We start from the raw sequence: 87,097 nt of genomic DNA, 5'->3' as shown, positions 1-87,097 counted from the left end.
CGGCCGCGCCTTCGTGCGCGAGCGGGCCGACGGCCGCACCCACCGGGTGGGCAGCGGCGGCTTCTGGCAGGTGCATCCGCAGGCGGCCGACACCCTGGTGAAGGCGGTCATGCAGGGCCTGCTGCCGCGCAAGGGCGAGATGGCGCTCGACCTGTACTGCGGTGTGGGCCTGTTCGCGGGAGCGCTGGCGGACCGCCTCGGCGACAAGGGCGCGGTCCTCGGCATCGAGTCCGGCAAGCGTGCGGTCGAGGACGCCCGGCACAACCTCGCCTCCTTCGACCGGGTCCGCATCGAACAGGGCAAGGTGGAGTCGGTGCTGCCGCGCACCGGGATCACGGAGGTCGACCTGATCGTCCTCGACCCGCCGCGGGCGGGGGCGGGGCGCAAGACGGTGGAGCACCTGTCGTCCCTGGGAGCCCGGCGCATCGCGTACGTCGCCTGCGACCCGGCGGCGCTGGCGCGGGACCTGGGGTACTTCCGGGACGGGGGGTACCGGGTGCGGACGCTTCGGGTGTTCGATCTGTTTCCGATGACGCATCATGTGGAGTGCGTGGCGGTGCTGGAGCCGGTGGCCAAGGGGTCCTGACCCGGGGCTTTGTTGAGGCGCTGCTCAGGGACCTGGTGCCCGACCGCCCCCCGTCATGGCTGTTCGCCGTGTATGTCCTGTTTCTCCAGGGCCTTGCGCAGTGCCCGCACGGCGTAGAAGGCGCGGCTCTTGACGGTGCCGGGCGGGATGCCCAGGTGGTCGGCTGCCTGGGCCACGCTGCATTCCAGGTAGTACATGAGGCCGATAACGGTCCGATGCTGCTCTTTCAGCTCCCCCAGTGCTTCCAGCACCGCATGGGAGGTGATGGTGGACCTCATGCCGTCCCATGAGGTGTCCAGGTCCTCGACCGGCATCAGCTCGAGCGGCCTGGTCCGCCGGGCCCGGTGGTGGTCGAGGACAAGGTTCCTGGCCACGGTGAACAGCCACGGCCTGATGTGGTCGCCGCGGGTGCACAAGAACCGGGCATGTTTCCAGGCACGGGCCGCGGTCTCCTGGAGGATGTCCTCCGCCTTGTGCCAGTCACCGTCCAGCAGCCGCGTGGCGTACCGGACGAGCAGAGGTCCGTACTGATCGTAGACGTCTCGGACGAAGGCATCGCAGTCGGCGTCCGAAGTGACGTTCCGGGTATGCGCCCGAGCCGGAGCGAGGGTGGTGGTCCCCGCTTCCATGATCCCGTTCATGGGTGCCCCATCCTGTTCGAGTGTTCTGTGGCGTGCTCTCCCGCATGCACGGGCGAGTGGCTCAACCCTCGTAGGGACCCCTTGGCCAAACCTTGTCGTCTCCTTGTCGTGCCCCTTGGCGTCTCTCGCGGAGCGCCCCGGACAGACCTTGGCAACCGGGCCTGTCCGGGGCTGAGTGGGCGCCGACGATCTCGCGGCGGCTGCCAGGTCGGGATCCTCGACGGTTCCTTGGGCGGCCTCCCCGCGTGCACAACAAGGGCGGTTGCAGGGCCCTCTCGTGTCCTGGCAGCGGCAGCAATGATCGCTCTCCCGCCCGCCTCCCCGGCTGCCGCGGTCAATCAGACCGCCTGCGACGACCGGACGGACCTGGTCAGGGGTTTGTGACGACGGCAACCAGAGCACGTGCTTCGTCAACGCGACGCCGCCGATCCTGCAGATCCGCTGACCCCGCGCACCCGGAACTGCGCTGTGCACCGGAGCCGGCCCAACCCCCGGTGCACGGGCGGTCACTTCCGCCCCGGCGTTGACGCCCTCGGTGGCGGCCCTGTGAAGCACCGCTCATCGACTGCGACGCAGGGTGAACCGTCGCCCTGTCGCCGACGTTCACATGATGAGTGCAACGCCCAGGCAGCACAGGCCCACTGCAGCCAGTGTCCCTGTCCGCGGTCGGTGTGGACCACGCTCATGATCAATACGCGGGGCGCCCAGGATCACTACTCCTGGGAACCGGGAGCTTATGGCCCCCAGCCGCCCTTTCCGGCACGGTGGGCGTGGGATCCGCATCCATGTCCAGGGCGGTGAGCCGGTCACGGACCTGCTCGGCGCTGTGCGACATGGCTCGCTCGTCGGCGCTTTCGAGGACGTGGACCCAGTCCGCTCGTGCGCCTTCCCGGTCGCCTTGGGCCAGCCGGGTGTCGCCCAGCCGCATCAGTGAGCCGATGGCGTTCCTGTGGTCGCCCAGTTCCTCGAACGCCCGTGTCGCGCGCTGGTAGGTGGCCACCGATTCTTCGTAACGGCCGAGCAGACGGAGGTTGTAGCCCAAGACGTCCCAGGCCTGGGCCAGTTGCCATGGCGCGTCCAGGCGCTGGAACAAGTCGATGCCCTCCTCGCTGTACTGAAGGCTTTTCTCGAGCTGCCCCAAATTGGAGCGGAACCAGGCGAGTTCGACGAGGCACTCGGCCAACCACAGCTCTTCACCCATCTCCCGGGACAGTTCCAGTCCCCGCTCGGAGGACGTCACGGCCTCCTGGATCCGGCCGAACAGGAACAGCGCGCACGCCGTGACGTAGTGGGCTCGGGCCAGTTCACCGGTCGCGTCGAGCTCTTCGAAGATCGTGGTGGCGAGTTGCAGGTGGTGCAGAGCTTGTTCCTGATGGCCGAGATAACCGTGGACGCCACCGAGGTGGCGTAGGCAACGGCCTTCTTCGAGGCGGTTGTTCTGGCGCCGGGCCACTTCCAGGGCGGGGGTCAGTGCGGTGATGGCCTCGGGCCAGAATTCCTGGCGGTAGAGAAAGTCCTTGAGTGACCAGGCCAGCCCGGTGGTGTGGTGGTCCAGCTTCTGGCTGACGGCGGTGTGGAGCAGGCCGGTCAGCACCCGGTGTTCGGCGGTGAGCCATCGGGTCGCCTGCTCGACGGTGGTGAGGTTCTCCGGACTGACGCCCGGGTGGGGCGTACCGAGGTCGAGCTCGGGTGTGGTGTCGTGCTTCAGAAGCTGGTTGGCCTCGTGGGCGGTGAACAAGTAGTGGTCCAGGACCCGGAGGGTGGCGTGGTGGCGTTCGTCGGTGGTGTCGTGGGTGTGGGTCAGTTCGGTGGCGTAGTCGCGCAGGAGGTCGTGCAGGCTGTAGCGGCCGGGCAGTGGCTGTTCCACGAGGCAGGAACTGACCAGACCGGCGAGTGCACGGCGGGTTTCGGGGAGGGGAAGGCCGGCGAGGCTGGCCGCGGCGGGGGCAGTGATGTGGGGGCCGGGGTGCAGGGCCAGGAGGCGGAAGAGCCGGGCGGCGGGCTCGTCCAGGGACTGGTAGGACCAGGAGAAGACGGCGCGTACGTCGGTGGTGGTGTCGAAGCCGGTGAACGCGTCCAGGCCGCCGTGGGTGTGTCGCAGCTCGTCGGCGATGGCGTGCAGGGGCAAGGAGGGATCGAGCTCGGCGCGGGCGGCGACCACGGCCATGGCCAGGGGAAGCCGTCCGCACAGGCGGATGATGTCGGCTGTGGCGGTGGGCTCGGCGACCAGTCGTTCGGTTCCCAGGCGTCGTTCGAGGGCTTGGTGGGCCTCGGTCGGTGAAGGCAGCGGGAGAGTGAGGGGTTTGGCGCCGTCGGTGGCGATCAGGCCGGGGAGTTGGTTGCGGCTGGTGATCAGGGTGAGGCAGCCCGCTCCCGCGGGGAGCAGGGGGCGCACTTGTTGCTCGTCGCGAGCGTTGTCCAGGACGAGCAGGATCTGCCGGTCGGCGAGGAGGCTGCGGAAGAGCGTGCTGCGGCCGGGGGTGTCTTCGGGGATGCGCTGGGCGGGAACACCGAGGGCGGTGAGGAAGCCGTGCAGGGCGTTGCCGGGTTCGACGGCGGGTGCGTGGGGGTGGAATCCGCACAGGTTGACGAAAAGCTGTCCGTCGGGGAAAGAGGGGGCGATGCGGTGGGCGTGGTGGACGGCGAAGGTGGTCTTGCCGACACCGGGAGCACCGCTGATGGCGACGACCGGGGCAGCGGTCGGTCCGGGCCGGCCCGGTGCACCGCTCACCGCCGACAGCCACGCCCCCTCGGCCGCCCGCCCTGCGAACACCGGGAGACCGCGCGGCAGTTGTGCCGGACGTGCCAGGGGCGGCGACGTGGTTCCCTCGTCATTCGTTCCGTCCGCGGCCGGGTGGCAGCGCGCGTCCGACCGGTCGGCTGCGTCGGCCGGTGCGTCGGCTGCCGGGCCGGTGGGCGCGGTTGCCTCACCCTCGTCCGGTACCCCGGATCCGGCCGACCCGCTCGGGTCGCGGCCGTGCCCGGCACTCCCGCCGGGGACGGATGCCGCGCCGAATCGGTTCAGCTCATCGGTTGAGTGAAGGGGCGGCAGGTCGTGGTGAAGGATGCCGTGGTGCAGGGCGCGTAGGGCCGGGCCGGGTTCGAGGCCGAGTTCGTCGGCGAGGTGCCGGCGCAGGTCGGTGTAGCGCATGAGCGCTTCGGGGTGCCGACCGGCGAGGTACAGGGCGCGTAGCAGCAGGGCCCAGCCGGTTTCCCGCAGGGGATGTTCCACGGTCATTTCCTGCGCCGCGTCCAGGGCTTCCGTGATCCGTCCTTGCGCGAGCAGGGCAGTGGTGCGGATCTCGCGTGTGGTCTGCCGCAGTTCTTCCAGGCGTGCCGACTCGTGGACGGCGAACAGGTGGTGTGCAGCGTCGGCGAACGGGGTGCCGCGCCACATCTCCAGGGCCTTTCCGGCCTCTTCCACGACGTGTTCGGGCCGGCCCTCGTCCATGAGCCGGTGTGCGCGGGCAAGGGCCCGCTCGAAGCGCACGGTGTCACGGCTGTCGGGCGGTACCCGCAGGGCGTAGCCCAGGGGTTCGGTGACCAGCACCTCGAAAGTGCCCTGCCGGCGCAGGTGCTGGGGTTCCAGGACCGCGCGTACCTTGCTGATGTGGGCGTGCAGGGAGCCCATTGCTCCGCCAGGTGTCCGCCCCGACTGCTGGGGCCACAGTTCCTCGCACAGGGTCTGCGGAGCGACCGCCCGGCCGTCGGCGAGCAGCAGGCGGATCAGCAGCAGCCGCTGCCTGCGCCGACCCGGATCGAGTACCGTGCCCGCCCGCCGTACCACCAGCGGACCCAGCAGTCCGAAGTCGAGCCCCTGCCTCACAGTTGTCACCGTACCCACTCAGAATCCCGCTCGACAGCGCCGCCATCGAGGGGCACATGCATGACCATGACCCGCGGACCTGTGGGCGACCCGCTCCCGCGGTGACGAAGACCAGGCGTCGGCACACCCGGACATCCGCGCGACCCTCGCGGTGACCTGTCCGCCGAGGTGGGGGGCCGGAGCGAGTGATCGGATCGGCGGGGGACCCCGTCGTCCGCCTGCCGCATATCGGACAGGACATTAGCAGGGCGCCACCCGGCGCGATCACTTCACCGGCGGCGCGATACACCGCGCTGACAGGGGCGCCCACGCGTACCGCTGCCGGCCGGCTGATTCAGCGTTGCTGTAGACGGTCTCTGCAGATGACCTCCTACCGGACGGGCCCAACACAACTGCCTCTCCTTCGGCGAAGCGTGAACCGGCGTGACGTTCATTCCGTTCACTGATCGAACAGTCGTCGTCGGGAGTGGGAAAAGGGACATGGCCATCGTCGAAGGAACGAGCACCGCCCGGTTCGAACCGGTCCGAGCGGCGCTGGCAGCGCACCTGGAGTCCGGCGAGGAGTTGGGCGCGTCGATCGCCGTCGATGTCGACGGAGCCATGGAAGTCGATCTGTGGGGCGGGCACGCCGACGAGGCGCGGACCGTTCCGTGGCACCAGGACACGTTGGTCAGCCTGTGGTCCACCACCAAGACCCTCAGCAGTCTGGCGGCCCTCGTCCTCGTCGACCGGGGGCTACTGGATCTGCACCGCCCGGTCGCGCACTACTGGCCCGCATTCGCGGCTCAGGGCAAGCAGGACATCGAGGTGCGGCATGTCCTGGCACACACCTCGGGACTCTCCGGCTGGCAGCAGCCCTTCACCATCGACGATCTGTACGACTGGCCGACCGCGAGCGCCCGGCTGGCCGCGCAGGCGCCCTGGTGGGAGCCGGGCAGTGCCTCGGGCTACCACGTGCAGACTCAGGGACAGCTGGTGGGAGAGCTCGTCCGGCGGGTCAGCGGCCGTACCCTGACCGAGTTCGTCGACACCGAGATCGCGGGGCCGTCCCAAGCCGACGTCCAGATCGGTGCGCGGCAGGCCGACTGGCCGCGCATCGCCGAGCTGGTGGCCCCGTCGCAGCTCCCCGGAATGCCCGCCGGCCTCGATCCCGAGGGGATCTTCACCAAGACGCTGCTCGGAAGCCCCGCCCGGGACGAGCACGTCGACACCCCGCAGTGGCGCCGTGCCGAACTCGGAGCCGTCAACGGACACGGCAACGCACGAGGCATGGCCCGTGCCCTCTCCGTGATCTCACGGCGCGGCCAGGTGAACGGCCACCGGCTCCTCTCCGCGGACACGGTGGACAAGGTCCTCGACGTACAGGCCGACGGAATCGACCTGTTCCTGGGCGTTCCCGTGCGCTGGGGCATCGGATTCGCGCTCGCCGACGCGAGGACGATGCCGCACATGCCCACCGGACGGATCTGCTTCTGGGTCGGCCGGGGCGGTTCGATCGTCATGATGGACCTCGACCGGCGCGTCACGTTCGCGTACACGATGAACCGGCTGGGCGACGGAATCCTCGGCTCGGAGCGCACCCTCAGTTACATGAGGCATGTCTACGAAGTCCTGGACTCCACCGGCTGAGACTCGCCCGCTCCACCCCGACCGTTCTGCCGCTGCCGCGGGTCGCCCGCCAGCCATCCGAACCGCGCTCACCGCCTGGCGCAGACGGAACGCGCCACAACTCGGTCATTCCCGAAGGAACTCGGTGCCTCGTCTCCAGAGCGCACCGGCCCGCTTCGCCGGCACGGTCCGGTGAAGACCGACAACCAAGGAAGAGGACATTCACGCATGCGCATCACCCGCCTGGCCCGTCCGAGCCGCAGATCCGCCCTGCTCGCTGTCACAGCGGCGGTAGGTCTGTCTGTGGCCGCAGCCACCCTGCCCGGCGCAGCCGGTGCGGTGTCCCACCGTCCGGTACGTCCGACGATCGTGCTGGAGCACGGGGCGTTCGCCGACGCGTCAAGCTGGGACGGTGTCGTCACTCGGCTGCAGCGTGCGGGCTACCCAGTGGTGTCCGCCGCCAACCCGTTGCGTGGTCCGGCGACTGACGCCGCTTACCTGCGCAGCGTCGTCGACCACATCGACGGGCCCGTGGTCCTGGTCGGTCACTCCTACGGCGGCACCGTCATCAGCCAGGCCGCCGCGGGCCTGGAGGGCAAGGTGAAGGCGCTGGTCTACATCGCCGCGTTCCTGCCCGACACGGGCGAGAGTTCGCTCGGGCTGACGAACAAGTTCCCCGGCAGCACCCTCGGCCAGGCGATCGAGTCCGTCAACTACACGCTGCCCGACGGTGGTCAGGGCGCGGACGTGTACATCAAGCCGGAGAAGTTCCGCGACCAGTTCGCCGCGGACGTGCCGGCGGACAAGGCCGGGCTCATGGCGGCAGGACAGCGTCCGATCGCCGCCGCCGCGCTGGAGGAGAAGTCGACGAAGGCCGCCTGGAAGACGATCCCCTCCTGGTCGCTGGTCACCACCGAGGACCTCAACATCCCCGTGGCCGCCCAGCGCTACATGTCGGCCCGTGCCGCGGCGCGCACCACGGTCATCGACGCGTCGCACGCGGTGTCCGTGTCCCGCCCCGGGGCCGTCGCCCGCATCGTGGAGCAGGCGGCCCGCACGGTCCGCTGACCGGGAGTTCCGCCCCGTCGCGGCATCGCACGTCCCCACAACCCTGCCCACCCGGGCACCTCACCACCAGCGCATTTCCCACCGAAAGGCAGTGACCAGCATGGCGTTCATCACCGTCGGCCAGGAGAACTCGACCAGCATCGAGCTGTACTACGAGGACCACGGCACCGGGCAGCCGGTCGTACTGATCCACGGCTACCCGCTCGACGGCCACTCCTGGGAGAAGCAGTCCGCCGCCCTGCTGTCGGCCGGCTACCGCGTGATCACGTACGACCGGCGCGGTTTCGGCCGCTCCAGCCGGCCCACCACCGGCTATGACTACGACACCTTCGCCGCCGACCTGAACACGGTCCTGGAGACCCTCGACCTCAACGACGTCGTCCTGGTCGGCTTCTCCATGGGTACCGGCGAGGTCGCCCGCTACCTGGGAACCCACGGCTCCGCACGGATAGCCAAGGCAGCCTTCCTCGCCTCCCTCGAGCCCTTCCTCCTCAGGACCGACGACAACCCCGGCGGCGTCGACGGCACCATCTTCAAGGACATCGAAGAGACCGTCACCGCCGACCGCTACGCCTACTTCACCGCGTTCTACGAGAACTTCTACAACCTCGACGAGAACCTCGGCACCCGCATCAGCGAGGAAGCCGTCCGCAACAGCTGGAACGTTGCCGCCGGAGCCTCCTGGTACGCCTCCCTGGCCTGCGTGGCGACCTGGTCCACCGACTTCCGTGCCGACCTCCCCAAGATCGACGTCCCGGCGCTGATCCTGCACGGCACCGCCGACCGCATCCTGCCCATCGAGGCCACCGGAGAACGTTTCCACCAGTCACTCCCGCAGGCGGACTACGTCGTCATCGACGGCGCCCCCCACGGCCTGCTGTGGACCCACGCCCAGGAAGTCACCCAGGCCCTTCTCGCCTTCCTGGCCAAGTGACCGGCTCACGGCCCGTTGCGCGGGGGAGGCGTGGCTGAGCCTGCTCGTTCGCTCGCGGGCCACTCGTCGCCAGGACCGTGAGCCGTGTGCACCCGGTCCACGGCAGTTGCCCGCCGAGCAGCTCTGGCACGGTTCGAGATCCGGAGTGACGCCTCCCTGCTCTTCCCGCGCCATCTCCAGACCGAGGTGACGACCGGCGAACGCAACTCCGCCGGGTCCAATGCGCGAACGTACGCGCGGACCGGGACGCTCCTTTGGCGCTCTGGCCGCACATTGTGTCTGTAACAGGCCGTGCCGGGGCCGCCATCGGGACGCCCCGGAGCGGGCTGACCGCCGCGAGCCGTCAATACCCGTGTGCATCCCGGAGGCGAACCGGCAGTGGGTGTCTGGACGGCCACCCGGAGTCAGCGCCGGGCCGCTGGTTCAGCGGGACAACCACGGCCTGTCGCCGGCCCGGCCTCGAGGCCACAGGGAGTCACGCCGTCGCGGTCAGCAGGTCGGCCAGGACGTCGGGGCGTTCCAGGGCGATGAAGTGGCCCGCCTTCGGCACCTGGGTGAAGTCGGCGGTCGGCAGGAGTCGCTTGTTGGCCTCGCGGTCCGAGACGCGGGACCAGTCCTTCTCGCCGTAGACGAAGTGGACGGAGGCCTTGACCTCCGGGTAGCGGGAGCGGGCCGCGATGAGGCTGGGCAGGGCCTGGTACACGCCCCGGGCGACGGTCGGGTAGCCGGGGCGGGCGCCCACCTGGAGGAGCTCGTCCACGTAGTCCTCGCGCAGGGCGCTCTTGTCGCCGAGGCCGCCCTGCAGGATCTTGCGGAGGGCGGGCCTGGGCTCCACGCCGGCGATCACCGGACCCACTCCGGGGGCGAGGACTCCGCCGACCACCACGCGGGCGAGGAGACCGGACCGGGCGATTCCACCGGGGAAGTCGTACGTGTTCACCGCGATGACGCGTCGTACCCGCTCCGGCAGGTCGGCCGCGGCGGTCAGGGCGAGCACCGCCCCCATGGACTCTCCGACCAGTGTCGCGTCGTGGAGGTCGAGTTCGGTGAGCAGCCGCTCGACGCCCGCACGCATCGCCGGCTCGTCGTAGGACGCCCCGGGCACGATCTCGGAGTAGCCCATCCCCGGCAGGTCGAGGGCGTACACGGTGTACCGGTCCGCGAGCAGCGGGATGAGGAGGCGGAAGTGCTCGGCCTGCGTGCGCACGGTGTGCAGCAGGACCAGGGGGGCGCCGGTGCCCGCCTTGAGGTAGCGCAGGGTTCCCTCGTGACGGTGCTGCCCTGTGCGCGGGGTCAGGGTGTGGCTGGTGGTCCCCGGGATGTCGATGGTGGGGCGTGACGTCTGGCCGGGCTTCAGTGCGGTCATGTCCGCCTCCACAATGAGAAACTGATCGGTTTCCAGTACAGTAAACCGATCGGTTTCAGAGTGCAAGTGCGGTGCCTTCGCCGCACCGTGCTGTTCGAGCCGGTCGTCGGGCTGCTGTGACGCCAGCTCCCGGCGGGGTGCCGTGGGGCACTGCATCCCGCTCGCGGAGCTCAGCCGGGACGGTCCCAGGCGGTGCCCGGCTGCCGGCGTGTGAGGAGTCGCGGATATGCGCCCGTCGCCTGCTGGGACCCTCGGGCAGAAGCCGGTCGGCAGCGTGCGGGGCGAACCCGGCGAGGCGTCCGCCACCGGCCGGCGCGAGCGTCAGGCCTCGCCCATGACCGCTGCTCGGGCGTTCGTCTCCCGCTCGACCGTGCGGCGGATCACGGTGCGCGCACGCTGATCCGGCCGCCCGGTCTCTCGGGGAGCGCGTCCGCAAGGGCGGTCGGGAGGGACACGCTCACCCGCACTCACCGCAGCCGCATTCCGCTCATCCCCCGTGACCGGGCTCCTTCGCCAGCTCGGCGTTGAACTGGGCGCCGACCAGCAGTGCCAGGTTGGACAGCCACAACCAGATCAGGAAGACCACGACGCCCGCGAGCGAGCCGTACAGACGGCTGTACGTCCCGACATGCGAGGTGTACAGGGCGAACCCGAGAGAGACGGCCAGCAGAAGGGCCACCGCCAAGGTGCCGCCGGGCGCCATCCGCCCGACGGGGCGGGAGCACCCCGGGCCCGAACGGTACAGAACGAGTACCAGGGCGATGGCCACCGCGGCGATGACCGGCCACCGCAGGGTGTCCCAGGCGGCCTGCGGTCCGGTGCCGAGATCCATCGCGCTGCCCAGACGCCGGACGAGGCCTCCGCTGAGCAGCAGGGCGAGGGTCGACGTGAGGAGCAGGGCGAGCAGCACCAGGGCCGTGGCGACGATGCGCGGAGCGGTACGCCAGACCGGCCGGTCCGCGTCGATGCGGTGCATGGAGTACAGCGCCCGACGGAAGACGCTCAGATAGCTGCACCCCGACCACAGGGCACCCGTCCCTCCGGCGAAGATCAGCGTCCACGCCGTCGACTCCTGCCCGGCCATCTGCCGCAGGGTGCCGCGCAGCAGAGCACGGGACGCGGCGGGAGTGGCCTGCACCATGCGGTCAATGACGCCCGGCTCGGCGGTGGGCATGGCCAGACCGAGAATCGACAGGATCACCAGCAGCGACGGGAACAGGGCCAGAACCGCGTAATAGGTCAGCGCCGCGGCCCAGTCGGTGACGTCGTCGTTCCAGACGGCCACCGGCGTCCGGCGCAGCGCCGTCCACCACCGGGCGGTACGACCGTCTGCGTCATCCATGGCAGGACTCTCTGTCGGTGCTGGCGGAGAGGGCGGCGTTGTCGGTGTGTCGTGGTCGCCGCGCCGCCTCGTGCGTTTCACAGGAAGCGGCGGATCGGTCCGACCGCGGCTTCCCCGACGCGTTGCAGCACGGCCCGCCGTCTCCACCGATGGAGGTCGATGTCCACACTGCGCTCGAGGTCCGCCTCGTAGTCCCGGTCGAGGCAGGCGGTGAACTCCTCGTCCAGGACGGCGAGCATCACCTCTTCGTCGTGGTCCATGGACCGGCGGTTGAAGTTGGTGGATCCGATGAGCGAGGCCACCGAGTCCACGGTGATGATCTTGGCGTGCATCATGGTCGGCTGGTACTGACGTATGTGCACCCCGGCCCGCAACAGACGCGTGTAGTGGTGCCGGCCGGCCAGTTGGCAGGCGCGCTGGTCTGTGTGGGGACCGGGCAACAGGATCTCGACCCGCACGCCGCGACGAGCGGTCTCGCACAGCAGGTCGATGAAGTAGGCGTCTGGAGCGAAGTAGGCGGTGGCCAGCCTGAAGCGCTCCTCGGCGGAGCTGAGCATGATCCTGATGAGCGTCTGCATGTCCTGCCAGCCGATGCTGGCGGAGCCGCGGACGACCTGTACCGCCGACGACCCCGCCTGCGCGTGTTCCGTGAAGCGGTCCCGGGTGTCGAAGAGTTCGTCGTGGCACTCGGCCCAGTTCTGCGCGAACGCGGCCGCGATGCCGTCGACGGCCGGACCACGCACCTGGACGTGCGTGTCCCGCCACTCGGCGGGGTTGCGCGCGTCGCCGCACCATTCCTCGGCGATGCCGACGCCGCCGGTGAAGGCGGTGCCCTCGTCGACGACGAGGGCCTTGCGGTGGCAGCGGTGATTCTGCTTGAACGGCGACAGCCACGCCGGTTTGCGGAACCAGGCCACCTGTACGCCCGCGGCACTCATGAGATCCAGCAACCGCCGCTCGATCTCCTTGGCGCCGAAGCCGTCGAGCAGCAGTCGCACCCGTACCCCCGCGCGGGCGCGCTCGGCCAGCGCGTCGGCGAAGTCGTGGGCGATCTGCCCCCGCCAGTACACGAACGTCATCATGTCGATGGTGTGCCGGGCCGAGCGGATCGCCCCGAGCATCGCGGGGAAGATCTCGTCGCCGTTGCGCAGGGGCACCAGGTCGTTGCCCTCGGTGGCGGCCACGCCGATCAGTCGCTCCAGGCGACGGCGCAGCCGCTGCTTGCGCGCCTCCGGGTCGGGAGCGGTGTCCTGTGCGGAAGGTGCGGGTATGCCGCCGAGTGTCACGCCGGGTCTCCGAAGGGGTCATGAAGCGGGAACGTCACGGGGTCGAGCGAGCCCGAACAACACCTTCCCGGTGGACCCCGCGGCACACGATTACCCCGGCTCCGGGTTCCTGCGGCACGATGTCGCTGACACACCGCACCCTTGCGTGGCCCTTCTGGAGCCCTCGATCACACGCCCCCCGGGAGGCCCGCCGTATGAGGATCTCGCAACGCGCCCAGTCCGTCGCGCCGTTCTACGCCATGGAGTTCGGCAAGCATGCCGCGGCGCTGGAGGCCGAGGGGCAGCACGTCGTCAAGCTGAGTCTGGGGGAACCGGACTTCGGGGCGCCGCCGGCCGTGCTGGACGCGCTGCGGGGGGCCGTGGGGAGCAGGCCCATGACGTACACGGGGGCGCTCGGGCTGCCCGAACTGCGGCTGGCCATAGCGCGGTTCTACGGTGAGCGGCACGGCGTCGACGTCGATCCGGGCCGGGTCGTCATGACCGCAGGGGCGTCGGCCGCGCTGGTGCTGGGTGCCGCCGCGCTCGTCGATCCCGGGGACGAGGTGCTCATCGCCGACCCCTCGTACCCCTGCAACCGGCAGATCGCCGAGAGCTTCGGGGCGCGGGTCACGCTCGTGCCCACCAGCGCCGGGTCGCGGTACCAGCTGGACGCGGCCTCCGTACGGTCGTACTGGACGGACCGCACCCGCGGGATCATGGTCGCGAGCCCCTCCAACCCGACCGGCACCTCCGTCCCGGTCGACGAGCTGGCGGGCATCTGCGAGCTCGCCCGGGAGCGGGACGCCTGGCGGATCGTCGACGAGATCTACCTCGACCTCGGCGACCACGACGAGCACGGGCGGCCGCCGCGCAGTGTGCTGTCGTACGACCCGGAAGCCGTGGTCATCAACAGTTTCTCGAAGTACTTCGGGATGACCGGCTGGCGGCTGGGCTGGTGTGTGGTGCCCGAGGCGCTCGTACCCGCCCTGGAGCGGCTCGCCCAGAACTACATGATCTGTGCCTCCACCCCCGCCCAGTACGCCGCGCTCGCCTGCTTCACGCCCGAGTCGCTCGCCGTCTGCGAGGAGCGGCGGGCCGAGTTCGGGCGGCGGCGGGCCCTTGTCCTGGACGGCCTCGAGCAGATCGGGCTGCCGGTGCCCGTGCCGCCGGACGGGGCCTTCTACGTCTACTTCGACGTCAGCGGCACCGGGCTCACCTCGTGGGAGTTCTGCGGGCGGGCGCTGCGGGAGGCGCACGTCGCGCTCACGCCGGGGCGGGACTTCGGGGTGGCCACCGCCGACACGCATGTACGGCTGTCCTACGCGGCCTCGGCCGAGGAACTGCGCGAGGGGATCGCGCGGCTCGGGAAGTTCATGGCCACGCTCGCCTAGACATCGCTTGCCCAGGCATGGCACGGGGGCCGGTCCGTGTGGACCGGCCCCCGCGTCAGGCAGATGCTCAGACCAGGTCGAAGCGGTCCAGGTTCGAGACCTTGACCCACGCGTCGACGAAGTCCTTCACGAACTTCTCCTTCGCGTCGTCGCTCGCGTAGACCTCGGCCAGCGCGCGCAGCTCGGAGTTGGAGCCGAAGACCAGGTCGGCACGGGTGCCGGTCCACTTCAGCTTGCCCGTCTCCGCGTCACGGCCCTCGAAGGCCGTCTGGTCCTCGGAGGTGGATTTCCACGTCGTGCCCAGGTCGAGCAGGTTGACGAAGAAGTCGTTGGTCAGGACGCCCGGACGGTCGGTGAAGACGCCGTGCGCCGTGCCGCCCTGGTTGGCGCCGAGAACACGCAGACCACCGACGAGGACGGTCATCTCGGGGGCGCTCAGGGTGAGGAGGTTCGCCTTGTCGAGCAGCAGGTACTCGGCCGGCAGGCGGTTGCCCTTGCCGAGGTAGTTGCGGAAGCCGTCCGCGACCGGCTCCAGCGCCGCGAAGGACTCGACGTCGGTGTGCTCCTCGGTGGCGTCCACACGGCCCGGCGTGAAGGGGACCTCCACGTAGTAGCCGGCGTCCTTGGCGGCCTGCTCGACCGCCGCGGCACCCGCGAGGACGATCAGGTCGGCCAGGGAGACCTTCTTGGCACCGGTGTTGAAGTCGGCCTGGATGCCCTCCAGGACGCGCAGCACCTGGGTGAGCTGCTCGGGGTCGTTGACCTCCCAGCCGCGCTGCGGCTCCAGGCGGATGCGGGCGCCGTTGGCACCGCCGCGCTTGTCGCTGCCGCGGAAGGTGGACGCCGAGGCCCACGCGGTGGAGACGAGCTGCGAGACCGTGAGGCCGGTCTCCAGGACCTTGGCCTTCAGGGACGCGATGTCGCCGGCGTCGATGGTCTCGCCGTCGGCCTGCGGCAGCGGGTCCTGCCACAGCAGCGTCTCCGCCGGGACCTCCGGGCCGAGGTACAGGGACTTCGGGCCCAGGTCACGGTGGGTCAGCTTGTACCAGGCGCGGGCGAAGGCGTCCGCGAACTGGTCCGGGTTCTCGTGGAAGCGCTTGGAGATCTCGCCGTAGATCGGGTCGAAGCGCAGCGAGAGGTCGGTGGTGAGCATCGTGGGCCGACGCTTCTTCGACGTGTCGTGGGCGTCCGGGATGATCTCCTGCGAGTCCTTGGCCACCCACTGGTTGGCACCGGCGGGGCTCTGGGTGAGCTCCCACTCGTAGCCGAAGAGGATGTCGAAGAAGTCGTTGCTCCACTGGGTGGGCTTGGTGGTCCAGGTGACCTCGAGACCGGAGGTGATGGCGTCGCCGCCCTTGCCGGTGCCGTAGGTGGACTTCCAGCCCAGGCCCTGCTCCTCCATGGAGGCGGCCTCGGGGTCGTTGCCGACCGCGTCGGCCGGGCCCGCGCCGTGGGTCTTGCCGAAGGTGTGGCCACCGGCGATGAGGGCGACGGTCTCCTCGTCGTTCATCGCCATGCGGCGGAACGTCTCGCGGATGTCGCGGGCCGCGGCCAGCGGGTCCGGGTTGCCGTTGGGGCCCTCGGGGTTGACGTAGATGAGGCCCATCTGGACCGCGCCGAGCGGGTTCTCCAGCTCACGGTCGCCGGTGTAGCGCTGGTCGTCGAGCCAGGTGGTCTCGGGACCCCAGTAGACGTCCTCGTCGGCCTCCCAGACGTCGGCGCGGCCGCCGGCGAAGCCGAAGGTCTCGAAGCCCATGGTCTCCAGGGCGACGTTGCCGGTGAGGATCATGAGGTCGGCCCAGGAGATGGACTGGCCGTACTTCTTCTTCACCGGCCACAGCAGACGGCGGGCCTTGTCCAGGTTGCCGTTGTCCGGCCAGCTGTTCAGCGGCGCGAAGCGCTGCTGGCCGCGGCCGCCACCGCCGCGGCCGTCGCTGATGCGGTAGGTGCCGGCGCTGTGCCAGGCCATCCGGATCATCAGCGGGCCGTAGTTGCCGAAGTCCGCGGGCCACCAGTCCTGCGAGGTGGTCAGCACCTCGGCGATGTCCCGCTTCACGGCGTCCAGGTCGAGGGCCTGGAACGCCTCGGCGTAGTCGAAGTCCGCACCCAGCGGGTTCGCCACGACCGGGTCCTTGGCGAGGATCTTCAGGTTGAGCCGCTCCGGCCACCACTGGCGGTTGCCGCCGCCCTGGGTGGGGTGCGCGGCGCGCCCGTGCGCGACCGGGCAGCCATCGGTGCCCTCGGGCTTGGGGTCGGTGACGATTGCGTCGTGGTTCTCAGACATGGAAGTCCTTCCGAACTGGGTGGATCACGGTGCTGAAGTAAGCCTTGATCAGGGTGCTGAAGTAAGCCTCTGGGCGGAGCAGTCGGGGCACAGGCCCCAGTAGATGACCTCGGCCTCGTCGATCGAGAAGCCGCGGTCGTCGGAAGCCGTCAGGCAGGGCGCGTGACCGACGGCACAGTCGACGTCGACGACGGCCCCGCACGACCGGCAGACCAGGTGATGGTGGTTGTCCCCGACCCGTCCCTCGAACCGTGCCGCGCTGCCGGGCGGCTCGAGGCGGCGCACGAGACCCGCCGCGGTGAGCGAGTGCAGGGCCTCGTACACGGCCTGGAGGGATATGTGGCCGAGGCGGTCGCGCACACCTGTGGCGATCGCGTCGGCCGGGAGGTGGTCACCGGCCCGGACGGTCTCGAGCAGTGCGACGCGCGCGGCCGTCACCCGCAGGCCGGCACCGCGCAGCTCATCGGCGGTGTTCGGAAGCTGGGGGGCGGTCATGCGACCAACCTACCCCCACAAACACGAATGGTTCAAGAAATGGAACCGTTCCAAATTTGTGGCGCGTCGGATCGGGGGCCCATCTCAGCCACGAAGGCGCTCACAACACTGGCCGCTCCGGTGTGCGGCCGGTGTAACCCCTGATGAACGGCACGGGAGACATCTGTGTAATGGGCGTTTCGTACGGTCGGGGGAGATCGAGTCGGCTGAGCTCAGGAGGCGTGCCCGTGGTACGGACGGTCTGCTCGTACTGCGGTGTGGGCTGCGGCCTGGTCCTCGACATCGGGACCGGCCCGGACGGACGGCGTACGGTCCTGAAGGCGTCCGGCGACAAGGAGCACCCCGCCAACTTCGGCAAGCTCTGCACCAAGGGCGCGACCACCGCCGACCTGCTCGCGGCACCGGGGCGACTGTCCACGGCCCTGGTCCGGCCCGAGCGGGGCGAGGAGCCGGTGCCGGAAGCCGTCGGCGCGGCGATCACCGAGACGGCCCGGCGGCTGCGGGAGATCGTGGACGAGCACGGCCCCGACGCCGTCTCGCTCTATGTGTCCGGGCAGATGAGCCTGGAGGCCCAGTACCTGGCCAACAAGCTCGCCAAGGGATACCTGCGCACCAACCAGATCGAGTCGAACTCGCGGCTGTGCATGGCCAGCGCCGGCACCGGCTACAAGCTCTCGCTCGGCGCGGACGGGCCGCCCGGCTCGTACCAGGACTTCGAGCGGGCCGACCTGTTCTTCGTCATCGGCTCCAACATGGCCGACTGCCATCCCATCCTGTTCCTCCGGATGATGGAGCGGGTGAAGTCGGCGGGCGCCAAGGTGATCGTCGTCGACCCGCGGCGCACCGCCACGGCCGCGAAGGCGGACCTGTACCTCCAGATCAAGCCGGGCACCGACCTCGCGCTGCTCAACGGCCTGCTGCATCTGCTGCACGCGAACGGCGACATCGACCCCGACTTCATCGCCGCCCACACCGAGGGCTGGGAGGCGATGCCGGAGTTCCTCGCCGACTACCCGCCCGCCACGGTGGCCGCCATGACCGGCCTCGCCGAGGAGGACATCCGGGAGGCGGCGCGACTCATCGGCTCGGCAGGCGAGTGGATGAGCCTGTGGACCATGGGGCTCAACCAGTCCACCCACGGCACCTGGAACACCAACGCCCTGGTCAACCTCCACCTCGCCACGGGCGCCCTGTGCCGCCCCGGCAGCGGCCCCTTCTCCCTCACCGGCCAGCCCAACGCCATGGGCGGCCGCGAGATGGGCTACATGGGACCGGGACTGCCCGGCCAGCGGTCCGTCCTCGTCGACGACGAGCGGGCCTTCATGGAGGAGCTCTGGGAGCTGCCCCCGGACACCCTGCGCGCCGACGGCGTCGGCAAGGGCACGGTCGAGATGTTCCAGAAGATGGCCGACGGCGAGATCAAGGCCTGCTGGATCATCTGCACCAACCCGGTCGCCTCCGTCGCCAACCGCCGCACCGTCATCGAGGGCCTGGAAGCCGCCGAATTCGTCGTCACGCAGGACGTCTTCGCCGACACCGAGACCAACGCGTACGCCGACGTCGTGCTCCCGGGTGCGCTGTGGACGGAGGGCGAGGGCGTCTTCGTCAACAGCGAGCGCAACCTCACGCTGACCCCCGCGGTGGCCGACCCGCCCGGCGAGGCGATGGCCGACTGGCGGATCATCGCCGCCGTCGCCTGCGAGATGGGCTACGAGAAGGGGTTCTCCTACGACAGCGCCGAGGACGTCTTCGAGGAGATCAAGCAGGCCTGGAACCCGAAGACGGGATGGGATCTGCGCGGGGTCTCCTACGAGCGGCTGCGGCAGACGCCGGTGCAGTGGCCCGCGGCGAGTCCGGACGGGCCGGACCGGAACCCGATCCGGTACGTGGGGGAGGACGGTTCGCTGACCTTCCCCACCGCGAGCGGGCGTGCCGTCTTCTACGCCCGGCCGCACATCCCGCCGGCCGAGATGCCGGACGACGACTACCCCTTCGTCCTGAACACCGGGCGGCTCCAGCACCAGTGGCACACGCTGACCAAGACGGCCAGGGTGGCGAAGCTGAACAAGCTGAACCCCGGGCCCTTCGTGGAGCTGCATCCGCAGGACGCGTCGGCCCTGGGAGTGGTCGACGGCGACTCGGTCGAGGTGGCCTCGCGGCGCGGGCGGGCCGTGCTGCCGGCCGTGGTGACGGACCGGGTGCGGCCGGGGTGCTGCTTCGCGCCCTTCCACTGGAACGACCTGTTCGGGGAGTACCTGAGCGTCAACGCGGTGACGAACGACGCCGTCGATCCGCTGTCGTTCCAGCCGGAGTTCAAGGTGTGCGCGGTGTCGCTGACGAAGGTGCCGACGCCGGTGGCCTTGCGGACCCCGGCGGCCGTGGTGGCTCCGGATTCGGCAACCGGGCATGAGGTCGCCGAGGTTGCTCCGGCCGCGTCCACGGTTGCGTCCACGGCCGCGTCCGTCTTCGGCCTCGACCCCGCACCGCCGCCCGTCCTCACCGCTCAGGAACGGCAGTACCTGGTCGGCTTCCTCGCCGGGGTCCCCGCGGGGGCGCCCGGGGTGCCGGTGCTGCCGCCCGACGCGCCCTTCAGCCCCGAACACGCCCTGTGGGTGAACGGCACACTCGCCGGGATGTACTCCCGGGCGGCGGCCACACAGCCCTCGGCCACACAACTGCGCCGTGAGGTCGTCATCCTGTGGGCCTCGCAGACCGGCAACGCCGAGGAGTTCGCGGCCGCCACCGCCGAGCGGCTCAAGACGGTCGGCCACCCCGCCTCCCTGCTCGGCATGGACGAGGCCGACCTCGGCGAACTGCCGCCCGGCGCCGACCTGTTGCTGATCACCAGCACCTTCGGCGACGGCGACGCCCCCGACAACGGCAGCGGTTTCTGGGAGACCCTGGCCGACCCCGGCACCCCCCGCCTGGAGGGCCGCCGGTACGCGGTGCTGGCCTTCGGTGACTCCTCGTACGACGACTTCTGCGGGCACGGCCGACGCCTTGACCAGCGTCTCGACGAACTGGGCGCGCTGCGGCTCGCCCCGCGCGCGGACTGCGAACCGGACTTCGAGGACGCGGCGCACGGCTGGCTGGACCGGGTCCTGACGGCCCTGTCCGACCAGGTCGAGGCACACTCCGGCACCTCGACGGCAGCCTCCGGTACGTCCGTCGCCCTCGCCGGTCCGACCGCGCGACCCGCCGCCCCCGCCCTGCCCGCCCTCCCCGTCACCCCGCCCCGCCCGAAGAAGCCCGCTCCCGTCCTCGCCCGACTCACCGGCAACCGCCTGCTGAGCCTGCCCGGCGCCGGCAAGGAGGTCCGCAGGTTCACCTTCGACACCCGGGACGCCGAGAGCCCGCTGCTGTACGAGGCGGGCGACGCCCTCGGCATCCGGCCGCTCAACTCGGCCGACCTGGTCGAGGAGTGGCTCGCGGTCACCGGTCTGGACGCCGGGGCCGCGGTGGACGTCAACGGCGTGGGCGAGGTCGCGCTCGGCGAGGCGTTCCGGCGCCACCTCGACATCACCAGGATCACCCCCGGCCTGCTCCGGTTCGTCGCCGAACGCACCGGCGACGCCAGGGAGTTGAAGAAGCTCCTGCGCCCGGACAACAAGGACGAACTCGCCAAGTGGGGCTGGGGCAGGCAGGCCGTGGACGTGATCACGGAGTGCGCCGTGAAGGCCGGCCCGCAGGAGTGGGCGCAGACCCTCGGACGCCTCCAGCCGCGCCTGTACTCCATATCGTCCAGCCCGCTGACCGACCCGCACCTCGTCTCGCTGACCGTCTCCGTGGTGCGCTACGAGAACCTGCACGGCAGGCCCCGCCAGGGCGTCTGCTCACCCTTCCTCGCCGACGCCGCCACGGACACCCCGGTGCCCGTCCACGTCCAGCGCTCCCCGCACTTCCGCCCGCCGGCCGACTCCGCCACGCCCATGGTCATGGTCGGCCCCGGCACCGGTGTCGCGCCCTTCGTCGGCTTCCTGGAGCAGCGCCGGGCGCTCGGCCACCGGGGCCCGAACTGGCTGTTCTTCGGCGAACAGCACAGGGCGACCGACTTCTACTACGAGGAGGAACTGACCGGCTTCCTCGCGGACGGCACCCTGGCCCGCCTGGACACCGCCTTCTCCCGCGATCAGCGCGCCAAGGTGTACGTCCAGGACCGGATGCGCGAGCACGGCCCGCTGCTGTGGTCCTGGCTCCAGGACGGCGCCCACTTCTATGTGTGCGGCGACGCCTCCCGCATGGCGAAGGACGTCGACCAGGCGCTCCGGGACATCGCGGCCCTCCACGGCGGCCTGGACGAGGCGGGCGCGGCGGCCTATGTGAAGCAACTGGCCGCCGAGAAGCGCTATGTACGTGACATCTACTGACCGCACCCCTGGGTGGGGCGTCGGCCACACGTGGCAGTATCGGTCGCCATGAGGGCGTCCCCAGCGGTCCGCAGCCTGCGCGCGGCGGTGTTCGCCGCGCTCTGTGTGCTGCTGGCTGCCGGAGGACACACACTGGCGACCGGCATGGCGCCGCCGCTGTGGACACAGGCGGCCGGGTTCGTACCGGTGTTCGCGGCCGGGTGGCTGCTCGGCGGCCGGGAACGGTCACTCGGGGCCATCGGCGCGGCGACGCTCACCTCCCAGGGCGGACTGCATCTGGCCTTCGGCTCGGCGCGACCCCACACGGTGATGGTCATGCACGGCGTGCGCATGACCCACACGCACGCGCACGCCCTGACCCCGCACGCCACCGCGGCCCACGTCTCGGCCGCCGTCCTGCTGACCTGGTGGCTGCGGCGCGGCGAGGCCGCCCTGTGGTCGCTCCTGCGCCGGGCGGCCACGCTCGTACCGGGCCTCGCGGCCTGGTGGCAGGGGTACGGCGAACCGGCCGCCCCGGACCCCGTCCGCCCACCGGCCGACGGCCCGCGCACCCCCCGCCCGGTCCTGCTCCGCCACACGGTCCACCGGCGCGGACCGCCCACGACGATCCCGCACGCGCTCTGACTAGCCCCCCTTCCCGTCAGTACGGAGATCCCTCACCCATGTCCTCAGCACGCACCGCCCTGCGCCGCGCCGGTCTCGGCAGCGCCCTCGCCGCCTGCGCCGTCCTCACCGCCGCGGGCGTCGCCTCCGCGCACGTCACCGTCCACCCCGACAGCTACGCCAAGGGCGCCACCGACGGCGCCCTGACCTTCCGGGTCCCCGACGAGAGCGACACCGCGAGCACCACGAAGGTCCAGCTGTTCCTGCCCACCGACCACCCCCTGCTCGGCGTGCTCGTCTCCCCGCACGACGGCTGGACCGCCGAGGTCACCGACACCAAGCTCAAGACGCCGGTCAAGACGGACGACGGCACGATCACCGACGCGGTCTCCGAGATCACCTGGACGGGCGGGAAGATCGGTCCCGGCCATTACGAGGACTTCGACGTCGCCTTCGGTCAACTTCCCGACAACACCGCCCAGTTGACCTTCAAGACCCTGCAGACCTACTCCGACGGCAAGGTCGTCCGCTGGATCGAGGAGGCCGCCCAGGGCGACGACGAGCCGGAGAACCCGGCGCCGGTCCTCAAGCTGACGGCGGGCACGACCGCGTCGGCCACCGCGTCGAAGACCTCTGCCGCCGCGCCTGCCAAGGCCTCCGCGAGCGACTCCACCGCCCGTGGTCTCGGCGTCGCCGGACTCGTCGTGGGCGTCCTGGGGCTGGCGGCCGGCGCCTTCGCCGTCGTACGGAGCCGCCGTGCGCGCTGAGCGGGGACCTGCGGATTTCCGTACCCACAGGTGACGACGGGTGCCCGGATGGGAGGATGAGGCGCCATGACTGCTGGGTGGTGTGCACGCACAGTACGGGCCGCGGTGTTCGCGGCCGTCTGTGTGCTGCTCGCCGCCCTGGGCCACGTCCTCATGTCCGGCGCCCAGGTGCCGGGCCGGACACTGACCGCGGGCCTGGCCGCGACCGGGTGCGCGGGCTGGTGTCTGGCCGGCCGTGAACGCGGGCTGCCGCTGATCGTGGCCGTCGTGGTCGGCGCCCAGACGGCCCTCCACGCGGCGTTCTCCCTCGCGCAACCCACAGCGGCGGCGCAGGACATGGGCGGGATGCACACGGAGTCCATGCACATGAGCGGCATGGACTCCGCCGATGCGGCCTCCATGGGGACCTCGTCGGGTGTCGGCGCCCTGTCGTTCCTCGTGCCCTTCGGGATGTACGCCGCCCACCTGCTCGCCGCACTCCTGACCGGCCTCTGGCTGGCGTACGGCGAGCGGGCCGCGTTCCGCATCCTGCGGGCTGTCGCGGCACGGCTGGTCGCCCCGCTGCGGCTGCTGCTCGCCCTGCCCGCCACCCCGCACCGCCCGCGTCCGCGGGCATGCCGGCCCCGTTCGCAGCGGGAGCCGCGCCTCCTCCTTCTCGGCCACGCGATCAGCCATCGCGGTCCGCCTCCGGGGATCGCTGTCGCCTGACGACAGCCAGTGCGCCGAGGCCGCCCCTGCGCGACTCGGCCCCCGGCCGTACGCCCACGTGCACTCCACGCCGGCGCCGTACGACCGCGTCTCCTCACCGGACCACCCCGCGCCCCCGTGTGCACAGCCGGCGGTCCGGATCACGGCTGACCCGAGAAGGACACCTGGTGATCACTTCCGCCCCGCCCGCCCCGGCCGACCCCCGCGCTCACCGGGAGTCCGCCGACGCCACGGCCACCGCCTGGGCGCTCGCCGCCCGTGCCGGTGACACCGACGCCGTCGAGCAGTTCGTCCGCGCGCTCCACCATGACGTGCTGCGCTATGTCTCCTACCTCTGCGCCGACCCCCAGGCCGTGGACGACCTGGCCCAGGACACGTTTCTGCGGGCGCTCGGCAGCCTGCACCGGTTCGAGGGGCGGTCCTCGGCGCGGGCCTGGCTCCTTTCCATCGCCCGCCGTGCGGTGATCGACGGGTTCCGCCATGCCGCGGCCCGGCCCCGCCGGTACGACGGTTCCGACTGGCAGGCCGCGGCCGAGCGCGCCCAACCGCGGGGCGTGCCCGGCTTCGACGACGGGATAGCGCTGCTCGACCTGTTGGCCGCGCTACCGGACGAGCGGCGCGAGGCGTTCGTGCTGACGCAGATGCTGGGGCTGTCCTACGAGGAGGCGGCCGTGGTGAGCGGGTGTCCTGTGGGGACGGTGCGGTCCCGGGTGGCGCGGGCCAGGGGAGTGCTGATGGAACTGGCGGGCTGAGAGCGCCTACGGCGGTGCCGCTCCCCCGGGGAAGGTCCGGTCACCGCTTGTTCCGGAGGTACCGGGCCGCCGTGGCCGCCGCGGCCAGACCTGCGAGCCCTGCCCCGGCCAGGGTCAGCGCCCTGGCCCTGCGGCTCGGGCCGGCCGGCCTCGCGCCCGGCGCCACACCGTACGCGCTGCCCGGTGCCCCCGGGATCGCGCTCGCCAGCAGCTGCGAGCACGCCGCAGACGAGGATCGACGCGTAACAGGCCGAGATGACCGCGGCCACGGCGGGCCGGTGGGTGGCCGCCTGCGTCCACACCTCGCGCGTGCCGATGAACAGGCTGACGTCCGCGAGCAGCGTCAGGACGCGATGCCACTGCGTGGGAGGTTCCGGGGCGGTGGACACCGCCGGCTGGGTCGGCCGGGCGGGCGCCGACAGCTGAGTATCTGCCAGGAGCACGCCACCGGACGCTAATCGGACCCGGTGAGCGAGGTGGCGACGGAGGCCAAGAGTCCGGTGTGAGGGGGGTAAGACCCTTTCGTCCGGTCGGGGGTGACGTGATGTGTCCGCCGAGTCCGTCGCGGACCGTGTCGTTGTTGGGCCGAACGGGTGACTTGGCGTAAGAATTGGCTGGTGCAGGCATCGAAGGCAAGTCGGAGCGGGGGCAGCCGGTGAACAGGTACGACGTCACCGATGAACAGTGGGAGGGGCTCGCCCAGGTCGTTCCGTTGCGCGGACGGGACGCGTGGCCGTCCGCGGTCGACCACCGGTCCGTGCCGGAGGCCGAGACCGAGGCCCGGCGCCGGTTCGTGGTCCTGCGGATCAACGTCTTCGCGGACGCCCGCGAGGTCGCCGAGACCCTGATGGCGGGCATCCCCGTCCTCCTCGACCTCACCAGCGCGGAGACGGACGTCGCCAAGCGGGTCCTCGACTTCAGCACGGGCGTCGTGTTCGGACTGGCCAGCGGAATGCACCGGGTGGACCGGAACGTGTTCCTGCTCACCCCGGCCGGCACCGAGGTGACGGGGCTGATGGAGAGCGCGGGGATGCCGGGGGCTTAGCGGTTGGTTGGGGGCGGGCCGGCTCGATCGCGGGGCCGGCTTGGTGGTCCGGGATCGAGCCCGTTCCGGCCTCGGGTCGGTCGGTGCGGGAGGGGGCCGGTCGTTGGGGGCGGCCTGGTGGTGCGGTGGCGGGCCCGTTGTGGGGGCTGGTCGGTCGGGTGTGGCGGCGAGTCGGTCGTGGGACTGGTCTGCCGGTATGGAGCGGATGGGGTGCCGGTCCGGTCGGTCGCTGCGGGAGCGGGCTGGTCGTGGGGGCGGCCTGGCGGGCCGGTTGTGGAGCGGGTCGTCGGTGTGGGAGCGGGCCGGTCGTCGGGCTGGTCTGCTGGTGCGGTAGTGAGGTTGGCACGCTGGTTCGACGGTGCTGCGGTTGGGGGGCTGGTCGGCCGACATAGGGGCGGGCCCCTTCCGGGCGGACGTCACGGCCGGCCGGAGTGGCGTTCGCTCGTTCGTGGGAAGGCCGCGACGGAGGAACGGTTCGCCCCGTGGCGGGGTCCTACGGTCCGGATATGCGTGTGTCCCCCACCTCCTCCGTCGTGCCGGCCCAGTCCGCTTCGCCGCTCGCGGAGTCGCCGCAGCGACGGCCCGACCGGCCCTGTCTCACCGAGCTGCGGCTCTCCGCGTACGCCGGCCACCGGCGGGCCGGGCTGCCGCTCGGGCCGCTGACCCTGTTCGCAGGGCCCAGCGGGAGCGGCAAGACGAGCGCGCTCCGGGCGTACGAGGCGCTCGCGCGACTCGGTGGCGGTGCGAGCCTCGATGAGGTGTTCCCGTACCCCCTCTCGTGCGTCCCCGACCGAGCCCGCCCCGACGCTCAGCGCCGCCGCGGCTTCCGGATCGGCTGCACGGCCGACGGGCCCGAAGGTCCGGTCCGGCTCGACGTCGCCGTCCAGGCCGAGCCGGAACTGCGCATCGTGGGGGAGCGGTTGACCTCCGGCGGGCTGGTCCTGCTGGAGACCGCCCTGCGCGACCCGTCCCGCCGATCCGTACAGGCCGCCTGGCACACCGCCGGGACCGCGCCGGTCACCCGCGCCCCGCTCCCGGACGACCAGCTCGGCACCCCCCTGCTGCCGTTGCGCGTGGCCGGCAAGACGGACGGACAGCGGCGCGTTCTCGCCGCCGCCGAACAGATGGTCGTCGCCCTGCGCTCCGTCTTCGGCTGCGACCCACGGCCCGGACGCATGCGCCTGCCCGTCCCGACCGGTTCCGGACGGCTGCTCGGCGGCTGCGACAACCTCGCCGACGTCCTGTGGCGCACCCGCACGGAGTGCGGCCGACGGCACGCGCAACTCGTCGCCGCGGTACGCGCCGGATGCGCGGGACCGGTCGCCGACGTGCTCGCCGAACTCCTGCCCGCCGACATGGTCCGGGCCCTGCTCGACCGCGGGGACGGCAGCCGGACGGAGCTCGGGCGGCTGGGCGACGGCGAGTTGAGGTATCTCGCCCTCGCCCTGGTGCTGCTCACCGGCCCCGGAGTGCTGGAGGTCGACCCGGCCGGTGAGGTGCCCGCGGCGATGCAGACGCTCACCGTGCTTGCCGACAACCTCGACCGGAGCCTGGACCCACGGCAGCGGACCGAACTGCTGCGGCTGGCCGTGCGGATGTGCGAGCGCGGGCACATCAGGCTTGTCGGCGCGGTGAGCGACGCCTCGTGGGCCACGGGGGTGGACGGCGTCACGGTGGTACACCTGGAGCCGTGACCGAACCTCTCGACGTGGCGAAACTGCAGCGCAGGCTGGCCGACTTCGCGGCGGCCCGCGACTGGCAGCCCTACCACACCCCCAAGAACCTCGTCGCCGCGCTCAGTGTGGAGGCGTCCGAACTGGTGGAGATCTTCCAGTGGCTGACGCCCGAGGAGTCGACGCGGGTCATGGACGACCCCGACACCGCGCACCGCGTCACGGACGAGATCGCCGACGTGCTCGCGTATCTGCTCCAGCTGTGCGAGGTGCTCGGCGTCGATCCGCTGGCCGCACTGGACGCGAAGATCGACCGCAATGAACGGCGGTTTCCGGCGCCGTGAGGAAGGGATCAGTCCCCTTTCACTCTCCGTGATGAAAAACGGCTTCGAAATCGATTTGTTGTCCACAGATTTCCGCCTACCTCTGGTTTTTCGTTCCCGGCGACCTCACTCTGGGTAGTGAACAAGGGAGTTCGGGCGGACGTGCTCCGGGTACGTCGCGACAGACGGGGGCAGCCGATGGACGCGGTGCGGCTCATCGTGACGAGCAGGCGTGCCCTGGTCAGGGGCGGCGAGGCGCCTCAGGTCATGGCGGAGGTGTGGCAGGCGCAGGCCCTGGCGCAGGCGATAGGGAGCCGCCTCGCGGTCGCCGGGCCCCCCGAACTCCGGGGCGAGGCGCTGGGATTGACCGAGCTGGCGGGCCGGGGCTGCGGAGTCCTGGAGCGTCCCGACATCGCCGTGGCGGAGTTGCGGGCCGCGCAGCTCACCGAACTCGGCGATGCCCGCCAGGCCCTTCTCTACCTCGGCGGCCTCCTCGGCGAGGTGGGCATAGCCCTGGTCGGCCTCGCCTGCGCGGCGGACGACGAGACGACGTACTGGCAGTGCATGGAGGCGATCGACGCGGCGGACGAGTCGCGGGACCGGGTACTGCAGATGCTGCGAAGACTGGCGGACCGGGGGGAGGAGTTGCCGGAGGCGGGGTGAGGGTCCTGTTGGCTGTCGGCTGCGGGCCGGTGGGGGCGTAGTGGGTGCAATCGAAGCAGGCCCAGCTGTACCCACCTAGGGGCGCGGGGAACTGCGCGACCAGCCACGACGCACCCGCAGCCGAAGACCGACCTCAGCCGACCCCCTCCTCACCAACCCCCCGCCCAGAACTCCCGGCCCCCTGAAGATCCGTCTGCTGCAGCAACCCCTTCGGCTGCCCAGCCCCCGCAGTCGGCGGCACGGTTTCTTCGGACATGAGGCCTCCTCGGCCCAAAGACCCCGGCGGAGGGGCCGACGCGGGTGACGGATCACGCACCGGCGACGACGAGCCGGCTCCACCTGAGCCAAACGATCACCACAGGGCTCGGTCACTGGCGGGGCCACAGGGACCGGTGGGACCACGGTGAACCCCTGCGTGCAGGATGGAATCATGGATCTCCGCATCTTCACCGAGCCCCAGCAGGGCGCGAGCTACGACACCCTCCTCACCGTCGCCAAGGCCACCGAGGACCTCGGCTTCGATGCCTTTTTCCGCTCCGATCATTATCTCAAGATGGGTGACGCCGACGGCCTGCCCGGCCCCACCGACGCCTGGATCACCCTTGCCGGTCTGGCCCGCGAGACCAAGCGGATACGCCTCGGCACCCTGATGACCGCCGCCACGTTCCGGCTCCCCGGCGTCCTCGCCATCCAGGTCGCCCAGGTCGACCAGATGTCCGGCGGCCGCGTCGAACTCGGCCTGGGCGCCGGGTGGTTCGAGGAGGAGCACACGGCCTACGGCATCCCGTTCCCGAAGGAGAAGTTCCCCCGCCTCCAGGAGCAGCTGGAGATCGTCACCGGTCTGTGGGCCACCGAGCCCGGTGAGACCTTCGACTTCCACGGCGAGCACTACGAGCTCACGAAGTCGCCCGCGCTGCCCAAGCCCGCACAGAGCAAGATCCCCGTGCTGATCGGCGGCCAGGGCACGACCCGTACCCCGCGCCTCGCCGCCCGTTACGCCGACGAGTTCAACATGCCGTTCGGCTCGCCCGAGGACAGCGAGACCCAGTTCGGCCGGGTCCGCGCCGCCGCCCGGGAGGCGGGCCGCGCGGCCGACGCGATCACCTTCTCCAACGCCCTCGTCGTCTGCGTCGGCAAGGACGACCAGGAGGTCGCCCGTCGCGCCGCGGCGATCGGCCGTGACGTCGAGGAGCTCAAGACCAACGGCCTGGCCGGCACCCCCGCCGAGGTCGTCGACAAGATCGGCCGCTACACCGCCGTGGGATCGCGCCGGATCTACCTCCAGGTCCTCGACCTCGACGACCTGGACCACCTGGAGCTGATCTCCGCGAAGGTGCAGTCGCAGCTGTCGTAGACCGGAGCCTCCTGGTTAATCGAAGGCGCAGGTGGGACCCGCTGTGGGAAGCTGAGAGCGTCGTCCTGCCGAGCCCCCGGGATCACCGTCTCGGGGGCTTTCGCGCGCACGGCATCCTGTCCCGTCCACCGGCCGGAAAGGCCACTCGCATGTTCCTGACGATCAGTACCACCGGCACTCCCGAGCGCCCCGCCACCGACCTCGGCTTCCTGCTGCACAAGCATCCCGACAAGGCGCAGGCGTTCTCCACCTCCTACGGCAGGGCGCACGTCCTGTACCCCGAGGCGGACGATCAGCGCTGCACGGCGGCGCTGCTGCTGGAGGTCGACGCGGTGGCGCTGGTCAGGCGCGGCAAGGGCAAGGGACGCGGCGGCGCCCCGGACGCGGCGCTCGCGCAGTACGTCAACGACCGTCCCTACGCGGCCTCTTCGCTGCTCGCGGTGGCGCTGAGCGCGGTGTTCTCCAGCGCGATGCGCGGGGTGTGCACCGCGAAGCCCGAACTGCCCTCGCAGCCGCGGCCGTTGCGCATCGAGGTGCCCGCGCTTCCGGCCCGTGGCGGTCCGGAGCTCGTACGGCGTCTCTTCGAGCCGCTCGGTTGGGACGTGACCGTCGAACCGGTCGCGCTGGACACCGAGTTCCCCGAGTGGGGCGACTCGCGCTACGTCCGTCTCGAACTGGAGTCCACGCGGCTCACCGTCGCCGAGGCCCTGCGTCACCTGTACGTCCTCCTCCCCGTCCTCGACGACGCCAAGCACTACTGGGTGGCCTCCGACGAGGTCGACAAGCTGCTCAGGGCCGGTGAGGGCTGGCTGCCCGCGCACCCGGAACAGAAGCTGATCACCAGCCGCTACCTGTCCCGCCGCTGGTCGCTGACGCGGGAGGCGATGGAGCGCCTGGAGCTGGTGCGGCTCGCGGAGGCCGACGACAGCGCGGTCGAGGACATCGACAACGCCGTCGAGGCCGAGACCGAGACCGAGGAGAAGCCGACCCCGCTCGCCGTCCAGCGCCGCGAGGCGATCCTGGAGGCGCTTCGCGCCGCCGGCGCCGCCCGCGTCCTCGACCTCGGGTGCGGCCAGGGCCAGTTGGTGCAGGCGCTGCTCAAGGACCCGAAGTTCACCGAGATCGTCGGCGTCGACGTGTCGGTGCGGGCGCTCACCATCGCCTCCCGGCGGCTGAAGCTGGACCGCATGGGGGAGCGGATGGCCTCCCGCGTCCAGCTCTTCCAGGGCTCGCTGGCCTACACCGACAAACGGCTCAAGGGGTACGACGCCGCCGTGCTCAGCGAGGTCATCGAGCACCTCGACCTGCCCAGGCTGCCCGCCCTGGAGTACGCGGTGTTCGGCGCGGCCCGTCCGCGGACCGTCCTCGTGACGACCCCGAACGTCGAGTACAACGTCCGCTGGGAGTCGCTCCCGGCCGGGCACGTCCGGCACGGTGACCACCGCTTCGAGTGGACGCGGCAGGAGTTCCGGGACTGGGCGTCGTCGGTGGCCGAACGGCACGGCTACGACGTGGAGTTCGTTCCGGTGGGGCCGGACGACCCGGAGGTCGGACCCCCCACCCAGATGGCCGTTTTCGAGATGAGCACAGCGGTGGCCAGCACCGTGACCAGCACCGAGAAGGAGGCGAAGGCGGCATGACCGAGACCCAGCGCACAGGGCGGACTCTTCCCGTCACCGACCTCTCCCTCGTCGTCCTCGTCGGCGCCTCCGGCTCCGGCAAGTCCACGTTCGCCCGCCGGAACTTCAAGCCGACCGAGGTGATCTCCTCGGACTTCTGCCGGGGCCTGGTCTCCGACGACGAGAACGACCAGGGCGCGACGAAGGACGCCTTCGACGTGCTGCACTACATCGCGGGCAAGCGCCTGGCCGCCGGCCGCCGCACGGTCGTCGACGCGACCAGCGTGCAGTCGGACTCCCGACGGCAGCTGATCGACCTGGCCAAGCAGTACGACGTGCTGCCGATCGCCATCGTGCTGGATGTGCCCGAGGAGGTGTGCGCCGAACGCAACGCGGCCCGCACCGACCGGGCCGACATGCCGGTCCGGGTCATCAAGCGCCACATCCGCGAACTGCGGCGTTCGATCCGGCACCTGGAGCGCGAGGGCTTCCGCAAGGTGCACGTCCTGCGCGGGGTGGCGGACATCGAGAACGCCACCGTCGTCACCGAGAAGCGCTTCAACGACCTGACCCACCTCACCGGCCCCTTCGACATCGTCGGCGACATCCACGGCTGCGCCTCGGAACTGGAGTCCCTGCTCGGCAAGTTGGGCTACGTCGACGGCATTCACCCGGAGGGCCGTACCGCGGTCTTCGTCGGCGACCTCGTCGACCGCGGCCCGGACAGCCCCGGTGTGCTGCGCCGCGTGATGTCGATGGTCAAGTCGGGCAACGCGCTGTGCGTGCCGGGCAACCACGAGAACAAGTACGGCCGTTACCTCAAAGGCCGCAAGGTCCAGCACACCCACGGCCTCGCGGAGACCATCGAGCAGATGGAGAGCGTCACGGAGGAGTTCCGGGCCGAGGTGAGGGAGTTCATCGACGGCCTGGTCAGCCACTACGTCCTCGACGGCGGCCGCCTGGTGGTCTGCCACGCCGGGCTGCCGGAGAAGTACCACGGCCGCACCTCCGGCCGGGTCCGCTCGCACGCCCTGTACGGGGACACCACCGGCGAGACCGACGAGTTCGGGCTGCCGGTGCGCTACCCGTGGGCGGAGGACTACCGCGGCCGGGCGGCCGTGGTCTACGGCCACACCCCGGTCCCGGAGGCGACCTGGCTCAACAACACGATCTGCCTGGACACCGGAGCGGTCTTCGGCGGCAAGCTCACGGCGCTGCGCTGGCCGGAGCGGGAGCTCGTCGACGTACCGGCGCAGCAGGTCTGGTACGAGCCGACGAAGCCGCTGAAGTCGGAGGCGCCCGGCGGGCAGGACGGCCGGCCCCTCGACCTTGCCGACGTGCACGGCCGCAGGGCGGTCGAGACCCGGCACCAGGGCCGGGTGGCGGTCCGCGAGGAGAACGCGGCCGCGGCCCTGGAGGTCATGAGCCGCTTCGCGGTGGACCCGCGGCTGCTGCCGTACCTCCCGCCGACCATGGCACCGACGGCCACCAGTCACATCGAGGGATACCTGGAGCACCCCGCCGAGGCCTTCGCGCAGTATGCGCAGGACGGTGTCGAGCGGGTCGTGTGCGAGGAGAAGCACATGGGCTCGCGGGCGGTGGCCCTGGTCTGCCGGGACGCGGAGGCGGCCCGCAGGCGCTTCGGCGGTGGGGGTACCTCCCGCTCGAGCGCAGCCGAGAGCGGGGGAGGCCCGACCGGCTCGCTGTACACCCGCACAGGCCGCCCGTTCTTCGACGACGAGTCGGTGACGGAGGCGATCCTGGACCGGCTGCGCACGGCGATCGGCGAGGCGGGCCTGTGGACCGAACTCGCCACCGACTGGCTCCTGTTGGACGCCGAGCTCATGCCGTGGTCGCTGAAGGCCTCCGGGCTGCTGCGGTCGCAGTACGCGGCCGTCGGCGCCGCGTCCGGAGCGGTGTTCCCGGGCGCGCTGGCCGCGCTCCAGGGCGCCGCGGACCGGGGCGTGGACGTGTCGGACCTGCTGGGCCGCCAGCGCGAACGGGCCGACGCGGCGAGCGCGTTCACCGACGCGTACCGGCGCTACTGCTGGACCACCGACGGCCTGGACGGCGTCCGCCTGGCACCGTTCCAGATCCTCGCGGTCCAGGGCCGCAGCCTCGCCGCGCTCCCGCACGACGAGCAACTGGCCCTCCTCGACCGCCTGGTGGAGCACGACGGCACGGGCCTGCTTCAGACGACCCGGCGCCTCTACGTCGACACCGGTGACCCGGAGTCGGTGCGGGCGGGCGTCGACTGGTGGCTGGAGATGACCGGGCGCGGCGGCGAGGGCATGGTCGTCAAACCGCTCGGCGCGGTGGTCCGCAGCACGGAGGGCCGTCTGGTCCAGCCCGGCATCAAGTGCCGTGGCCGGGAGTACCTGCGCATCATCTACGGTCCCGAGTACACCCGTCCGGAGAACCTCGACCGGCTGCGCAAGCGGTTCCTGAACCACAAGCGCTCCCTCGCGATCCGTGAGTACGCCCTCGGTCTGGAGGCCCTGGACCGGCTGGCGGAGGGCGAGCCGCTGTGGCGGGTGCACGAGGCGGTGTTCGGGGTGCTGGCGCTGGAGTCGGAGCCGGTGGACCCCCGTTTGTGAGGCGTGGTTCACCCCACCAACCGCAACCGCTCCCCGCACACCCCCACCTCCACGGTCTGCCCCCACGTCAGCTCCAGCGAGTCGCCCTCCATCCCGTCCCCGAAGGCGATCAGGCGTTCGGACTCGACGGTGAGGCGGAGGCGGGCGGGGGCGGGGAGTTCGCCGGCGGTCAGCGAGGTGCCGGTGGCCGGGGAGGGCCAGGCCTCGCGGACGAACCAGACCAGGCGGGTCTCCGTCGGTCCCGGCAGCCGTAGGGCGGCGCCCCGCTCCTGCCACACGGACCGGAGCCAGCCCGTGGCTCCGGTCCCCGTGCCCACCAGCACCCCGGAGGAGGCCTGGGCCTCGACGACACCCCCGTCGCCCTCCAGGCCCAGGCGGTATCTGGCGGTCTGGTGTCCGGCGGCGCCCAGGTAGATCTCGTTCAGCGCGACGAGCCGCTGGGTGTCGTCCGCCACGGCCTCGACCATCGTCAACTCGTCGACACTCGCACCACCCACCGCCAGCAACTTGGCCGTGTCCCGCGGTCGGTGCCGCACCAGGACACCGGGGTTGCGGCCGGGCTCGGTGTCGATGCCCAGCACCGGCTGACCGGAGAGGTACTTGGCCACGTTCGCCACCAGTCCGTCCTGGCCGACCACGATCACGACGTCCTCGGGAGCGAACAGGAAACGGTCCAGGTCGGCCCGCTCCACCCGCGCCTGACGCCAGGTCAGCGGAATCGCGGAGGTCACCTCGGCGAGCGCCCGCCGGGTGCGCTCATGGCGTTCGGAGACCTCCCCGATGTCCCGGCCCCGGGAGGAGAGGAAGAAGGCGGCCTGGCCGTGGGTGCCGTGGTGGGCCACCAACTCCTCGTACTCCGTGGTGCGATGGACCAGGACCGCCCGTGGCGCGAGACTCACTCCGGCTCCCGTGCGCCCAGCTTGGCCAGGAGCCCCGTCAGTACGTCGGGGGAGATCGTCACGCTGTCGATGTTCGGCAGGTTCTCCGCGAGCCGGGCCCCGGTGAGGGCGTGCAGCGTGGCGACGTCGACCTCGGCGTGCACCCGCAGCCAGGCGGCCTGCGCCTGCGCCTTGGCGTCGCCGACCGCGCGCACTCCGTCGGCCTCCGCGCGAGCCAGCCGTACCGACCGCGTCGCCTCCGCCTCGGCCCGTACCGCGTCCGCCGCCGCGTGCTCCTCGGCCTCCCGGCGGGCGTTCGTGCCCCGCTGGTCCACCAACTGCTCCTCGCGGCGGGCGAGTTCGATCTTGCTGTCCAGTTCGTTCTCGGCGATGGCCCGCTCGCGCTCCACGGCGACGGCCCGCCGTTCGTAGGTCGCCCGGTCGGCCTCCTGCTGGATCTGTTCGCGGGCCGGGGTGCGCAGGGCCCGTTCCACCTCCGGTTCGGGACGCAGCGCCATCACGCGGACGGCGACCACCTCGATGCCGGTGGCCGGCAGCCGTGGCTCGGCGTCCAGGCCCGCCGCGACCCGCTCGCGCACCGCCGCCACCCCGTCGACCAGGGCGACGGACAGGGGAGTGCGGGCCAGTACGTCGAGCGCGTGCTGCTGGGCCGTCTCCGTGAGCAGCGTGCCCAGTTGCTCCAGGGGCGCACCCCGCCACACCCCGGTGTCCGGGTCGATCGAGAAGTCCAGGCGGGCGGCGGCGAGCGCCGGGTCACCGATCCGGTAGGTCACGGTCGCCTGCACCGCCACGTCCTGGAAGTCGGACGTACGGGCGTGGAAGGTCATGGCCAGCTCGCGGTCGTCCACCGGGACTTCGGAGAGCGCGGCCGTCAGTGCGCGGAACCAGAAGCTGAGCCCGGGACCGTCGTGCAGCAGTGTGCCGCCGCGGTGGTGCCGGATGTGCGCCGTGGGTGCGCCGCGCAGATGGCGCCAGCCGAGGCGCCGGGTGATGTCGGCCATCGAGCCCCCTCTTTTCGTCTGTTGGACGATAACCGGAAGGGCGGGTTGTCGTCAAGAGGACGAGAACAAGAAAGCCGGGCGGACCGCGGGTCAAGAGGCCCCTCGGTGGTCAGGATGGAGGCATGGGATTCCATGTCGACTCCGAAGCCGGGCGGCTCAGCCGCGTCATCCTGCACCGGCCGGATCTCGAGCTCAAAAGGCTCACCCCCAGCAACAAGGACGCACTCCTCTTCGACGACGTGCTCTGGGTGCGCCGGGCGCGCGCCGAGCACGACGGATTCGCCGACGTGCTGCGCGACCGCGGTGTCGCCGTGCACCTCTTCGGCGACCTGCTCACCGAGGTCCTGGAGATCCCGCAGGCCCGGTCACTCGTGCTCGACCGGGTCTTCGACGAGAAGGAGTACGGCCCGCTGGCCACCGACCACCTCCGGGCCTCCTTTGAGGCGCTGCCCGCCGGAGAGCTCGCGGAGGCGCTCGTCGGCGGTATGACCAAGCGGGAGTTCCTGGACGCGCACCCGGAGCCGACCTCCGTGCGCTTCCATGTGATGGACCTCGACGACTTCCTCCTGGCCCCGCTGCCCAACCACCTCTTCACCCGCGACACCTCGGCCTGGATCTACGACGGGGTCGCCGTCAACGCCATGCGCCGGCCGGCCCGCCGGCGCGAGACGGTCCACTTCGAGGCGATCTACCGCCACCACCCGCTCTTCCGTGACGAAACGTTCCACGTCTGGTCGGAGGGGCAGGCCGACTACCCGTCCACCATCGAGGGCGGCGATGTCCTCGTCATCGGCAACGGCGCCGTCCTCATCGGCATGAGCGAGCGGACCACGCCCCAGGCCGTCGAGATGCTCGCGCACAAGCTGTTCGCCGAGGGGTCCGCGCACTCGATCGTGGCCCTCGACATGCCGAAACGGCGGGCCTTCATGCATCTCGACACCGTGATGACGATGGTCGACGGCGACACCTTCACCCAGTACGCCGGGCTCGGCATGCTCCGGTCGTACACCATCGAACCCGGCGTCGGTGACAAGGAACTCAAGGTCACCGACCACCCGCCGGAGCACATGCACCGCGCGATCGCCGCCGCGCTCGGACTGAGCGAGATCCGGGTCCTGACCGCCACCCAGGACGTGCACGCCGCCGAGCGCGAGCAGTGGGACGACGGCTGCAACGTCCTCGCCGTCGAGCCGGGTGTCGTCGTCGCCTACGAGCGCAACGCCACCACCAACACCCATCTGCGCAAGCAGGGCATCGAGGTCATCGAGATCCCGGGCAGCGAGCTGGGGCGGGGCAGGGGCGGGCCGCGCTGCATGAGCTGCCCGGTGGAACGGGCGGCCGTATAGGGAACCCGTGTGCGCATGGTCGTACAGCTGTCTGTATATAAATGCTGAAGGTCGTATAGACTTCCAAGGTCCGTCTGATCACGTACCTCTGGAGCGCCCCCCATGGCGACAGTTCCGACCGCCCTCGCCGGCCGCCACTTCCTCAAGGAGCTCGACTTCACCGAGCAGGAGTTCCTCGGGCTGGTCGAGCTGGCGGCCGAGCTGAAGGCCGCCAAGAAGGCGGGGGCCGAGACCCGGTACCTGAGCGGGAAGAACATCGCGCTGATCTTCGAGAAGACCTCGACGCGCACGCGCTGCGCGTTCGAGGTCGCCGCGGCGGACCAGGGCGCCTCGACGACCTACCTGGACCCGTCCGGCTCGCAGATCGGGCACAAGGAGTCCGTACGCGACACCGCGCGCGTGCTCGGCCGTATGTACGACGGGATCGAGTACCGCGGGGACAGCCAGCAGAAGGTCGAGGAGCTGGCGGCGTACGCCGGGGCGCCCGTCTACAACGGGCTCACCGACGACTGGCACCCCACACAGATGCTGGCCGATGTGCTCACGATGACCGAGCACACCGCGAAGCCGGTCCGGGAGATCGCGTTCGCCTACCTCGGTGACGCGCGGTTCAACATGGGCAACTCGTATCTGATCACCGGTGCGCTGCTGGGCATGGACGTACGGATCGTCGCGCCGAAGGCCTACTGGCCCGCGCAGGACATCGTCGAGCGGGCGCGTGCGCTCGCCGTGGACAGCGGGGCGCGGATCACCCTCACCGAGTCGCTTGAGGAAGGCGTGCGGGGGGCGGACTTCGTCGCGACCGACGTCTGGGTCTCCATGGGTGAGCCGAAGGACGTGTGGGACGAGCGGATCGCCGCGCTGTCGCCGTACGCGGTGACGATGGACGTGCTGCGGGCCACGGAGAACGCGGACGTCAAGTTCCTGCACTGCCTGCCCGCCTTCCACGACCTCGGTACGAAGGTGGGGCAGGAGATCTTCGAGACCCACGGCCTCGAGTCCCTGGAGGTCACGGACGAGGTGTTCGAGTCGGCGCACTCGGTGGTCTTCGACGAGGCGGAGAACCGCCTGCACACGATCAAGGCCGTGCTGGTCGCGACGCTGGCCTGAACCTCACGCCGGGTGCCACTGAGGCGGCACCGCCTTCAGGTGGAACCACACCGCCTTGCCGGTCTCGGTCGGGCGGTGACCGCACGCCGAGCTGAGCGCCCTGATCAGGAGCAGCCCCCGGCCGTGCTCCTGCCAGGGGTCCGGTTCCGTGGTGTCCGGCCGGGTGAGATGCCCCGGCGGCGCCGGGTCCGGGTCGTGCACCTCCACCTGGCAGCCGGTCGGCAGCAGCTCCACGACCAGCTCTATCGGGGTGTCGCCGACCGTGTGCTCCACGGCGTTCGCCACCAGCTCGGCCGTCAGCAGCTCCGCGGTGTCGCAGTCCGCCCCGTGCTCCAGCTCGGCCAGCGCGGTGCGGACCAGAGCGCGCGCCACGGGCACGGCCGCGGCGGAATGCGGCAGCGCGATGCGCCAGGACGCGGAGGCTGGGGGGCGATCTTGCAAGGCGGTTCCGTTCATGAGCAGGCTGTCCTGCTTTCAACCCGATGAATGGTACGGCGCCGTCGGCAGAGTCGTCCGGCGGGCACCGTACGGGACCTTCGGCCCCGTTGGCAGGCGGCTTACCCGTAGCAACGGCTTGCCTCCCACGGCTGATCCCGCCGTTGCCGGTCTGTCGACGAGCCGTGACGGATGTGACGGGGCCAGGTCACATCTCCGGCGAGGCCATTCCCATTCCGCTATTGCGTGCTCGTGACGACAGTCAAAGATGAGTGATAGCTTCGAAGGGCAGAGCGCACCTGGAACCTCGCCACTCGCACGTCGTCCGAGCACGAGGAGGCCGCACGATCATGAGCCCCTTCACCGGCTCCGCCGCCCGCACCCCCGACTGGCAGCATCTGCGCGTCGACCTCGCCGACGGCGTCGCCACGGTCACCCTCGCCCGCCCCGACAAACTCAACGCGCTCACCTTCGGCGCCTACGCCGACCTGCGCGACCTGCTCGCGGAGCTGTCCCGCGAGCGTTCCGTGCGCGCCCTGGTCCTGGCCGGCGAGGGCCGCGGGTTCTGTTCCGGCGGTGACGTCGACGAGATCATCGGCGCGACCCTCGCCATGGACACCGCCCAGCTCCTCGACTTCAACCGGATGACGGGCCAGGTGGTGCGGGCCGTACGGGAGTGTCCGTTCCCGGTGATCGCGGCCGTGCACGGGGTGGCGGCGGGCGCCGGCGCGGTCCTCGCCCTGGCGGCCGACTTCCGGGTGGCGGACCCCTCGGCCCGCTTCGCCTTCCTCTTCACCCGGGTCGGCCTGTCCGGCGGTGACATGGGGGCGGCCTATCTGCTGCCCCGGGTGGTCGGGCTCGGCCACGCCACCCGCCTCCTCATGCTCGGCGAACCGGTCCGCGCCCCCGAGGCCGAGCGCATCGGCCTGATCAGCGAACTGACCGGGGAGGGCGGCGCGGACGAGGCGGCCCGAGCCCTGGCCCACCGCCTGGCCGAGGGCCCGGCCCTGGCGTACGCCCAGACGAAGGCGCTGCTGACGGCGGAGCTGGACATGCCGCTGGCGGCCTCCGTGGAACTGGACGCCTCGACGCAGGCCCTGCTGATGAACGGCGAGGACTACCGGGAGTTCCACGCGGCGTTCACGGAGAAGAGGCCGCCGAAGTGGAAGGGGCGGTGATCATGTCCACTTCCGTGCGACGCATCGCGATCATCGGCGGCGGCCCCGGTGGGCTCTATGCGGCAGCCCTGCTGAAACGCCTGGACCCTCGCAGGGAAGTCACCGTCTGGGAACGCAACGCCCCCGACGACACCTTCGGCTTCGGAGTGGTCCTCTCCGACGAGACCCTCGGCGGCATCGAGCACGCCGACCCGGAGGTCTACGAGGCGATGCAGGCCGACTTCGTCCGCTGGGACGACATCGACATCGTGCACCGGGGCGTCCGGCACACCTCCGGAGGACACGGCTTCGCCGCCCTCGGCCGCAGACGACTCCTGGAGATACTGCACGACCGCTGCCGCGCGCTCGGCGTGGACCTCCGTTTCCGCACGCGGGCCCCGGCCGGTCTCCAGGAGACGCACGACCTCGTCATCGCCGCCGACGGAGTCAACAGCACCACACGCGGGGCCCACGCACCTGTGTTCCGCCCCCATGTGATCTCGCACCACTGCCGCTACATCTGGCTCGCCGCCGACTTCGCCTTCGACGCCTTCCGGTTCGAGATCGCCGAGACCGAGCACGGCGTGATGCAGCTCCACGGCTACCCCTACGGGCCCGACGCCTCCACCGTGATCATCGAGATGCGCGAAGAGGTCTGGAGGGCGGCCGGCTTCGACGAGGTCAGCGCACAGGAGTCGACGCAGAGCTGCGCCAAGATCTTCGCCGAAGCACTCCGCGGCCGCCCTCTGCGCTCCAACAACTCCACCTGGACCACCTTCCGCACGGTGGTCAACGAACACTGGTCGCACGGCAACACCGTGCTGCTCGGCGACGCGGCCCACACCGCCCACTTCTCCATCGGCTCGGGCACCAAGCTCGCCGTGGAGGACGCCCTCGCCCTGGCCGCCTGCCTGGAGGAACAGCCGTCATTGACAGAGGCGTTGGCGGCCTACGAGGCGGAGCGCAAACCCGTCGTCGCCTCCACGCAGCGCGCCGCCCGCGCGAGCCTGGAGTGGTTCGAGAACCTCGGCCTCCACCTCGACCAGCCGCCCCGCCAGTTCGCCTTCAACCTGCTCACCCGCAGCCGCCGCGTCACCCACGACAACCTGCGCCTGCGCGACGCCCGCTTCACCGGCGCCGTGGAGCGCGAGTTCGGCTGCCCGCCGGGCACGCCCCCGATGTTCACCCCGTTCCGGCTGCGCGGTCTGACCCTGCGCAACCGGGTCGTGGTCTCGCCGATGGACATGTACTCCGCCACCGACGGCATCCCCGGCGACTTCCACCTGGTCCACCTGGGCGCGAGGGCGCTCGGCGGCGCCGGGCTGGTGATGACCGAGATGGTGTGCGTATCGCCCGAGGGGCGCATCACGCCCGGCTGCACCGGCCTCTACACCGGCAGACAGGCCGAGGCCTGGAAGCGGATCACCGACTTCGTCCACGCGCGGTCGCCGGGCACCGCGATCGGTGTGCAGCTCGGCCACAGCGGCCGCAAGGGCTCGACCAAGCTGATGTGGGAGGGCATCGACGAACCGCTGCCCGAGGGCAACTGGCCGGTCGTGGCGCCGTCCCCGATCCCCTACAAGCCCTCCAACCAGACCCCGCGCGAGCTCGGCCGTGCCCAACTGACCGACATCCGCGAGCAGTTCAAGCATGCCGCCGTGCGGGCCGCCCGAGCCGGCTTCGACCTCCTCGAACTGCACTGCGCCCACGGCTACCTGCTCTCCGGCTTCCTCTCCCCGCTGACCAACCGGCGCACGGACGCCTACGGCGGCTCGCTCGCCGAGCGCCTGCGCTTCCCGCTCGAAGTCTTCGACGCCGTCAGGGGAGTGTGGCCCCAGGAACGGCCCATGACCGTCCGTATCTCCGCCACCGACTGGGCCGAAGGCGGCACCACGGCCGAGGACGCCGTCGAGATCGCCCGCGCCTTCGCCGCGCACGGCGCCGACGCGATCGACGTGTCGACGGGGCAGGTGGTGGCCGAGGAGCACCCCGAGTACGGGCGCTCCTACCAGACGCCGTACGCCGACCGGATCCGTCACGAGACCGGCGTCCCGGTGATCGCGGTCGGTGCCATCTCCTCCTGGGACGACGTCAACTCACTGATCCTGGCCGGGCGTACCGATCTGTGCGCGCTGGCCCGGCCCCATCTCTACGACCCCCACTGGACCCTTCACGCAGCCGCCGAGCAGGGGTACGACGGTCCCGGCGTCGCCTGGCCCGACCCGTACCGCGCGGGCAGCCGTCGGCCACAGACCGGCCGCACGGACGCCCCCAAGCCCCGGCTCGGACTGGGGGCTTGAGGGGCTGCTCCGCTCGGCGTACCGCGCGACTGTGACGGCCCGGGATCACAGACCGGCGAACGTGGCCCCCGCGTCCCGCAGCCGCTCGTGCAGGCCCCGGAACACCGCCGCCGCCCGCCCGCCCGGCCAGTCCTCCGGGAGCAGCGCGGCGGGCAGCCCGGGGTCGGCGTAGGGGAGGTGGCGCCAGGAGTCGAGGGCGAGGAGGTAGTCGCGGTAGGCCTCCTCCGGCGGAGTGTCGGCCCGCTCCTCCCAGTCGTGCAGCACGCGCGCGTGGCGGTCGAGGAACGCCTCGTGCTCCTTGGCGATCGCGGCCAGGTCCCACCAGCGGGAGACCGCCTCCACGGTCGCCGCGAAACCGAGATGCTCGCCGCGGAAGAAGTCCACGTACGGGTCGAGCCGCAGCCGCTGGAGCGTGTGCCGGGCCTCCTCGTACAGTCGCGCCGGGGCGATCCACACTCCGGGGGCCGCCGTGCCGAAGCCGAGTCCGGCCAGCCGGGAGCGCAGCACATGCCGCTTCTGCCGCTCCGACTCGGGCACCGAGAACACGGCGAGCACCCAGCCCTCGTCCTCGGGCGGGGTCACCGCGTAGATACGCCGGTCACCGTCGTCGAGCAGCTGGCGGGCGTCCGGGGACAGCTCGTAGCCGGCGGCGCCCTGTGCCGTGCGGGCCGGCAGCAGCAGCCCGCGCCGCTTGAGGCGGGACACCGACGACCGTACGGAGGGGGCGTCCACGCCGACCGCGGCCAGCAGCCGGATCAGCTCGGCGACGGGCACGGGGCCCGGCATGAAGCGGCCGTAGGCTCCGTAGAGCGTGACGATGAGAGACCGTGGTGCATGCTGGTCGGACACGTTGATCATCTTAGGTCGTGTGGATCACTGCTGGTCACCATCGGTGCGCAGCCTGAACCGCTGGAGTTTTCCGGTCGCCGTGCGCGGCAGCGCGTCCAGAAAGACGATCTCGCGCGGGCATTTGTAGGGTGCCAGTTCGCCCTTGACGAAGGCGCGCAGCGCGTCGGCATCACGTTCGGCACCTTCCCTGAGCACCGCGAAGGCGACGACGACCTGACCGCGTGCCTCGTCGGCCCGCCCCACGACCGCCGCCTCGACCACGTCCGGGTGTCGCAGCAGGGCGTCCTCGACCTCCGGTCCGGCGATGTTGTACCCGGCGGAGATGATCATGTCGTCCGCGCGGGCCACATAGCGGAAGTACCCATCGTCCTCCCGGATGTATGTGTCGCCGGTGATGTTCCAGCCGTCCCGCACGTACTCGCGCTGCCGGGGATCGGCGAGATAGCGACAGCCGACCGGGCCGCGTACGGCCAGCAGTCCGGGCTCGCCGTCGGGTTTCTCGTGACCCCTCTCGTCGACCACGCGCGCGTGCCATCCGGGTACCGGCACCCCGGTCGTCCCCGGCCGGATGTCCTCGTCGGCCGCGGAGATGAAGATGTGCAGCAGCTCGGTGGCGCCGATGCCGTTGACGATCCGCAGCCCGGTCCGCTCCCGCCAGGCCCGCCAGGTGGCCGCGGACAGGTTCTCACCGGCGGAGACACAGCGGCGCAGGGACGAGACGTCGTACGCGTCGAGCCCGTCGAGCATGGCGCGGTAGGCGGTGGGCGCGGTGAAGAGAACGGAGACCCGGTGCTCGGCGACGGCCTGCAGCAACTGCTGGGGACCGGCCTGTTCGAGGAGGAGGCAGCTGGCGCCCGCGCGCATCGGGAAGACCACCAGACCGCCGAGCCCGAAGGTGAAACCGAGCGGCGGACTGCCCGCGAACACATCGTCCACATGGGGCCGCAGCACATGCCTGGAGAAGGTGTCGGCTGTCGCGAGCACATCCCGGTGGAAGTGCATACAGCCCTTGGGGCGCCCGGTGGTCCCGGAGGTGAAGGCGATCAGCGCCACGTCGTCGGCAGCGGTCCGCACGGCGGGGTACGGCGTCCCGGGCGCCTCGCGGTTCAGGAGGTCGTCGGGGGCGTCGCCGCCGTAGGTCGTGATCCTGAGGCCCGGTATCTCGGCCTTGGCGAGGTCGTCGACGGAGCGTATGTCGCACAGGGCGTGCTCTATGCGAGCGATCTCGCACATCGTGGCCAGCTCGTGCGGGCGCTGCTGGGCCAGCACGGTCACGGCGACCGCCCCGGCTTTCAGTACCGCCAGCCAGCAGGCCACGAGCCAGGGCGTGGTCGGGCCGCGCAACAGGACGCGGTTGCCGGGGACGACCCCGAGGTCGCCGGTGAGCACATGCGCGAGCTGGTCGACGCGGGCGCGCAGTGTGCCGTACGTCCATGTGTCCCCGGCCGGGGTGTGGAAGACCGGGCGGTCGTCGGGCGGCCCCGTCAGCAGCTCGGCGGCACAGTTCAGCCGATCGGGGTACTGCAGCTCCGGCAGGTCGAAGCGGAGCTCGGGCCACTGGTCGGGGGGCGGGAGGTGGTCGCGCGCGAAGGTGTCGACGTGGGCCGAGACGTTCATGGCGGGTCGCCCCCTTGCCTTGTGGGCCGCGTGGGCCGAGTGGGCCGCCTGGTGGGCGTCGATGGTGGGCTCGCACAAGGAGCGTATCGTGTTAGTGACGACAGTCAACGGCACGCGATACTGTCGTGGGGTCCTGTCGACGAGAGGGGACCGGCAATGCCCGCATTCTCACTCGAACCGTCACAGACCGCCCGGTGTGCGGAGCTGCGTGCCCTCGCCGAGGCACGGCTGCGCCCGCTCGCGGAGAAGGGCGAGCCGGGGCATGTGAACCGTCCGCTGATCGCCGAACTCGGTCGACTGGGCCTGCTGGAGCGGCTGTTCACCTCGGGGGCCCTCGACCTCTGTCTGATGCGGGAGTCCCTCGCGTACTCCTGCACGGAGGCGGAGACGGCCCTCGCCCTCCAGGGTCTCGGCGCCCACCCCGTCCACGCCCACGGCACCCCGGCCCAGCGGGAGCGCTGGCTGCCGGCGGTCGGCGACGGCAGCGCGGTGGCCGCGTTCGCGCTGAGCGAGCCGGGGGCGGGGTCGGACGCGGCGGCACTGTCCCTGTCCGCGGTCCCCGACGGCCCCTCCCGCTGGCGGCTGACCGGGGAGAAGTGCTGGATCTCCAACGCCCCCGAAGCCGACTTCTACACCGCCTTCGCCCGGACCACCCCCGGCGCCGGAGCCCGTGGAGTGACCGCCTTCCTCCTGCCCGCCGACCGCCCCGGTCTCACCGGCACCGCCCTCGACATGCTCTCCCCGCACCCCATCGGCACCCTCGCCCTCGACGGCGTTCCGGTGAGCGCCGACGACGTCCTCGGTGAGGTCGACTGCGGTTTCCGGGTCGCCATGGGCACCCTCAACCTCTTCCGGCCCAGCGTCGGCGCCTTCGCGGTCGGCATGGCACAGGCGGCGCTCGACGCGACCCTCGCGCACACCGCCCGGCGGGAGGCCTTCGGCGGCAGGTTGAGGGACCTCCAGAGTGTCGCCCACGCCGTCGCCGAGCTGGCCCTGCGCACGGACGCGGCCCGCCTCATGGTGTACGCGGCGGCGACGGCGTACGACGAAGGCGCCCCGGACGTGCCCAAGCGGGCGGCGATGGCGAAGCTGCTGGCCACCGAGACGGCGCAGTACGTCGTCGACACCGCGGTCCAGCTGCACGGCGCGCGCGCCCTCCAGCGCGGACATCTGCTGGAGCACCTGTACCGGGAGGTGCGCGCCCCGCGCATCTACGAAGGAGCGAGCGAGGTGCAACGGGGCATCATCGCCAAGGAGTTGTACGCGAACCTGGAGGCCTCGTGAGCGCCGAGCGCATCAACCCGCCCGAACTCTCCCCGCCCACCGGCTTCTCGCACGCGGTCGTCGCCACCGGGTCCCGGGTGGTCTTCCTGGCGGGGCAGACGGCCCTCGACACCGACGGCAAGGTGGTGGGCGACTCCCTGCCGGAGCAGTTCGAGAAGGCGCTCACCAATCTCCTGACCGCCCTCGCCGCCGCCGGCGGTACCCCCTCCGACCTCGCCCGGGTCACCGTCTACGCCACCGACATCGCCGCCTACCGCACCCACGCTAGCGAACTGGGCGGTATCTGGCGGGAGTTGGCGGGCGGTGACTATCCCGCGATGGCCGTCGTCGAGGTCGTGCGGCTGTGGGACGACCAGGCGGCGGTGGAGCTCGACGGGTTCGCGGTGCTGCCCTAGCGGCGCCGATCTTCCGGCGCGAGGCCGCCGTATGCCGCCGATGATCAGGCGGCGACGGCCAGCTGTGCGGTCGGTACCCGGTGCGGGGCGACGACGCGGCCGTCGGGAAGCAGCTCGCCGGTGTCGTCGAAGACGATCGCGCCGTTGCACAGCAGGTTCCAGCCCTGCTCGGGATGGGCGGCGACGATGTGCACGGCGGTGTTGTCGGACGAAGCGCACGAAGACCGGTGAGAACACATGGCGCACCTCCACATTGGTTGGACCGTCCCTGTGGGGGCCGTATCCGTATGGGTAGACCATGCTCCCGTCGCGGACTCATCGGAACGGTCCGACGTGAAGCGTGACAACACGCGGACAACTCTCGGACGGTTCCACGACGCTCGGTGCGGACTCGCCACCGAAGGAGTGACGATCACGGCTGTCCGGGCGTGTAGCCGGTAGCAGTGGAGGCCCTCACTCCACTCATCCGGGAGGTACCCCCATGCCTGTTCGCCTCGCTCTCACCGCCGCTGCCGGTGCCGCGCTGTTCCTGCTGGCCGCCCCCGCACTGCCCGCGAGCGCCGACGCGTCCGAGACCGTCACCGTCGACTCCGTCGGCCGTATCGCCGAGGACGGGACCGTGACCCTGTCCGGCACCTACCGCTGCACCGCCGGTACGGGCCCCGTGTTCGTGAGCTCCTCCGTGGGCGGGCGCTCCTCGTCCGTGCGGTACGGCATCGGCGGAACCCGCGCGGTGTGCGACGGCCTGCAGCGCAGCTGGGAGAACACGGGCAAGATCACCTCGGGCACGCTCGAACCGGGTGCGGCCCACGTCGAGGCCACCCTCATGGAACTCAGCCTCCAGGGCGGTCTCCCGCTGCCCCGCTTCCACGCCGCCGAGCAGCGGGACATCACGCTGACGAAGGGCTGAGCACGACCATCCCCACCGGGCGGTCAGCGCACGAGTGTGATCTCCGGCGGCCACAGCACACCCTCGGCCAACAGCAGCGCGGGACCGAGGTGTTGAGGGCACACGACCAGCGGTGGCCGGGCGTGGCAGGCGATCTGGAAACGGGCGCGGGCCCCGCACTCCTCCCCGTCCCGCGGACCGGAGTGCCGGCTCGCGCACCGCAGCGCGGGCGGGGTGTCCCCGGCGGTCACCGCGGGACCGCCCGGACGTCGGAACCGTGTTCGAGGGTGGCCAGGGCCATGGTCTCCTCCTTCGGGCCGGCGGCCGGGAGCGGGCCGGGCGGACGCACCACGCAGGCCTTCACGCTAGGAACGGGCAGGCCGGACGGCCTGCCCGGAAGGCCCGTACGAGTGAGAGGGGAGCGGCGACTCCACCGAGCCGACCGGCGGACAGGGGCCTGCCGGTCACGTCTCCGGACCGGTCAGGTGTGCGCGGCGGTCACGTGTCCAGCCCGCCGGTCGGTCGTGTGGTGACTGGGCCGATACGCCCGTTGAGCCGTTCAGGTGGCGCACATCGCGCCGGGCCAGGTTCGGTGGTCCGCGGGACCGAGGGGTGGATTCGTCCGGTCACCGCGGTGGCAAGGGTGCCTGCGCGGCCCCGCACCTCCGGGCCTCCTCAGACCGGATACGCGTGCGTCTGCGCCGCCTTCACCGCCGCCCAGACCTCCGCGCCCGGGTGCAGGTCGAGCTCCGCGGCGGCCACCGTCGTGAGGTCCGCCACGAGGGGGAGTTCGCCCGTGAGATCGGCACGGATCTGGTCGCCGTGGGTCTCCAGGCCGGCGACCTCGCACCGCCAGTGGTTGCGGGCGCTGGAGCCGGTGGGCGGTTCGCGGTGGAGGGTCACGGCGCTCGGCGGGAAGGCCACGAAGACGGGGCCCGTGAGGTCTTCCGTGGTGGTGAGCGCGGGCCCCGCCTCCAGGCGGACCGTGTGCCCCTCGGCCTCGCCCCGGTAGAGGTTCAGGCCGACCAACCGGGCGATGTAGTCGGTACGGGGGTGGCGGGCGATGTGGGAGGGGGCGCCTTCCTGGACGACCGTGCCGTGTTCGACGACCACGAGGCGGTCGGCGAGGACCATGGCGTCGAGCGGATCGTGCGTGACGAGTACGGCCACGGCCTCGAACTCCGCCAGGTGCCGCCGGAGTTGGGCTCGGACCTCCAGACGGGTGCGGGCGTCGAGGGCGGCGAGGGGCTCGTCGAGGAGCAGCAGCCGGGGCCGGGTGGCCAACGCCCGGGCCAGCGCGACGCGTTGGGCCTGCCCGCCGGACAACTTGCGGGGCTTGGCGGCCGCGTGGGCCGCGAGGTCCATACGGTCCAGCCACTCGGCGGCTCGTGCGCGGGCCGCCGCCTTGCTCGCGCCCTGGCAGCGCGGCCCGAAGGCGATGTTGTCCAGGGCGCTGAGGTGCGGGAAGAGCAGATAGTCCTGGAAGACGACGCCCACCGGGCGGGACTCCGGCGGCGTACGCTCCAATGCGGCGCCGTCCAGCCGTAGATGACCGTCGCTGAGCGGGGTCAGCCCGGCCAGCGCGCGCAGTGCGGTGGTCTTCCCGGCACCGTTCGGGCCGAGCAGGGCGACGACCTCGCCGGGGGCGACGGACAGTGACACGTCGAGCCGGAAGGCTCCGCGGTCCACGACGAGACGGGCGTCGAGACCGCCGGGGGCGGCGGGCGCGTCCGGTGTCGCGTCGGGGGCGGGGCGGGGCTTCTCGGTCATCCGGCTGTCGTCCAACGGTGTCATCCTGCTGTCATCCAACGGTCGCGCAGTCCCGCCAGTACCGCCACGGACACCGCCAGCAGGACCAGGCTGAGGGCGACGGCCGCCTCCGGGGCGCTCTGGAGGGCGAGGTAGACGGCCAGCGGCATGGTCTGGGTGCGGCCGGGGAAGTTGCCGGCGAAGGTGATCGTCGCGCCGAACTCGCCCAGCGCCCGTGCCCAGGCCAGCACCGCGCCCGCCGCGATGCCCGGCGCGATCAGCGGGAGGGTGACCCGGCGGAACGCGGTGAAGCGGGAGGCGCCCAGGGTCGTCGCCGCTTCCTCGTAGCGCGGGTCGGCGGCCCGCAGGGTGCCCTCCACGCTGATGACGAGGAACGGCATCGCGACGAACGCCTCCGCGACCACGACCCCGGCGGTGGTGAAGGGCAGTGTGATCCCGAACCAGGCGTCCAGCCACTTCCCGACGACCCCGTTGCGGCCCAGCGCCATGAGCAGGGCGACACCGCCGACGACGGGTGGGAGCACCAGCGGCAGGGTGACCAGGGCACGGACCAGACCGCGGCCGGGGAACTCGACGCGGGCCAGCAGCCAGGCCAGCGGAACCCCCAGCACCAGGCTCACCGCGGTCGCGGCCGTGGCGCAGACCAGGGACAGCTGGAGCGCCTGCCACACCTCGGCGCCGGTCAGCTGCTCGGGCATGCTCCGCCAGGGCGCTCGTACGAGGAGGGCGATCAGCGGCACGATCAGGAACGCCAGACCCATCAGCGCGGGCACGAGGAGGGGCAATGGCACACCGCGGCCGCCGCCGACCGTCCGGGCGCGCCGACGCCGCGGCCCGCCCCGGAGGGTCTCGGTCGCGGCGTCGGCCCTGCTCGACGAGGGAACGGTCACGGCTCGAGGAACCCGGCCCCGGTCAGGACCTTCCGGCCCTCGGCGGACCGTACGAGCGCGATGAACGCCTTCGCGGTGTCCGTGTTCCGGGCGCCCTTGAGCAGGGTGATCGGGTAGGCGTTGACGGCGTCGGCGGACTCGGGGAACTCCACACCCTCCACCTTGTCACCTGCCGCGCGCACATCGGTCCGGTAGACGACGGCCGCGTCGGCCTCCTTCAGCTCGACCTTCGTCAGCGCGGCCTTGACGTCCTGCTCGTAGGAGACCGGGGTCAGCTTCAGCCTGCTCGCGTCGAGGGCCTTCTGCGCGGCGGCGCCGCAGGGCACCTGCTTGTCGCACAGCACGACCTTCAGGTCCTTGTCCGTGAGGTCCTTCAGCGACGTGACCTTGTCCGGGTTGCCGGGCAGCGTGGCGATCTCCAGCCGGTTGCGCACGAAGGTCGCGGGTGTGCCGGAGGCGTCCCCGGCGTCCGTGACGATCTTCATCGTCTTGGGGCTGGCAGACGCGAACACGTCCGCCGGTGCGCCACCGGTGATGCTCGCGGCGAGCGAGTCACTGCCCCCGAAGCTGAAGGTGACCCGGGTGCCGGGGTGGTCCTGCTCGAACCGCTTGCCCAGGGCCGTGAAGCTCTCCTGGAGGGAGGCGGCGGCGAAGACGGTCACCGTGCCGGAGAGCCGGTCCGAGGCGGAGGAGCCCGACGTCGCGGCCGAGGAGTCCGAGTCGGACGACGAGCAGGCGGTCAGGGCCAGCAGCGCGGCGGCGCCTGCACCGGCCACCTGCAAGGACCGGCGGGTCCGGCGGCTCCGGAGCACGGTAGGGATCATCACGGGTCCACTTCCTCTGGTCCGCACGGGCACATGCCGATCATACTGACGCAGATGCAAGGGCAAAGTCATCTGTCGCATCGCATGAGCCGGATGCCTGATCCATGAGGTTGGCATGTGCGTTTGTACGGCATACGGCTCGATGAATGGAGTTGCCGCCGGATGATCCGGGTGATTACGGTCGGCCCCATGGCGGATGACGAACCCACGCGCGCGGCGAAACTGCTGGACGCCCAGGCGAAGGCCGAGCGGCTCTTCGCGGAGATCGGGGAGCGCGGGCTGGTCGTGCCGGGCGCGGGGGAGCAGGCGGTCAGCGACCGGATCCGGGACCTGGCGAACGACCTGTTCGGCACCACCCGGCACTGGCACAAGCGGATCGTGCGCTCCGGACCGAACACGCTCAAGCCGTACCGGGAGAACCCGCCGGACCGCGTGATCGGCGAGGACGACATCGTCTTCGCGGACTTCGGCCCGATCTTCGAGGAGTACGAGGCCGACTTCGGCCGCACCTTCGTCGTGGGCGACGACCCGGCCAAGCACCGCCTCCGCGACGACCTGCCGAAAATCTTCGCCGCGGGCCGCCGCCGCTTCGAGGCCGACCCGGACATCACCGGCGCGCGCCTGTACGCCGAGATCGAGCACCTGGCGACCGGGGCGGGCTGGAAGCTGGGAGGCTGGCACGCCGGCCACCTGGTCGGAGAGTTCCCGCACGAGTGGATCGACGGCGCCGACGTGGAGTCGTACATCACCCCCGCCAACGACACCCCGCTGCGCCGCACCGACAGGGCCGGACGCTGCTGTCACTGGATCCTGGAGATCCATCTCATCGACGAAGAGCGGGAGTTCGGCGGCTTCCACGAGGAACTGCTCACCCTCTGACCCGGGCGGTGGCCGTGCTCAGGTGCGGTCGATGTGCACGTTCGTCGACTTCACCCGGGCGGTGGCCTCCACCCCGACCTCCAGGCCGAGTTCCTCCACGGCCTCCCGCGTCAGCAGCGACACGAGCCGGTGCGGGCCCGCCTGGATCTCCACCTGGGCCGCGACATCGCCGAGCTTCACCGCGGTGACGATGCCGGGGAAGGCGTTGCGGGCGGAGGTGCGGGAGGTCTCCTCCTCGCCGCCATCCCCCTTGGCCAGCTCCACGGAGAAGGCGGCCAGGTCCCTCCCGTCGATGAGGCGCCGACCGCTGTCGTCCCGGTGGGTGGGGACCCGCCCGGCGTCCGCCCACCGCCGCGCGGTGTCGGGGCTGACGCCGAGCAGCCGTGCGGCCTGGCCGATCGTGTAGGACTGCATAGCCGCCAAGATAAGCGCCCTCGCGCCAGGCGGCGCGGCCGACCCGCGCCACCGCTTCGGCGTGATGTCCTGGAAGTCGCAGGTCCTGGGCGTCAGATGTCCCGGAAGATCTCGATCTGCGCCCCCACCGAGTTGAGCCGCTCGGCCAGGTCCTCGTAACCGCGGTTGATGACATAGACGTTGCGCAGGACGGACGTGCCGTCGGCCGCCATCATCGCCAGCAGGACGACCACGGCGGGGCGCAGGGCCGGCGGGCACATCATCTCGGCGGCCCGCCAGCGGGTCGGGCCCTCCACCAGCACCCGGTGCGGGTCGAGGAGTTGGAGGCGTCCGCCCAGCCGGTTCAGATCTGTCAGATAGATCGCCCGGTTGTCGTAGACCCAGTCGTGGATGAGGGTCTGGCCCTGTGCGACCGCGGCGATGGCCGCGAAGAACGGGACGTTGTCGATGTTCAGGCCGGGGAAAGGCATCGGGTGGATCTTGTCGATCGGCGCCTCCAGTTTGGAGGGGCGGACCGTGAGGTCGACCAGGCGGGTGCGGCCGTTGTCGGCGAAGTACTCCGGCGTACGGTCGTGGTCGAGCCCCATCTCCTCCAGCACCGCGAGCTCGATCTCCAGGAACTCGATCGGCACCCGGCGCACCGTCAGCTCCGACTCCGTCACCACGGCCGCGGCCAGCAGGCTCATCGCCTCGACCGGGTCCTCGGAGGGGGAGTAGTCGACGTCCACGTCGATGTGCGGCACGCCGTGCACGGTCAGGGTGGTGGTGCCGACGCCCTCGACCTTGACGCCCAGGCTCTCCAGGAAGAAGCAGAGGTCCTGGACCATGTAGTTGGAGGAGGCGTTGCGGATGACGGTGACGCCGTCGTGGCGGGCGGCCGCGAGCAGCGCGTTCTCCGTCACGGTGTCGCCGCGTTCGGTCAGGACGATCGGACGGTCGGGGCGGACCGCCCGGTCGACCCGGGCGTGGTACTGGCCCTCGGTCGCCGCGACGTCCAGACCGAACCGGCGCAGCGCGATCATGTGCGGCTCGATGGTCCGGGTGCCGAGGTCGCAGCCGCCGGCGTAGGGCAGCCTGAAGCTGTCCATGCGGTGCAGCAGCGGGCCCAGGAACATGATGATCGAGCGGGTGCGGACGGCGGCCTCGGCATCGATGGCGCCCATGTCCAGCTCGGCCGGGGGCACGAGTTCGAGGTCGACGCCGCCGTTGATCCACCGGGTGCGCACCCCGATGGAGCTCAGCACCTCCAGAAGGCGGTAGACCTCCTCGATGCGGGCGACCCTGCGCAGCACCGTGCGCCCCCTGTTGAGGAGCGAGGCGCACAGCAGGGCCACGCACGCGTTCTTGCTCGTCTTGACGTCGATCGCGCCGGACAGCCGACGGCCGCCGACCACCCGAAGATGCATCGGGCCCGCGTAGCCCAGAGAGACGATTTCGCTGTCGAGTGCTTCACCGATTCGGGCGATCATCTCAAGGCTGATGTTTTGATTGCCGCGCTCGATGCGATTGACGGCGCTCTGACTGGTGCCGAGTGCCTCGGCAAGCTGCGACTGTGTCCAGCCCCGGTGCTGCCGGGCGTCACGGATGAGCCTGCCGATACGTACGAGGTAGTCGTCTGCCATGGGCTTGAGGCTATCTCAGATATGAGATGGCGCATTCCCGAGGCGTCCGTTCGGGGGAGGGGGCCGGGCGGACCTGAGGAAACGTCAGTGACGCTTGGCGGTACGGGTCCGACGCCATCCGAAAGGTCCGGGCAAATCAACCGATGTCGTACGACGTCCCGTGCTGCTGTGCGTGTGCTTCGGTCCGTGGCTTCCGCCACCGGTCGTGATGGACCAGGAGCGCCGGTTGATGTTCAGCCGCACCCCGGGAAGAATCCGGAAACTCTTGCGGAACGTGAGCGGCATGGGGGCCTCCCGTTGAAGGTCGGTCGTGTGCTTTCGATGTCGTTCGAATACCCCGGCTCGGCGAAGTGATGGGTGCCGGGTTCGCATCGGCCTGCTGTTACGGGGGAGTTGGGCAGTCGAACGTGTCTGCCGAGGCCGAACATGCCCAGGCGCCGGCCTGTCGCGTGTGCATGTGCCCGAGAGGGGCCGGTGCGGGGTGGTCACGGTGAGCGGCAGGCGCGGGCGGTCTCGCAGGGGGATCCGGCGAGCGCCGCCGGAACGTCGGCGGCCGGAACGGCCGGTCTCCGCTCGGTCCGGCGTGAGGGCCGCGGGGACTTGGCTGCGTCGAACTTCGTCCGCACCGTCGGCAGTCGTCGACGCCCCACCATCCGGCCCGCGGGAAGCGCGACAGCAGCCTCCGGAAGAGAAGGCTGGGGCACCCGAAAAGGGCGGAGGTGCGGTCGCCGATGCCCCGTACGGGCGGGGTCGCCCCGGTTCCGGCGGGACATCGCAGCGAGGCCGGGCATGACCATCCCGGCCTCATGTACTAGAGTTATCTCGACATCGAGATATCTGCCGAGGCGTACCGCAGTCGCACGTTCGCTGGGTCTGGCAGTAAGGCGTACCTAACTTAGCCTTACCTTAGCGGATCGGCCAGGACGGCGTGGCGGCAGGATGCGGTGGTAAGCGCACAAAAATGAAGGAGACTGTCGTGTCGGCGAACAGCTTCGACGCCCGCGCCACGCTCAGCGTGGGTGACGAGTCGTACGAGATCTTCCGGCTGGACAAGGTGGAGGGCTCGGCCCGCCTGCCGTACAGCCTCAAGGTTCTCCTGGAGAACCTGCTCCGTACCGAGGACGGCGCGAACATCACCGCCGACCACATCCGCGCCCTCGGCGGCTGGGACTCCCAGGCCCAGCCGTCGCAGGAGATCCAGTTCACGCCGGCCCGCGTGATCATGCAGGACTTCACCGGCGTGCCCTGTGTCGTCGACCTCGCCACCATGCGTGAGGCCGTCAAGGAGCTCGGCGGCGACCCCGCGAAGGTCAACCCGCTCTCCCCGGCCGAGCTGGTCATCGACCACTCCGTCATCGCCGACAAGTTCGGCACGAACGAGGCCTTCGCGCAGAACGTCGAGCTGGAGTACGGCCGCAACCGCGAGCGCTACCAGTTCCTGCGCTGGGGCCAGACCGCGTTCGACGACTTCAAGGTCGTCCCGCCGGGCACCGGCATCGTCCACCAGGTGAACATCGAGCACCTGGCCCGGACCGTCATGGTCCGCAACGGCCAGGCGTACCCCGACACCCTGGTCGGCACCGACTCGCACACCACCATGGTCAACGGCCTCGGTGTGCTGGGCTGGGGCGTCGGCGGCATCGAGGCCGAGGCCGCGATGCTCGGCCAGCCGGTCTCCATGCTCATCCCGCGCGTCGTCGGCTTCAAGCTCACCGGTGAGCTCAAGCCCGGCACCACCGCCACCGACCTCGTGCTGACCATCACCGAGATGCTGCGCAAGCACGGCGTCGTCGGCAAGTTCGTCGAGTTCTACGGCGAGGGCGTGGCCGCCACCTCTCTCGCGAACCGCGCCACCATCGGCAACATGTCGCCGGAGTTCGGCTCGACCGCCGCGATCTTCCCGATCGACGACGAGACGATCAAGTACCTCAAGCTCACCGGCCGCTCCGAGCAGCAGCTTGCGCTCGTCGAGGCGTACGCCAAGGAGCAGGGCCTCTGGCTGGACCCGAAGGCCGAGCCGGACTTCTCCGAGAAGCTCGAGCTGGACCTGTCGACGGTCGTCCCGTCGATCGCCGGCCCGAAGCGCCCGCAGGACCGCATCGTCCTCGCCAACGCGGCCGAGCAGTTCGCGACGGACGTCCTCAACTACGTCGACGCCCCCGTCGCCCAGGCCGCCGCCGCGTCCGCCTCCCCGGTCGACGAGGCGAGCGCCGAGTCCTTCCCGGCCTCCGACGCTCCCGCCTACGGCAGCCAGGAGAACGGCGCCGGCGCACCGCAGCACGACGCGGGCACCGGCGCGGCCGTCCCGTCCAACCCGGTCACCGTGACCGCCCCCGACGGCTCGACGTACGAGATCGACCACGGCGCGGTGACGGTCGCGGCCATCACCTCCTGCACCAACACCTCCAACCCGTACGTCATGGTCGCCGCCGCGCTCGTCGCGAAGAAGGCCGTGGAGAAGGGCCTGACCCGCAAGCCGTGGGTCAAGACCACCCTCGCCCCGGGTTCCAAGGTCGTCACCGACTACTTCGACAAGGCAGGGCTCACCCCCTACCTCGACAAGGTCGGCTTCAACCTGGTCGGCTACGGCTGCACCACCTGCATCGGCAACTCCGGCCCGCTGCCGGAGGAGGTCTCCCAGGCCGTCAACGAGCACGACCTCGCGGTGACCTCGGTCCTCTCCGGCAACCGGAACTTCGAGGGCCGTATCAACCCCGACGTCAAGATGAACTACCTGGCGTCCCCGCCGCTGGTCGTCGCGTACGCCCTCGCGGGTTCCATGAAGGTGGACATCACGCGCGATGCCCTCGGCACGGACCAGGACGGCAACCCGGTCTACCTGAAGGACATCTGGCCCTCCGAGGCCGAGGTCAACGACGTCGTGGCGAACGCCATCGGCGAGGACATGTTCAACAAGTCCTACGCCGACGTCTTCGCGGGCGACGCCCAGTGGCAGGCGCTGCCGATCCCCACCGGCAACACCTTCGAGTGGGACGCCGAGTCGACCTACGTCCGCAAGCCCCCGTACTTCGAGGGCATGACGATGGAGACCACCCCGGTCTCCGACATCACGGGCGCCCGGGTCCTGGCCAAGCTGGGCGACTCGGTGACGACGGACCACATCTCGCCCGCCGGCGCCATCAAGGCCGACACCCCGGCCGGCAAGTACCTCACCGAGCACGGTGTGGAGCGTCGTGACTTCAACTCCTACGGCTCGCGCCGAGGCAACCACGAGGTCATGATCCGCGGCACGTTCGCCAACATCCGCCTGCGCAACCAGATCGCGCCGGGGACGGAAGGCGGCTACACCCGCGACTTCACCGTCGAGGGCGCTCCGGTGTCGTTCATCTATGACGCCTCGCGCAACTACATCGAGCAGGGCATCCCGCTGGTCGTCCTGGCCGGCAAGGAGTACGGCTCCGGCTCGTCCCGCGACTGGGCCGCCAAGGGCACCGCGCTCCTCGGCGTCAAGGCCGTCATCGCCGAGTCGTACGAGCGCATCCACCGCTCGAACCTCATCGGCATGGGCGTCCTGCCGCTGCAGTACCCGGAGGGCGCGAGCGCCGAGACCCTCGGTCTGACCGGCGAGGAGACCTTCTCCTTCACCGGTGTCGAGGAGCTCAACAACGGCAGCACGCCGCGCACGGTCAAGGTCACCACCGACACGGGTGTCGAGTTCGACGCGGTCGTCCGCATCGACACCCCCGGTGAGGCCGACTACTACCGCAACGGCGGCATCATGCAGTACGTGCTCCGCAGCCTGATCCGCAAGTAAGTCCTTCCGGACTCCTTTCCGGAGTTCTTCGGACGCCTGAGGGCCGCACTCCCGGTGACGGGGGTGCGGCCCTTCGCCGTACCCCGTCACCGCAGGTCATCACCCACCCTCAGGTGGAACACAGGATTCCCTCAGCGGGCCGGGACACGATCGGTACATGACCAGCACCTCCGGGCCCCGGACGGGCCGTGTACGCGTGCTCATCGTCGACGACGAGCCCGCACTCAACGAAGTGCTGTCCGTCGCCGTCACCGAGGCGGGCTGGCGCCCCTACCCGGCCCTGGACGGGCGCAGCGCGCTGAGGAGCGCACGCGACTGCGCACCGCACGCCGTCGTCCTGGACTGGATGCTGCCCGACCTGGACGGCCTCCAGGTGCTGCGCCGGCTGCGCTTCGAGAACCCGAAACTGCCCGTCCTCATGCTCACCGCCCGCGACGCCCTGGAACACCGGCTCGACGGGCTGGAGGCCGGTGCCGACGACTACGTCACCAAGCCCTTCTCCCTGGAGGAGGTCGTACTGCGGCTGCGCGCACTGCTGCGCCGGGCCGGCTCCGTGCACGGACGCACCGACGACCGCGTCCATGTGCTCGGCGACCTGGTCCTGACCGAGAACACCCGCGAAGTGCGCCGCGCGGGCGAGCCCGTCCAGCTCACCGCGAAGGAGTTCGACCTGCTCGGTCTCCTGCTCGGCCACCCGCGCCAGGTGCTCAGCAAGGCGCAGATCCTCGACCACGTCTGGAGCAGTTCCTTCGGCGGCGGCAATCTCGTCGAGGTCTACATCTCCAACCTGCGCCGGAAGATCGACAGGGGACGGGCACCGATGATCCACACCGTGCGCGGGTTCGGGTACTCCATCAGGGCCGCGGAGGACGGGAGATGAGCCGGCGGCCGAGCGCGAGGACGCGTACCCGTTCCATCCGCACCCGTTCCCTCCGTACCCGCCTGCTCGTCTTCGTCAGCGCCACTCTGGTCGTGATGTGTGTCGCGATGGGCCTGATCACCACGCTCTTCCAGCACGCCTATCTGATGGGCAGCCTGGACGACCGGGTCCGCGACACCGCCGAACGGGCCCTGGGAGGAGCCTCGTTGCACCAGGACCACCAGGACGATCTGACGTTCCTGGGGGAAAACGGGCAGCCCGCCGGAATGCTCGCCGCCCGGCTGGACGAGGACGGCGCCGTCGTCTCCGCGGCCGTCGTCGTCCAGGACGGCCCGACCCGCGGCCTCGGTACCGGCCAGCGCACCGCCCTGGCCGGCATCCGGGCGGACGGGGCGATGCACACCCGGACCGTGCCCGGCCTCGGCATCTACCGGGTCACCGTCCTCGTGGACGGCGGTGTCCGGGTCCTCGCCGGCCTGCCCATGGACGACGTCCAGGACATGATCAGTGGACTCGTGATGATCGAGACGGGCGTCGCCGTGGCCGGGCTGGCCGTCGCCGGCTGCGTCTGCGCGGTGGTCATACGGCGGCAACTGCGCCCCCTCGGCCGGGTCGCCGCCACCGCCGCCGAGGTCTCCCGCGCCCCGCTCGGACACGGCGAGGTCACCGGCCTGCCCCGGGTACCCGAGCGCGACACCGACCCCGACAGCGAGGCCGGCCAGGTCGGCGCCGCGCTCAACCATCTCCTCGACCACGTGGAGTCCTCCCTCGCCGAGCGGCAGCGCGGCGAGGAGCGGATGCGGCGCAGCCAGGAACACATGCGGCGCTTCCTGGCCGACGCCAGCCACGAACTGCGCACACCGCTCGCCTCGATCGCCGGATACGCCGAGCTGATGAACCGCGGCACCGACCGCATCGAACCGGTGCTGGCCTGGCGCCGGGTCTCGGCGGAGTCGGCGCGGATGACGGGCCTGGTGGAGGACCTGCTCCTGCTGGCCCGCCTCGACGAGGGCCGCCCCCTCCAGTCCGCCGAGGTGGACCTGGCGGGACTGGTCGCGGAGGCGGTGTGGGACGCGCGCGCGGCGGGAAGCGGCCACGACTGGCAGCTCGAACTGAGCCTGGACACCCCGGCGTTGGTAACCGGCGACGCGGCCCGCCTGCACCAGGTGGTGGCCAACCTCCTGGCCAACGCGAGGATGCACACACCGGCCGGTACGAGGGTGACGGCAGCGGTGGAGTCCGCGGGCGATCGCTGCGTGATCCGCGTCCGCGACAACGGCCCCGGCATCCCCCCGGCCCTCCTGCCCACGGTCTTCGAACGCTTCACCCGAGCAGACACCTCCCGCTCCCGCGCCGACGCCAACTCCGGTGGCTCCGGCCTGGGTCTGGCCATCGCGGCGGCGATCTCGGCGGCCCACGGCGGCCACATCCAGGTGAACAGCGTCCCGGGACGCACCGAGTTCACGATCGAGCTCCCGGCGGCCATGGAGACGGCGGTGGAGGAGGAGCGGGCGGTCTCGGGCAACGGGGCGTCGGTGTAATCGCGTCGGTTGATTGTCTCTCAGGCGCTCGGACCCTCACTCCCGTCGCAGGGTCGAAAACCAGTGGAGCCGCGCCGCTGACCGCCATTACCGTGCTGCCGAACCGGGTTCCCCAAACAAGGACGTGCCGTTGTACACCGTGTGAGACCTCCCGAACGCTGATCGGTCGCGCGTCGCACCTGTGCGCCGCGCTGCTTTTTGCTGCGGACTTCTCACTGAAACCGGTGTACTCCTGTGCTCACCGACTGGGTGGTCATGCCCACCTGCCTCCCGCTCGTTCTCCGCCGTTGCCGCGTGTGCGCGTCGCAACGCTTCCGGGCGAACGGCAAGTTTCGCGTCAACGCGAACCACAAGCTCATCGACGCCTGGCTCCTCGTGCTCTGTACCGTCTGCGGGGACACGGCGAAGCTCACGGTCCTCGAGCGGAGCCATGTGCGTTCCGTACGACCTGAACTGCTGGACCGGCTGCACGCCAACGACCCTGGTCTGGCCGCCGAGTTGCTCCAGAACCCGGTCCTGCGACGCCGTAACCGCATCGCCCTGGACTGGGGCGGCGCCTGGCGCCTCGACACCGGCGGAACGGGTCATCTCAGCCGCGAGGTGATCGACGTATCGGTCCGTTTCGCGGCCCGGATCCCCGTCCGCCCGGTGCGGCTGATCGCCGAAGGCTGCGGCCTTTCCCGGGCCGAGGTCGAGAGACTCATCACGGAGGGCAAGCTGGTCTCCGGGGTCCGGCTGAACGCCAGACTCTCCAGCGCCTTCACCTTCACGCTCAAACGCTGAGCCCCGGGATGGGCACCTGGGACCCGGCGTAGCCAGACCCCAGGTGCCCGTGAGGCGGGCAGCACCTGCCGCCGCCCCACCGCCGCGCTGGCCGACCGAGCGATGCCTGCCCGACGGCTACGGGCCCTGGAAGGAGGCGAGTTGAGTCCCTCGGCCGTCCGAGCGGCACCCGCCCCGCCAACCTCTCGCAGCACTGCGCTCCGCCGACCCCGGCGTACTCAGGCAACCGCCCGCCCCACCAGAACACGGCCGGTACTTACAGGGGGATGCGGGACCGCACCCAGGCGAAGACACCGCCAGCTGTTTACAGTCGCCCCGGTTCGCGCTACCTTCCGCAACACGTGGGGTGGGAGCGCTCCCATTCGGACGGACCGGAACCCGCCCGCCGGTCGCCCCCATCCCACGGCAGCCACAGGCAACCACACACCCCACACGGCCCGTACCCCAAGGAACGGACTGGACTGTCATGATCCTGACAAAGTTATCGAGGGTGACACGCCCCAGAGCCCTCTTCCTGGTCCTCGTCTCCCTGCTCGCCACCATCCCCGCCCTCAGTCTCGTCCTCACGGCCGGCGGCAAGGCCGAGGCCCACGGCACCCCGATGAAGCCCGCCAGCCGTACCTTCCTGTGCTGGCAGGACGCGCTGACCGACACCGGTGAGATCAAGCCGGTCAACCCGGCCTGCCGGAACGCCCAGGCGGTCAGCGGCACCACACCGTTCTACAACTGGTTCTCCGTGCTCCGCTCGGACGGCGCCGGCCGCACCCGCGGCTTCGTGCCGGACGGTCAGCTGTGCAGCGGCGGCAACACCAACTTCACCGGCTTCAACGCCGCCCGCGACGACTGGCCGCTCACCCATCTCACCGCGGGCAAGACGGTCGACTTCTCCTACAACGCCTGGGCGGCGCACCCGGGTTGGTTCTACGTCTACGTCACCAAGGACGGCTTCGACCCCAAGAAGACCCTCACCTGGGACGACATGGAGGCCCAGCCGTTCCTCAGCGTCGACCACCCGCCGCTCAACGGCAGCCCGGGCACGGTCGAGGCCAACTACTCCTGGACGGGACAGCTTCCGGCGAACAAGTCCGGCCGCCACATCATCTACATGGTCTGGCAGCGCTCGGACAGCGCGGAGACCTTCTACTCCTGCTCCGACGTCGTCTTCGACGGCGGCAACGGCGAGGTCACCGGCATCCACGAGCCCGGCAACCCGTCCGAGCCGGTGCCCGGCACCTGCACCGCCACCCGTAAGACCACGGGCAGTTGGAGCGGCGGCTACCAGTCCGAGGTGACCGTCACCAACTCCGGCGACGTGCCGATGCTGGGCTGGATGGTCGACTGGACCCTGCCGGCCGGACAGAAGGTCGACAGTCTCTGGAACGGCAGCGCCACCTACACCGGCCAGGACGTGATGGTGCACAACGCCAACTGGAACGGCTCACTCAGTCCGGGACAGAGTGCGACGTTCGGATACGTCGTCACCGGATCCGGAGGCGACACCGCCACGACACTTCCCTGCCGCGTCGGCTGAGTCACCGCCAGAGCACGCTCGGGACCTTCATGCTCAGGGCGGACCCGGTGGGGCTGTGCGCCACCGGGTCCGCGAGCCGTGCCGGCGCAAGGGGGGTGGTGGCCGACACGGATGGTGCATGGCTTGTGACGACGCGACGCGCGACAACGTTGTCGAGTGGTCTACACCTGACTCTGTCGCGTCAACGGACAACGATGTCAACTCAGTTGGGGGTGGCCGCGCCCGACCCTCCTCGCCGCGTACGACAACACCGGGATCTCGGACGACACCGGCGACCATGACGAGGCCGACTGCGACAATGGCTGGAGTTGCACCAGTTCACGCCAGCTGTGAGCTGACGGGGCTTGCAGGCGTGGCGAGGCTGACGGGGGCCACCTCCAACACCCCTGCCATCCAGTCGAGTTGGCGTCGCACCTGCACCGCGTCGCCCCCCTCGTGACCGTTGTACGGATAGGCGTGGATCTCCTTGCGGGGGTCCACGCCGGTCAGTTCGCCGTAGCGGTTGAAGGCCGCGTACGCCCCGCTCGGCGGGCACACCGTGTCGCGCAGGCCGGTTCCGAAGTGGGCCGGGGCCGCAGCGCGCCGCGCGAAGGAGACGCCCTCCACATACGAGAGCGTGCGGTACGCGGCCTCCTCCACGCCCCGGTGCACCGAGAGGTATGCGCTGATCTCGCCGTACGGACTCGCGTCGGTGAGGTCCAAGGCGCGCCGGATCCCGCACAGGAAAGGCGCGGTGACCAGGACCGCCGCCAGATCCGGCACCAGCCCCGCGACCGCCAACGCCAGTCCGCCACCCTGGCTGTTGCCGACGGCCGCGACGCCGGACGCCTCCACACCCGGAAGGGCGCGCACAGCGGCCACCGCACGCACCGCGTCCGTGATCAGCCGCCGGTAGTGGTAGGCGCGTGGATCGAGCAGCCCCCGCACCGCGGGGCCCGGGCCGCCCGGTGCCGAGGCGTGCGGGTCGGGGGTCGCGCCGCCGTTGCCGTACTGGTCGCCCTGACCGCGGTTGTCCATCAGCAGATGCGCGTACCCGGCGTTCACCCAGGTCAGCCGCTCGTGGGGGAGACCGCGGCCACGGCCGTAGCCGGCGTACTCGACGACCGCGGGCAGTGGCTCGCGCACCCCGGCGGGTCTGCTGTACCAGGCGCGTACCGGATCACCGGCGAAGCCGCGGAAGGTCACGTCCCAGGTCCGGGTCAGCCGCAGCCCGCTCTCCGCCGGGCGCACCGACACCAACACGTCCGGCTGCGCCGCCTCCTTCAGGGTGTCACGCCAGAACTCGTCGAAATCCGGGGGTTCCTGGACATCGGGGCGGTACTGCTCCAGCTCCCTGACGGGCAGGTCGAACGCAGGCACAGGGCACCTCGCATGAGTCGGTCCACTTAGTGAAACTTGCGGAGAGGGCCGGCATGTCGCCTTCCTGTCCTACCCCACTCCTCCCTCAGGTATCTCCTGCCCGCCCCATTGACAGCGCTTTCTCCATCCCTTTAAGTTGCCGCGAAGTTACCGGTAAGCGCTCGAAAGTTTCGGTTCCGTGCCTCCGTCTGAGAGGACCGAGCATGAGCACATCCGTCAAGTCGGCCTCTCCACCGTCCAGCGTTCAAGACCCACCCGTGGCCGCAACCCACCCCTCGCCGCGCAGGAGTTGGCGCCGGACCCTGCGCCGCGACTGGCAGCTCTACTCGCTGGCCGTCCTGCCGCTGCTGTTCTTCCTGGTCTTCCGCTATCTGCCGATGATCGGCAACGTGATCGCGTTCCGGCGCTTCGAGCCCGGTGGCTCGATGTTCGGCGAGGACTGGGTGGGTCTGCGCTATGTGCGCATGTTCCTTGGCGACCCGACCTTCTGGCAGGTGTTCCGCAACACCCTGTGGCTCGGCGGGCTCACGCTGGTGTTCTGCTTCCCGATCCCGATCGTCCTCGCCCTGCTGCTCAACGAGGTGCGCCGGCGCTCCCTGAAGCGGTTCGTGCAGTCGGTGTCGTACCTCCCGCACTTCCTGTCGATCGTGATCGTCGCCGGCCTCACGATGCAGATGCTCGCCACCGACGGTCCGGTCAACCACGCCCTCGGCTGGTTCGGCCACGACGAGATCCGCTTCATCCAGGAACCCGACTGGTTCCGCACGATCTACGTCGGCTCGGAGGTCTGGCAGACCGCCGGCTGGGGCACGATCCTCTACCTCGCCGCGCTCACCACCATCGACGAGGACCTGTACGAGGCCGCGCGCATCGACGGCGCCAACCGCTGGAAGCAGATCTGGCACGTCACCCTGCCCGGCATCCGCCCCACCATGATCACGCTGCTGATCCTCAACATCGGCACGTTCATGGCGGTCGGCTTCGAGAAGGTCCTGCTGCTCTACAACCCGCTGACGTACCCGACCGCCGACGTGATCTCGACGTACGTCTACCGGGCGGGCGTCGAGTCCAACAGCTTCAGTTACGCCGCCGCCATCGGGCTGTTCGAGGCGGTCATCGGCCTGGTCCTGATCACGACCGCCAACACGCTCTCGCGCCGCGCAGTGGGGACCAGCCTGTGGTGAGGCCGAGCCGTTCCTACCGGGTCTTCCAGGGCGTCAACGGGGTGATCCTCACCCTCGTGGTGCTCGTGACCCTGTACCCCTTCGTCAACATCGTCGCGAGGTCCTTCAGCGGGGAGCGGCAGATCCGGGCCGGTGAAGTGACCCTGTGGCCCAAGGGGTTCAACCTCACCACGTACCGGATCGTCTTCCAGGACTCGATGTTCTGGCGGAACTACGGCAACACCGTGTTCTACACGCTCGTGTCCACCGCAGTCGCCATGGTCCTGACCACCTGTTACGCCTACGTCCTGTCGAAGAAGCACCTCAGGGGGCGCGGACTGCTCGTCGGCATCGCCGTGTTCACGATGTTCTTCACCGGCGGTCTGATCCCGAACTACCTCCTGGTCACCCACCTCGGGCTGAAGAACAGCGTCTGGGCCATCGCGCTGCCCAACGCGATCAGCGTCTTCAACCTGCTGGTGATGAAGGCCTTCTTCGAGAGCCTGCCGACCGATCTGGAGGAGGCCGCGCAGATCGACGGCCTGAGCACCTACGGCATCCTCCTCAGGATCGTGCTGCCGCTGTCCAAGGCGGTCGTCGCGACCATGGTGCTCTTCTACACGGTGTCCTTCTGGAACTCCTGGTTCAGCGCGTTCCTCTACATGGACCACTCCGACCTGATGCCGGTCACCGTCTATCTGCGCAACCTCATCGCCGGTGCCACCGGGGGCGGCAACGCGGGCGCAGGCACGGCGGAACTCAGCCAGGTCGGCGCCAGCATCCAGGCGGTCACGATCGTGCTCACCGCGCTGCCGATCATCTGCGTGTACCCGTTCGTCCAGCGTTTCTTCGTCTCGGGCGTGATGCTCGGCGCGGTCAAGGGCTGACAGCCCGTCATTTCACTTACGGAACAAGGGAGTATCCGTGGAGAACACCGGACAGCTGTCACGGCGTCAGATCCTGGCCGCCGCGGGATTCATCGGCCTCGCCACCCTCACCGGCTGTGGCAGCGGCGACGACGGAGGCGACTCCAAGGACCTGTCCAAGAAGCAGAACGGCGCGATGAAGGAGTACCAGGCCGGCCAGCAGTTCAAGGCCACCAAGGCGCTGTCCTTCTCCCTGCTGCACAACGACAACCCGGTCTACCCCCTCAAGAAGAACTGGCTGTTCTGGAAGGAGGTCACCCAACGCACCGGCGTCACCATCAAGCCCCTCGACGTCCCCCTGGCCGACTACGAGAAGAAGCGCAGTGTCCTGATCGGCGCGGGCGACGCGCCCTTCCTGATCCCGAAGACGTACCACCCCTCCGAGGTGGCCTTCGTCTCGTCGGGCGCCATCCTCCCGGTCAGCGACTACACGCACCTGATGCCCAACTTCCGCGACAAGGTGAAGAAGTGGAAGCTGGAGCCGGAACTCGACTCCATCCGGCAGTCCGACGGCAAGTACTACCTGCTGCCCGGGCTGCACGAGAGGCCCAAGGCCGGCTACTCGCTGTCCTTCCGCACGGACATCCTCGACCAGCACGGACTGTCCCTGCCCACGACCTGGGACGAGGTGTACGACGTCCTCAAGGCGCTCAAGGCGGAGTACCCGGACAAGTACCCGTGGACGGACCGCTGGAGCACCAACACCCCCTTCCCGTGCGGCGCGTTGTTCGGCTATCTGGGCCAGGCGTACGGCGTCCGGGCGGGCTGGGCGTACGACAACATCAGCTTCGACGCCAAGAAGCAGCAGTTCGTCTTCACGGCGACCCAGGACGGCTACCGGCAGATGATCGAGTATCTGCGGAAGATCGTCGCCGAGAAGCTGCTGGACCCCGAGAGCTTCACCCAGCAGGACGACCAGGCCGTGCAGAAGCTGCTGGCCGAGAAGTCCTATGCGATCAGCGCCAACCCGCAGGAGCTGGTCCAGAACTACCGCTACAACCTGAACAAGCAGGTCAAGGGCTCGAAGATCGAGATGGTCCCGGTGCCGCTCGGTCCGGCAGGACCGGTCCTGCTGAGTGGCATCCGGCTGGAGAACGGCGTCATGATCTCCAGCAAGGCCCTCAAGAGCGCCGACTTCGTCGCGATGATGCAGTTCGTGGACTGGCTCTGGTACTCCGACGAGGGCCAGAAGTTCTGCAAGTGGGGCGTGGAGGGCGTCACTTACACCGAGTCCGGCGGCAGGTACACGCTGAAGCCCGGGATCTCGCTGATGGGCTCCGATCCCGACGCCCCGAAGGACCTCCAGAAGGACTACGGCTTCTTCAACGGCGTGTTCACCTACGGCGGCAGCTGGGAGCTGGTGTCCTCCAACTTCAGCCCCGACGAGAAGAAGTTCCAGGACGTCATGTCCCGGCGCAAGGAACTGCCCGTCGACCCGGCCCACCCCCTGCAGTCCTTCGAGCAGGAGCAGGCGACCCTCTGGGACACCCCCCTCAAGGACCACGCCATCCAGAACACCCTCCAGTTCGTGCTCGGCAAGCGCCCGCTGTCCGAATGGGACGCGTTCGTCGCCGAGTTGAAGGCGAAGAACATGCAGCAACTCGTCGACCTGCACAACAAGGCGCACGAGCGTTTCCAGAAGGAGAACGGGTGATCTTCCGCGTCCCCACCGAGCCGTCCGGACCCTTCTCCGACGCCTGGCGCCACTGCGTGGGCACCGGCCGGATCGAACTCGCCCTGCGCCGCGACTACCAGGACTCCCTGAAGCTGCTCCAGCGCGAGATCGGCTTCCGGTACATCCGGGGCCACGGGCTGCTGAGCGACGGCATGGGCGTCTACCGGCCGTACGAGTGGCCCGAGGGCGTCCGGCGCGTCCGGCACTCCTTCACCTACGTCGACCAGGTCGTCGACGCCTACCTGGAGCTCGGCATCCGGCCCTTCCTCGAACTCGGCTTCATGCCGGCGGAGTTGGCGTCGGGGGAGCAGACCGTGTTCTGGTGGCACGGGAACGTCACCCCGCCCCGGTCCGAGAAGGAGTGGGCCGACCTGGTCCGGGCGACCCTCAGGCACCTCATCGACCGCTACGGCCTCGCCGAGGTGCGCACCTGGCCCATCGAGGTGTGGAACGAGCCCAACCTGCCCGACTTCTGGCAGGGCGCGGACGAGAAGGCGTACCACCGCCTCTACGAGGTGACGGCGGGCGTGGTGAAGGACGTGGACCCGGATCTCCAGGTCGGCGGCCCCGCGATCTCACCGGCCGCGGACGAGTGGCTGGACCGCTTCGCCGAGTTCGCCGCAGAGCGCGACGTCCCGGTCGACTTCGTGTCGAAGCACGCCTACACCTCGGGACCCGCCCAGCACGTCCCCTTCGGCACCCACCAGACCCTGGCACCGGCCCAGGACCTCCTGGACCAGTTCGCCACGCCCCGCGAACGGCTGAAGGGCACCCGCCTCGCCGAACTGCCCGTGCACATCACGGAGTTCAACTCCTCCTACCGCCCCGACAACCCGGTCCACGACACCGCCTTCCACGCGGCGTACCTGGCTCCGGTCCTCGCGCGCGGCGGCGATCACGTCGACTCCTTCTCGTACTGGACCTTCAGCGACATGTTCGAGGAGAACGGCCCGCCGACCGCGCTCTTCCACGGCGGCTTCGGCCTGCTCACCCACCGACAGGTGAGGAAACCGACCTACCACCTCTACGCCTTCATGGCCCGCATGGGCCCCGACCTGCTCACCCGTGGCGCCGACCACCTGGTCACCCGGCACCCCGACGGCCGGGTGACCGTCCTCGCCTGGGCACCGGTCGACGCGAGCGGTGAGACGCCCGGGCCGTCCCGGCACCGGCTGCGCCTGTCCGTGCCGGTGCCGGGTGCGCGGGAGGCGTTCGTACGGCGGTCCGTGGTCGACGAGGAGCACGGCAACGCCCGCACGGCCTGGCAGCGGATGGGCAGCCCGCGCTCACCCCACCCGCACCAGCTCGACGTACTCCACGAGGCCGCCGAGCCCGGCCGGCAGCACCTGCGGCTGCCGGTCGAGGACGACCGGACCGAACTGGACCTGACGTTGGCCCGCCACGAGATCACGCTCGTGGAGGTGAGCCCGGTCGTGGAGGAGGCACCGGAGTGGTGGGACGAACGCCGACTGCTGGGGACGGGCCCGCGGTGAGTGGGGTGAGCCGGGTACGCGCGGCAGCCGGTCGCACCCGGGCGGGGGCCCACGCCACCCCGGCCCACGCCACCCCGCCCTACGCCACCCCGGCCGCCGCCCGACCCGGCGTCCCACTCACGGTTCGCGACGACCGCCCCGGCACCGCCCCCTCCTTCGGCACCGGCCCCCTCTCCCGCGCCGCGGCCCTCATCCACACCCTCGTCACCGTCGAGGCCCTGCTGCTCGTCGCCGCCTCCCCGGGCCTGGCAGGGCTGCTCCTGCTGGGCCCCGCCCCCGCCAACCTCCCGCTCGCCGCCGTATGCCTGCTGCCCCTCGGCCCGGCCACGGCCGCCGCCCTGTACGCCCTCCACCACCGCGACCGCGACCTCACCGACCTCCACCCGGCCCGGTCCTACTGGCGCGGCTGGCGGCTCAACGCCGTCCCCGCCCTGAAGCTGTGGACCCCCCTGCTGACCTGGCTCACGGTCATCGCCTTCACGCTCACCCACTTCACCGCCACCGGCCTGCCCGGCTGGTGGGCCGTACTGCTGGCGGCGATCGGCGTCGGCTCCCTTCTGTGGGGTGCGCACACGCTCGTCCTCACCGCCCTGTTCGCCTTCCGGGCGAGGGACACCGCACGCCTCGCCGGTTACTTCCTCTTCCGGCACGGGGGCGCCACCCTCGGCGCCGCCTCGCTGCTCGTCCTGACGGCCGCCGGGACCGCCGTACTGACCGAGGCCCTGCCCGCCCTGCTGGCGGCCCCGCTGCTGCTGTCCCTGCTGCACAGCAGCCGCCCCGTGATCGCCGAGACCCAGGAGGACTTCACCGCATGAGCCCGTCGAGCTCCAAGATCCCCTACGGCGGCGACTACAACCCCGAGCAGTGGCCGCAGGAGGTCTGGGACGCCGACCACCGTCTGTTCACCCGGGCCGGCATCGACACCCTCACCGTCGGCGTCTTCTCCTGGTCCGTCACCCAACCCGCCGAGCACACCTACGACTTCACGATCCTCGACCGCATCCTGGACCGGGCGGCGGCCGAGGGCCGACAGGTCTGTCTGGCCACCGGCACGGCCGCCCTGCCGCCCTGGCTCGCGCACCGGTATCCCGAGGTCAACCGCACCGACTTCGAGGGCCGCCGGCACCGCTACGGCCAGCGCCACAACTTCTGCCCCAGCTCACCGGCGTACCGCCGACTCGCCACGGCCATGGCGGAACGACTCGCCGAACGGTACGCGGACCACGCGGCGTTGCTCGCCTGGCACATCAACAACGAGTACGGCGGCTTCTGTTACTGCGACCTGTGCGCCGACGCCTTCCGGGACTGGCTGAGGGACAGATACGTCACCCTGGACGCCCTCAACGACGCCTGGTGGACGACGTTCTGGTCACACCGCTACACCTCCTTCGAGGAGATCGAACCGCCGAGCGCCCTCACCGAGCACTGGCGGGGCCCCGACCACACCGCCTTCCAGGGCATCACGCTCGACTACTTCCGCTTCACCACCGACGCGCTGCTCGGCTGTTTCCTCGCCGAGAAGGAGGTGATCCGCACCCATGATCCGGTCACCCCCGTCACGACCAACTTCATGGGCATGTTTCGCCCCCTCGACTACCACCGCTGGGCACCCCACCTCGACTTCGTGTCCTGGGACAGCTACCCGCCCCTGGACGCCCCGCCGACCTGGGCCGCCCTGGCCCACGACCTGATGCGCGGCCTCAAGGGCGGCGCTCCCTTCTGGCTGATGGAGCAGACCCCGTCCACCACGGCCTGCCGTGACGTCAACCCCCTGCGCAGGCCGGGCGAGTTGCGCCTGGCCACCTACCAGGCGATCGCCCACGGCGCCGACGCGGCCCTCTACTTCCAGCTGCGCGCCTCCCGGGGAGCCTGCGAGAAGTACCACGGGGCGGTCATCGGCCACGCGGGCCGCGACGACACCCGGGTCTTCCGGGAGGTGGCCGCACTGGGCGAGGAGTTGGAGCTGCTCGGCAACGCGTCTCTCGGTGCCCGCACCCCGGCCCGCACCGCCCTGCTCTTCGACTGGGACAGCTGGTGGGCCCTGGAGATCTCCGACGGTCCCTCGCGCCTGGTCCGGTACCAGGAGGTGGTGCACGCCTACTACCGGGCGGCCCGCGAGGCAGGCGCGGACGTGGACGTCGTCCCGCACACCACCGACCTCACCCCGTACGACGTGGTGCTCGCCCCCGCCCTGCACATGGTCAAGGGCGACCTCGCCGCCCGGCTCGAAGCGGTGGCGGAACGCGGCGGCACGGTCCTCGCCACCTTCCTCTCCGGCCGGGTCGACGAGCACGACCGGGCCTTTCTCACCGACGTCCCCGGCCCCCTCGCACCCCTGATGGGCATCCGCATCGACGAGTGGGACTCCCGCCCGCCGGGGTTCGCCCAGCCCGTCCCCGAACTGGGCTCGGAGGGACGGCTCGTCTTCGAGATCGTGCGGCCGCGGGGCGCCGAGACGGTCGCCACGTACGGCGCGGACTTCTACGCCGGAACCCCCGCCGTGACCCGCAACCACTACGGGCAGGGCGAGGGCTGGTACGTCGCCACCGCCCTCGGTCAGCCGGGTGTGAACCAGGTGGTCCGCCGTGTCCTGGCCCGCCACGACCTGATCGGCCCGTACGCCGATCACGAAGGACTGGAGGTCGCGGCCAGGACGGCCCCTGACGGAAGCCGCCTGCTGTTCCTCCTCAACCACGCTGCGGTGCCAGTGGAGTTGACGGCCCACGCCACCGCGACCGACCTGCTCACGGGGAAGCGGACCGAGGCGGGCGCCCCGCTCACTCTCGACCCGCGGGGCGTCGCCGTCCTACGCCTTCAGTAGATGCGCCGCCCCCGCTCGTCCGGCACCCCCGACTTCCGGAAGAAGTAACTGTTGACCTGATCGCGCCACTCGCGGGCACTGCGGAGCTGCTCCTCGAACCGCTCCGTCACCCGCGCGTGGCACGCCGGGTCCACGAGACCCGCCAGCGAGGCCCACACCTCCCGCGTTGCCTCCACCTCCGCCACGCCCTCGAAATGCGTGTCGTAGATGTGCTGGATCACCGTCTTGCCGCTGCGCAGCATGTGGTCGTACGACACGTGGTGGAAGAACAGCAGCAGCTCGTCCGGGCAGGTCTCCGCGGACTCGTACACCTCGGCCCAGGGCTTCGCGTACTGCCCCGCGTACCCGGTCCCGCTCGCCACGCTCCGGTCGACACCGAGGCCGTCGCGGTCCGCGAAGTGGTAGGTGCCCCACGGGCTGTACTCGTAGCCGTCGACGCTCGGCCCGTAGTGGTGCCCCGGCTGGACCATGAAGCCGACTCCGAGCGGTGCGGTGTACTTCTCGTACGTCCGCCATGATCCGGTCAACACCGCGCGCACCCCCGCCACCGGCCCGGCTCCGAAGGTGAGCCCGATCCATTCGTCGAGGACGCGATGCGGATCGGCCCCCGGCTCCCAGGCCAGCCGCCCGAACGTGTACAGGTTCGCCTGGGCCAGCGGATGCCCGGTCCAGAACGGGTCGTCCCCGACGTTGGACACGGCGACGAGCCCACCGCGCGCCAACTCACCAACTGTGGACTCCCCGTTGATCCCGAAGCGCAGCACCTCGCTCCACATCGGCCCCAGCCAGCACGCGTGCCGCTGCTGCCCGGTGTACTCCTGCGTCGCCTGGAGTTCCACTGCGAGCCGCGTGGCGGGCATCGCCCCGATCAGGGGTGAGACCGGCTCCCGCACCTGGAAGTCCATCGGCCCGTGCTTGACCTGGAGGACGGCGTTGTCCGCGAACTCTCCGTTCAGCGGCACGAAATGGTCGTACGCGGCCCGCGCCCGGTCGGTCGAGCGGTCCCGCCAGTCCTGGCGGTGGTCGTAGACGAAGGCCCGCCAGTGGACCGTGCCGCCGTGCGGTTCCAGAGCAGCGGCCAGCATGTTGGCGCCGTCGGCGTGGGTGCGCCCGTACGCGAACGGGCCCGGCCGGCCCTCGGAGTCGGCCTTGACCACGAACCCGCCGAAGTCGGGGATCGCCGCGTACACCCGCGCGGCCGCCTCGGCCCACCACGCCGACACGTCCGGGTCGAGCGGATCGGCCGTCGGCAGACCGCCCAGCAACATCGGCGCGGCAAAGGTCACCGAGAGGTGGACGCGAATGCCGTACGGCCTCAACACACCCGCGATGTCGGCCACTTCACCGATCCGGTCGGTCAGCAGCCGTGCCTCGGTCGCGTGCACGTTGACGTTGTTGACGGCCAGGGCGTTGATCCCGCACGCGGCGAGCAGTCTTCCGTACTGCCGCACCCGCTCCCACTGCCCGCGCGCCCGCCCGTCCTCCCAGAACAGCGACCCGCCCGCGTATCCGCGCTCCACCTGGCCCATGACCGGGTGCACGGCCACGTTGTCCCAGTGGTCGAGCATCCGCAGCGGCAACCGCGGTCGGTGCTGCTCCCGTTGGACCTGCCCCTGGAACGCCGCCTCCCCGAGCCGCACGACGTGGAAGAACCCGTACAGCAACCCGCGCGCCCCGGACGCCGTGACGGTCGTACAGCCGTCACGGCGTCCGTACCCGAACCCCTCGGAGCCGTCGTCACCGTCGAGCTCCAACACCAGGTCGCAGGCACCGGTTTCGCGCGAGACGCTCCCGCCGAACCGTTCGCAGGCCTGAGCCACCTCCCCGTGGACCGTGTCCACCAGTGGATGCGAGCCGCGGATCAGGGTCCGCCGGGTGCCGATCGGCCGGAACGCCCCGTCCGGCAGCCAGGCCGGATCGACACCCTGCATGAGACCCCCAACGCTCCTGCTCAGGCGAGCAGTTCGACTTCCGAGACCGCCGCCTCGCCGTCGAGCACGAGACGGTACTTCCCGTACGTACCCGCGGACCTCACGGAGAACGCCCGTGTCTGCCGGTCCCATGCGAAGGCCTCACCGGAGCGCCGGTCGAGGGTCTTCCACGTGGTCCCGTCGTCCGAGCCCTGGAGTGTCCAGCCGTCCGGCGCCTTCGCATGGTCCCGGGACGATGTCACCGTGTACTGCAGGGCCTTGACCGATCCGGACACCGGCAGATCCACCGAGGTCACGGTCGCGTCCGTCGCGGAGGTGTTGTCGAACAGCGCCCCGTCACCGGCGAGCACGTCCGCGCGCGGCGTCGGCACCTCGTCGTCGTGGGTGATGGACACCGGGGCCGCGTTCTTGCCCGTGCCCCACTTGGACGGCCGCGGACCCATGTCGAAGTCCAGGACGGCCCCCTTGGACAGGACCGAGTGGGGGAGCGACGTCGACCTCCAGGGCTTCCCGTTGACCTTCAGACCCTGTACGTACACGTTCCGCGCACTGTTCTTCGGCGCCCTGACCACCAGGTCCCGGCCGTTGTCCTGATGGACCGTGGCCTTGGTGAACAGCGGTGAGCCGACGGCGTATTCGCCGCTGCCCATCACCAGCGGGTAGAAGCCCAGCGCCGAGAAGAGGAACCAGGCCGACTGCTCGCCGTTGTCCTCGTCGCCGTGGTAGCCCTGCCCGATCTCGCTGCCGACGTACAGCCGCGACAGCACCTCACGGACGTTCTTCTGCGTCTTCCACGGCTGACCGGCCGCGTCGTACATGTAGGTGACGTGGTGGGCGACCTGGTTGGAGTGGCCGTACATGCCCATCCGGACGTCCCGCGCCTCCGTCATCTCGTGGATGACCCCGCCGTAGGAGCCGACGAACTCCGGCGCGGCCGTCTCGGGCGTCGCGAAGTACTCGTCCAGCTTCTCGGCGAGCCCGGAGCGGCCGCCGTACAGATTGGCGAGGCCCCGGCTGTCCTGCGGGGCGGTGAAGGCGTAACCCCAGCCGTTGGTCTCGGTGTAGTCGTAGCCCCACACGCGTGGGTCGTAACTCGACGACGGGACACGCCAGTTGCCGTCCGCGTCCCGGCCCTGGAAGAAGCCCGCCTTGGTGTCGAAGAGGTTCACATAGTCCCGGGCCCGGTTGAGGAAGTACTCCGACTCCTCCCGGTAGCGCTTCTCTCCGGTCTTCGCGTACAGCGCCTGGCCCATCCGCGCGATGCCGTAGTCGTTGAGGTAGCCCTCCAGCGCCCAGGACAGGCCCTCGTGGGTGTCGGTACTGGTGTAGCCGAGGAAGGGCGAGGTCTCCATGCCCTTGCGGCCCACACCGGAGGACGGGGGCGCGACCGTGGCGTTCTTCAGGGCCGCGTCGTACGCCGACTTGGCGTCGAAGTCGACACCCTTGACGTACGCGTCCGCGAAGGCGACGTCCGAAGAGGTGCCGGTCATCAGGTCCGCGTAACCGGGCGAGGACCAGCGGGAGGTCCACCCGCCGTCCTTGTACTGCTGGACGAACCCGTCAACCATGTCGCCCGCCTGAGAGGGCGTCAGCAGTGAGTACGCCGGCCAGGTGGTCCGATAGGTGTCCCAGAAGCCGTTGTTGACGTACACCTTGCCGTCCACGATCTTCGCCCCGGTGTGAGTCGGGGTGTCGGGGGAGGGCATCGGGGAGAACGGCGAGGCGTACCGGTACGTCGAACCGACCTTCTCGAAGCCGGAGTTGGGGTACAGGTACAGCCGGTACAGGCTGGAGTACAGCGTGGTCAGCTGGTCCTGTGTGGCACCCTCCACCTCGACCTTGCCGAGCAGCCGGTCCCAGGCTCGCCGGGCACTTCCCTTCACGTCGTCGAAGGACGTGCCGTCCGGGATCTCCTGCCGCAGGTTGTCCCTGGCCTGGTCGAGGCTGATGAGTGAGGTGGCGAGGCGCAGGGTGACGGTCCGGTCGGCGCCGGCGTCGAACCGCAGATACCCCTTGACCCCGCTCGACGAGCCCTCCTTCACCGCCCGGTCGAACTCGCCGTACACGAACAGCCGGGTGGCTCCCGTCGACAGCCCGGACTTCACGTCCGAGTAGCCCGTGAAGGTCCCGCTCGCCTTGTCGAGCGTCAGCCCCGCCTGGTCCGTCACATTGTCGAAGAGCACACTCGCGTCGTCGCCCGGGTAGCTGAAGCGCAGGACCGCCGCGTGATCGGTGGGCGCCATCTCCGCCTTCAGCCCGTTCTCGAACCGCACCCCGTAGTAGTACGGCCGCGCGGTCTCGTTCTCGTGCCGGAAGGCCAGCTCCCGCGCCTCCCGGCCGGTGTCCGGGGTCCCGGAGGCGGCCGACGGCATCACCTGGAAGGTCTGCCGGTCACCCATCCACGGGCTCGGCTCGTGGCTCGCGCTGAACGCCTGGATCGTCGGCAGGTTGTCGTCGTTGTTCGCGCGGGCGTAGTCGTACAGCCAGCTCAGCGAGGACGCGTTGGTCACCGGCGTCCAGAAGTTGAAGCCGTGCGGCACGGCCGTCGCCGGGAAGTCGTTGCCGCGCGAGAAGCCACCGCTGGAGTGGGTGCCGCGGGTGGTGAGCGCGTAGTCGGACGGATGCGCCTTGGGCGCCTCGGGCGCGGCCCGCTCCAGCGTCACGTCGTCCAGCCAGCCCCGGAACTTCGCCGGCCCGCTCGGTGAGTCGTACCCGACGAGGATCCGGTCGACGGTCTTCCCGGCCGCGACCGACCCGATCCGCGCGGCCACGTGGTTCCACTGGTTGACGTAGAGCGCCTTCGAGGCGCCCTGCCCCTGCGGTGACAGCGTGAATCCGTGCTGGTCACGCGCGCCGAGGTCGCTCAGGAAGGTGCCGTCGGTGAAGGCCAGGTCCACGGAGACGTTCGTCGCGTCGTAGTCCCGGTCGCCGTCCGCCATCGCCGGGAAGATCCGGTAGGACAGTCGGGTGAGCGCGTCGACCTTCACGTCCACGTCGAAGACCTTGTTGTACGAGTACGCCCGCCCGTCCGCGGTGTGCCGTCCGGCGTAACGCAGGGCTCTCTTTCCGGTGAATCCGGCGCCCGCTTTCGCGGTGGGCGATCCGCTCGGACCGCGGTCGACCAGCGAGAGCATGTCCGGCGGCACCGGCCCCTCGCCGCCGCCCGTGGACAACTGCACATCGGCCAGTTGGAGGATGCCGGAGGCGCCGTTGTTCTTCGTGATCTCGAGCCGGAAGTGCTGGTATTCGGCCGGATCCGCGATGTCGTACGACTTCGTCCGGAACCGTTCGTCGAACGATTCGCCGGAGCGGGTGTCGAGGGTCTTCCAGTCCTTGCCGTCCGTCGAGCCCTTCAGCGTCCAGTCGCTGGGATCGCGCTCGGCGGCGTCATTGGCCGAGGTCAGCGCATAGGTGACCACCTTGAGCGGCTTGGCCAGGTCGAACTCGGCCCAGCCGGTGGACTCGAAGGCCAGCCACTTGGTACCCGGCTCGCCGTCGACGAGGTTCTCCTTCACCTCGCCGCCGCCGGTGTTCTCGGCGCTCGCCCGGACGTCCGTGACCTGGTCGGTGACATTGCCGGGGATGCCGGTGCTGTAGCCGCCGTCGACGCCGGAAGCCCGGCCGCCGTCGACGCTGCTGGTCCAGTCCGGTGTGGGTTCGCCGGCCTCGAAGGAGGAGGCGAACCCCCGGTCCGCCGGGGGCGGGGCCTCGGGCAGGGCGACCGCCGCGCCCTGCGAGCCCACCGTCACGCAAAAGGCGGCCGTGATCACGACCGCCGCACTCCGTCTGAGCCGAGTTCTGTACCGATCCATCGGCGAGTACCCTCCCTGCACCAGGATGGACAACGTTGTCACACAATCCGTGCAAGGATCAGTAGTGGCCCAAGTGGTCGGTGCTGTCAAGAGTGTTGGCTGTGGCATTCGGGGCTTATGTCGAGGATTTTTCCGGCAAGCTTCGCACAGGGCGCTCATATTTCCGCGAGGTCTCAACTCGAAAACACCCATGGCCAACATTGCATTCGATCTTGCTACGTCGACCGGAAGTGGACTATACCTGTCGGCGATTCACCCCTCTTGAACGAACCTCTTGCACGAAGCTCCTGCACGAACCTGCTTGACCTGACCGCGGTGCCGGGGAGGATCCGGTTCACCGCCTGAGTCCTGGAGAAGGCGAGGACTTGAGCATGGGATCCACTTCCGCAGACAGCCACGGTGATGAAGGTGTCGGCCGCCGCGATCTGATCAAGCGGTCCGCCGCGCTCGGCTTGGCCGCCGTTCCCGCGACCGGGTTTCTGTCCGCCTGCGCCAGCGGCGGCGACGATTCGAGTGACGACAGCACCAAGGGCACCGCCTCGAAGGACAATCCCTTCGGCGCGGCGAAGGGCAGCAAGCTCGACGTCGTGATCTTCAAGGGCGGCTACGGCGACGACTACGCCAAGGCGTGGGAAGCCGACTTCCAGAAGAAGCTCGGGATCACCTCCACCCACACCGGCACCCAGGAGATCACCGGAAAGCTCCAGCCGCGCTTCAACGCGGGCAACCCGCCGGACATCGTCGACGACTCCGGCGCCCAGCAGATCAAGGTCGACGTCCTCTACAGGAACGGGCAGTTGCTCGATCTCGCCGTGGTTCTGGACGCGCCCGCGATCGACGACCCGAGCAAGAAGGTCCGCGACCTCATCATCCCGGGCACCCTCGACGCGGGTCTCCAGGGCGGCAAGGTCGTCGCCCTCAACTACATCTACACGGTCTGGGGCCTGTGGTACTCCGGCAAGCTCTTCAAGGAGAAGGGCTGGGAGGAGCCCAAGACCTGGGACGACTTCCTCGCCGTCTGCCAGGACGCCAAGAAGCAGGGCATCGGCGGCCTCGCCCACCAGGGCAAGTACCCGTACTACATCAACGTCGCCATCATGGACCTGATCGCCAAGAAGGGCGGTCTGGACGCCATGAAGGCCATCGACAACCTCGACCCGAAGGCCTTCGTCGGCTCGGACGCGGCCCAGGCCGGCGTCGAGGCGATCTACGAGGTGGTGGAGAAGGGTCTGTTGATGCCGGGCACCAACGGCCTCACCCACACCGAGTCCCAGACCCGCTGGAACCAGTACAAGGCCGCCTTCATCACCTGCGGTTCCTGGCTGGAGAACGAGCAGCTCAAGCAGACGTCGGCGGACTTCGACATGAAGTTCATGCCGATGCCGCTGCTGCCCGACAGCGCGCTGCCCTTCGAGGCGATCCGGGCCGGCTCCGGCGAGCCCTTCATCATCCCGGCCAAGGCCAAGAACCTGGCGGGCGCCAAGGAGTTCATGCGGCACATGCTCTCCAAGGAGTGGTCGACGCTCTTCGCCAAGGAGGCCAACTCCCTCACCATCCTCAAGGACGGCGTGGACCCGAGCGTGAAGCTGCGCCCCGGCACCCAGTCCACCGTCGAGGCCTCGAAGGCGGCCGGTGACGACACCTTCCGTTACCTGTACACCGAGTGGTACAGCGAGATGGGAGCGGCGATCGAGGCCGCGTCCAACGAGCTGATGGCCAAGCGCATCCAGCCGAAGGAGTGGCTGAAGCGGGCCCAGGCCGCGGTCGACAAGCAGGCCAAGGACCCGGCCTCCAAGAAGAACCACCGGGACTGACCGCAACGCCGTTTCCCGGGCCGGAGTGCTCCGGCCCGGGAAAGGAGACCAGGGGCAGGAATCGCCAATGCGCAAAGGGCAGTACAGGTTCGTCGCGGGTTTTCTCTTCGCTCCCGTGTCGCTCTATCTGATCTTCGTGATCTGGCCCTACGTCCAGACGTTCGGCTATTCGCTGACCGACTGGAAAGGGCAGTCGCAGACGTTCGAGTTCATCGGCCTGGACAACTACAAGGCGCTGTTCCAGGACGACGTGTTCATGCAGGCGATCTGGCACAACATCCTGTTCCTGATCTTCATCCCGGTGATCACCATTCTGCTCGCCCTGTTCTTCGCGTTCATGCTGAACGCGGGAGGCCGCAGCAGGGCCGGGGGGGTGCGGGGAGTCGCCGGATCGCAGATCTACAAGGTCGTCTACTTCTTTCCCCAGGTGCTGTCGCTGGCGATCGTGGCCGTGCTGTTCAACGCGGTGTACCGCAGTGACGGCGGCGGACTCCTCAACGGAATCCTGATCAAACTCGGCCTGGTCTCCGCCGAGAATCCGATGGAATGGCTCAACGAGCCCGACCTGGTGCTGTGGATGCTGGTCATCGCCGTGGTCTGGCACGGAGTCGGCTTCTACCTGGTGCTGTTCTCGGCTGCCATGCAGTCCATTCCGAGGGACATCTACGAGGCTGCGCTCATCGACGGCGCGGGCCGCAACCAGTCCTTCTTCCGCATCACGCTGCCGCTGCTGTGGGACACCGTGCAGACCGCCTGGGTCTATCTGGGCATCGTCGCGATGGACATGTTCGTGCTGGTTTCGTCGATGACCCAGAACATGGGCGCCTACGGAGGCGGCCCCGACCATCACAGCGACGTGATGTCGACGGTGATGATGCGCAACTTCCAGTACTTCGGCAAGAGCGGATACGCCTGCGCGATGGGCGTCGTCATGCTGCTGCTCACCCTGGTCCTGTCCGTGGTCATGCTGCGTGCCACCCGCCGCGACCGCGTCGAGTTCTGAGCGGGAGAGATACGACGATGAGCGCACCCATCAAGGAGACCGCCGCCGTCCCGGCACAGCGGGCCACCGGCACGGCCCCGGCCCGCCCCGGCAGCGAGCGCAGCGAGGGCGTCGTCCTGAACGCCTTCTCGCACGGCTTCCTCGCGCTGTGGGCCCTGCTGATCGTGCTGCCACTGCTGTGGCTGGTGCTCAGCTCCTTCAAGACCGATGTCCAGATCGGCGGTTCGGCTTTCGGCTGGCCGCAGAACTGGTCCCTCGACGTCTTCGGACGGGCCTGGGACAAGGGCATCGGCGACTACTTCCTGAACACCGTCATCGTGCTGGTCTTCTCGGTGCCGCTGACGATGCTGCTCGGCTCCATGGCCGCCTACGTCCTGGCCCGCTACCAGTTCTGGGGCAACAGGTCCCTGTACTTCTTCTTCGTCGCGGGCGCGATGTTCCCGGTGTTCCTGGCCCTGGTGCCGCTGTTCTTCATGGTGAAGCGGCTGGACATGCTGAACACCTACCAGGGGCTGATCCTGGTGTACGTCGCCTACTCGATGCCGTTCACGGTGTTCTTCATGCACGCCTTCTTCCGGACGCTGCCGACGGCCGTCTTCGAGGCCGCGGTCCTCGACGGCGCCTCCCACACCCGGACCTTCTTCCAGGTCATGCTGCCCATGGCGAAGCCGGGACTGATCAGCGTCGGCATCTTCAACACCCTGGGCCAGTGGAACCAGTTCATCCTTCCCACGGTGTTGATGCAGCCGCAGAGCGGCGACGATCCGGAGCGCTATGTGCTGACCCAGGGCCTGATCCAGCTCCAGCAGCAGATGGGATACGCCTCGGACCTGCCCGTGCTCTTCGCCGGGGTGACCATCGCGATGATCCCCATGCTGGTGGTGTACCTGTCCTTCCAGCGCCAGGTGCAGGCGGGGCTGACTTCGGCGACCCTGAAGTAGCGCTGCGCGAGCGCACGCACGCGCACCGTCCCCGCCTTCGGTGACGGTGCGCTCACGTGTGCCCTACACCCCGGATAGTGTTCAACCTCTTGACGGGAGGCGACCCGAACGGCTCAGCTTAGAGTTCACTAGTTGGACATAGACGGGGCCTCATCGATGCGGTCCCCGCGCGCAGGAGGTCGTCGTGGAGACTCCGGGGTCGCAGTCGTCGCTGCACCGAGCCAACCTGGAGCGGGTGGTACGGGCCGTCCGGCTGGCCGGGTCCCTCACGCAGGCGGAGATCGCCCGGACCACGGGACTGTCCGCCGCGACCGTCTCCAACATCGTCCGTGAGCTCAAGGACGGCGGAACCGTCGAGGTCACGCCCACTTCGGCGGGTGGCCGGCGGGCCCGTGCGGTCTCCCTGAGCGGAGACGCGGGCATCGTCATAGGGGTGGACTTCGGGCACACCCATCTGCGCGTCGCGATCGGGAACCTCGCCCATCAGGTGCTCGCCGAGGAGTCCGAGCCGCTGGACGTGGACGCCTCCTCCAGTCAGGGCTTCGACCGGGCGGAACAGCTGGTCAGCAGGCTGATCGAGGCGACCGGCGTGGACCGCTCGAAGATCGCCGGGGTGGGCCTCGGCGTGCCCGGCCCGATCGACCTGGAATCCGGCTCCCTGGGCTCCTCCGCCATCCTGCCGGGCTGGATCGGCACCAAGCCCGCCGAGGAGCTCGGGGAGCGCCTCGGCGTGCCCGTCCACGTGGACAACGACGCCAACCTCGGCGCCCTCGGCGAGCTGGTCTGGGGCAGTGGCCGGGGGGTGCGCGACCTGGCGTACATCAAGGTCGCGAGCGGTGTGGGCGCCGGTCTGGTGATCCAGGGCAAGATCTACCGCGGCCCGGGTGGCACTGCGGGAGAAATCGGGCATATTACTCTTGATGAGTCCGGCCCCGTCTGCCGTTGCGGCAACCGCGGCTGCCTGGAGACCTTCGCGGCCGCGCGCTATGTGCTCCCGCTTCTCCAGTCCAGCCACGGCACCGATCTCACCATGGAAGGCGTTGTTCGACTCGCACGGGACGGAGACCCTGGCTGCCGTCGGGTGATCGCCGACGTCGGCCGACACATCGGCAGTGGAGTCGCCAATCTCTGCAACTTGCTGAACCCGAGCCGAGTCGTCCTGGGCGGTGATCTCGCCGAGGCCGGTGAGCTGGTGCTCGGGCCGATCAGGGAGTCCGTCGGCCGCTATGCGATCCCCAGTGCGGCACGTCAACTGAGTGTGCTTCCAGGGGCACTTGGAGGTCGCGCGGAGGTGCTCGGAGCGCTCGCCCTCGCCCTCAGCGAGATGGGCGATTCGACCCTTTTGGACAGCACGCTGCATGCAGCGGCACCTGCCTTCACTTAGAGAACGCAGGACGCCGTTGCCATCTCGTTAAGTATTTACTTCTTGACGTCGCACGTGCGGCCGAGTTGACTTCCAGCCACCTCGGCCGCAACGACGCGGCCTCGTCAGGGAGGTTTCTCAAGTGAACACGCTCATGCGTCGTGCCGCCGTGTCCGTAGCGATTTCGGCTCTCGCCGTCTCGGTCGCCGCCTGCGGCAAGGCCGGCGACGACAACAGCGGCAGTGACAGCAGCAGCTCCGGCTCCGGCAGCAAGTCGATCGGCCTGCTCCTGCCCGACAACGTCACCGCGCGGTACGAGAAGTTCGACAAGCCGTACTTCGTCGCCAAGGTCAAGGAGCTGTGCAGCGACTGCACCGTCTCCTACGCCAACGCCGCGGCCGACCCGGCCAAGCAGGCCCAGCAGATGAGCAGCATGGTCACCAAGGGCGTCAAGGTGATCGTGGTCTCCGCGCAGGACTCGGCGGCCATCAAGTCCTCCATCGCCTCCGCGGTCAGCAAGGGCGTCAAGGTCGTCGCGTACGACCGTCTGGCCCAGGGCCCGGTCTCCGCGTACGTCTCCTTCGACAACGTCAAGGTCGGCGAGCTCCAGGGTCAGGCCCTGCTCGACGCGCTCGGCTCCAAGGCGACGCCCAAGGCGAACGTCGTCATGATCAACGGTGACGACGCCGACCCGAACGCCGCGCAGTTCAAGGAAGGCGCGCACAAGGTCCTCGACGGCAAGGTCAAGATCGCCTACGAGCAGTCCGGCCTGTGGAAGGACACCGTCGCCGCGCAGAAGGTGTCCGCGGCCATCACCCAGCTGGGCGCCAAGAACATCGCGGGCGTCTACGCCGCCAACGACGGCATGGCCGGTGGTATCGCCAACACCCTCAAGGGCGCGGGCATCAGCACCATCCCGCTGACCGGTCAGGACGCCGAGCTCGCGGCCATCCAGCGGATCGTCGCCGGCACCCAGTCCGCCACGGTCTACAAGGCCTACAAGCCGGAGGCCGACACCGCCGCCGAGCTCGCGGTCAACCTGCTGCAGGGCAAGGACATCAAGTCCCTGGCCGACACCACGGTGACCAGCGGCTCCGGCGACAAGGTCCAGGCGAAGCTGCTGACCCCCGTCTCGGTGACCGTGAAGAACATCAACGACACGGTCGTCAAGGACGGTCTGTACAAGGTCACCGACATCTGCACCGCGGACTACGCCGCCGCGTGCAAGAAGGCCGGCCTTCAGTAAGAGCCGCTGAGCCCTCGGGGCGAGTCCTTCGACGGGACCCGCCCCGACAGGCAGGCACAGAGCCTGTCCGGTGCCCGCACCGCCTTCATACCCCGCTGCGGGGCGGGCGCCGGACGGAAGCATGGCGGACGCAGCCGTTGCCAAGAGGCATCGGCCGCGCGCATGTTCGACTAGTAAATGCGTACCAACGGCACAACTCGTCAGTCGAGTGCTACGAGCCGAGTGCCGTGCGTACGACCCCTCCGCGCCTTACCCCAAGCGCGGCATCCCCGCCGGTCAGGCGGCGAAGGAGATGGTTCACGTGTCCGCTACGCCCGTGCTGGCGTTGCGCGGAGTCTCCAAGCGATTCGGTGCGGTGCAGGCCCTCACCGATGTCGAACTGGAGGTCCACGCCGGTGAAGTGGTCGCCCTTGTCGGCGACAACGGCGCCGGAAAGTCCACGCTGGTCAAGACGATCGCCGGTGTCCACCCGATCGATGAGGGCATCATCGAGTGGGACGGCACCCCGGTCAGCATCAACAAGCCGCACGACGCCCAGGGACTCGGCGTCGCGACGGTCTACCAGGACCTCGCCCTGTGCGACAACCTCGATGTGGTCGGCAACCTCTACCTCGGACGCGAGCTGCTGCGCCGCGGCATCATCGACGAGGTCACGATGGAGCAGAAGGCCCGCGAGCTGCTGAGCACGCTGTCCATCCGCATCCCGAGTGTGCGCATCCCGATCGCGAGCCTCTCCGGCGGTCAGCGCCAGGTCGTCGCCATCGCGCGCGCCCTGATCGGCGACCCCAAGGTCGTGATCCTGGACGAGCCCACCGCCGCCCTCGGTGTCGAGCAGACCGCACAGGTCCTCGACCTCGTCGAGCGGCTGCGCGAGCGCAACCTCGGCGTCATCCTCATCAGCCACAACATGGCCGACGTGAAGGCAGTCGCCGACACCGTCGCCGTGCTGCGGCTGGGCAGGAACAACGGTTCCTTCTCGGTGAAGGACACCAGTCAGGAAGAGATCATCTCCGCCATCACGGGTGCCACGGACAACGCCGTGACCCGTCGCGCGGGGCGTCGCAGCACGGAGGCCGCGAAGTGAGCGACACATCCAAGGTTTCCAAGGCGGACGCCGCGACGAAGGGCCAGACCACGGTCGCCCCCGCCGACGATCCCACCGCCGCGCCGGTCTCGGTGGTCGACCCCCGGCTGCTGGTCCGCGAAGAGGGCCTCAAGGGCTACTGGACCGAGTTCACCCGCAAGGTCAAGGGCGGTGAGCTGGGCTCCCTGCCGGTCGTGATCGGCCTGATCGTCATCTGGGCGATCTTCCAGTTCAAGAACGACCGCTTCCTGAGCGCCGACAACCTCTCCAACATCAGCTACTACATGTCGGCCACCGGCATGATCGCCATCGGCCTGGTGTTCGTGCTGCTGCTCGGCGAGATCGACCTGTCGGTCGGCTCCGTCAGCGGCCTGGCCTCCACCCTGTTCGCCGTGTGGGTGGTGCAGCACGGCATGAACGCCTGGCTCGCGCTGCTCCTGGCGATTCTCGTCGGCATCGCCATCGGCGCACTGCACGGCTGGTTCTTCGCCAAGATCGGGGTGCCGGCATTCGTCGTCACTCTGGCCGGCCTCCTGGGCTGGAACGGTCTGATGCTGTGGCTGCTGGGCTCCAGCGGCACCATCAACATCCCGTCCGACTCGGGTCCGATCCACCTGCTCGGCCAGAACTCCTTCTTCATGGACCAGGCCATCATCGGCGGGTACCTGCTGGCCGGCCTCGCCGTCGTGCTGACCCTCGTCGGCAACTTCGGCGAGCAGCGGCGCCGCAAGGCCGCGGGTGTGCCGTTCCGGCCGACCGGCGAGATCCTGCTGCGCGTCGGCGCGCTCGCCGTCGCGTCCTTCGTGGCCGCGGCCGTGCTCAACAACGCGAACGGGGTCTCCAACTCGCTGGTGATCTTCCTGGCGGCGCTGGTGATCGTGGACTTCGTGCTGCGGCGTACGACGTACGGCCGCAAGGTCTTCGCGGTCGGCGGCGGCATCGAGGCGGCCCGTCGTGCCGGTATCAACGTGCCGATGGTCCGGATCACCGTCTTCGCCATCTCCGGCGGGTTCGCGGCGATCGGCGGTATGTTCTTCGCCGGTCAGACCGCGAGCGCCACGCTGTCCGCCGGTGGCGGCAACACCCTGATGCTCGCCATCGCGGCGGCCGTCATCGGCGGTACGAGCCTGTTCGGCGGCCGCGGTTCGGTGTGGTCCGCCCTCCTGGGCATGCTGGTCATCCAGTCCATCACGACCGGTCTGGACCTGCTGAACATGAACGCCTCGATCCAGTACATGATCACCGGTGGTGTTCTGCTGGGCGCGGTCGTCATCGACTCGGTGTCGCGCAGGTCTCAGAAGGCGGCGGGTCGCGGATAGCTCCTGGTCGCACCCTTCAGGGTCGATCCTCTTGCCCGGCACCCACCAGGTGCCGGGCAAGATTGTTCTCGCAGAACATTAGACTCGACCCGCCCGGCAAAGCTCGATCAGCTCTAACGCAAGGAGGCACGGGTGCCGCTGCTGACCCGTATCAGGGGACCGCGCGATCTGGACCGGCTCAGCCTCGAGGAGCTGGACCAGCTGGCGGAGGAGATCAGGAACTTCCTCGTCGGTGCGGTCTCCAAGACCGGCGGCCACCTCGGCCCCAACCTCGGTGTGGTCGAGCTGACCATCGCCCTGCACCGGGTGTTCGACTCGCCCAAGGACCGGGTCCTCTTCGACACCGGCCACCAGTCGTACGTGCACAAGCTGCTCACCGGGCGCCACGACTTCTCGAAGCTGCGCTCCAAGGGCGGGCTGTCCGGCTACCCCTCGCGCGCCGAGTCCGAGCACGACGTCATCGAGAACAGCCACGCCTCGACCGTCCTCGGCTGGGCCGACGGCCTCGCGAAAGCCAACCAGGTCCTCGAGCGGGACGACCATGTCGTCGCCGTCATCGGTGACGGCGCCCTGACCGGCGGTATGGCCTGGGAGGCGCTGAACAACATCGCCGACGCCAAGGACCGTCCGCTCGTCATCGTCGTCAACGACAACGAGCGCTCCTACGCGCCGACCATCGGCGGCCTCGCCAACCACCTCGCGACCCTGCGCACCACCGACGGCTACGAGCGCTTCCTGGCCCGCGGCAAGGACCTCCTGGAGCGCACCCCGGTCGTCGGCCGGCCGCTCTACGAGACCCTGCACGGCGCCAAGAAGGGCCTCAAGGACTTCATCGCGCCCCAGGGCATGTTCGAGGACCTCGGCCTGAAGTACGTCGGCCCCATCGACGGCCACGACATCGAGGCGCTGGAGTCGGCGCTGGCCCGCGCCAAGCGGTTCGGCGGCCCGGTCATCGTGCACTGCCTCACCGAGAAGGGCCGCGGCTACAAGCCCGCCGAGCAGGACGAGGCCGACCGCTTCCACGGCATCGGCCCCATCCACCCCGACACCGGCCTGCCCGTGAAGGCCTCCGCCGCCAGCTGGACCTCCGTCTTCGGCGACGAGATGGTCAAGCTGGGCCGTGAGCGCGAGGACATCGTCGCCATCACCGCGGCGATGCTCCAGCCGGTCGGACTGAAGAAGTTCGCGGACACCTTCCCCGACCGCATCTACGACGTCGGCATCGCCGAGCAGCACGCGGCCGTGTCCGCGGCGGGCCTCGCGACCGGCGGCCTGCACCCCGTGTTCGCCGTCTACGCCACCTTCCTCAACCGCGCCTTCGACCAGGTCCTCATGGACGTCGCCCTGCACAAGTGCGGTGTGACGTTCGTGCTCGACCGGGCCGGTGTCACCGGCGACGACGGCGCCTCGCACAACGGCATGTGGGACATGTCGATGCTCCAGGTCGTGCCGACGCTCCGGCTCGCCGCCCCGCGCGACGCCGAGCAGCTGCGCGCCCAGCTGCGCGAGGCCGTCCAGGTCGACGACGCGCCGACCGTGCTGCGCTACTCCAAGGGCGTCGTCGGCCCCGCCGTACCCGCCGTGGGCACCGTCGGCTCCATGGACGTGCTGCGCGAGCCGGGGACGGACAGGCCCGACGTGCTCCTCGTCTCCATCGGCGCCCTCGCCCCGATGTGCCT

General features: G+C 70.2%; 68 protein-coding genes and 1 pseudogene (1 of these 69 running past the window's edge). 45 read left to right on the top strand and 24 right to left on the bottom strand.

All coding sequences use genetic code 11. The features are described from left to right. The coding region (locus ACZ39I_RS30730) for a class I SAM-dependent RNA methyltransferase (RefSeq protein ID WP_467248058.1) at positions 1-586 on the top strand (586 nt) is incomplete at its 5' end. A 53-nt stretch (positions 587-639) separates the two neighbouring features. On the opposite strand, the gene ACZ39I_RS30725 is transcribed toward ACZ39I_RS30730, so the two are convergent. Both ACZ39I_RS30725 and ACZ39I_RS30720 read right to left on the bottom strand, forming a co-directional pair. Next, entirely contained in the window at positions 640-1,227 is a 588-nt protein-coding gene (locus ACZ39I_RS30725) for a sigma-70 family RNA polymerase sigma factor (RefSeq protein ID WP_467248057.1), read from the bottom strand. Positions 1,228-1,915: 688 nt separating this feature from the next. Next, positions 1,916-5,053 (bottom strand): AfsR/SARP family transcriptional regulator, encoded by a 3,138-nt coding sequence (locus ACZ39I_RS30720; RefSeq protein WP_467248056.1) that lies wholly within the window; start codon positions 5,051-5,053, stop codon positions 1,916-1,918. A 480-nt stretch (positions 5,054-5,533) separates the two neighbouring features. Between ACZ39I_RS30720 and ACZ39I_RS30715 the strand changes: the two genes are divergently transcribed. The 3 genes from ACZ39I_RS30715 (at position 5,534) to ACZ39I_RS30705 (ending at position 8,663) form a co-directional block, all read left to right on the top strand. Next, positions 5,534-6,682 (top strand): serine hydrolase domain-containing protein, encoded by a 1,149-nt coding sequence (locus tag ACZ39I_RS30715; protein ID WP_467248055.1) that lies wholly within the window; start codon positions 5,534-5,536, stop codon positions 6,680-6,682. A gap of 207 nt (positions 6,683-6,889) precedes the next feature. Beyond that, positions 6,890-7,729 (top strand): alpha/beta fold hydrolase, encoded by an 840-nt coding sequence (locus ACZ39I_RS30710; RefSeq protein ID WP_467248053.1) that lies wholly within the window; start codon positions 6,890-6,892, stop codon positions 7,727-7,729. 100 nt (positions 7,730-7,829) lie between these two features. Further along, positions 7,830-8,663: an alpha/beta fold hydrolase gene (locus ACZ39I_RS30705; RefSeq protein ID WP_467248052.1), complete on the top strand. Its 834-nt coding sequence runs from the start codon at positions 7,830-7,832 to the stop codon at positions 8,661-8,663. Between the two features lie 475 nt (positions 8,664-9,138). On the opposite strand, the gene ACZ39I_RS30700 is transcribed toward ACZ39I_RS30705, so the two are convergent. Then, the gene (locus ACZ39I_RS30700; RefSeq protein ID WP_467248050.1) at positions 9,139-10,029 is read right to left on the bottom strand and encodes an alpha/beta fold hydrolase; all 891 of its coding nucleotides are present in this window, start codon (positions 10,027-10,029) and stop codon (positions 9,139-9,141) included. 226 nt (positions 10,030-10,255) lie between these two features. On the opposite strand from ACZ39I_RS30700, the gene ACZ39I_RS30695 reads away from it, so the two are divergent. Next, positions 10,256-10,429, top strand: coding sequence for a hypothetical protein (locus ACZ39I_RS30695; RefSeq protein ID WP_467248048.1), 174 nt, complete (start codon positions 10,256-10,258; stop codon positions 10,427-10,429). 87 nt (positions 10,430-10,516) lie between these two features. On the opposite strand, the gene ACZ39I_RS30690 is transcribed toward ACZ39I_RS30695, so the two are convergent. Next, positions 10,517-11,371 carry a YihY/virulence factor BrkB family protein gene (locus ACZ39I_RS30690; RefSeq protein ID WP_467248046.1) on the bottom strand — a complete coding sequence of 285 codons (855 nt, stop codon included), beginning with the start codon at positions 11,369-11,371 and terminating at the stop codon, positions 10,517-10,519. A gap of 77 nt (positions 11,372-11,448) precedes the next feature. Continuing rightward, positions 11,449-12,657, bottom strand: coding sequence for a phospholipase D-like domain-containing protein (locus ACZ39I_RS30685; protein WP_467248044.1), 1,209 nt, complete (start codon positions 12,655-12,657; stop codon positions 11,449-11,451). 194 nt (positions 12,658-12,851) lie between these two features. On the opposite strand from ACZ39I_RS30685, the gene ACZ39I_RS30680 reads away from it, so the two are divergent. Then, positions 12,852-14,027: a pyridoxal phosphate-dependent aminotransferase gene (locus tag ACZ39I_RS30680; RefSeq protein ID WP_467248043.1), complete on the top strand. Its 1,176-nt coding sequence runs from the start codon at positions 12,852-12,854 to the stop codon at positions 14,025-14,027. Positions 14,028-14,094: 67 nt separating this feature from the next. On the opposite strand, the gene katG is transcribed toward ACZ39I_RS30680, so the two are convergent. Together katG and ACZ39I_RS30670 are read right to left on the bottom strand one after the other, a co-directional pair. Then, positions 14,095-16,311 carry a catalase/peroxidase HPI gene (katG, locus tag ACZ39I_RS30675; RefSeq protein WP_467248041.1) on the bottom strand — a complete coding sequence of 739 codons (2,217 nt, stop codon included), beginning with the start codon at positions 16,309-16,311 and terminating at the stop codon, positions 14,095-14,097. 48 nt (positions 16,312-16,359) lie between these two features. Next, positions 16,360-16,806, bottom strand: coding sequence for a Fur family transcriptional regulator (locus ACZ39I_RS30670; protein ID WP_352382200.1), 447 nt, complete (start codon positions 16,804-16,806; stop codon positions 16,360-16,362). A 170-nt stretch (positions 16,807-16,976) separates the two neighbouring features. Between ACZ39I_RS30670 and ACZ39I_RS30665 the strand changes: the two genes are divergently transcribed. The 5 genes from ACZ39I_RS30665 to ACZ39I_RS30645 all read left to right on the top strand — a co-directional run bounded on the left by ACZ39I_RS30665 (position 16,977) and on the right by ACZ39I_RS30645 (position 24,003). Next, positions 16,977-21,173: a molybdopterin-dependent oxidoreductase gene (locus ACZ39I_RS30665; protein ID WP_467248039.1), complete on the top strand. Its 4,197-nt coding sequence runs from the start codon at positions 16,977-16,979 to the stop codon at positions 21,171-21,173. Between the two features lie 48 nt (positions 21,174-21,221). Then, the gene (locus ACZ39I_RS30660) at positions 21,222-21,797 is read left to right on the top strand and encodes a hypothetical protein (RefSeq protein WP_467248037.1); all 576 of its coding nucleotides are present in this window, start codon (positions 21,222-21,224) and stop codon (positions 21,795-21,797) included. A gap of 38 nt (positions 21,798-21,835) precedes the next feature. Further along, the gene (locus ACZ39I_RS30655) at positions 21,836-22,543 is read left to right on the top strand and encodes a YcnI family copper-binding membrane protein (RefSeq protein ID WP_467248035.1); all 708 of its coding nucleotides are present in this window, start codon (positions 21,836-21,838) and stop codon (positions 22,541-22,543) included. A gap of 66 nt (positions 22,544-22,609) precedes the next feature. After that, positions 22,610-23,251, top strand: a complete 642-nt coding sequence (locus ACZ39I_RS30650) for a hypothetical protein (protein WP_467248030.1) — start codon at positions 22,610-22,612, stop codon at positions 23,249-23,251. 167 nt (positions 23,252-23,418) lie between these two features. Continuing rightward, positions 23,419-24,003, top strand: coding sequence for a sigma-70 family RNA polymerase sigma factor (locus ACZ39I_RS30645; protein ID WP_467248028.1), 585 nt, complete (start codon positions 23,419-23,421; stop codon positions 24,001-24,003). A 197-nt stretch (positions 24,004-24,200) separates the two neighbouring features. Here ACZ39I_RS30645 and ACZ39I_RS30640 read toward each other — a convergent pair. Then, positions 24,201-24,392: pseudogene (locus ACZ39I_RS30640) on the bottom strand (hypothetical protein); the annotation flags it as partial. Positions 24,393-24,658: 266 nt separating this feature from the next. Between ACZ39I_RS30640 and ACZ39I_RS30635 the strand changes: the two are divergent. The 7 genes from ACZ39I_RS30635 (at position 24,659) to ACZ39I_RS30605 (ending at position 33,277) form a co-directional block, all read left to right on the top strand. Next, positions 24,659-25,048 carry a cell division protein SepF gene (locus ACZ39I_RS30635; RefSeq protein ID WP_352382185.1) on the top strand — a complete coding sequence of 130 codons (390 nt, stop codon included), beginning with the start codon at positions 24,659-24,661 and terminating at the stop codon, positions 25,046-25,048. Positions 25,049-25,554: 506 nt separating this feature from the next. Further along, entirely contained in the window at positions 25,555-26,742 is a 1,188-nt protein-coding gene (locus ACZ39I_RS30630) for an AAA family ATPase (protein WP_467248026.1), read from the top strand. Then, positions 26,739-27,065: a nucleotide pyrophosphohydrolase gene (locus ACZ39I_RS30625; RefSeq protein WP_355734600.1), complete on the top strand. Its 327-nt coding sequence runs from the start codon at positions 26,739-26,741 to the stop codon at positions 27,063-27,065. Before ACZ39I_RS30630 ends, ACZ39I_RS30625 begins: the two co-directional genes overlap by 4 nt. 177 nt (positions 27,066-27,242) lie before the next feature. After that, the gene (locus ACZ39I_RS30620; RefSeq protein WP_467248096.1) at positions 27,243-27,707 is read left to right on the top strand and encodes a DUF6099 family protein; all 465 of its coding nucleotides are present in this window, start codon (positions 27,243-27,245) and stop codon (positions 27,705-27,707) included. A gap of 430 nt (positions 27,708-28,137) precedes the next feature. Then, positions 28,138-29,061 carry an LLM class F420-dependent oxidoreductase gene (locus tag ACZ39I_RS30615; RefSeq protein WP_467248024.1) on the top strand — a complete coding sequence of 308 codons (924 nt, stop codon included), beginning with the start codon at positions 28,138-28,140 and terminating at the stop codon, positions 29,059-29,061. Between the two features lie 149 nt (positions 29,062-29,210). Further along, positions 29,211-30,701: a 3' terminal RNA ribose 2'-O-methyltransferase Hen1 gene (locus ACZ39I_RS30610; protein WP_467248022.1), complete on the top strand. Its 1,491-nt coding sequence runs from the start codon at positions 29,211-29,213 to the stop codon at positions 30,699-30,701. Beyond that, the gene (locus ACZ39I_RS30605) at positions 30,698-33,277 is read left to right on the top strand and encodes a polynucleotide kinase-phosphatase (protein ID WP_467248020.1); all 2,580 of its coding nucleotides are present in this window, start codon (positions 30,698-30,700) and stop codon (positions 33,275-33,277) included. Before ACZ39I_RS30610 ends, ACZ39I_RS30605 begins: the two co-directional genes overlap by 4 nt. Positions 33,278-33,285: 8 nt before the next feature. Here ACZ39I_RS30605 and ACZ39I_RS30600 read toward each other — a convergent pair whose 3' ends face one another. Continuing rightward, on the bottom strand, positions 33,286-34,176 hold the full coding sequence (locus ACZ39I_RS30600) for an NAD(+)/NADH kinase (RefSeq protein ID WP_467248018.1): 891 nt from the start codon (positions 34,174-34,176) through the stop codon (positions 33,286-33,288). Continuing rightward, a complete protein-coding gene (locus tag ACZ39I_RS30595; RefSeq protein WP_467248016.1) occupies positions 34,173-35,177 on the bottom strand; it encodes an SPFH domain-containing protein in 1,005 nt (334 codons plus the stop codon). Before ACZ39I_RS30595 ends, ACZ39I_RS30600 begins: the two co-directional genes overlap by 4 nt. A 122-nt stretch (positions 35,178-35,299) precedes the next feature. Between ACZ39I_RS30595 and ACZ39I_RS30590 the strand changes: the two genes are divergently transcribed. Then, positions 35,300-36,523 (top strand): arginine deiminase, encoded by a 1,224-nt coding sequence (locus tag ACZ39I_RS30590; protein ID WP_403668789.1) that lies wholly within the window; start codon positions 35,300-35,302, stop codon positions 36,521-36,523. A gap of 102 nt (positions 36,524-36,625) precedes the next feature. Then, the gene (gene argF / locus ACZ39I_RS30585; protein WP_467248014.1) at positions 36,626-37,633 is read left to right on the top strand and encodes an ornithine carbamoyltransferase; all 1,008 of its coding nucleotides are present in this window, start codon (positions 36,626-36,628) and stop codon (positions 37,631-37,633) included. 3 nt (positions 37,634-37,636) lie between these two features. Here argF and ACZ39I_RS30580 read toward each other — a convergent pair whose 3' ends face one another. Next, positions 37,637-38,089 carry an ATP-binding protein gene (locus ACZ39I_RS30580; RefSeq protein ID WP_467248012.1) on the bottom strand — a complete coding sequence of 151 codons (453 nt, stop codon included), beginning with the start codon at positions 38,087-38,089 and terminating at the stop codon, positions 37,637-37,639. 329 nt (positions 38,090-38,418) lie between these two features. Here ACZ39I_RS30580 and ACZ39I_RS30575 point away from each other — a divergent pair, with 329 nt between their 5' ends. Both ACZ39I_RS30575 and ACZ39I_RS30570 read left to right on the top strand, forming a co-directional pair. Then, the gene (locus ACZ39I_RS30575) at positions 38,419-39,246 is read left to right on the top strand and encodes an enoyl-CoA hydratase family protein (RefSeq protein ID WP_451473939.1); all 828 of its coding nucleotides are present in this window, start codon (positions 38,419-38,421) and stop codon (positions 39,244-39,246) included. A 2-nt stretch (positions 39,247-39,248) separates the two neighbouring features. Then, entirely contained in the window at positions 39,249-41,525 is a 2,277-nt protein-coding gene (locus ACZ39I_RS30570; RefSeq protein WP_467248010.1) for a bifunctional salicylyl-CoA 5-hydroxylase/oxidoreductase, read from the top strand. A 45-nt stretch (positions 41,526-41,570) separates the two neighbouring features. Here the strand turns inward: ACZ39I_RS30570 and ACZ39I_RS30565 are convergent, their stop codons facing one another. After that, on the bottom strand, positions 41,571-42,383 hold the full coding sequence (locus ACZ39I_RS30565; RefSeq protein ID WP_467248008.1) for a PaaX family transcriptional regulator: 813 nt from the start codon (positions 42,381-42,383) through the stop codon (positions 41,571-41,573). Between the two features lie 15 nt (positions 42,384-42,398). Further along, positions 42,399-43,991: an AMP-binding protein gene (locus tag ACZ39I_RS30560; RefSeq protein ID WP_467248094.1), complete on the bottom strand. Its 1,593-nt coding sequence runs from the start codon at positions 43,989-43,991 to the stop codon at positions 42,399-42,401. A 156-nt stretch (positions 43,992-44,147) separates the two neighbouring features. Between ACZ39I_RS30560 and ACZ39I_RS30555 the strand changes: the two genes are divergently transcribed. After that, on the top strand, positions 44,148-45,275 hold the full coding sequence (locus ACZ39I_RS30555; RefSeq protein WP_467248007.1) for an acyl-CoA dehydrogenase family protein: 1,128 nt from the start codon (positions 44,148-44,150) through the stop codon (positions 45,273-45,275). Then, positions 45,272-45,670, top strand: a complete 399-nt coding sequence (locus ACZ39I_RS30550; protein WP_467248005.1) for a RidA family protein — start codon at positions 45,272-45,274, stop codon at positions 45,668-45,670. Before ACZ39I_RS30555 ends, ACZ39I_RS30550 begins: the two co-directional genes overlap by 4 nt. Positions 45,671-45,714: 44 nt before the next feature. Here the strand turns inward: ACZ39I_RS30550 and ACZ39I_RS30545 are convergent, their stop codons facing one another. Continuing rightward, positions 45,715-45,909 carry a DUF5999 family protein gene (locus ACZ39I_RS30545; protein WP_467248004.1) on the bottom strand — a complete coding sequence of 65 codons (195 nt, stop codon included), beginning with the start codon at positions 45,907-45,909 and terminating at the stop codon, positions 45,715-45,717. Positions 45,910-46,151: 242 nt separating this feature from the next. Here ACZ39I_RS30545 and ACZ39I_RS30540 point away from each other — a divergent pair, with 242 nt between their 5' ends. Then, a complete protein-coding gene (locus ACZ39I_RS30540; RefSeq protein WP_467248003.1) occupies positions 46,152-46,580 on the top strand; it encodes a DUF6299 family protein in 429 nt (142 codons plus the stop codon). Between the two features lie 23 nt (positions 46,581-46,603). Here the strand turns inward: ACZ39I_RS30540 and ACZ39I_RS30535 are convergent, their stop codons facing one another. The 4 genes from ACZ39I_RS30535 to modA form a co-directional block, all read right to left on the bottom strand. After that, positions 46,604-46,783, bottom strand: coding sequence for a hypothetical protein (locus tag ACZ39I_RS30535; RefSeq protein ID WP_359029004.1), 180 nt, complete (start codon positions 46,781-46,783; stop codon positions 46,604-46,606). A gap of 451 nt (positions 46,784-47,234) precedes the next feature. Next, entirely contained in the window at positions 47,235-48,329 is a 1,095-nt protein-coding gene (locus ACZ39I_RS30530; protein WP_467248001.1) for an ABC transporter ATP-binding protein, read from the bottom strand. 20 nt (positions 48,330-48,349) lie between these two features. Then, positions 48,350-49,219: a molybdate ABC transporter permease subunit gene (modB, locus tag ACZ39I_RS30525; protein ID WP_451473947.1), complete on the bottom strand. Its 870-nt coding sequence runs from the start codon at positions 49,217-49,219 to the stop codon at positions 48,350-48,352. Beyond that, on the bottom strand, positions 49,216-50,043 hold the full coding sequence (gene modA / locus ACZ39I_RS30520; RefSeq protein WP_467248000.1) for a molybdate ABC transporter substrate-binding protein: 828 nt from the start codon (positions 50,041-50,043) through the stop codon (positions 49,216-49,218). Before modA ends, modB begins: the two co-directional genes overlap by 4 nt. Positions 50,044-50,232: 189 nt before the next feature. Between modA and ACZ39I_RS30515 the strand changes: the two genes are divergently transcribed. Continuing rightward, on the top strand, positions 50,233-50,922 hold the full coding sequence (locus tag ACZ39I_RS30515; protein WP_467247998.1) for a M24 family metallopeptidase: 690 nt from the start codon (positions 50,233-50,235) through the stop codon (positions 50,920-50,922). Between the two features lie 18 nt (positions 50,923-50,940). Here ACZ39I_RS30515 and ACZ39I_RS30510 read toward each other — a convergent pair whose 3' ends face one another. The 3 genes from ACZ39I_RS30510 to ACZ39I_RS30500 form a co-directional block, all read right to left on the bottom strand. After that, positions 50,941-51,336 (bottom strand): TOBE domain-containing protein, encoded by a 396-nt coding sequence (locus ACZ39I_RS30510; protein ID WP_390001568.1) that lies wholly within the window; start codon positions 51,334-51,336, stop codon positions 50,941-50,943. A gap of 92 nt (positions 51,337-51,428) precedes the next feature. Beyond that, positions 51,429-52,958, bottom strand: coding sequence for a helix-turn-helix domain-containing protein (locus ACZ39I_RS30505; RefSeq protein WP_467247996.1), 1,530 nt, complete (start codon positions 52,956-52,958; stop codon positions 51,429-51,431). 84 nt (positions 52,959-53,042) lie between these two features. Then, entirely contained in the window at positions 53,043-53,243 is a 201-nt protein-coding gene (locus tag ACZ39I_RS30500; RefSeq protein ID WP_123763654.1) for a DUF4236 domain-containing protein, read from the bottom strand. Between the two features lie 691 nt (positions 53,244-53,934). Between ACZ39I_RS30500 and ACZ39I_RS30495 the strand changes: the two genes are divergently transcribed. The 5 genes from ACZ39I_RS30495 (at position 53,935) to ACZ39I_RS30475 (ending at position 61,468) form a co-directional block, all read left to right on the top strand. Next, positions 53,935-56,733, top strand: coding sequence for an aconitate hydratase (locus ACZ39I_RS30495; RefSeq protein WP_467247995.1), 2,799 nt, complete (start codon positions 53,935-53,937; stop codon positions 56,731-56,733). A gap of 157 nt (positions 56,734-56,890) precedes the next feature. Then, the gene (locus ACZ39I_RS30490) at positions 56,891-57,613 is read left to right on the top strand and encodes a response regulator transcription factor (protein ID WP_467247993.1); all 723 of its coding nucleotides are present in this window, start codon (positions 56,891-56,893) and stop codon (positions 57,611-57,613) included. Continuing rightward, entirely contained in the window at positions 57,610-59,154 is a 1,545-nt protein-coding gene (locus ACZ39I_RS30485) for a sensor histidine kinase (RefSeq protein WP_467247991.1), read from the top strand. The genes ACZ39I_RS30490 and ACZ39I_RS30485 overlap by 4 nt, the downstream gene beginning before the upstream one ends. 234 nt (positions 59,155-59,388) lie before the next feature. Further along, positions 59,389-59,937, top strand: a complete 549-nt coding sequence (locus ACZ39I_RS30480; protein WP_467247989.1) for a DUF1062 domain-containing protein — start codon at positions 59,389-59,391, stop codon at positions 59,935-59,937. Positions 59,938-60,403: 466 nt separating this feature from the next. After that, entirely contained in the window at positions 60,404-61,468 is a 1,065-nt protein-coding gene (locus ACZ39I_RS30475) for a lytic polysaccharide monooxygenase auxiliary activity family 9 protein (RefSeq protein WP_467247987.1), read from the top strand. 318 nt (positions 61,469-61,786) lie between these two features. Here the strand turns inward: ACZ39I_RS30475 and ACZ39I_RS30470 are convergent, their stop codons facing one another. Continuing rightward, on the bottom strand, positions 61,787-62,827 hold the full coding sequence (locus tag ACZ39I_RS30470) for an acetylxylan esterase (RefSeq protein WP_467247985.1): 1,041 nt from the start codon (positions 62,825-62,827) through the stop codon (positions 61,787-61,789). 203 nt (positions 62,828-63,030) lie between these two features. Between ACZ39I_RS30470 and ACZ39I_RS30465 the strand changes: the two genes are divergently transcribed. The 6 genes from ACZ39I_RS30465 to ACZ39I_RS30440 all read left to right on the top strand — a co-directional run bounded on the left by ACZ39I_RS30465 (position 63,031) and on the right by ACZ39I_RS30440 (position 70,905). Then, on the top strand, positions 63,031-64,011 hold the full coding sequence (locus ACZ39I_RS30465) for an ABC transporter permease (RefSeq protein ID WP_467247983.1): 981 nt from the start codon (positions 63,031-63,033) through the stop codon (positions 64,009-64,011). After that, a complete protein-coding gene (locus tag ACZ39I_RS30460; protein WP_467247981.1) occupies positions 64,005-64,877 on the top strand; it encodes a carbohydrate ABC transporter permease in 873 nt (290 codons plus the stop codon). The genes ACZ39I_RS30465 and ACZ39I_RS30460 overlap by 7 nt, the downstream gene beginning before the upstream one ends. 37 nt (positions 64,878-64,914) lie before the next feature. Beyond that, positions 64,915-66,570, top strand: coding sequence for an ABC transporter substrate-binding protein (locus tag ACZ39I_RS30455; protein ID WP_467247979.1), 1,656 nt, complete (start codon positions 64,915-64,917; stop codon positions 66,568-66,570). After that, a complete protein-coding gene (locus tag ACZ39I_RS30450; protein WP_467248092.1) occupies positions 66,570-68,084 on the top strand; it encodes a GH39 family glycosyl hydrolase in 1,515 nt (504 codons plus the stop codon). The genes ACZ39I_RS30455 and ACZ39I_RS30450 overlap by 1 nt, the downstream gene beginning before the upstream one ends. 191 nt (positions 68,085-68,275) lie before the next feature. Next, positions 68,276-68,899, top strand: coding sequence for a YesL family protein (locus ACZ39I_RS30445; RefSeq protein WP_467248090.1), 624 nt, complete (start codon positions 68,276-68,278; stop codon positions 68,897-68,899). Then, positions 68,896-70,905: a beta-galactosidase gene (locus ACZ39I_RS30440; RefSeq protein ID WP_467247977.1), complete on the top strand. Its 2,010-nt coding sequence runs from the start codon at positions 68,896-68,898 to the stop codon at positions 70,903-70,905. Before ACZ39I_RS30445 ends, ACZ39I_RS30440 begins: the two co-directional genes overlap by 4 nt. On the opposite strand, the gene ACZ39I_RS30435 is transcribed toward ACZ39I_RS30440, so the two are convergent. Next, on the bottom strand, positions 70,899-72,836 hold the full coding sequence (locus ACZ39I_RS30435; RefSeq protein ID WP_467247976.1) for an alpha-glucuronidase: 1,938 nt from the start codon (positions 72,834-72,836) through the stop codon (positions 70,899-70,901). The genes ACZ39I_RS30440 and ACZ39I_RS30435 overlap by 7 nt on opposite strands. A gap of 20 nt (positions 72,837-72,856) precedes the next feature. Continuing rightward, on the bottom strand, positions 72,857-76,648 hold the full coding sequence (locus ACZ39I_RS30430; protein ID WP_467247974.1) for a GH92 family glycosyl hydrolase: 3,792 nt from the start codon (positions 76,646-76,648) through the stop codon (positions 72,857-72,859). Between the two features lie 371 nt (positions 76,649-77,019). Between ACZ39I_RS30430 and ngcE the strand changes: the two genes are divergently transcribed. The 8 genes from ngcE to dxs all read left to right on the top strand — a co-directional run. Continuing rightward, positions 77,020-78,462 carry an N-acetylglucosamine/diacetylchitobiose ABC transporter substrate-binding protein gene (ngcE, locus tag ACZ39I_RS30425; RefSeq protein WP_467247972.1) on the top strand — a complete coding sequence of 481 codons (1,443 nt, stop codon included), beginning with the start codon at positions 77,020-77,022 and terminating at the stop codon, positions 78,460-78,462. A 67-nt stretch (positions 78,463-78,529) separates the two neighbouring features. Further along, positions 78,530-79,465: a carbohydrate ABC transporter permease gene (locus ACZ39I_RS30420; protein ID WP_352382113.1), complete on the top strand. Its 936-nt coding sequence runs from the start codon at positions 78,530-78,532 to the stop codon at positions 79,463-79,465. Positions 79,466-79,482: 17 nt separating this feature from the next. Then, positions 79,483-80,406 carry a carbohydrate ABC transporter permease gene (locus tag ACZ39I_RS30415; RefSeq protein WP_467247970.1) on the top strand — a complete coding sequence of 308 codons (924 nt, stop codon included), beginning with the start codon at positions 79,483-79,485 and terminating at the stop codon, positions 80,404-80,406. Between the two features lie 184 nt (positions 80,407-80,590). Further along, a complete protein-coding gene (locus ACZ39I_RS30410; RefSeq protein ID WP_467247968.1) occupies positions 80,591-81,790 on the top strand; it encodes an ROK family transcriptional regulator in 1,200 nt (399 codons plus the stop codon). Between the two features lie 133 nt (positions 81,791-81,923). Continuing rightward, entirely contained in the window at positions 81,924-83,015 is a 1,092-nt protein-coding gene (locus ACZ39I_RS30405; RefSeq protein ID WP_467248088.1) for a sugar ABC transporter substrate-binding protein, read from the top strand. Positions 83,016-83,307: 292 nt separating this feature from the next. Then, entirely contained in the window at positions 83,308-84,099 is a 792-nt protein-coding gene (locus tag ACZ39I_RS30400) for an ATP-binding cassette domain-containing protein (RefSeq protein WP_467247966.1), read from the top strand. Further along, positions 84,096-85,418, top strand: a complete 1,323-nt coding sequence (locus ACZ39I_RS30395) for a sugar ABC transporter permease (protein ID WP_352382106.1) — start codon at positions 84,096-84,098, stop codon at positions 85,416-85,418. The genes ACZ39I_RS30400 and ACZ39I_RS30395 overlap by 4 nt, the downstream gene beginning before the upstream one ends. Before the next feature lie 132 nt (positions 85,419-85,550). Beyond that, positions 85,551-87,097 carry the 5' portion of a 1-deoxy-D-xylulose-5-phosphate synthase gene (gene dxs, locus ACZ39I_RS30390; protein ID WP_467247964.1) on the top strand. It continues 373 nt past the right edge of the window, so only the first 1,547 of its 1,920 coding nucleotides appear in the window; the start codon lies at positions 85,551-85,553; its stop codon lies beyond the right edge, outside the window.

Source organism: Streptomyces sp. NPDC024687, from assembly GCF_055559055.1.
The sequence above is the reverse complement of the archived record's forward strand: the minus strand, read 5'-3'. Positions and strand labels throughout refer to the sequence as shown.

What these genes read in the sequence shown, in the direction of transcription:
- ACZ39I_RS30540 (WP_467248003.1), top strand. Translation starts at nt 46,152, where the DNA reads ATGCCTGTTCGCCTCGCTCTCACCGCCGCTGCCGGTGCCGCGCTGTTC.
- ACZ39I_RS30515 (WP_467247998.1), top strand. Translation starts at nt 50,233, where the DNA reads ATGGCGGATGACGAACCCACGCGCGCGGCGAAACTGCTGGACGCCCAG.
- ACZ39I_RS30420 (WP_352382113.1), top strand. Translation starts at nt 78,530, where the DNA reads ATGCGCAAAGGGCAGTACAGGTTCGTCGCGGGTTTTCTCTTCGCTCCC.
- ACZ39I_RS30605 (WP_467248020.1), top strand. Translation starts at nt 30,698, where the DNA reads ATGACCGAGACCCAGCGCACAGGGCGGACTCTTCCCGTCACCGACCTC.
- ACZ39I_RS30665 (WP_467248039.1), top strand. Translation starts at nt 16,977, where the DNA reads ATGGGCGTTTCGTACGGTCGGGGGAGATCGAGTCGGCTGAGCTCAGGA.
- ACZ39I_RS30510 (WP_390001568.1), bottom strand. Translation starts at nt 51,336, where the DNA reads ATGCAGTCCTACACGATCGGCCAGGCCGCACGGCTGCTCGGCGTCAGC.
- ACZ39I_RS30570 (WP_467248010.1), top strand. Translation starts at nt 39,249, where the DNA reads ATGTCCACTTCCGTGCGACGCATCGCGATCATCGGCGGCGGCCCCGGT.
- ACZ39I_RS30500 (WP_123763654.1), bottom strand. Translation starts at nt 53,243, where the DNA reads ATGCCGCTCACGTTCCGCAAGAGTTTCCGGATTCTTCCCGGGGTGCGG.
- ACZ39I_RS30490 (WP_467247993.1), top strand. Translation starts at nt 56,891, where the DNA reads ATGACCAGCACCTCCGGGCCCCGGACGGGCCGTGTACGCGTGCTCATC.
- ACZ39I_RS30545 (WP_467248004.1), bottom strand. Translation starts at nt 45,909, where the DNA reads ATGTGTTCTCACCGGTCTTCGTGCGCTTCGTCCGACAACACCGCCGTG.
- ACZ39I_RS30530 (WP_467248001.1), bottom strand. Translation starts at nt 48,329, where the DNA reads ATGACCGAGAAGCCCCGCCCCGCCCCCGACGCGACACCGGACGCGCCC.
- ACZ39I_RS30680 (WP_467248043.1), top strand. Translation starts at nt 12,852, where the DNA reads ATGAGGATCTCGCAACGCGCCCAGTCCGTCGCGCCGTTCTACGCCATG.
- ACZ39I_RS30465 (WP_467247983.1), top strand. Translation starts at nt 63,031, where the DNA reads ATGAGCACATCCGTCAAGTCGGCCTCTCCACCGTCCAGCGTTCAAGAC.
- ACZ39I_RS30405 (WP_467248088.1), top strand. Translation starts at nt 81,924, where the DNA reads ATGCGTCGTGCCGCCGTGTCCGTAGCGATTTCGGCTCTCGCCGTCTCG.
- ngcE (WP_467247972.1), top strand. Translation starts at nt 77,020, where the DNA reads ATGGGATCCACTTCCGCAGACAGCCACGGTGATGAAGGTGTCGGCCGC.
- ACZ39I_RS30555 (WP_467248007.1), top strand. Translation starts at nt 44,148, where the DNA reads ATGCCCGCATTCTCACTCGAACCGTCACAGACCGCCCGGTGTGCGGAG.
- ACZ39I_RS30475 (WP_467247987.1), top strand. Translation starts at nt 60,404, where the DNA reads ATGATCCTGACAAAGTTATCGAGGGTGACACGCCCCAGAGCCCTCTTC.
- ACZ39I_RS30430 (WP_467247974.1), bottom strand. Translation starts at nt 76,648, where the DNA reads ATGGATCGGTACAGAACTCGGCTCAGACGGAGTGCGGCGGTCGTGATC.
- ACZ39I_RS30655 (WP_467248035.1), top strand. Translation starts at nt 21,836, where the DNA reads ATGTCCTCAGCACGCACCGCCCTGCGCCGCGCCGGTCTCGGCAGCGCC.
- ACZ39I_RS30595 (WP_467248016.1), bottom strand. Translation starts at nt 35,177, where the DNA reads ATGGCCGACATCACCCGGCGCCTCGGCTGGCGCCATCTGCGCGGCGCA.
- ACZ39I_RS30560 (WP_467248094.1), bottom strand. Translation starts at nt 43,991, where the DNA reads ATGAACGTCTCGGCCCACGTCGACACCTTCGCGCGCGACCACCTCCCG.
- ACZ39I_RS30580 (WP_467248012.1), bottom strand. Translation starts at nt 38,089, where the DNA reads ATGAACGGAACCGCCTTGCAAGATCGCCCCCCAGCCTCCGCGTCCTGG.
- ACZ39I_RS30620 (WP_467248096.1), top strand. Translation starts at nt 27,243, where the DNA reads ATGGACGCGGTGCGGCTCATCGTGACGAGCAGGCGTGCCCTGGTCAGG.
- ACZ39I_RS30505 (WP_467247996.1), bottom strand. Translation starts at nt 52,958, where the DNA reads ATGGCAGACGACTACCTCGTACGTATCGGCAGGCTCATCCGTGACGCC.
- argF (WP_467248014.1), top strand. Translation starts at nt 36,626, where the DNA reads ATGGCGACAGTTCCGACCGCCCTCGCCGGCCGCCACTTCCTCAAGGAG.
- ACZ39I_RS30695 (WP_467248048.1), top strand. Translation starts at nt 10,256, where the DNA reads ATGCGCCCGTCGCCTGCTGGGACCCTCGGGCAGAAGCCGGTCGGCAGC.
- ACZ39I_RS30415 (WP_467247970.1), top strand. Translation starts at nt 79,483, where the DNA reads ATGAGCGCACCCATCAAGGAGACCGCCGCCGTCCCGGCACAGCGGGCC.
- ACZ39I_RS30630 (WP_467248026.1), top strand. Translation starts at nt 25,555, where the DNA reads ATGCGTGTGTCCCCCACCTCCTCCGTCGTGCCGGCCCAGTCCGCTTCG.
- ACZ39I_RS30615 (WP_467248024.1), top strand. Translation starts at nt 28,138, where the DNA reads ATGGATCTCCGCATCTTCACCGAGCCCCAGCAGGGCGCGAGCTACGAC.
- ACZ39I_RS30590 (WP_403668789.1), top strand. Translation starts at nt 35,300, where the DNA reads ATGGGATTCCATGTCGACTCCGAAGCCGGGCGGCTCAGCCGCGTCATC.
- ACZ39I_RS30705 (WP_467248052.1), top strand. Translation starts at nt 7,830, where the DNA reads ATGGCGTTCATCACCGTCGGCCAGGAGAACTCGACCAGCATCGAGCTG.
- katG (WP_467248041.1), bottom strand. Translation starts at nt 16,311, where the DNA reads ATGTCTGAGAACCACGACGCAATCGTCACCGACCCCAAGCCCGAGGGC.
- ACZ39I_RS30660 (WP_467248037.1), top strand. Translation starts at nt 21,222, where the DNA reads ATGAGGGCGTCCCCAGCGGTCCGCAGCCTGCGCGCGGCGGTGTTCGCC.
- ACZ39I_RS30400 (WP_467247966.1), top strand. Translation starts at nt 83,308, where the DNA reads ATGGTTCACGTGTCCGCTACGCCCGTGCTGGCGTTGCGCGGAGTCTCC.
- modA (WP_467248000.1), bottom strand. Translation starts at nt 50,043, where the DNA reads ATGATCCCTACCGTGCTCCGGAGCCGCCGGACCCGCCGGTCCTTGCAG.
- ACZ39I_RS30710 (WP_467248053.1), top strand. Translation starts at nt 6,890, where the DNA reads ATGCGCATCACCCGCCTGGCCCGTCCGAGCCGCAGATCCGCCCTGCTC.
- ACZ39I_RS30440 (WP_467247977.1), top strand. Translation starts at nt 68,896, where the DNA reads ATGAGCCCGTCGAGCTCCAAGATCCCCTACGGCGGCGACTACAACCCC.
- ACZ39I_RS30715 (WP_467248055.1), top strand. Translation starts at nt 5,534, where the DNA reads ATGGCCATCGTCGAAGGAACGAGCACCGCCCGGTTCGAACCGGTCCGA.
- ACZ39I_RS30565 (WP_467248008.1), bottom strand. Translation starts at nt 42,383, where the DNA reads ATGATCAACGTGTCCGACCAGCATGCACCACGGTCTCTCATCGTCACG.
- ACZ39I_RS30575 (WP_451473939.1), top strand. Translation starts at nt 38,419, where the DNA reads ATGAGCCCCTTCACCGGCTCCGCCGCCCGCACCCCCGACTGGCAGCAT.
- ACZ39I_RS30435 (WP_467247976.1), bottom strand. Translation starts at nt 72,836, where the DNA reads ATGCAGGGTGTCGATCCGGCCTGGCTGCCGGACGGGGCGTTCCGGCCG.
- ACZ39I_RS30650 (WP_467248030.1), top strand. Translation starts at nt 22,610, where the DNA reads ATGACTGCTGGGTGGTGTGCACGCACAGTACGGGCCGCGGTGTTCGCG.
- ACZ39I_RS30485 (WP_467247991.1), top strand. Translation starts at nt 57,610, where the DNA reads ATGAGCCGGCGGCCGAGCGCGAGGACGCGTACCCGTTCCATCCGCACC.
- ACZ39I_RS30670 (WP_352382200.1), bottom strand. Translation starts at nt 16,806, where the DNA reads ATGACCGCCCCCCAGCTTCCGAACACCGCCGATGAGCTGCGCGGTGCC.
- ACZ39I_RS30690 (WP_467248046.1), bottom strand. Translation starts at nt 11,371, where the DNA reads ATGGATGACGCAGACGGTCGTACCGCCCGGTGGTGGACGGCGCTGCGC.
- ACZ39I_RS30725 (WP_467248057.1), bottom strand. Translation starts at nt 1,227, where the DNA reads ATGAACGGGATCATGGAAGCGGGGACCACCACCCTCGCTCCGGCTCGG.
- ACZ39I_RS30610 (WP_467248022.1), top strand. Translation starts at nt 29,211, where the DNA reads ATGTTCCTGACGATCAGTACCACCGGCACTCCCGAGCGCCCCGCCACC.
- ACZ39I_RS30700 (WP_467248050.1), bottom strand. Translation starts at nt 10,029, where the DNA reads ATGACCGCACTGAAGCCCGGCCAGACGTCACGCCCCACCATCGACATC.